This window comes from Paenibacillus sp. KN14-4R (genome assembly GCF_052180255.1).
Taxonomy (GTDB): Bacteria; Bacillota; Bacilli; order Paenibacillales; family NBRC-103111; genus Paenibacillus_AM.
The window spans coordinates 1279386-1394728 of record NZ_CP197466.1; the positions used below are offsets into that span (position 1 = coordinate 1279386).

The 115343-nt window shown below is 41.0% G+C and carries 92 protein-coding genes, 5 pseudogenes and 1 other annotated feature (2 of these 98 cut by a window edge); of the genes and pseudogenes, 75 read left to right on the top strand and 22 right to left on the bottom strand.

Annotation, left to right across the window (positions count from 1 at the left end; genetic code table 11):
* A protein-coding gene (locus ACSBOP_RS06075; protein WP_442603540.1) for a peptidoglycan D,D-transpeptidase FtsI family protein crosses the window boundary here: on the top strand, nt 1-1109 show its 3' portion. The gene continues 730 nt to the left of window position 1, outside the view; only the last 1109 of its 1839 coding nucleotides appear in the window; the start codon falls outside the window, past its left edge; it ends in the stop codon at nt 1107-1109.
* Nucleotides 1110-1181: 72 nt separating this feature from the next.
* Nucleotides 1182-2042 carry a lipoate--protein ligase family protein gene (locus ACSBOP_RS06080; protein WP_442603541.1) on the top strand — a complete coding sequence of 287 codons (861 nt, stop codon included), beginning with the start codon at nt 1182-1184 and terminating at the stop codon, nt 2040-2042.
* Here ACSBOP_RS06080 and ACSBOP_RS06085 read toward each other — a convergent pair.
* Entirely contained in the window at nt 2039-2767 is a 729-nt protein-coding gene (locus ACSBOP_RS06085; RefSeq protein WP_442603542.1) for an alpha/beta hydrolase, read from the bottom strand. The two genes, ACSBOP_RS06080 and ACSBOP_RS06085, sit on opposite strands and share 4 nt — an antisense overlap.
* Before the next feature lie 359 nt (nt 2768-3126).
* Here ACSBOP_RS06085 and pdhA point away from each other — a divergent pair, with 359 nt between their 5' ends.
* The 4 genes from pdhA to lpdA are packed head-to-tail and all read left to right on the top strand — an operon-like array spanning nt 3127 to nt 7943.
* Entirely contained in the window at nt 3127-4206 is a 1080-nt protein-coding gene (gene pdhA, locus ACSBOP_RS06090) for a pyruvate dehydrogenase (acetyl-transferring) E1 component subunit alpha (RefSeq protein ID WP_442603543.1), read from the top strand.
* A gap of 18 nt (nt 4207-4224) precedes the next feature.
* Nucleotides 4225-5205, top strand: a complete 981-nt coding sequence (locus tag ACSBOP_RS06095; RefSeq protein WP_442603544.1) for an alpha-ketoacid dehydrogenase subunit beta — start codon at nt 4225-4227, stop codon at nt 5203-5205.
* 42 nt (nt 5206-5247) lie between these two features.
* Nucleotides 5248-6525: a dihydrolipoamide acetyltransferase family protein gene (locus tag ACSBOP_RS06100; protein WP_442603545.1), complete on the top strand. Its 1278-nt coding sequence runs from the start codon at nt 5248-5250 to the stop codon at nt 6523-6525.
* 5 nt (nt 6526-6530) lie between these two features.
* Nucleotides 6531-7943: a dihydrolipoyl dehydrogenase gene (gene lpdA / locus ACSBOP_RS06105; protein WP_442603546.1), complete on the top strand. Its 1413-nt coding sequence runs from the start codon at nt 6531-6533 to the stop codon at nt 7941-7943.
* Nucleotides 7944-8011: 68 nt separating this feature from the next.
* On the opposite strand, the gene ACSBOP_RS06110 is transcribed toward lpdA, so the two are convergent.
* Nucleotides 8012-8926 (bottom strand): diacylglycerol/lipid kinase family protein, encoded by a 915-nt coding sequence (locus tag ACSBOP_RS06110; RefSeq protein WP_442603547.1) that lies wholly within the window; start codon nt 8924-8926, stop codon nt 8012-8014.
* Between the two features lie 168 nt (nt 8927-9094).
* Here ACSBOP_RS06110 and ACSBOP_RS06115 point away from each other — a divergent pair, with 168 nt between their 5' ends.
* The 9 genes from ACSBOP_RS06115 (at nt 9095) to ACSBOP_RS06155 (ending at nt 20564) form a co-directional block, all read left to right on the top strand.
* Nucleotides 9095-10441 carry an extracellular solute-binding protein gene (locus tag ACSBOP_RS06115; protein ID WP_442603548.1) on the top strand — a complete coding sequence of 449 codons (1347 nt, stop codon included), beginning with the start codon at nt 9095-9097 and terminating at the stop codon, nt 10439-10441.
* A gap of 109 nt (nt 10442-10550) precedes the next feature.
* Nucleotides 10551-11447: a carbohydrate ABC transporter permease gene (locus ACSBOP_RS06120; RefSeq protein ID WP_442603549.1), complete on the top strand. Its 897-nt coding sequence runs from the start codon at nt 10551-10553 to the stop codon at nt 11445-11447.
* Nucleotides 11448-12272: a carbohydrate ABC transporter permease gene (locus ACSBOP_RS06125; protein ID WP_442603550.1), complete on the top strand. Its 825-nt coding sequence runs from the start codon at nt 11448-11450 to the stop codon at nt 12270-12272.
* A 22-nt stretch (nt 12273-12294) separates the two neighbouring features.
* Nucleotides 12295-14091, top strand: a complete 1797-nt coding sequence (locus tag ACSBOP_RS06130; RefSeq protein WP_442603551.1) for a sensor histidine kinase — start codon at nt 12295-12297, stop codon at nt 14089-14091.
* 5 nt (nt 14092-14096) lie between these two features.
* On the top strand, nt 14097-15683 hold the full coding sequence (locus ACSBOP_RS06135) for a response regulator transcription factor (RefSeq protein ID WP_442603552.1): 1587 nt from the start codon (nt 14097-14099) through the stop codon (nt 15681-15683).
* A 36-nt stretch (nt 15684-15719) separates the two neighbouring features.
* The gene (gene nagZ, locus ACSBOP_RS06140; RefSeq protein ID WP_442603553.1) at nt 15720-17315 is read left to right on the top strand and encodes a beta-N-acetylhexosaminidase; all 1596 of its coding nucleotides are present in this window, start codon (nt 15720-15722) and stop codon (nt 17313-17315) included.
* Between the two features lie 157 nt (nt 17316-17472).
* Nucleotides 17473-18831 (top strand): ABC transporter substrate-binding protein, encoded by a 1359-nt coding sequence (locus ACSBOP_RS06145; protein ID WP_442603554.1) that lies wholly within the window; start codon nt 17473-17475, stop codon nt 18829-18831.
* Between the two features lie 18 nt (nt 18832-18849).
* Complete coding sequence (locus ACSBOP_RS06150) at nt 18850-19743, top strand: carbohydrate ABC transporter permease (protein WP_442603555.1); 894 nt, start codon at nt 18850-18852, stop codon at nt 19741-19743.
* On the top strand, nt 19740-20564 hold the full coding sequence (locus ACSBOP_RS06155) for a carbohydrate ABC transporter permease (protein WP_442603556.1): 825 nt from the start codon (nt 19740-19742) through the stop codon (nt 20562-20564). The genes ACSBOP_RS06150 and ACSBOP_RS06155 overlap by 4 nt, the downstream gene beginning before the upstream one ends.
* 59 nt (nt 20565-20623) lie before the next feature.
* Here the strand turns inward: ACSBOP_RS06155 and corA are convergent, their stop codons facing one another.
* Nucleotides 20624-21568, bottom strand: coding sequence for a magnesium/cobalt transporter CorA (gene corA / locus ACSBOP_RS06160; protein ID WP_442603557.1), 945 nt, complete (start codon nt 21566-21568; stop codon nt 20624-20626).
* Between the two features lie 124 nt (nt 21569-21692).
* On the opposite strand from corA, the gene ACSBOP_RS06165 reads away from it, so the two are divergent.
* Nucleotides 21693-21869, top strand: a complete 177-nt coding sequence (locus ACSBOP_RS06165; protein WP_442603558.1) for a hypothetical protein — start codon at nt 21693-21695, stop codon at nt 21867-21869.
* A gap of 158 nt (nt 21870-22027) precedes the next feature.
* Nucleotides 22028-23635 (top strand): family 10 glycosylhydrolase, encoded by a 1608-nt coding sequence (locus ACSBOP_RS06170; RefSeq protein ID WP_442603559.1) that lies wholly within the window; start codon nt 22028-22030, stop codon nt 23633-23635.
* A gap of 223 nt (nt 23636-23858) precedes the next feature.
* On the opposite strand, the gene glpX is transcribed toward ACSBOP_RS06170, so the two are convergent.
* Nucleotides 23859-24821 carry a class II fructose-bisphosphatase gene (gene glpX, locus ACSBOP_RS06175; RefSeq protein ID WP_442603560.1) on the bottom strand — a complete coding sequence of 321 codons (963 nt, stop codon included), beginning with the start codon at nt 24819-24821 and terminating at the stop codon, nt 23859-23861.
* Nucleotides 24822-24962: 141 nt separating this feature from the next.
* On the opposite strand from glpX, the gene ppdK reads away from it, so the two are divergent.
* From ppdK to ACSBOP_RS06195, 4 genes are all read left to right on the top strand, one after another.
* Nucleotides 24963-27665: a pyruvate, phosphate dikinase gene (ppdK, locus tag ACSBOP_RS06180; RefSeq protein ID WP_442603561.1), complete on the top strand. Its 2703-nt coding sequence runs from the start codon at nt 24963-24965 to the stop codon at nt 27663-27665.
* Nucleotides 27666-27747: 82 nt separating this feature from the next.
* Nucleotides 27748-28347: a helix-turn-helix transcriptional regulator gene (locus tag ACSBOP_RS06185; protein ID WP_442603562.1), complete on the top strand. Its 600-nt coding sequence runs from the start codon at nt 27748-27750 to the stop codon at nt 28345-28347.
* 9 nt (nt 28348-28356) lie between these two features.
* Nucleotides 28357-29157, top strand: a complete 801-nt coding sequence (locus ACSBOP_RS06190) for a pyruvate, water dikinase regulatory protein (protein ID WP_442603563.1) — start codon at nt 28357-28359, stop codon at nt 29155-29157.
* 142 nt (nt 29158-29299) lie between these two features.
* Nucleotides 29300-30955, top strand: coding sequence for an FAD-dependent oxidoreductase (locus ACSBOP_RS06195; protein ID WP_442603564.1), 1656 nt, complete (start codon nt 29300-29302; stop codon nt 30953-30955).
* A 109-nt stretch (nt 30956-31064) separates the two neighbouring features.
* On the opposite strand, the gene ACSBOP_RS06200 is transcribed toward ACSBOP_RS06195, so the two are convergent.
* The 4 genes from ACSBOP_RS06200 to ACSBOP_RS06215 form a co-directional block, all read right to left on the bottom strand.
* Nucleotides 31065-31748 (bottom strand): MgtC/SapB family protein, encoded by a 684-nt coding sequence (locus ACSBOP_RS06200; RefSeq protein WP_442603565.1) that lies wholly within the window; start codon nt 31746-31748, stop codon nt 31065-31067.
* Between the two features lie 124 nt (nt 31749-31872).
* Complete coding sequence (locus ACSBOP_RS06205) at nt 31873-33213, bottom strand: ABC transporter substrate-binding protein (RefSeq protein ID WP_442603566.1); 1341 nt, start codon at nt 33211-33213, stop codon at nt 31873-31875.
* Nucleotides 33214-33243: 30 nt separating this feature from the next.
* Nucleotides 33244-34065, bottom strand: coding sequence for a carbohydrate ABC transporter permease (locus ACSBOP_RS06210; protein ID WP_442603567.1), 822 nt, complete (start codon nt 34063-34065; stop codon nt 33244-33246).
* On the bottom strand, nt 34062-34982 hold the full coding sequence (locus ACSBOP_RS06215; protein WP_442603568.1) for a carbohydrate ABC transporter permease: 921 nt from the start codon (nt 34980-34982) through the stop codon (nt 34062-34064). The genes ACSBOP_RS06210 and ACSBOP_RS06215 overlap by 4 nt, the downstream gene beginning before the upstream one ends.
* A gap of 221 nt (nt 34983-35203) precedes the next feature.
* On the opposite strand from ACSBOP_RS06215, the gene ACSBOP_RS06220 reads away from it, so the two are divergent.
* The 9 genes from ACSBOP_RS06220 (at nt 35204) to ACSBOP_RS06260 (ending at nt 46845) form a co-directional block, all read left to right on the top strand.
* The gene (locus tag ACSBOP_RS06220; protein WP_442603569.1) at nt 35204-35779 is read left to right on the top strand and encodes a glycerol-3-phosphate responsive antiterminator; all 576 of its coding nucleotides are present in this window, start codon (nt 35204-35206) and stop codon (nt 35777-35779) included.
* Nucleotides 35780-35808: 29 nt separating this feature from the next.
* Nucleotides 35809-37299: a glycerol kinase GlpK gene (glpK, locus tag ACSBOP_RS06225; protein WP_442603570.1), complete on the top strand. Its 1491-nt coding sequence runs from the start codon at nt 35809-35811 to the stop codon at nt 37297-37299.
* Between the two features lie 65 nt (nt 37300-37364).
* Entirely contained in the window at nt 37365-38657 is a 1293-nt protein-coding gene (locus ACSBOP_RS06230) for a homocysteine synthase (RefSeq protein ID WP_442603571.1), read from the top strand.
* 138 nt (nt 38658-38795) lie between these two features.
* Complete coding sequence (locus ACSBOP_RS06235; RefSeq protein ID WP_442603572.1) at nt 38796-40139, top strand: sodium-dependent transporter; 1344 nt, start codon at nt 38796-38798, stop codon at nt 40137-40139.
* 271 nt (nt 40140-40410) lie between these two features.
* Nucleotides 40411-41433, top strand: a complete 1023-nt coding sequence (locus ACSBOP_RS06240; RefSeq protein WP_442603573.1) for an extracellular solute-binding protein — start codon at nt 40411-40413, stop codon at nt 41431-41433.
* A gap of 22 nt (nt 41434-41455) precedes the next feature.
* A complete protein-coding gene (locus ACSBOP_RS06245; protein ID WP_442603574.1) occupies nt 41456-42556 on the top strand; it encodes an ABC transporter ATP-binding protein in 1101 nt (366 codons plus the stop codon).
* Nucleotides 42553-44208 carry an ABC transporter permease gene (locus tag ACSBOP_RS06250; protein WP_442603575.1) on the top strand — a complete coding sequence of 552 codons (1656 nt, stop codon included), beginning with the start codon at nt 42553-42555 and terminating at the stop codon, nt 44206-44208. The genes ACSBOP_RS06245 and ACSBOP_RS06250 overlap by 4 nt, the downstream gene beginning before the upstream one ends.
* Before the next feature lie 155 nt (nt 44209-44363).
* The gene (locus ACSBOP_RS06255) at nt 44364-46064 is read left to right on the top strand and encodes a sensor histidine kinase (protein ID WP_442603576.1); all 1701 of its coding nucleotides are present in this window, start codon (nt 44364-44366) and stop codon (nt 46062-46064) included.
* Nucleotides 46057-46845, top strand: a complete 789-nt coding sequence (locus ACSBOP_RS06260; RefSeq protein WP_442603577.1) for a response regulator transcription factor — start codon at nt 46057-46059, stop codon at nt 46843-46845. The genes ACSBOP_RS06255 and ACSBOP_RS06260 overlap by 8 nt, the downstream gene beginning before the upstream one ends.
* Before the next feature lie 145 nt (nt 46846-46990).
* Here the strand turns inward: ACSBOP_RS06260 and kynU are convergent, their stop codons facing one another.
* Both kynU and ACSBOP_RS06270 read right to left on the bottom strand, forming a co-directional pair.
* Nucleotides 46991-48277 carry a kynureninase gene (gene kynU, locus ACSBOP_RS06265; RefSeq protein WP_442603578.1) on the bottom strand — a complete coding sequence of 429 codons (1287 nt, stop codon included), beginning with the start codon at nt 48275-48277 and terminating at the stop codon, nt 46991-46993.
* Nucleotides 48278-48402: 125 nt separating this feature from the next.
* Nucleotides 48403-49008 (bottom strand): pentapeptide repeat-containing protein, encoded by a 606-nt coding sequence (locus ACSBOP_RS06270; RefSeq protein WP_442603579.1) that lies wholly within the window; start codon nt 49006-49008, stop codon nt 48403-48405.
* Nucleotides 49009-49197: 189 nt separating this feature from the next.
* On the opposite strand from ACSBOP_RS06270, the gene ACSBOP_RS06275 reads away from it, so the two are divergent.
* The 32 genes and pseudogenes from ACSBOP_RS06275 to ACSBOP_RS06430 all read left to right on the top strand — a co-directional run.
* Nucleotides 49198-50307, top strand: coding sequence for a response regulator (locus ACSBOP_RS06275; RefSeq protein WP_442603580.1), 1110 nt, complete (start codon nt 49198-49200; stop codon nt 50305-50307).
* Nucleotides 50308-50343: 36 nt separating this feature from the next.
* Nucleotides 50344-50787, top strand: a complete 444-nt coding sequence (locus ACSBOP_RS06280) for a helix-turn-helix transcriptional regulator (protein ID WP_442603581.1) — start codon at nt 50344-50346, stop codon at nt 50785-50787.
* Entirely contained in the window at nt 50784-52508 is a 1725-nt protein-coding gene (locus tag ACSBOP_RS06285; protein WP_442603582.1) for a cache domain-containing sensor histidine kinase, read from the top strand. Before ACSBOP_RS06280 ends, ACSBOP_RS06285 begins: the two co-directional genes overlap by 4 nt.
* Nucleotides 52509-52512: 4 nt before the next feature.
* The gene (locus tag ACSBOP_RS06290) at nt 52513-53490 is read left to right on the top strand and encodes a substrate-binding domain-containing protein (protein WP_442603583.1); all 978 of its coding nucleotides are present in this window, start codon (nt 52513-52515) and stop codon (nt 53488-53490) included.
* A gap of 148 nt (nt 53491-53638) precedes the next feature.
* Nucleotides 53639-54712 carry a galactose ABC transporter substrate-binding protein gene (locus ACSBOP_RS06295; RefSeq protein ID WP_442603584.1) on the top strand — a complete coding sequence of 358 codons (1074 nt, stop codon included), beginning with the start codon at nt 53639-53641 and terminating at the stop codon, nt 54710-54712.
* A 95-nt stretch (nt 54713-54807) separates the two neighbouring features.
* Complete coding sequence (locus tag ACSBOP_RS06300; RefSeq protein WP_442603585.1) at nt 54808-56325, top strand: sugar ABC transporter ATP-binding protein; 1518 nt, start codon at nt 54808-54810, stop codon at nt 56323-56325.
* A gap of 31 nt (nt 56326-56356) precedes the next feature.
* A complete protein-coding gene (gene mglC / locus ACSBOP_RS06305) occupies nt 56357-57376 on the top strand; it encodes a galactose/methyl galactoside ABC transporter permease MglC (RefSeq protein WP_442603586.1) in 1020 nt (339 codons plus the stop codon).
* Between the two features lie 200 nt (nt 57377-57576).
* Nucleotides 57577-59004: an aspartate ammonia-lyase gene (aspA, locus tag ACSBOP_RS06310; protein WP_442603587.1), complete on the top strand. Its 1428-nt coding sequence runs from the start codon at nt 57577-57579 to the stop codon at nt 59002-59004.
* Nucleotides 59005-59132: 128 nt separating this feature from the next.
* Nucleotides 59133-60035 carry an HPr(Ser) kinase/phosphatase gene (gene hprK, locus ACSBOP_RS06315; protein ID WP_442603588.1) on the top strand — a complete coding sequence of 301 codons (903 nt, stop codon included), beginning with the start codon at nt 59133-59135 and terminating at the stop codon, nt 60033-60035.
* Between the two features lie 560 nt (nt 60036-60595).
* The gene (locus tag ACSBOP_RS06320) at nt 60596-62044 is read left to right on the top strand and encodes an efflux RND transporter periplasmic adaptor subunit (RefSeq protein WP_442603589.1); all 1449 of its coding nucleotides are present in this window, start codon (nt 60596-60598) and stop codon (nt 62042-62044) included.
* Nucleotides 62045-62057: 13 nt separating this feature from the next.
* Complete coding sequence (locus tag ACSBOP_RS06325; protein ID WP_442604396.1) at nt 62058-62753, top strand: ABC transporter ATP-binding protein; 696 nt, start codon at nt 62058-62060, stop codon at nt 62751-62753.
* Nucleotides 62750-63925, top strand: a complete 1176-nt coding sequence (locus ACSBOP_RS06330; RefSeq protein ID WP_442603590.1) for an ABC transporter permease — start codon at nt 62750-62752, stop codon at nt 63923-63925. Before ACSBOP_RS06325 ends, ACSBOP_RS06330 begins: the two co-directional genes overlap by 4 nt.
* A gap of 33 nt (nt 63926-63958) precedes the next feature.
* Nucleotides 63959-66070 (top strand): hypothetical protein, encoded by a 2112-nt coding sequence (locus tag ACSBOP_RS06335; protein ID WP_442603591.1) that lies wholly within the window; start codon nt 63959-63961, stop codon nt 66068-66070.
* Nucleotides 66071-66250: 180 nt separating this feature from the next.
* Complete coding sequence (locus ACSBOP_RS06340; RefSeq protein WP_442603592.1) at nt 66251-67423, top strand: ROK family transcriptional regulator; 1173 nt, start codon at nt 66251-66253, stop codon at nt 67421-67423.
* Nucleotides 67424-67446: 23 nt separating this feature from the next.
* A complete protein-coding gene (locus ACSBOP_RS06345) occupies nt 67447-68556 on the top strand; it encodes an extracellular solute-binding protein (protein ID WP_442603593.1) in 1110 nt (369 codons plus the stop codon).
* A 60-nt stretch (nt 68557-68616) separates the two neighbouring features.
* Nucleotides 68617-69699 carry an ABC transporter ATP-binding protein gene (locus ACSBOP_RS06350; protein ID WP_442603594.1) on the top strand — a complete coding sequence of 361 codons (1083 nt, stop codon included), beginning with the start codon at nt 68617-68619 and terminating at the stop codon, nt 69697-69699.
* 13 nt (nt 69700-69712) lie between these two features.
* Nucleotides 69713-71443, top strand: a complete 1731-nt coding sequence (locus ACSBOP_RS06355; protein WP_442603595.1) for an ABC transporter permease — start codon at nt 69713-69715, stop codon at nt 71441-71443.
* Nucleotides 71444-71521: 78 nt separating this feature from the next.
* Nucleotides 71522-74056 carry an NEW3 domain-containing protein gene (locus tag ACSBOP_RS06360; protein WP_442603596.1) on the top strand — a complete coding sequence of 845 codons (2535 nt, stop codon included), beginning with the start codon at nt 71522-71524 and terminating at the stop codon, nt 74054-74056.
* A gap of 83 nt (nt 74057-74139) precedes the next feature.
* Nucleotides 74140-75645 (top strand): argininosuccinate lyase, encoded by a 1506-nt coding sequence (gene argH / locus ACSBOP_RS06365; protein ID WP_442603597.1) that lies wholly within the window; start codon nt 74140-74142, stop codon nt 75643-75645.
* A gap of 2 nt (nt 75646-75647) precedes the next feature.
* The gene (locus ACSBOP_RS06370; RefSeq protein WP_442603598.1) at nt 75648-76613 is read left to right on the top strand and encodes an N-acetylglucosamine kinase; all 966 of its coding nucleotides are present in this window, start codon (nt 75648-75650) and stop codon (nt 76611-76613) included.
* Nucleotides 76614-76762: 149 nt separating this feature from the next.
* Nucleotides 76763-77137: a response regulator gene (locus tag ACSBOP_RS06375; protein ID WP_442603599.1), complete on the top strand. Its 375-nt coding sequence runs from the start codon at nt 76763-76765 to the stop codon at nt 77135-77137.
* Between the two features lie 91 nt (nt 77138-77228).
* Complete coding sequence (locus ACSBOP_RS06380; protein ID WP_442603600.1) at nt 77229-77702, top strand: flavin reductase family protein; 474 nt, start codon at nt 77229-77231, stop codon at nt 77700-77702.
* A 142-nt stretch (nt 77703-77844) separates the two neighbouring features.
* Nucleotides 77845-78579 (top strand): NAD-dependent protein deacylase, encoded by a 735-nt coding sequence (locus ACSBOP_RS06385; RefSeq protein WP_442603601.1) that lies wholly within the window; start codon nt 77845-77847, stop codon nt 78577-78579.
* Nucleotides 78580-78585: 6 nt separating this feature from the next.
* On the top strand, nt 78586-79701 hold the full coding sequence (locus ACSBOP_RS06390; protein ID WP_442603602.1) for a LacI family DNA-binding transcriptional regulator: 1116 nt from the start codon (nt 78586-78588) through the stop codon (nt 79699-79701).
* 176 nt (nt 79702-79877) lie between these two features.
* Nucleotides 79878-81668 (top strand): glycoside hydrolase family 36 protein, encoded by a 1791-nt coding sequence (locus ACSBOP_RS06395; protein WP_442603603.1) that lies wholly within the window; start codon nt 79878-79880, stop codon nt 81666-81668.
* 27 nt (nt 81669-81695) lie between these two features.
* A complete protein-coding gene (locus ACSBOP_RS06400; protein ID WP_442603604.1) occupies nt 81696-82721 on the top strand; it encodes a LacI family DNA-binding transcriptional regulator in 1026 nt (341 codons plus the stop codon).
* 487 nt (nt 82722-83208) lie between these two features.
* Nucleotides 83209-84507: an alpha-glucosidase/alpha-galactosidase gene (locus tag ACSBOP_RS06405; protein WP_442603605.1), complete on the top strand. Its 1299-nt coding sequence runs from the start codon at nt 83209-83211 to the stop codon at nt 84505-84507.
* Complete coding sequence (locus ACSBOP_RS06410) at nt 84479-84865, top strand: NPCBM/NEW2 domain-containing protein (RefSeq protein WP_442604397.1); 387 nt, start codon at nt 84479-84481, stop codon at nt 84863-84865. Before ACSBOP_RS06405 ends, ACSBOP_RS06410 begins: the two co-directional genes overlap by 29 nt.
* Nucleotides 84798-86060, top strand: coding sequence for an ABC transporter substrate-binding protein (locus ACSBOP_RS06415; RefSeq protein ID WP_442604398.1), 1263 nt, complete (start codon nt 84798-84800; stop codon nt 86058-86060). Before ACSBOP_RS06410 ends, ACSBOP_RS06415 begins: the two co-directional genes overlap by 68 nt.
* Before the next feature lie 163 nt (nt 86061-86223).
* Nucleotides 86224-87072 carry a carbohydrate ABC transporter permease gene (locus ACSBOP_RS06420; RefSeq protein WP_442604399.1) on the top strand — a complete coding sequence of 283 codons (849 nt, stop codon included), beginning with the start codon at nt 86224-86226 and terminating at the stop codon, nt 87070-87072.
* The gene (locus tag ACSBOP_RS06425) at nt 87069-87884 is read left to right on the top strand and encodes a carbohydrate ABC transporter permease (RefSeq protein WP_442603606.1); all 816 of its coding nucleotides are present in this window, start codon (nt 87069-87071) and stop codon (nt 87882-87884) included. Before ACSBOP_RS06420 ends, ACSBOP_RS06425 begins: the two co-directional genes overlap by 4 nt.
* A gap of 168 nt (nt 87885-88052) precedes the next feature.
* Nucleotides 88053-88250 (top strand): annotated as a pseudogene (locus ACSBOP_RS06430) (RNA polymerase subunit sigma-70); the annotation flags it as partial.
* Nucleotides 88251-88517: 267 nt separating this feature from the next.
* Here ACSBOP_RS06430 and ACSBOP_RS06435 read toward each other — a convergent pair.
* The gene (locus ACSBOP_RS06435) at nt 88518-88814 is read right to left on the bottom strand and encodes a site-specific integrase (RefSeq protein WP_442603607.1); all 297 of its coding nucleotides are present in this window, start codon (nt 88812-88814) and stop codon (nt 88518-88520) included.
* Between the two features lie 139 nt (nt 88815-88953).
* Complete coding sequence (locus ACSBOP_RS06440; RefSeq protein ID WP_442603608.1) at nt 88954-89700, bottom strand: site-specific integrase; 747 nt, start codon at nt 89698-89700, stop codon at nt 88954-88956.
* Between the two features lie 480 nt (nt 89701-90180).
* Between ACSBOP_RS06440 and ACSBOP_RS06445 the strand changes: the two genes are divergently transcribed.
* From ACSBOP_RS06445 to ACSBOP_RS06455, 3 genes are read left to right on the top strand one after another with little or no spacing between them, the layout of a single operon-like run.
* Nucleotides 90181-91323 carry a hypothetical protein gene (locus ACSBOP_RS06445; RefSeq protein WP_442603609.1) on the top strand — a complete coding sequence of 381 codons (1143 nt, stop codon included), beginning with the start codon at nt 90181-90183 and terminating at the stop codon, nt 91321-91323.
* Between the two features lies 1 nt (nt 91324).
* Nucleotides 91325-91786 carry a hypothetical protein gene (locus tag ACSBOP_RS06450; RefSeq protein ID WP_442603610.1) on the top strand — a complete coding sequence of 154 codons (462 nt, stop codon included), beginning with the start codon at nt 91325-91327 and terminating at the stop codon, nt 91784-91786.
* Nucleotides 91779-93542: a hypothetical protein gene (locus ACSBOP_RS06455; protein ID WP_442603611.1), complete on the top strand. Its 1764-nt coding sequence runs from the start codon at nt 91779-91781 to the stop codon at nt 93540-93542. The genes ACSBOP_RS06450 and ACSBOP_RS06455 overlap by 8 nt, the downstream gene beginning before the upstream one ends.
* 406 nt (nt 93543-93948) lie before the next feature.
* Here the strand turns inward: ACSBOP_RS06455 and ACSBOP_RS06460 are convergent.
* Nucleotides 93949-94404, bottom strand: a pseudogene (locus ACSBOP_RS06460) (tyrosine-type recombinase/integrase).
* A 594-nt stretch (nt 94405-94998) separates the two neighbouring features.
* On the opposite strand from ACSBOP_RS06460, the gene ACSBOP_RS06465 reads away from it, so the two are divergent.
* The 3 genes and pseudogenes from ACSBOP_RS06465 to ACSBOP_RS06475 form a co-directional block, all read left to right on the top strand.
* On the top strand, nt 94999-97002 hold the full coding sequence (locus ACSBOP_RS06465; RefSeq protein WP_442603612.1) for a DEAD/DEAH box helicase: 2004 nt from the start codon (nt 94999-95001) through the stop codon (nt 97000-97002).
* Nucleotides 96999-97718, top strand: a complete 720-nt coding sequence (locus tag ACSBOP_RS06470; protein WP_442603613.1) for a hypothetical protein — start codon at nt 96999-97001, stop codon at nt 97716-97718. The genes ACSBOP_RS06465 and ACSBOP_RS06470 overlap by 4 nt, the downstream gene beginning before the upstream one ends.
* Before the next feature lie 7 nt (nt 97719-97725).
* Nucleotides 97726-97980: pseudogene (locus ACSBOP_RS06475) on the top strand (NucA/NucB deoxyribonuclease domain-containing protein); the annotation flags it as partial.
* A gap of 712 nt (nt 97981-98692) precedes the next feature.
* On the opposite strand, the gene ACSBOP_RS06480 reads toward ACSBOP_RS06475, so the two are convergent.
* Nucleotides 98693-99004: a hypothetical protein gene (locus ACSBOP_RS06480; RefSeq protein WP_442603614.1), complete on the bottom strand. Its 312-nt coding sequence runs from the start codon at nt 99002-99004 to the stop codon at nt 98693-98695.
* A 159-nt stretch (nt 99005-99163) separates the two neighbouring features.
* On the opposite strand from ACSBOP_RS06480, the pseudogene ACSBOP_RS06485 reads away from it, so the two are divergent.
* From ACSBOP_RS06485 to ACSBOP_RS06495, 3 genes and pseudogenes are all read left to right on the top strand, one after another.
* Nucleotides 99164-99913: pseudogene (locus tag ACSBOP_RS06485) on the top strand (hypothetical protein); the annotation flags it as partial.
* A gap of 835 nt (nt 99914-100748) precedes the next feature.
* The gene (locus ACSBOP_RS06490; RefSeq protein WP_442603615.1) at nt 100749-100952 is read left to right on the top strand and encodes a helix-turn-helix transcriptional regulator; all 204 of its coding nucleotides are present in this window, start codon (nt 100749-100751) and stop codon (nt 100950-100952) included.
* A 2-nt stretch (nt 100953-100954) separates the two neighbouring features.
* Nucleotides 100955-101257 carry a hypothetical protein gene (locus tag ACSBOP_RS06495; RefSeq protein ID WP_442603616.1) on the top strand — a complete coding sequence of 101 codons (303 nt, stop codon included), beginning with the start codon at nt 100955-100957 and terminating at the stop codon, nt 101255-101257.
* A 416-nt stretch (nt 101258-101673) separates the two neighbouring features.
* Here the strand turns inward: ACSBOP_RS06495 and ACSBOP_RS06500 are convergent, their stop codons facing one another.
* The gene (locus ACSBOP_RS06500) at nt 101674-101997 is read right to left on the bottom strand and encodes a 2Fe-2S iron-sulfur cluster-binding protein (RefSeq protein WP_442603617.1); all 324 of its coding nucleotides are present in this window, start codon (nt 101995-101997) and stop codon (nt 101674-101676) included.
* 528 nt (nt 101998-102525) lie between these two features.
* Here ACSBOP_RS06500 and ACSBOP_RS06505 point away from each other — a divergent pair.
* Nucleotides 102526-103593 (top strand): methyltransferase domain-containing protein, encoded by a 1068-nt coding sequence (locus ACSBOP_RS06505; RefSeq protein ID WP_442603618.1) that lies wholly within the window; start codon nt 102526-102528, stop codon nt 103591-103593.
* A gap of 593 nt (nt 103594-104186) precedes the next feature.
* On the opposite strand, the gene ACSBOP_RS06510 is transcribed toward ACSBOP_RS06505, so the two are convergent.
* Entirely contained in the window at nt 104187-104855 is a 669-nt protein-coding gene (locus ACSBOP_RS06510; RefSeq protein ID WP_442603619.1) for a Type 1 glutamine amidotransferase-like domain-containing protein, read from the bottom strand.
* Between the two features lie 363 nt (nt 104856-105218).
* Between ACSBOP_RS06510 and ACSBOP_RS06515 the strand changes: the two genes are divergently transcribed.
* Nucleotides 105219-105479, top strand: coding sequence for a hypothetical protein (locus ACSBOP_RS06515; RefSeq protein WP_442603620.1), 261 nt, complete (start codon nt 105219-105221; stop codon nt 105477-105479).
* Here ACSBOP_RS06515 and ACSBOP_RS06520 read toward each other — a convergent pair.
* The gene (locus ACSBOP_RS06520; protein WP_442603621.1) at nt 105441-106565 is read right to left on the bottom strand and encodes a hypothetical protein; all 1125 of its coding nucleotides are present in this window, start codon (nt 106563-106565) and stop codon (nt 105441-105443) included. The genes ACSBOP_RS06515 and ACSBOP_RS06520 overlap by 39 nt on opposite strands.
* Nucleotides 106566-107074: 509 nt before the next feature.
* On the bottom strand, nt 107075-107953 hold the full coding sequence (locus ACSBOP_RS06525; protein WP_442603622.1) for a hypothetical protein: 879 nt from the start codon (nt 107951-107953) through the stop codon (nt 107075-107077).
* A gap of 648 nt (nt 107954-108601) precedes the next feature.
* Between ACSBOP_RS06525 and ACSBOP_RS06530 the strand changes: the two genes are divergently transcribed.
* Together ACSBOP_RS06530 and ACSBOP_RS06535 are read left to right on the top strand one after the other, a co-directional pair.
* Complete coding sequence (locus ACSBOP_RS06530; protein WP_442603623.1) at nt 108602-109444, top strand: tyrosine-type recombinase/integrase; 843 nt, start codon at nt 108602-108604, stop codon at nt 109442-109444.
* Between the two features lie 120 nt (nt 109445-109564).
* Nucleotides 109565-109769 (top strand) — a binding site (T-box leader).
* Between the two features lie 41 nt (nt 109770-109810).
* Nucleotides 109811-110581 carry a nucleotidyltransferase gene (locus ACSBOP_RS06535; protein WP_442603624.1) on the top strand — a complete coding sequence of 257 codons (771 nt, stop codon included), beginning with the start codon at nt 109811-109813 and terminating at the stop codon, nt 110579-110581.
* 521 nt (nt 110582-111102) lie between these two features.
* Here the strand turns inward: ACSBOP_RS06535 and ACSBOP_RS06540 are convergent.
* The 4 genes and pseudogenes from ACSBOP_RS06540 to ACSBOP_RS06555 form a co-directional block, all read right to left on the bottom strand.
* A pseudogene (locus ACSBOP_RS06540) lies at nt 111103-112368 on the bottom strand (IS110 family transposase).
* A 628-nt stretch (nt 112369-112996) separates the two neighbouring features.
* Nucleotides 112997-113968, bottom strand: coding sequence for a tyrosine-type recombinase/integrase (locus ACSBOP_RS06545; RefSeq protein ID WP_442603625.1), 972 nt, complete (start codon nt 113966-113968; stop codon nt 112997-112999).
* Nucleotides 113961-115034, bottom strand: coding sequence for a tyrosine-type recombinase/integrase (locus ACSBOP_RS06550; RefSeq protein WP_442603626.1), 1074 nt, complete (start codon nt 115032-115034; stop codon nt 113961-113963). Before ACSBOP_RS06550 ends, ACSBOP_RS06545 begins: the two co-directional genes overlap by 8 nt.
* Nucleotide 115035: 1 nt before the next feature.
* Nucleotides 115036-115343, bottom strand: partial view of a tyrosine-type recombinase/integrase gene (locus ACSBOP_RS06555; protein ID WP_442603627.1) — the 3' end only. Its footprint extends 823 nt past the window's final position; 308 of the gene's 1131 nt are visible here — the last part of the coding sequence; its start codon lies beyond the right edge, outside the window — the gene reads right to left on this strand; its stop codon occupies nt 115036-115038.

The window sequence follows — 115343 nt, forward strand, 5'->3', positions numbered from 1 at the left end:
TAGAAGGCTTGGGTCAACGAGTGATGATGGTAGATAACGATCATTATCCCTTGCAAGTCATTACGACACTGGATAAGAATATTCAGCTGCAGCTTGAAAGTTTGATGCAGAAGGCGGGGATTAAACAAGGAGCGGCAGTTATTCTGGATACGAAGAATGCAGATATTGTTGCAATGGCAAGCGTTCCGAAATTTAATCCCTCTAATATTCATTTAGAAGATGGGAGCTGGAGTAATCTTGCGATCAAAAGTACGGTTCCAGGCTCTATCTACAAAACGGTCATAGCAGCAGCGGCTCTAGAGGAAGGTGTTGTGTCTCCTAATGAGCTTTTTGAATGTAATGGAGATTTAGGAAAGTTCGATTTCCATTGCTGGAAACAAGGAGGTCACGGCATTATTACGCTAGAGGAAGCATATGCCGACTCTTGTAATATTGCATTTGCTCAAATTGCACAGCGACTAACAGCGGAGCAAATTACGCACTATGCACAAAAGATGGGGGTGCTCTCAACGGTAGGCTGGCAGGGGGATGCAACTCGTGAGTCATCTAATTTTAAGCAGCTTGATGGGGAAGAAGAGGGACAATTATTCATCGGTGGGATTCCGAGTCGAGATCCCGGTGTGTTGGTCCAATCTAGTATTGGACAGCGAGATGTACGGATGACGCCACTGCAAGCTGCGAATCTAGTCGTGACTCTAATTAATGGAGGGGTTGTAAGAGCACCTCGTGCTGTGAAGGAAATTCGCTTTCAAGATGGGTTGTTGAGGGAAAAGTTCCCGGAGCAAGTAATTGCTCCTCGTAATCAAGGGATTTCCTCTCGCACAACACATTTTTTATTAGATGGGATGCGCGAAGTTGTGACACATGGAACAGCACAAGCGTTGTTAGGTGGAAAATGGGAATTAGCGGGTAAAACAGGTACGGCAGAGGTCCTAAACGCAGGGAAATCTTTTGAAAATCAATGGTTTATCGGGTATGGTCCCGTTAGTAAACCGCGCTATGCCATGGCTATCGTTGCTGAAAATGTAGAGCCTGGTTATCCGAATCAAGTGCTGCCTGTATTTAAAGCGATGATGAATGGGCTGGCAACTACTCCATTGCAGAGATGATAGGCATCCCTTACAATAAGGAAACGACTGAAAAGTCATGGACCTTGGATTGTAAGTAAGGAGATGAAAGGCATGAATAATATCGAACGAAACTTGGGAAAGGTTCAATTGCTGGATCGATCTCAAGACTTAAATCATACGGATATCCTATATCCTTTTGCACTTGAGGAGCTGCTTTGCCGACGTGTAGGAGAAGGTGCAAATGCAATTGTGCATATTTGGAGACATCCCCAGGCTTTTGTTATGGGACTAAAAGATAGTCGTCTACCGAATGCGGCTGTAGCTAAAGGGAATTTGGAGCGTCAAGGCTATCGTGTTGCGGTGCGTAATTCAGGAGGTGCAGCAGTCCCGCTGGATGCAGGTGTTGTCAATGTCACGCTAATTACTCCGAAACTACAGGGAAATATCGATTTCCGTAAAGATTTTGAGCGTATGTATCGTTTCATTCAGAACGCTTTGCAGTTTTGGACGGATGGAGTAAATAAAGGGGAGATAATCGGTTCTTTTTGCCCAGGCGACTTTGATTTAAGTATCGGTAATCAGAAGTTTTGTGGAATCGCACAGCGTCGACAGACACATGCAATAGCGGTACAAGCTTTCGTCATTGTAGAAGGTAAGGGGCAGGAGAAGGCTTCCATGGTAAAAACTTTCTATGATGAAGCAGCATTCGGAGGGAATCAGGAGTATGAGGGAAAGGCCGCTCAACCGACCTTTCCTCTTGTAACGGAGCATTCGATGATTTCGCTTGCCGAGGCTTTGAATCAGCCGTTTACAGTAGAGCAATTTATCGAAGGTATTCATCATGCTATTTCGGAATTTACGAATGAAGCTTGCAAACCGTTTACACCTGATGAACTGCCGTCCGAGCAGGACATTCAAGCGATGATCGATCAGCTGCGTAAGCGGTATGATATTTCCTCTTTAGAGGCTTAAGCTAAAAAATGTTTTAAAGCATGCATCATTTCTTTTTGCCAAAATCCCCAAAGATGATGACCAGGCTTCTCGATATAGAGGAGTTTGGTCTTTTTTTGCTCCAAAATTTCTTTGGTTGCTCGATTCTCTTCCACAAAGTCAAAAGTTCCACGTTCAGTCTCTACGGATGTTTCGTCCAAACCGATTAACATGTAGAGATCCAGCCAGGATAAATCTTCTTGCTCCTGCAAGGCTTGACGAGTGTCGAGAAAAAATGCACCAGAAAAGGATATAACTTTGGAAAATAGGTCACGATAATGGATGGCAAGATGTAGGGAGACGGTTCCGCCAAGAGAATCTCCTGCTAAGATCCGCTCGTCAGATGTGGTGCGTACAGAATAGTTCTCTTCCACCCAAGGGATAAGCTCTTCTGTGAAAAAGGATAAGTAGCTTGCGTGAAGATGACCATTTGGTGCATATTCCGCTGTACGAATGGAGGTATCGACGTCTACACCAACAACAATTGCAGGTTCCATTCCTTCATCTAGAATGCCTTGAGTTAAGAAGGTTGCAATTCGACCGAAGTTAAAAAACTGCTCACCATCTTGGCAATAAATAACGGGGTAAGATAGTAATTCGCTATAACCAGGTGGCAAATATATCCGAATTGGGCGATTAGCCCCAAGGTAATTTGAGGGAATAATATGTTTAACGATTGTTCTTTTGGTGTAATAGGTATTGTCCATGTAGCGAAAACCTCCAGTTTTTACAAAAGTGTCATATAATAGTTTACATTTTACGTTAATCTGTATTATAGATTTACATAAACTGTACTATTCACTAAGATAATAATTCGTAAGTATATAGGTAATAACTGTGTACTTTTTAAGAAAACAGCATTATAATGTTACTATAACAGAAATCATTGCGTTAGTAATTAATTTCATTGTACTAACTGCTCTTGATAAGTTGTAATAAGCCTATGCTTTAGGAAACGAAGTTCTTAGTGTTCTAGTAATGATGTGTTTCCTAATGTGGATCAGATATTGTTTCTTTTGTTAGTAATGATCTCTGCTTCACTAAATAATGACTAGAGGTGAATGATATGAGTAAGGTTCAAAACAAACTGAACTATGAAGTAAGCTCAGAAAATGTGACGCCATTAACGATCCTTGCACCGGACGGTACAGTAGTTAATGACGACAAAATGCCTAAACTTAGCGACGACCAGCTGCGCGAATTAATGCGTAGAATGGTTTTTACTCGTGTTTGGGATGAGCGTGCAATCAATTTAGGACGTCAAGGTCGTCTTGGTTTCTATGCGCCAGTATCTGGACAAGAAGCTTCCATGATCGGTTCTGAATTTGCACTTAATAAAGATGATTTTATTTGCCCAGGATATCGCGATATGCCGCAGCTTGTATGGCACGGTCTTCCGCTTTATCAAGCATTCCTATACTCCCGCGGTCACCAACACGGCGGACAAATTCCGGCTGATGTACACGTATTGATGCCACAAATTATTATTGGCGCACAAATGTTGCATGCAACAGGTGTTGCAATGGCGTTCAAACAACGTAATGAGAAACGCGTAGCAATCGGTTATACTGGCGATGGCGGTAGCTCCGAAGGCGATTTCTATGAAGGTTTGAACTTTGCTGGCGCATTCAAATTGCCTGCCATTTATTTTGTACAAAACAATGGTTATGCGATCACAACACCTTACAGCAAACAAACGGGTGCTCAATCCGTTGCGCATAAAGCACTAGCTGCTGGTATTAAAGGTGTTCAAGTTGATGGTATGGACGTACTTGCTGTTTATACGGCTGTAACGGAAGCTGCTGAACGTGCACGTAATGGTGAAGGTGCAACATTGATCGAAGCGTTGACTTACCGTTACAAACCGCATTCCTTGGCGGATGATACAACGAAATATCGTACAAAAGACGAAGAAGCTGTATGGGCTGAAAAAGATCCACTTAATCGCTTCCGCGTTTTCTTAACGAAAAAAGGTCTATGGACTGAAGAAGAAGAAGCACAACTAAAAGAAGAAGCAAAAGCTACAATTGCAGAACAAATCAAGAAAGCGGAAGAAACAGAGAAGATGACAGTTAATGGTCTAATCGACTCCATGTTCGAAGTTACTCCGAAATATCTAGAAGAGCAAAAGGCTTATTTTTCTTAAGAGGGAGGCACAAATATCATGGCACAAATGAATATGATTCAAGCAATTAAAGACGCACTTCGCGTTGAGCTTGCTAGAGATAAAAATGTTCTTTTATTCGGTGAAGACGTAGGTCACGTTGGCGGTGTATTCCGTGCAACTGAAGGCTTGCAAGCAGAATTTGGCGAGACTCGTGTATTCGATACACCGCTTGCTGAATCCGCAATCGGCGGTTTGGCTGTAGGTCTTGGTGTTCAAGGTTTCCGTCCAGTTGCTGAAATTCAATTCGTTGGTTTTATCTATGAAGCACTTGACCAAATCTGTGTTCAAGCAGCTCGTATGCGTTACCGTTCTGGCGGTCGTTATAACTCACCAATCGTATTCCGTACACCATTTGGTGGTGGCGTTAAAGCAGCTGAACTTCACACAGATTCCTTGGAAGGTTTGTTGATCCAAACTCCAGGTATCAAAGTCGTAGTTCCTTCCAACCCTTACGATGCAAAAGGTCTAATGATCGCTGCAATTCGTGATAACGATCCTGTATTCTTCATGGAGCACTTGAACTTGTACCGTGCATTCCGTGCTGAAGTACCAGAAGGCGAATACACAGTTGAGCTTGGTAAAGCTAACGTTGTTCGTGAAGGTGCTGACGTAACGATTATCACTTACGGTTTGATGGTTCACACTTCCATCAAAGCTGCTGAGGAAATCGAAAAAACACGTGGAGTGAAAGTAGAAGTTATCGATCTTCGTACTCTAATGCCACTTGATATTGACACGATTGTTGAATCAATTAAGAAAACAAACCGTGCAATTATCGTACAAGAAGCACAACAAACATCAGGTGTTGCTGCTGAGGTTATTGCTCAGATCAATGAAAAAGCAATTCTTCACTTGGAAGCTCCAGTACTGCGTATTGCAGGTCCGGACACCATTTATCCTTTTGCACAAATTGAAGATGCTTGGTTGCCAACTCCAACGCGTATCGTTGATGGCTTAAACCGTGTTCTTGATTTCTAGAATATTTGAAGCGGATAGACTTAATTAGGGAGGTAATCCATCTTGGCTCTTTTTCAATATAAATTTCCTGAATTAGGTGAAGGTATTCACGAAGGCGAGATCGTAAAAGTGAATATCAAGCCTGGTGATAAAGTAGACGACGAAACAATTTTGATGGAAGTACAAAACGATAAAGCAGTAGTTGAAGTACCATGTCCAGTTAACGGTGTGGTAAAAGAAGTACTAGTAAAAGACGGACAAGTATGTTCGATCGGTGAACTTGTTGCTGTAATCGAAGCTGAAGGCGAATTGCCAGAAAGCATGCACACTGGTACTGGACATGCATCCACTGAGAGTGCACCAGCAGCCGAAGCAACGCCAGCAGCACCTGCTGCACCAGTAGCAGCTCCTGCGGCATCTGGTAACGTTCTTGCGACTCCAAGTGTTCGTAAACTTGCTCGTGAAAAAGGCGTTAACATCGCTAACGTTCCAGCTTCCGGTAAAAACGGTAAAGTAACTCGTGAAGATGTTGAAGCATTCGCAGCAGGCGGAGTTGCTCCAGCAGCAACTGCAGCAGCAAAAGCTGAGACAACTGCACCGGCAGCAGCTAGTGCGCCAGTTGCAGCAGCACCAGCGAACCTTGCTGAAGAGCGCGTACCATTTAAAGGTATCCGTAAAGCAATCTCTAATGCGATGGTTAAATCCGCATACACAGCACCTCACGTAACAATCATGGACGAAGTTGATGTTACTGAACTTGTTGCTTTCCGTGCGAAAATGAAGCCACTTGCTGAGAAAAAAGGCGTAAAAGTAACTTACCTTCCGTTCATCGTGAAGGCACTCGTTGCGGCTTGCCGTGAGTTCCCAGCGCTTAACGCTTCAATCGACGAAGAAAGACAAGAAATTGTATACAAAAAACACTACGATATCGGTATTGCTACAGATACAGATAACGGTTTAATCGTTCCTGTCATTGCAGAAGCAGATCGTAAAAACATCTGGAGTGTTGCATCTTCAATTGCTGATCTAGCTAAACGTGGTCGTGATGGCAAACTAGCACCTGCTGAGATGAAAGGAAGCACAATTTCCATTTCCAACATCGGTTCTGCAGGCGGTATGTTCTTCACTCCAATTATTAACTACCCAGAAGTGGCGATCCTAGGTACAGGTCGTATTACAGAGAAACCAGTTGCTAAGAATGGTGAAATCGTGGTTGCTCCTGTAATGGCTCTTTCCTTGAGCTTTGACCACCGTTTGATTGATGGCGCTACAGCACAAAACTTCATGAATTATATTAAAAAATTGCTAGCAAGTCCTGAATTGTTCTTAATGGAGGTGTAACACACATGGTCGTAGGCGATGCTTCTTTAGATATTGATGTGTTGGTAATCGGGGCTGGTCCCGGTGGTTACGTAGCTGCTATTCGTGCAGCTCAATTAGGTAAAAGTGTTCTAATCGTAGATAAATCCGAAGTTGGCGGCGTGTGTTTGAACCGCGGATGTATTCCATCCAAAGCTTTGATTTCTGCAGCTCACCACTATGAGGCAATGACTCATGCGAATGACATGGGTATTTCCGCAGAAGGCGTAAAAGTAGACTTTGCTAAGGTTCAAGCATGGAAAGGCACTGTTGTTAAGAAATTAACTGGCGGTGTATCTGGATTGCTTAAAGGCAATAAAATTCAAGTGTTCAATGGCGAAGCGATGTTCATTAATAGCAACGAAGCTCGAGTATTCAATGATCAGGAAGCACCTCGTTACCGTTTCCAACATTGCATCATTGCAACGGGTTCCCGTCCAATTGAACTTAAGCCTTTCCCATTTGGCGGACGCATTCTGTCTTCAACAGAAGCGCTTGAGCTAACAGAAATTCCGAAGAGCATGGTTGTAATCGGCGGCGGATACATCGGTATCGAGCTTGGCCAAACTTTTGCGAAATTCGGAACAGAAGTTACAATCTTGGAAGGTTCCAAATCCATTCTTCCTGCTTCTGAGAGAGATATGTCCCGTCTTGTTGAGAAGAACTTGAATCGCTTGAAAGTAACGATTCACACAGAGGCTCTTGCCCAAAGTTCTGCACAAACAGACAAAGACGTTACCGTTACTTTCACAGTTAATGGTGAAGAGAAGAAAGTTACAGCTGAGTACTGCTTAGTAACAGTAGGTCGTCGTCCAAATACGGATGGTGAGCTTGGACTTGATCTAATCGGTATGAAGGTGACTGATCGCGCTCTGGTTGAAGTAGATAACCAATGCCGTACAAGTATTCCACATATTTATGCGATTGGTGATATCGTTGCTGGTCCTGCGCTTGCACACAAAGCTTCTTACGAAGGTAAAGTGGCAGCTGAGGTTATCGGTGGGTTGCCAAGCATTGTTGATTATAAAGTAATCCCTGCAGTTGTATTCTCTGATCCAGAGATCGCTTATGTAGGAATGAGTGAATCCGAAGCGAAAGCAGAAGGCATCAACGTTGCTATCGGTAAATTCCCTTACGTAGCTAATGGTCGTGCACTTTCCATGAACATCAGTGATGGATTCGTGAAGCTAATCGCGAACAAAGATACAGGCATCCTTCTTGGTGCTCAAATCATTGGACCTGAAGCTTCGAACTTAATCTCTGAAATGTGCTTAGCAATTGAAATGGGTGCAACTCTTGAAGATGTGGCACTTACCATTCACGCACACCCAACATTGGGTGAAATTACGATGGAAGCAGCGGAAGTTGCTCTTGGACATCCAATTCACTCCATGAAGTAATATTCTTCTTAAATAATAAAACCGCGGTTGCCGAATATTTCGGTTAACCGCGGTTTTTTTGTTCTATTTTATGATAAGGGTTTGATAAAAGAAAGAACTCTATGAAGAACGCGAATATCTAATGATTGTGTGTGGCTGATTTCACCATCGCTTTGGACACAATGAGGGCGATCTATTGCGATTTGGACATGAGTACCTTTAAAAATGGATACGGCAGGGTGTTTCATGTGCTTTCCAGTATAAATCGAAATGAAGATAGAGAGTAATTTCATTCGATTTAAAGAATGAATCACAACTACATCTGCAAGACCATCATCACTAATTGCACGGGGATTAATCTTCATCCCACCGCCAAAGTATGGAATGTTGGAATTTACGATCATCCACACCTTGGGAAAATGACGGGTTTCACCATCTACTTCAATCGTTGCAGGAAATGGACGGAATGTAAAGAATGCACGAACAGCAGATAATAAGTATGATACTTTGCCAAGCGAGAGGCGATTAAATGTCTTTTTATATACAGCTTCATTCGTATTTTTCGCAACAACCGCATCAAATCCTGCCCCTACACAATTAACTGCAACACTACCGTTTGACTCTAACAAATCAATAGGAGTAGGTGTAATAGAGGATAAAATAAGCTTTAAGGCTTTTCGAGGATCGACAGGAATCTTGTGTCCGGCAGCAAAGTCATTACCTGTTCCAGCTGGAATAAAGCCAAACTTCGTTTTATGGAGTTCATTAGACTCATATAAGCCATTGACTACATCATGAACCGTGCCATCACCGCCAATTACGACAAGTGTTTCAATTGCATGCTGCTGAAGAAGTTCTTTAGTCAATCGAGTTGTCTCACTAGCGTGCTGTGTTATTTTATAACAAAATGGGATGGATCTCCGATTTAATTCACTTAAGACGGTTTCCCAGACGAATTTCCCTTTTCCGTGACCTGAAATGGGATTTACAACAAAACCAAGCATGAAAACCTCCGAAAATCGTATTTAACATACTTAATCATAAAGCAATTCGGAAAAAGATAAAAGAGATTTGTCCCCCCTTTTAGTTGAAATGAAGACCTGTGAAAGCGCTATTTTAATTCATATAATTAAATTGTAAGTTAACACAAACAATTTTGGGAGGTCACACAAATGAAAAAGACAGTTGTTTCCATGACGGCATTACTACTCGTATTGTCCTCAGCGCTTGCTGCATGCGGTAAAGAAGAGAAAAAAGACGCTGCATCTGCAACACCTGCGACAACACCAGCAGCAAAGCCAGCGGATACAGGTAAACCATTCACACTGAACCTGCGTCATATTCTTATTAAAGATACGGACAAGCCTGCTCTAACTCGTTTGGAAGATGTAAAGAAGAAGACAGAAGCGGCGATTCCTGGTCTTACAATTAACTTTGAAGGTATGGAAGAAAACGTTAACCGTTTCCAAAAGCTTCGTGCTGAAATGTCAGCTGGCAATCCTCCTCAAATCTTTAATTTATTCGGTGGTACAGATACAAGAGACTTCTCCAAAACAGGAAATCTTCTTGATCTAACACCAATCTTGACTGAGCTTGGAATTAAAGACAAGTTCAACTCCCTATCCGAGTTTACAGTAGATAACAAAATCTACGGTTTACCGTTAACTGGATATGCGGAAGGCGTATTCTACAACAAGAAAATTTTCGCTGACAACGGACTTAAAGTACCACAAACATATGATGAGTTGACAAAAGTTGCGGATACGTTGAAATCCAAAGGAGTTATTCCATTTGCACTAGGTTCTAAAGAGCCTTGGGCAATCAACATGCAAATGAACACAATGTGGGTTCGTGAAGCAGGTAACAACATTACAGAAGAAATCGTGGCTGGTACAAAAAAATGGACGGAGCCCGGTGTTGTAGCAGCATTTGCTAAATATGAAGAGATGCACAAAAAGGGATACTTCTCCAAAGGCACATTGTCCCTTGCTTATCCAGAAGGACAAAATGACTTCAGAACAGGAAAAGCGGCAATGGCATTCGATGGCAGCTGGGCTGGCGGTTCCTTCACAGACGAAACAAAAACAGCAGTAGCTAAAGACGTAGGATTCTTCGCATTCCCTGGATCTGGTGGTCCTGGAGATGGTGCACTTAACGCTTCCTACTCCAATGGCTATGGTTTCTCTGCGAAACTAAATGACCAAGAGAAAAAAGCAGTTAAAGAATTCATCAAGCAAATGTGGAGCCAAGAACAACAAGAGAAGCAATACAAAGAAGAAGGCTGGTTGCCAGCTATGAAGTTTGAGCTTGCAAGCGCGAAAGAAATCACGAAAGACATCAGTGGAGTAATGGGAAAAGCAAAAACTGTATTCCCGGCATTTGACTCTGTAGTACACGCTAAAGTTCGTGATGCACTAGAAAAAGGTATGCAAGAATTGATCGGCGGTAAGATCACACCGGAGAAACTGGCTGAAAAGATCCAAAAAGTTCAGGACGAAGTGGCAAAAGAGAAGAAGTAATATCTCTTTCACATAAGTCTGAGCAAGTAACGGGTATCTCCACCAGGTGATACCCGTTACTTGTCCATAAACATTTACCTGATGATCAGGATAGAGACTGGAGGTTCATATGAATAAGACTTTGCGTAATCCCGTAACGTATATCTTGTTTATCATACCGACGCTTTTATTGTACTGCATGTTCTTTATATTCCCCGTCATTAGCACATTGAAATCTGGTTTTACAAGCTGGGATGGTGTGAATACACCGGTTTTCAACGGACTTGATAATTATATTAAAGCGTTGACAGACGATCCGATTTTCTGGAAAGCATTTTTAAATAACGTGTTCTTCATTGCTTTCTCACTTTTCATTCAAATTCCTGTCATTATCTTTTTAGGTGTTCTCGTATCTGGAGTTAAAAAATTCCGTGGATTTTATAAAACAACCGTATTCCTACCAAGTATTCTATCTACAGCAGTAGTAGGTATCTTGTTCTCCTTCGTAGTCTTTCACCCGGAGATCGGTTTGTTAAACAAATTGTTTAGTGCTGTCGGCCTTGAGAGTTTAATACCTGAAGGCAGCTGGCTTGGTTCAGAAAGTACAGCGATGCTTGCCATTTTGTTTACCAACGCGTGGCAGTGGACAGGATTCTATGTTGTTCTCGTGCTAGCAGCGATCCTTGGTATTTCCAAAGAAGTTTTTGAAGCTGCAGAAATTGACGGCGCGACAGGCTTCCAAAAAGCTCGACTCATTACGATACCATTGATTCGTCCGATTATCCTAGTGATTATGCTTCTCTCGATAACTGGAGCTATGAAAGCCTTAGACGTTATCTTGGTTATGACTAACGGTGGTCCGTTCAGCTCTACTGAGGTTATGGCGACACACATGTATAACGTTGCGTTTAAAACGAATGATTACGGATACGGTAACGCGATTGCGAATCTCATTATGATCTTTACTTTGGGAATCACACTTTTGTTCGCTATCTTTTCGAAAAAATTCGGGGATGTGGAAAGCTAAATGAAAAACAAAAAGAGTATTATTATACACGTTGTCCTTTGGCTATATGTTATTATTACTTTGTACCCAGTTTTCTGGGCATTCCAGAACTCATTTAAAACGTCGGCAGAAGTGATCTCACATCCATTTGCCTTGCCAACAAGTTTCCAAATTTCAAACTATATCAATGCTTGGACGTCTTCCAAGATTAGTACTTATTTCCTAAACAGTTTATATATTTCTACACTTTCCAGTGTGGTTTCAATGGTATTTGCAGCAGCGGCAGCATATGCTTTAACGCGTATGCGTTTTAGAACCATGAGTAAAATTATTTCCGCATTTATTGGACTAGCACTTATGATTCCTGGTTCATTCTTGCTCGTACCTTTATACTTCTTACTTACAGATTTGCACTTGTACAATTCGCATTGGGCACTTATTATTCCGTACATCACATTCGGTATTCCACTTACCGTATTTGTTATCTCGGCCTTTCTACGTTCGATTCCGAATGATTTGGAAGAGGCGGGTGTTATGGATGGTTTATCCGCATTCGGTTTATTCTGGAGAGTGATCCTACCGCTTTGTACACCAGCGCTTGTAACCGTGTTCATCCTTAATTTCCTGGGCAATTGGAATGAGTTTGTCATGGCGCAATTCTTCTTAACAAAAGAAACACTGCGCACATTGCCGGTCGGCATGGTTGCCTTTATGAACTCGCTTAATATGAACTATAGTGGTCTATTCGCTTCAACGATGTTCAGTGTCATCCCGGTTGTTGTTATCTATTCGATTCTTCAAGAGAAAATTATTGAAGGCGTAACAGCGGGAAGTGTGAAGGGATGACCAATGAAGGAGAAATGACGTAATGATGAATCTTAGAAAAAAAGTGTTCCTTGCTTTCTTTGCATTCATCATTATTCCTCTCATCATTATTGGAGCTATTACGTATTTCGTCATCCAGAATATTATCCAGGGAAATTACACGGATCAATCGGAACTTACGATTCAAGCAATCGGACAGAATATTACATCCATTTTTAAAGAAGCAAACACGTACTCGGAATATTGGCGATTCCAAAATGAACTAAATGCAATGCTGACCGCACCTGATGGTATCGGTAGTGATTCAGCCCGTTATTTAGAAAACATAGGCAGTTTAAAAGGGACCTTTTTAACTTATGGAGCTGTTGAAAAGGTTGCTATCTATGATTTGCAAGGTGGTTATGTCTCTTCCTACAAACGATCCGATAAAAATATTCTGAAGGTGCCTTTTTATCAGTTCCAACAGGAATCTGTTTTTAAAGAAATGATAAAGCAAAATGGGCGTTCGACATGGGTCGGACCTAATGAATATACGGATATCATTGATAATGATGGTTTGTTTACTTCGATTCGTTTGATGCGTGATCCATCTTCGATGGAAATCAAAGGATATTTATTGCTTAAATTGAAGTTTGGTGAATTAGACAGACTTGCAAGCACATTCTTTTATAATCAACCTGAGGAAAGTCGTTTCTTAATTGTGAATCACGAGGGAACGATTCTGAAAGACAGTAAGAATCAGATTGATGGTAAAAAACTAGCTGATTATAGCTCGAAAAACGTAGATCTAACAAAAGAATATGCGACTTCCAAAGTGGTGTTCAACGGCGTTGAGAGTATGCTTTCTGTGTACGATTTTGACTTGGAGAAGGAAGGCATTACGAACTGGAGTCTGATTTATATTACACCGTGGGATTATTTATCAGGTAAGATGATTACGGTTCTAAAATGGGTATCCATCTTCATTATGTTCGTCTTAACGTGCGCTTTGCTGTTTAACCTGTTGTTCGTCAATCGCTATATCCGGTTCATTCTTCACTTTGTATCAAAGATGAAATATGTGGAACTAGGTGATTTAAGGGTTCGAGTACCTGTCAAAGGGAAAGACGAGACGACGATCCTTGCCCGCGGATTTAATTCTCTCGTAGAGCGGATGGAGTCTCTCATTGAGGATGTGAAGATGGAACAAGAGCGGAAGAAGAAGGCGGAGCTTATGCTGCTTGAAGCGCAGATTAAGCCACATTTTCTTTTTAACACACTGGAATCCATTAATGCCTTAGCCATTCAAAATGAGGGGAAAAAAGTAAGCCAAATCGTATACCGATTAGGCTCGATGCTGCGTATGTTCGAGCATGAAGAAGAGATTTCGATTGCGCTTGAAATCAATTATTTGAAAAACTATTTGGATATCCAAGCTTTCCGCTTCGAGAATTTATTCCAATTTGAAATTGATATATCGAAAAACCTTGAGAACTATTCCATTTTAAAATTAACCCTGCAGCCTCTTGTCGAGAATAGTATTCAGCACGGTTTTGAAGGAAGAGAAAGTGGAGGCAAGATCAAGATTACAGTCGAAGATCAAGACGAATATATTGTGATCTGGGTTGAAGATAATGGCAAGGGTATTACGAATGAAGTGTTACATCGTTTGGAGTACAAAGGAACGGGATTCAAGTTACCTAAGCAAACATCTGAGACGAAGCGAATTGGCCTTGGAATTTTGAATGTGGCAGATCGGCTTCGCATTCATTACGGCAGCTCTTGCGGCATATTCATTTGCAGTGAGTTAGGCAAAGGCACAACAATTAAATGCGTAATTCCAAAATACATTGCTGGGTGATTGAAATGAAACTAAAAGCTTTACTTGTGGATGATGAAATCAACATTGTACGCAATTTACAAAAAGTTTTGCCTTGGGAATCGATAGGTTTTAGTTCGGTTGAAACGACAAGTGATGGACAAAAGGCACTTGCGTATGTCATCGATCATGATCCTGATCTTATTTTATGTGACATTCGGATGCCGAATTTAGATGGACTTGGATTTTTACAAAAGCTTAATGATTTAGGGAAAGATTGTTTGGTTATCATGCTTACTGGCTATCAAGACTTTGATTATGTCCGAACTGCCCTCAAGTATGGTGCGCGTGATTACATCCTCAAACCAATTAATTATGAGGATTTGGAAAATGTCGTCACGAAACTAGCCGAAGAAATGATGGAAAAGCATGCTGAACAAGTACGTGAACAAAAAAAGTGGCACAGCGTCATGAACCTGGCTTATGAAAAATTATTGCATGACGTCCTGCTGGACTACACGAATGTCAGTGCTAGACAATTCTTATTTAATGATGAACATTTTCTCGAAGAGCTCGAATATACACTGATATTAGTTGACTTGGATGAGTATTCACATATTTCTAGAAATTGGAATGAAAAAGAGCGCAAACTACGGAATTTTGCTCTGCGTAATGTCTTACAGGATGCCCTAAGTAATGATGGGCTTAATTATGCCGTCCTCCAAACACGCGAAGGTGAATGGTGTGTGTTAATTCAGCACCAGAAAGGGATAAGCCCTAGCGATCTTGATCAAGTGAAGATTTGGTCAGATAAGTTGCAAGATGCGGTTCATCGTCATGTGAAGCTCCATGTTTCCTTGGGGATCTATCCGAGACATGTGAGTATGAACGAGCTCGCTGATGCATATAAAAAAATGCAACGTGCGTTACACTTATCGCCTGAAAAGATGCAAATTCTTGTTCTTGAAGAGCAAATGGGTACGAATGAATTGAATTATTCGATGTGGGGCTTGATTGAAGAAATTGTTTCAGCGCTTAAGATGAGGGATCAAAGCAAGATGGATCAAGCTTTTAGTGAATTGAACCAAACGTTAAAAGCGATCTCAGAGCAGTCTGTACTGCGTGTTGAGCAAATTCTGCATTTCTTGATTCTACACCTTGTGCGTGAGATGAAAGAAATCAATGTACTGAGTGACGAGGAAGAGTCCGTATTATGGACAAAACTGGAGCGTTCGATATCTGTCAAAGATCTAATGGAAAATATTCATCAACTTATTCATACTTCCATGAATACGAGAATTAATCGTAAACCAAGCGATACGTTTATGCTCTCTGCCAAGGAGTATATGAACAAGAACTTGGCTTCGGATTTTGGAGTAGAAGAAATTGCGGATTACATTGGTATTTCCTGTTCCTACTTCTCCCTGCTTTTTAAACAGCAGTTTGGCGAGACGTTCTTGGAATATTTGACTAGACAACGGATTGAGTTAGCGAAGTCTATTTTACTAATGAGTGATAAAAGTATTACCCAGATTGGCAAAATGGTCGGCTATGCAGAACGTAGATATTTTACACGTGTATTTTTAAAATTTACGGGCATGACGCCTACGGAATATCGGGAAAAAAGAGAGTAAATCGATATTATTTCTTATGAAGAGAGGTCTTCACTTATGAAACTCAAAAACATGTCGTTGCGTCAAAAGATCGGTCAAATGTTCATGTGTGGTTTTAAAGCTCAGACTCCTAATACAGAGGTAAGAAGCTTGATTGAACAATATCAAGTAGGTGGAATTATCTACTTCCGTCGTAACTTGGTTGATCCAGAGCAAGCAGCTGCATTATCAAGTGAGCTTCAGGCTACGGCAGGCGAAGAGAATCCGCTTCTGATTGCTATCGACCAAGAAGGCGGTATGGTGGCAAGAATTGAACAGGGTGTAAGCCTAATGCCGGGTAATATGACACTGGGTGCGAGCCGAGATCTGGAAGCTGCCTATCAAACGGCGCAAATTTGTGGTAAAGAGCTTCGTGCAATGGGTATTAATGTGAACTTTGCACCGGATGTTGACGTGAATAATAATCCGCTTAATCCGGTTATTGGTGTTCGTTCGTATGGTGAAGATCCGAAGCTTGTTGCTGAAATGGGGTCAGCTGCTGTTCGTGGTTACCAAGATGCAGGTGTAGCTGCTACGATCAAGCATTTCCCTGGTCATGGGGATACGAATACGGACTCCCATTATGCATTGCCTACTATTCTTCATGATATGGATCGCTTAAAATCAGTTGAGCTTGTCCCATTCATTGATGCGATTGACAAAGGTGCTGAGATGGTGATGTCAGCACATATTATTTTCCCAGCGTTAGAGCAAGATAAGCTTCCTTCAACATTGTCGCCACGTGTGATGCAAGGATTCCTTCGGGAAGAGCTGGGCTTTAAAGGTGTTATCGTAACAGATTGCTTAGAGATGAAGGCAATAGATGATCATTTTGGACCTGCAGAAGGCTCCGTTCTAGCTGTTGAGGCAGGTGTCGATATTGTTCTAATCTCTCATACGTATGAGAAACAAATAGCTGGAATTAAAGCGTTGATTCAAGCGGTTGAAGAGGGAAGAATTTCGGAAGCGCGTATCGACGAATCTGTTGAACGTATTCTAGCTTTGAAAGCGAAACTTCAACAAGCAAATGAGTCTACGATCTCCTTAAGTGAAGTTGGGCTGCCAGTCTCTGATGAGGTAGCAGCTGCTGTATATGAAAAGAGCGTAACGGTTGTCCAAGATAACATGCATTCACTTCCAATCGCTTATGATAAGAAAACGCTTGTGATCTGGTCAGAAGTTCGTGAGAATACGGAAGTGGTTGAATTTATCCCACAGACGGAAACATTAGGATACTATTTATCTGAAATGATGGAAGATGTGAGTGAAACTCGAATTTTCCTAGATCCGACTGGGCAGGAGATTACAGATACTCTTAAACGGGTTGAATCAGTTGATCAAGTGGTCTATGTGACTTATAATGCGACATTCGCAGAGGGGCAGATTCAACTTGCGAAGGAAATAGTTAATTTGGAGAAAACGTTTATCGTAGTTGCAGGTCGTAATCCATTTGATTTGCTTTCCTTCCCTGAGGTTCCGGTATATATCGCTGCCTACGAAAATCGTCCACTTGCCATGAAGGCTGTAGCTAAAGTATTATTAGGTCGAATTCAGGCACAAGGAAAATTACCGGTGACGATAACAGAAAAGTATCCTTTCGGATGGTCCCTATAGTTCGTACCAAAGCTTCTCACGTTCTGGCGTGAGGGCTTTTTTTATATACAAAATAATGGTAATTTATCCCTTATTATTGAAATCATACCCTATTGCATGGTGGAAGGGTTTTATATACTAATATATGTAAAGATATCAAATAATTGGAGGTCGAAGCATGAAAAAGACAGCAGTTACTCTTGATAGTCTACTAGCAGTTGGCAGTGTGTTCGCTGGATGCAGTAAAGAAGCAGCAACAACACCTGCGCCAACATCGACATCGGCAGGAACACAAGCACCTGCAGCAACTCCAGCACCTAGTAAAGTTCCAGAAAAAGTTACGTTGAACTTACGGAACATCTTGGTGAAAGAAACACAAGCTAAAGAATTAGCGCGCTTGACACAAGTGAAGAAAGATGTTGAAGCAAAAGTTCCTGGCTTAACGATTGAGATGGTTTCTATGGAAGAGCAAACCCATCGTTTCCAACGGTTACCTGCTGAAATTGCACAGGGAAATCCTCCGGAAATTTTCACATTGCAAGGTGGAACTGACACGCAAAAATTTGCGAAAACGGGGAACTTACTTGACATCTCGCCTATTTTAACAGAGATAGGGATGAAAGATAAGTTTTATAATTTAGGCGAATTTACGGTAGATGGCAAAATCTATGGTCTTCCGCTTAACGGTTTCCAAGAAGGTATCTTCTACAACAAGCAATTGTTTAAAGATAATGGTGTTGACATTCCAAAAACTTGGGATGAATTAATGAAAGCATGTGAAACTTTTAAAGCAAAAGGTATTCAGCCATTTGCATTTGGCGCTAAAGATCAATGGGCAGTTACTATGCCGCTGAACACACTTTGGGTACGCTATGGCGGTGCCAATATTACGGCTGATATCCAGGCAGGCAAAGCCAAGTGGACAGATGCAGGTGTGGTTCAAGGCTTCAAAAAATTCAAAGAAATCATTGATAAAGGGTTTGTAACACCGAATTCCTTGTCGCTTAGTAACGAGCAAGGGTATGGCGAATTCCAAAAAGGGAATGCCGCAATGAGATTTGACGGTTCATGGTCAGGCGGGGCATTTTCAGATCCGAAATTCTCCAAAGTCGGTGACAATCTTGGTTTCTTCGCACTACCTGGTGTTGGCGGCCCTGGAGATGGTGTAGTTAACGCCTCGTATGCAGCTGGATACGGTTTCTCCGCGAAAGTAAACGATGCACAGAAGAATGCAATTAAAGAATTTATTAAGCGCATGTATAGCGATGAAGAACAACTCAAACAAAACCAAGAAGAAGGCTGGTTACCAGCTAAGAAGATTGAAATCGCTGGCGCTAAACCTTATGTAAAAGATATCTTTGCTGCAGCAGCAGCTGCCAAAGGTTCTTTCCCTGCTTTTGATGCTGAGGTACCTGCAGTAGTTCGTGATGCAATCTACACGGAATCACAAAAACTAGTTGGCGGTAAAGTAACGCCAGAGCAGTTAGCAGATGCTGTCCAGAAGATTCAAGAGAAAGCAGATAAAGAAAAGAAATAATAAGGATTGGAGGTCTTCATGAATCGAACACTGCGAAACCCGACAACGTTTATATTGTTTATCTTACCGGCAATTATTTTATACAGCATTTTTTACATTTATCCCATTTTCACGACGTTGCGCTATGGATTTACCAATTACAACGGACTGACGAAGCCTGATTTTATCGGGTTCGAGAACTATATTAATGCCCTTACGAATGACTCTAACTTATGGATCGGATTTTTAAATAACATTTGGTTTATTTTGTTTTCAATCTTTATACAAGTGCCGATTATTATATTAATTGGTGTACTTGTCTCCAGTGTAAAGAAGCTTCGTGGATTTTATAAAACAACGGTTTTCATACCGAGCATCTTATCGACAGCAGTAATTGGTGTATTGTTCTCGTTTGTTGTGTTCCATCCGCAAATCGGTATGATAAACAGATTCCTTATCTCAATCGGACTTGAAAGTTGGGCACATGGTTGGTTGGGAGATGAGAAAACAGCCATGCTCTCTATCTTGGTGACCAATGCGTGGCAGTGGACAGGTTTCTATGTTGTACTTGTGCTGGCTGCGATTTTTGGTATATCCAAAGAGGTATTGGAAGCGGCTGAAATTGACGGGGCAACGGGATTTCAACGCACGAAACACATCATTATTCCGCTTATTCGTCCGGTTATTATCGTTATTATTCTTCTTTCTATAACGGGAGCAATGAAAGCGCTCGATATTGTCATTGTAATGACGAACGGTGGGCCGTTTGGTACAACTGAGGTTATGGCGACTTACATGTATAAGGTTGCTTTTAATCAAGATCAATATGGATACGGAAACGCAATCGCGAATTTGATCTTTATTTTCTCACTGTTGATTACGCTTGCCTTTAATATCATTTCCAAAAAATTCGGGGATGTGGAGAAGGAATGAAGAAGTTCAAAGGTGTCGGGGTACACATTTTTTTATGGATTTACGTCATCGTGACGCTCTATTCGATCCTCTGGGCGTTCCAAAATTCTTTTAAAATATCTGCGGATGTCATTTCAAGCCCATTCAAGCTGCCAACTTCCTTTTATATTCAAAATTATATTGATGTGTGGGTAAAGGCGAAGGTTAGTACATACTTTCTCAACAGCTTGTATATTGCCACTGCGGCGAGTATTGTTTCCATCATTATTGCGGCGATGGTGGCGTATGCCGTGACACGTATGCGTTATAAGCTTGCTGCAAAGCTCGTGATGTCTTTCATTGGATTGGCACTGTTGCTGCCAGGATCATTCCTATTAATTCCGCTGTTTCGGTTAGTGAGTGATCTTCATCTTAAGGATACACCTTTTGCCATTTTATTTCCCTACATTACTTTCGGTATTCCACTTACGATGTTCATTATCTCTGCATTCTTAAAGTCCATTCCGAGCGACTTGGAAGAAGCGGGCGTCATGGATGGACTTACTGCATTCGGGCTTTTCTGGCGTGTTGTACTACCTTTAACATTGCCAGCTCTAGTGACCGTGTTTATTTTGAACTTTTTGTCCAATTGGAATGAGTTCATTCTGGCTTCATTTTTTATTACCAAGGAGACGTATCGAACACTTCCGGTCGGGATGGTTGCATTTCGGGACAGCTTAAATCAAAATTATGGTGGGTTGTTCGCAGCGACGATGTTCAGCATTATTCCTGTTGTCGTCATCTATGCATTTTTACAGGAGAAAATTATTGAAGGGGTTACTGCGGGGAGTATTAAAGGTTAATAAAAAGAAAAAGCTGCTAACCATCTCATTTAGGATGCTAGCAGCTTTTGTATGTGTATTTAATCGAACCAACCCTTACGCTTGAAGTAGAAGTATAAGGCGCCCGCAAGTGCGATCATAAATCCGAGTATCATAAAATATCCCCAATGCCATCCAAGTTCCGGCATATTTACAAAATTCATTCCATACACGCCTACAATAAATGTAAGTGGCATGAATATGACGGTGATCACCGTTAATGTTGTCATAATGCTGTTCATTCGATTCGAATTAATGGAGATGTAAGAATCTCTAAGATCAGCTGTAATCTCACGATTGGATTCAATCATATCAGCTAATTTTAACAAATGGTCATGAATGTCGGAGAAATAAAATAACTGCTCTTTTAAACCTGGAATGCGACTCGAGTTAATGATGTGATACATCAAGTCACGCATGGGTAAAATGGTTCTCCGAAGTTTAAGCAGACGAGAGCGGATTGCAAATAATTGATCCATGTTATCATCCAATTCATTGTTCTTGCTTTCCAGATCATTCAAGTCGTCTTCAATGAAATGTACACATGGAAAATACTGATCGACAATCTTATCGATTACCGCATGTGCAGCAAATAAACTACCTATATGCCACGAATCCTGTTGTCTACGAATGAGCTCTCGAGCATCTTCGACGACATGGAGCGTTTCTAATGAGAAGGTCACAATAAAATGGGGTCCGACGAACATATTAATTTCTTTGGCACCCAGTGATTTCGGATCAATGGCATGAAGGACGAAAAATTGGGTATCTCCGTAATGATCCATCTTCGGTCGCTGCAGTAAATTGAAACAATCTTCAATAGCTAAAGGATGAAAATGGAAAAAATGTTGAAGCAGCTTGCCCTCTTCCTCGGTTGGGGAGACAAAATCGACCCAGTACCAATGGATGTGGTCTTGTGTCAATTGCTCAAGCGGAAGGTTCTCTAGCAATTGATTATCTTTGGTTATAGCTAATGTATGAATCAATAAGAGTCACCCCTCTCTAGTATTTGTATTTATTTCTTATTTTACTACACGAAGAGGTATGAAACGGAGACAAGAATAATATTTTTGTATTAGAAAGATTTAACTTATCGAGGAGGAATGTGTGGTGAAATCTGAAATGGAAGATTTGGATTTTAATGGAAATGAATTAATTGATGATCTGGATGAAGATGAAGATGAAGAAGACGATGAGGACGAGGAAGAACAGTTGGAAATTGATGATGCTGGGATCGATGAATTTGATGCTGAATATGATAGTGCTGAGGAAGAGGATTTAGGCTAAATGTTAATCATATTGTGAAAATGACGAAAGGATGCCGTTCTGGCATCCTTATTTGTTTAAGTCAGGTAATACCTTACAATTGGCGTAGTTTGGTAGACATCAAGAGGTAAAAAATAGTAGAGTAGAGATATTGTTGGTTATTTAGGAGGCTCCAAGATATGAAAGTGATGAATTTGAAAGTAATGAAAGTTTTATGTAGTTTGTTGGTTCTATTACTAGGTTTACAGTCTACTTCAATTGTATCTGCCAAGACACCATCATCGATTTCTTATGATGTGGTTTTGAAGGTGAACGACAAAGTTATTCAATCGGACTCCCCTCCGTTTATTTACTCGGAAATTGGACTGACGATGGTACCGATACGATTTGTAACGGAAGCACTTGGTGCGAAGGTAGAGTGGAATGGAAGTACGAATGAGGTATACATAACGAAACAAAATAATAAAATCATTCAAAAGATTGGAAGTAAAACGGCAAGCCTCAATGGTACATCAATTGAGCTCGGTGCTCCTGCAGAACTGCGAAATGGTCGGACGATGGTTCCATTACGTTTTGTAAGTGAGGGCTTGGGAGCGAAAGTGCTCTGGAATGGTAGTGCAAATGAAGTTAATATTGTTGATCAAGCTCCAATAACGGATCCGTCAACGGATAATGGGCAGGAGAAGCAGAAGGATCTGCGCGCTGCATGGATTTCAACGGTATACAATATCGATTGGCCATCTAAGGCAGGTTTATCGGTTCAAAGTCAGAAGGCAGAGTACGTGAAGCTGCTAGATAGCTTGAAAGAAACAGGGATCAATGCCGTGTTCGTTCAAGTTCGACCGGAGTCCGATGCGCTTTACCCGTCCAAGCTTGTCCCTTGGTCCAAGTGGCTAACAGGAGTTCAAGGGAAAGATCCAGGTTATGATCCGCTTGCATTTATGGTAGAGGAGACACATAAGCGGGGAATGGAATTCCATGCGTGGTTCAATCCTTTTCGTGCAAGTAATGGTAGTGATGTAAAGGAACTGGCTAGCAATCACCCTGCTAATACACATAGCGATTGGATTGTTAAAAATAGTGGCAAGCTGTATTTGAATCCTGGTATTCCAGCAGTTCGCTCACATATTATTGACACGATTATGGAAGTTGTAAAAGGGTATAACGTAGATGGCGTTCACTTGGATGATTATTTTTACCCCTATGGCTCAGAAAGCTTCGATGATGCTGAGGCATTCGCTGCATTTAATACAGGTAAGATAAAAAATATCGATGATTGGCGTCGGGATAACATTAATCAATTCGTAAGAGACTTGTATCAATCCATCAAAGCAGTAAAGAAAAATGTAGAGTTCGGGATAAGCCCATTTGGTGTTTGGAAAAATCAAAGTACAGATCCAACAGGTTCGGCGACAACAGCTGGTGTGACGGCATATGATAGCCTGCGTGCTGATGTTCGGACATGGATTCGCAACGGTTGGGTGGATTATGTAGCTCCACAAGTGTATTGGAGCATCGGATTTAAGGCAGCAGCTTACGATAAACTTGTCGATTGGTGGGCAAATGAAACGCGTGGGCGTGGTGTAAAACTGTACATCGGTCATGCACCATACAAGCTAGGCACGACAGAAGCGGGTTGGTCTTCTGCATCACAAATTACAGATCAACTCAATTTCAATAAAAAATACCCGGAAGTCACTGGCAGCATTTATTTTAGTGCCAAAAATTTATTAGGTAATGTGCTCGGCATTCAGGATGCGTTGAAAGCTTATTATGCATCCAAATAATGTAAAAGAAGCCTTAGAAGGGTCTAATTAAGACCTTTCTAAGGCTTCTTTCTATCAAGCGTGATAAAAAAGTCGAACGGAAGAGAAAAGAAGTGTCATAGGAGTGAAACGCCAGCCTTTGAAATCGTGAAAATACCACTTACTCTAATCAAATTCCACGATTTCAACAGCGGCCGGAGGCACTTCTTTTCTACGCAGTGAAACAGACTTTTTGATTACGACCTCACATCATTTCAATTTTGCTAGGCATATAGTGGGAAGATTTAATATAACGAATTGTCTTCGTTGCAGCACGCATGACGATGGATTCAGTCTCTGCTCTTTGATTTGGCAAGAACCGAACTCCGCTTACAAAGTCACCAGGTGTAATGCCAGTTGCAGCGAAGATGACATCATCATCACCAACCATGTCTTTCATGTATAAAATTTTATGCGGATCTACAATACCCATCGCTTGGCATCTTTTATGATCTTCTTCATCCAGGGGCATAAGTCGTCCCTGAAGTTCGCCTTCTAAGCAATATAATGCAGCTGCAGCTAAGACGCCTTCCGGGGCACCGCCAGAACCTACATACAGATCAACCCCAGATTCCTGGAATGCAGTCGCAATCGCACCCGCCACATCACCCGCACTTAATAGCTTGATGCGCACCCCTAATTCACGAAGAATCCGAATATGCTCCGCATGACGCTCGCGATCCAAGATCGAAACGGTAATATCACCAATTTCTTTATTTAAATGATATGCTGCTTTGCGAATCGTTTCGTGAAGCGGATCATCAAGGCTTAAACGTCCTTTAAGCATTGGACCACAGGCAAGCTTTTCCATGTACATATCCGGTGCGTGTAATAGCTGTCCTTTATCTGCAATTGCAATGACAGCGAGTGCATGATTTAGACCGTTGGCAACAAGCTCTGTACCTTCAACGGGATCTACAGCTACATCGACTTCACAGCCTTGACCGTTGCCCACTTTTTCACCTATATAGAGCATCGGTGCTTCATCCATCTCTCCTTCGCCAATGACGACTGTCCCGTGAATGGGCACGGAATCAAACATTTTGCGCATGGCAGAAGTAGCTGCACCGTCTGCTTCATTCTTCATTCCCTTACCCATCCATCTTGCAGATGCTAATGCGGCAAGCTCCGTTACTCGAACAATTTCTAAAGACAGTTCTCTTCTCATTTGTCTGTTCCCTCCGAATAGTATGTCACATATAATGATTTTAAATAAATATTGTGTCATAATTAATAATATGATATAAAATATAATCAATCAACATAAATGTGACTCATTATAAAAAATATTGAAGGAGTTGTCATCGTAATGCGCCCAATGATACAAACTGAAACATCCCGAGTAAATTTCCGCTGGATTATGCCTTTTGAAGAAGGAAATAGAGACCTAAAGCAGTTACTAGGCGGTAAAGGAGCAAATTTAGCTGAGATGACTCGTGCTGGATTAGCTGTACCACCTGGTTTTACAATTACAACTGAGGCTTGCCGGGCGTATTATCAAGGGAGCAATTTGCCAGAAGGCTTGTTAGAGGAATTGCAACAATCGATGACTGCGTTGGAACAGAAAAAAGGGCAACGATTCGGTGATCCGACGGCTCCACTGCTCATCTCCGTTCGCTCTGGTTCTGTGAACTCGATGCCTGGAATGATGGACACCATCTTGAACTTGGGTCTAAATGATGAGACAGTGAAAGGACTTGCCCGTCTTAGTGGGAATGAACGTTTTGCATTAGACTGTTATCGCCGGTTTATTCAAATGTTCAGTAACGTTGTGTTCGGTGTTGAGTCGGTTTATTTTGAAAAAATATTACGTACATTGAAGCAGGAACGTAAGGTAGACACAGATCAGGAATTAACTGCCGAAGACCTTTCAGGCCTTATTGATGCTTATAAAAATACAGTCAAATCAATCGCAGGAAAAGTATTTCCCCAAGATGTACAAGAACAATTGGAACTTGCCGTTGAATCCGTATTCCGCAGTTGGAATAACAATCGTGCTGTGATCTACAGAAGGCTGCATGCAATTCCAGATGAACAGGGAACGGCTGTTAACATTCAGTCCATGGTGTTCGGTAATTTAGGTGATGATTGTGGTACAGGCGTCTTATTCACACGCAATCCTTCTACAGGAGAGCGAAAGCTGTTCGGTGAATATTTAACGAATGCGCAAGGGGAAGATGTGGTTGCAGGTGTACGAACACCGAAGGCAATTGCAGAAATGGAACAAGAAATGCCGGAAATTTATCAGTTGTTAAGTGACACTGCTGCACAATTAGAAGCTCATTACCGTGATGTACAAGACATTGAGTTTACAATTGAAAAGAATCGCTTGTATATGCTGCAAACTCGAAATGCGAAACGTACAGCGCAAGCTGCGATTAAGACAGCTGTTGATTTTGTACATGAGCAGATTATTACGAAGGAAGAAGCGATTGAACGTTTGGATACAGCGCATTTGAATCAATTGCTGCACCCTTCAATTGATCCATCGATCGCATTAGATGTATTAGCAGTTGGATTGCCTGCATCACCAGGTGCGGCTAGTGGACAAATCGTGTTTGATGCGGATGTTGCAGAACAGTGGAGCAAGAAGCAAATGAAAGTTCTTCTTGTACGTAATGAGACCACCCCTGAAGATATTCACGGTGTCATTGCTGCACAGGGTATTTTAACAAGTCACGGTGGAATGACAAGTCATGCTGCGGTTGTTGCTCGTGGGATGGGCAAACCATGTGTGTGTGGTTGTGAGGCGATTGAGGTAGATGACGAACAGAAGCAGCTAATGATTGGTGGACGTACGTATCAAGAAGGAGATTGGATCTCAATTGATGGCTCAACAGGACGCGTTATTGAAGGCAAAGTTGAGCTTACAGATGTGAATTTATCGGATGAATTGCTGCTCTTGCTCACTTGGGCAGATGAAATTCGTCATTTGAAAATATACGCGAATGCGGATCATCCTGAAGACGCGCGTAAAGCCCGTGAATTTGGTGCTGAAGGTATCGGTTTATGTCGGACTGAACATATGTTTTTCGGAAACGACCGACTACCGGTCGTACAGGCAATGATTCTTGCAGAAAATTTAAAAGATCGTAAAGAAGCACTAGATCGTTTGTTACCCATGCAGCAGGGAGATTTTGAAGGTTTATTCAAGGCTATGGATGGATATCCTGTGACAGTTCGCTTACTAGATCCACCGCTTCATGAATTTTTACCGAATCTAGAAGAATTGAACGAACAGATGGCACATTTGATTCAAAATGGAAGAGAACAATCATCTGATGCACATAAGCTGCGTCAACTCATCAAGAAAGTACGTTCACTGCATGAAGTAAATCCAATGTTAGGACAACGTGGTTGCCGCCTAGGCATTTTATATCCAGAAATTTATGACATGCAAATTCAGGCTTTATTCCAAGCTGCTGTAATCTGTATCCATAAAGGGATTGAGGTTATACCGCACCTCATGATCCCGCTAGTTGGACATTATACAGAATTAAAATATTTCCACGGACGGATTACGAGAATGGCTCAAGAAATATTCGATGCTGCAGGCGTAAAATGCGAATATGAAATTGGCACAATGATTGAAGTACCTCGCGCTGCACTGACTGCAGAAAAGCTCGTCCCTTATGCCGATTTCTTCTCTTACGGGACGAACGATTTGACGCAAATGACATTTGGCTATAGTCGTGATGATGCAGAAGGTAAGTTCCTTACGTATTATGTAGATCAAAAAATATTACCGAATAATCCATTCCAAGTGCTAGACCGTGACGGAGTCGGCCAATTAGTTGAGCTTGCGACGACAAAAGGAAAAAATCTAAAACCATCGCTTCAAGCTGGAATCTGTGGCGAACATGGTGGTGACCCCGAATCCATTATGTATTGTCAGGAAATCGGTCTGGATTACGTAAGTTGCTCGCCATACCGTGTTCCTCTTGCACGTATTGCAGCGGCACAAGCCAAATTAGCAGCTGATCGTAGAGATTCAAATTGTAACTTGGCCTAATTTTTAATATAGTAGGATACAAGAAGTTAAAGTAGGAGGGATTGTTATCCAACTAACCTCGCGCCAGATTAGCATTGTCAAGTTGGTTCGCGAGCAAGTTCCAATTACAGGGGAACAAATCGCTGAACAACTTGGTGTCAGCAGACCTACAATCCGATCCGATCTGTCACTCCTCGTTATGCTTGGATATATTGACGCGAAGCCCAAAGTCGGTTATTTCCCTGCCACAACTGAGGATGTGAAACGAGAAGGTCGAAGCCATCTCTCGCAGCTAAAAGTAAAGGATGTACAGTCACTTCCTGTTATTGTTAAAGAGACCACGACCGTTAATGATGCAGTCGTTACGCTGTTTCTTGAAAATGTGGGTAGTCTGCTCGTTACCGATAGCGAAGGCATGCTGCTTGGAGTCGTATCACGAAAAGACTTGCTCAAAGTGACTTTAGGAAATTCAGGTGCGGCAACAATGCCGATTGGTCTTGCGATGACACGTGCCAACTTGATAACCGTATCACCTGAGGATGACTTGGTCGAAGCTGCTCGCAAAATTATTCACTACGAGGTTGATAGCCTGCCCGTTGTGATCAAGCATACAACGCCAGGTGGCAAAGAAAAGCTCGAAGTAATCGGAAGAATCACAAAAACGAGCATGACCAAAATATTACTTGATTTCGTATTGGGGTAGGGGGATCTCATGCCGAAGGACCAACAAATAATAACAATATGCTCTGATTCAGTCGGTGAGACTGGCGAAGCAGTAGTCAAAGCGACAATCCGTCAGTTTAATGGTCAAAATACGCGTATTAAGCGTATCGGTCATATTAAGAATGAAGAGGAAGTCACAGCGATTATGGAACAAGTTGCAAGTGAAGGTGGTTTTGTTGCTTACACACTTGTACAGCCTGAGCTCAGAGAAATGCTTAAGCAAGAGGCGATCCGTTTAGGAATTCGAGCCGTAGATATTATGGGTCCGATGATGCAGGCGTACATCGACACATTTAACGGTGCGCCTAGCAGTAAGCCTGGTTTACTGCATCAATTAGATGAAGATTATTTTAAACGGGTTGAAGCTATTGAGTTCACAGTAAAATGTGATGATGGCCGTGATACTGCCTCCATGCTAAAAGCTGATCTTGTATTAATCGGGATTTCGCGTACATCCAAGACCCCACTAAGTATTTTCTTAGCGCACAAGGGGTATAAAGTGGCTAATTTTCCACTCGTGCCTGAAGTGAAAATTCCAGCCGAGCTGTACCAGGTTGACAGAGGGAAAATCGTAGGTCTTACGATGGAACCGGAATATTTACTTAAGATCCGAACGGAACGCCTAAAGACGCTTGGTCTTCCGTTTGGTTCACAATATTCTTCTTATGATCGGATACTGGAGGAAATGGATCATGCCCATTCCTTAATGAAGCAACTTCATTGTCCAATTGTTGATGTAACGAATAAAGCGATTGAAGAAACGGCCGGTATTATTATGGGTTATCTATAGTTGAAAATTGGTAAACTAAGGTGTATGATAAAGGTTAAGTTCATATTATAAGGTCGGAGATCAAGAGAGACCGCAGCTGTCCATTGAATTGTTTTTCAATGGCTGGTTGCGGTTCTTTTGTTATTCTCGGGAGGAGTACAACATGAGTTATTCGTTCTCAAGCTTAAATCGCAAACAAATTTTAGAGCAGTTGCAACAGGATACATATGACTTAATCGTGATAGGTGGTGGAGTGACTGGAGCTGGTATTGCGTTGGATGGCGTGGTACGGGGGCTGAAGGTTGCACTAATCGAAATGCAGGACTTTGCTGCAGGAACGAGCAGTCGTTCTACTAAGCTTGTTCATGGTGGATTACGTTACTTGAAGCAAGGGGAGATTGGACTTGTCCGAGAAGTGGGGCGGGAGCGAGCGATCGTACATCAGAATGCACAGCATGTTGTGACTCCCGAGTGGATGCTTATGCCAATTGTAAAAGGGGGTACCTATGGAAAGTGGAGCTCGTCCATTGGTATATATATGTATGATTGGTTAGCAGGTGTGAAGAAAGAAGAACGTAGACGCATGCTATCCAAAAAGCAGACATTAGAGAAAGAGCCGCTGCTGAGGCCAGAAGGATTACTCGGAGGTGGCTATTATGTGGAGTATCGTACGGATGATGCTCGGCTTACGATTGAGATCATGAAAGAGGCTGTTAAGCGAGGAGCCTGCGCGATTAACTATGTAAAAGTGGAAAATTTCATCTATACAGATGGCAAAGTAACAGGCATTCAAGCTCAAGATCTTCATAAAGGCGAAAAATTAAACATCCATGCCCATAAGATCGCCAATGCAGCGGGCCCATGGGTAGACACCCTTCGTGATTTGGATCATTCAAAGACCGGGAAAAGACTGCATTTGACCAAAGGTGTACATCTCGTCTTTGATCAAAGTCGCTTCCCGCTTAAACAAGCCATTTACTTTGACACCCCTGACAAGCGGATGATGTTCGCGATTCCGCGTGATGGTAAGACATATGTAGGAACGACTGATACGAATTTTGTAGGTGATATCGTTCATCCACGTATGACAAATAAGGATAGAGACTACATATTAAACTGTACGAACACGATGTTTCCTAGTCTTCAATTATCGACTCAAGATGTTGATTCGAGTTGGGTAGGCTTGCGTCCATTAATTCATGAAGATGGGAAGTCCCCTTCAGAGCTTTCGCGCAAGGATGAGATTTTCGAGTCATCATCAGGATTGATTACGATTGCAGGAGGGAAGTTAACGGGTTATCGCAAAATGGCAGAGCGCATCATTGATTTGGTGACTAGACAACTTTCTGTAGAAAAAGGGCAATCTTATCCGGCTTGTAGTACGGATCAAATCAAGCTGTCAGGCGGGAGTTTCACAAGCAGCTTTAGTGACTACAAGAGCAAATGGACAGAGCACGGCAAGAAGCTAGGCTTAACGCAATTCAGAGCTGCGGAACTGGTTCAAAGATATGGAAGTAATGTTGAACATGTATTTTTGAAAATGGAGCAGCTGCAAGAAAAGGCAATTGAACTTGGCGTCGAACGTGACGTTCTGGCTGCTTTGGTATATGGAATAGAAGAAGAGATGGTCACACACCCAATTGACTTTTTAAGCCGCCGTTCAGCAGCCATTAACTTTAATCATGAAGAGGCTTGGAAATGGTTCAAACCAACTGTTGCTTATATGGCTGAAAAGTTCGGGTGGGATGAGACGACCTCAAAGAAATATTTGTTAGAAGTTGAAGAAGCCTTCCGCTTGGCGCGTGAGGCTGTGGAGTAGATTCAACATAGTAACTTGTAACGATAGTGATCCCTATCAGATTGAAAAACATCCCATTCCTCAGCTATAGAGGAGCGGGATGTTATTTTTTAATCGGTCTATGATTCATTTAAGCCGAAATCGTCTCAACCTCGACAGCCACTACATTCTCAAGTTGTTTAATCGAATAGTAAATGGAAGTTGTTCGCACCTTCCGGGAAGCGGAGAGAACCAATTGAATTTGCTGGTTGTTATCAATTAAATCTTTTACTTTAATATGTTTTACTCGCATATTCTCGCGCTCTATACTGTCAATCATACGCGCCATCTCGGAGTTTTGTCTGACAACAATTTTAACGGATAAATCTCTTTCACTGAGTTTCTGCGGACCCCATAGCTTAATGCCAAGTGGAAACAGGTTAATGGCGAGAATGATCAGGATAACAGCTGTGAACGCTTCGATATAGAAGCCGGCACCCGCAGCAATCCCGAGACCAGAAGCCGCCCATACCATCGCTGCGGTTGTAAGTCCTGAGATGACATCATTGCTGCGTCTTAGAATAGCACCTGCCCCGATAAAACCAACCCCACTTACAACTTGTGCTGCAAGACGCATGGGGTCCATGTTCGTATGTCCAGGAACAGAGTAAATGTTCACGGCTTCAATTGACACGATGGTAATGAGGCAGCTTGCTACGGATATGACCATACTTGTCTTCATCCCAAGTGGTTTATGTTTGAGTTGTCGATCGATTCCAATTAATAGTCCTAAAAGTAAAGAAGTGGAGAGCTTAATTAGAAATTCATAATGCATATAGGACCCCCCTTGCCGTCGTTAGTAGTTGTTACTCAAATTGATCCGGGTAATGCCTAACATCCTCTTTTTAGAAAATGTGCTGAAGCATCAGCGCTTCAGCACATATCGGTCTAATCTTATTTTACTTCTTCTGATTTACTTTGTTATCGTCTTGAATGAGTTTATCTACTTTCTTAGTCAGATCATCAACAACACTCTTCGCATCTTTACCTGTGTATAACTGTTCAATTGCTGTTGCTGTCTCAAGCCTTACTTCAGGGAATACGGAAATTAAAGCCCCAGCAGTAGATTTGCCTGATTTCGTGCTCTGAAGTTGTTTCACGGCAGTTAGGAACTGTGGTTTCTTAGCGTAAACGTCTTTTAGTACAGGTTCGTTCTGAGCTGCTTTTGTGATAGGGAAGTAACCTGTACCTGCAGCCCACTCTGCTTGGACACTAGGCTTCGTTACATATTTCATGAAATCCCAAGCACCTTGCTTCTCATCTTCGGCAACACTCTTCATCGTCCAGAGGGATGCACCACCGATGATTACACCATTAGGTTGTTTGCCATCAGGTGTGGGTAAGAAGCCTGTACCGACTTCAAACTTGGAATCCTTAAGAACAGTGGAAATACCTGCTGTGGAATCCATATACATGGCGACTTTGCCAGAAGCAAATGCTGCACGAAGATCGTCCCATTTACGTCCGTAGTTACCAAGTGTACCTTCTTTATTCATATCGCCAAGCCAGTTAAAGATGCCAAGATTTGCTTCGGAACTAAGTAGTGATTTGGTTGCTACAGCATCACGACCGTTACCATTGTCTACGAAGTCAGCTTGTTGATTGGCAAGAAGCTGTTCAATAAACCAACCATAGATGAGGATCGCAAAGCCTTTTTCGTTCTTTGCATCGTTCGTTAATTTCTTTGCGGCAGCTTTGATTTCGTTATAGGTCTTTGGTGGATTTGCAGGGTCTAATCCTGCTGCTTTGAATTTATCCTTGTTATACACAAGAATAGGATTAGATGAGTTGAAAGGTAGGGAGTTCAACTTGCCATTAATTGTATAATAATTCAGAATGTTAGGTTCCCACTGTGACACGTCAAATTTCTCTTTATCGATGAAGTCTTGTACAGGTTGAGCAAATCCACTTTCAATCATATACTTGGTTCCAATTTCTTGTACTTGAATGAGAGTTGGTGCTTCTGGCGTGCTTCCGACTGTTTTTAGCTTTGTCAGCGATTCTTCGTAAGTACCTTGGAAAATCGCATCCACATAATACTTCTTCTGGCTCTTGTTATAATCATCTGAAATTTTCTTAATCAGCTCACCGCCGATGCCGCTCATACCGTGCCAGAAGGAGACTTTGATTCTTCCATCTTCAGATTGCCTTGCTTTGGCGCTTGACGCAGAATTGCTGCAGCCTGAAGATACGAGCAATGCGGTACTCAAGATTGCGATTGCTAAACTTCTTTTTTTCATGAGATATTCCTCTTTTCATCCATATATTATTTATCCCTTTAAAGCCCCTGAAGTAATCCCACGTTTGAGTTGTTTGAAACTCAGGAACAAGAAAAGCAGCGTCGGAATAAGCACAATACATACGCCTGCCATGACAACTGGCCAGTTGGTGTTCGTCTCTTGTGCTTGCATCATCTTAATTCCAATCTGGACAGTACGTACACTTTCATTCGTAGTCGAAAGAAGTGGCCATAAATATTGGTTCCAAGTCGTTAAGAAACCATATACCCCTAAAGCGCTGAGCATTGACTTGGAAAGTGGCAGCACGATGGATATGAAATATCGGAAATGTCCACATCCTTCAAGTTCTGCAGCTTCATGCAATTCCTTAGGTAAGGTAAGAAAATGCTGTCGGAGTAGAAAGATACCGAAAGCGACTGCGAAGAATGGAATCGATAATCCTTGGTACGTATTGATCCAGTTGAGATTAAGGATGGTGAGGTAATTCGGGATCATCGTTGCTTCCCAAGGAATCATCATCGTTGAGATAATGAGCGCGAAGACGACAGATCTACCTTTAAAGGGTATAAACACGATACCAAAGGCAGCGAGTGAACATACAGCAATTTGTCCGACCATGACAGATAAAGAGACAATTAAGCTGTTCAACATAAATTTTGTTAAGGGTACACTTGAAAGCGCTTTACTAAAGTTATCGAATGAGAACGTAGACGGGAAGAACGTTCCTGTCATGATTTCATCTGATGTCATGAAGCTAGCAAGGACCACATAGACGACAGGGAAGAACATGATGACTGAAACTAGGCAAAGAATGAGATAGTGCAGTGTTCTTTGAGCTAGGGATGTTTTCATTGATAATGCACCTTCTTTTCGCCTACTTTAAATTGAATGATTGTAATGATTAGGATGATGACGAATAGAATAATGGCTTGTGCACTAGCAAGGCCGTATTTCGTATGTATAAATGCATTCTGATAGATCGAATACACGATCAGATTCGTCGATTCTGCGGGTCCGCCCTGAGTCAAGATATCAATTTGACCGAAAGACTGGAAGGAATGAATCACCGTCACGATAATGACGAAGAACAACGTTGGCGAGACGAGCGGAATCGTAATTTTGAACAATCTTGTAAAATAGCCAGCGCCATCAATTTTAGCAGCTTCGTACATGTCTTCAGGAATATTTTGCAAGCCGCTTAGCAGGATGATGTAGTTGAATCCGATACCCATCCAGATGGATGTTGCAGCGATAGATATTAAGGCCCACTTCGGATCGGTTAACCAATGAATAGGTGAGATGCCTACCAAGCCTATGATATGATTCAGAAAGCCAATGGTAGGGTGGAATAAAAATAGAAACATCATTGAACCTGCCGCAACCGATACTCCCATTGTAGATGAAAAGATGACTCGGAATATCCCGATTGCCCGTATCTTTTCGCTGGATATAACGGCAAGAAATAAGGCGATCACGACACCAAGCGGCACCGTATAAAGCACATAGAGGAAAGTTCCACGCATCGAAATGAGAAAGCTTTCTGATGTGAAAAGATTAATAAAGTTATCCAATCCTGCGAATGTGACCGGGATACCACGATTGTTCGTGTAGTAAAAGCTGTAATAAATCGTTTTCAAAACAGGATAAAAAATAAATACTGACATGAGAATAAGAGCAGGAGCGAGATAAACCATTCCCCAAAAAAACTTGGAACGTTCTTTGGACTTCTTCCTTACCTGTACACGGGAGTCATTTGCAAGTTGACTCATTGAATCTTGTCCCCCTTTTTAGTGGAAAAAATAAAAGAAGACCATTCATTACCTGCATATGAAAATATATGAGGTAGCATGAGGTCTTCTCCATTTCGATAACCAAGTTATTAACTTATAATTTAGTATATTGAAATAATTTTTTTAAATCAATACTTGTTTTTGTAATAGGAGGCGATTTACAGTAAAAACATATTTACTACACGGAAGAGGGGAAAAGCATGCATTTTATGAATCAGCGGATATTACCAGCGGTGAGACAAATGAAAGATTTTGAGAAGTTGTTAGCTAGTTCCTATGAGTATATGATTATGCTAGATATTCATATCTCGCAAATTCGTAGTGTATTTCAATTAGCAAGAGAGAATCGGAAGAAGTTGATGCTGCATGTCGATCTGATTAATGGGTTGCAAAGTGATCAATATGCGACGGAATATTTATGTCAGGAATTTAAACCTGATGGACTGCTCTCAACGAAGGCGAGTGTTATTTTGAAAGCGAAAGAAAAAGGGGTGCTTGCTATCCAGCGTATTTTTCTGCTCGATAACAGTGCATTAACGAAAAGTTATTCCCTGCTGGAAAAGACGAAGCCAGATTATATTGAGGTTATGCCAGGTGCGATGCTTCATATCATTAAGGAAGATAAGACGTTTCATACCGATATTCCGATTCTTGCAGGCGGATTTATTCGTTCTGCTCATGATGTTGAGCATGCACTTCAGTTAGGCGCAATCACAGTGACGACTTCGAATAAAGATCTTTGGCGAGAGTATGAGTCTTACAATACATATAAATAAAGTTGAGTATACAGAAAGGGAGATTGATGATGGATACTTATATCCTGTCGTTGGATCAAGGCACGACAAGTTCTAGAGCAATACTTTTTAATCAAGCAGGAGAAATCGTTCATTCCTCACAAAAGGAATTTCAGCAATATTTTCCGAAACCGGGCTATGTAGAGCATCATCCGCAAGAAATTTGGGGTTCGATCGTAGCTGTTATCGCGAGTTGTTTAATGGAGTCGGGTATACAACCTCGTCAAATTGCGGGGATTGGCATTACGAATCAACGCGAGACGACGATAGTGTGGGATAAATATACCGGTGAGCCTGTATATCCAGCCATCGTCTGGCAATCTAGACAAACGAGCGAAATTTGCGAGCAATTGAAGGAGCAGGGGCATGAGGAACTCTTTAGAGCCAAAACCGGGCTTCTACTCGATGCTTATTTTTCAGGCACGAAAGTGAAATGGATTCTGGATCATGTTGAAGGTGCGAGAGAAAGAGCAGAGCGTGGAGATTTATTGTTCGGTACAGTTGATACTTGGCTCGTCTGGAAGCTAACAGGTCATTCCGTACATGTGACGGATTACTCGAATGCTTCACGCACATTGATGTACAACATTCATGATTTAGAGTGGGATGAAGAGCTGCTAAACCTTCTAACGATTCCTCAATCGATGCTACCGGCAGTTCGTCAGTCGTCTGAAGTGGTAGGTACAACTGCGCCAGAGCTATTTTTTGGAGAGCAAATTCCGATTGCAGGTATGGCAGGCGATCAGCAGGCAGCACTATTTGGCCAAGCTTGTTATGCAAAAGGCATGGCGAAAAATACATATGGAACGGGCTGCTTTATGTTGATGAATACCGGAGAAAGGGCAGTCGTATCCCAACGTGGACTGCTGACAACAATTGCCTGGGGTATGAATGGTAAGGTGGAATATGCGCTAGAAGGAAGTATATTTGTGGCTGGCTCGGCGGTACAATGGCTGCGTGATGGACTTCGTATGATCAAAAGTTCGGAGGACAGCGAGGATTATGCATGGAGAGTGAAATCGACCGATGGTGTGTATGTCGTTCCAGCTTTCGTTGGACTTGGGACGCCTTATTGGGATAGCGAAGTGAGAGGGTCTGTTTTTGGAATAACGAGGGGAACTACAAAGGAACATTTCATTCGCGCTACACTTGAATCTCTGGCCTATCAGACAAAAGATGTGCTTACAGCGATGGAGGCAGATTCCGGCATTCAGTTAAATTCATTACGCGTAGATGGCGGGGCGACGGCAAACCGATTTCTAATGCAATTTCAAAGTGACATATTGGGCGTATGTGTCGAACGTCCTGCTGTCAGTGAGACAACTGCGCTTGGAGCAGCCTATTTAGCAGGACTCGCAGTTGGCTATTGGCGGGATCAGGACGAAATTAGGCAACAGCAGAAACTAGATTGCACTTTTGAACCGAATATGGATGATCAGACAAGAGATGGATTGTATCAAGGTTGGCAAAAAGCGATTCGCGCAGCGATGGCTTTTAAATAAGGGTTTAATTTTTCCATAATTTATGAGAAGATTAATAGCATTACGGTAAATGGGGAGGAACTTAGATGTCTAAAGCTCGTACTTTATCCTTTGAAACACTAGCGGTTCATGCAGGACAAGAGATCGATCCAACTACATTATCTAGGGCTGTTCCGCTGTATCAGACGACTTCTTATGGTTTCCGCGATACAGATCATGCGGCAGATTTATTTGCACTAAAGGAATTTGGTAACATTTATACTCGCTTAATGAACCCGACAACCGATGTGTTTGAAAAAAGAGTTGCTGCGCTTGAAGGTGCTCCTGCAGCACTTGCGACAGCATCCGGTCAAGCTGCCATCACGTATGCCATTATGAATATCGCAGGAAGCGGCGATGAAATTGTGTCTGCGTCCACATTGTATGGTGGAACTTATAACTTATTCTCCACAACCCTTTCAAAACTTGGTATTCATGTAAAGTTTGTCGATGCAAGTGATCCTGAAAATTTCCGCGGCGCGATTACAGATCGTACAAAAGCGTTGTATGCAGAAGCAATTGGTAATCCGAAGGGTGATGTACTCGACATCGAAGCAGTAGCTCAAATTGCACATGAGCATGGCATCCCATTAATCATTGATAATACATTCCCTAGTCCTTATTTACTTCGTCCAATTGAGCATGGCGCAGATATTGTTGTGCATTCCGCAACGAAATTCATCGGTGGACATGGTACATCCATTGGCGGTGTTATCGTAGATGGCGGTACATTTGATTGGAAGCAGAACGATAAATTCCCAGGTCTTACAGAGCCGGATTCCAGTTATCACGGCGTCGTATTTGCCGATGCAGTTGGGCCGATTGCTTATGTCATTAAAGCGCGTGTTCAATTGATGCGGGATATGGGTGCTACCATCTCACCATTTAATTCATTCTTACTCCTGCAAGGATTGGAAACTCTTCACCTTCGTATGGAGCGTCACTGTTCGAATGCACAGAAGGTAGCGGAATTCTTGGAGCAGCATGAGGGTGTTGATTGGGTTAGTTATGCAGGACTTCCAAGCCATAGCTCCTACCAATTGGCGCAAAAATATTTACCTAAAGGTGCTGGAGCGATTATGACTTTCGGCATTAAAGGTGGAATTGAAGCGGGTCGTAAAGTAATTAACGCCGTACAACTCTTTTCCCATCTGGCGAATGTCGGAGATTCCAAGTCACTGATTATCCATCCTGCAAGTACAACGCATCAGCAATTGGATGAGCAAGAGCAGATTGCAGCAGGTGTAATGCCGGGTATGATCAGACTTTCAATTGGAACAGAAGCGATCGACGATATCTTGTATGATTTGGATCAAGCGATTCGTGCAAGCCAGGCGTGAATCTTTTTAACATAAAACAACTATTAAAAAGGCGTTCTTAGCGTATGCTAAGAATGCTTTTTTCTTTCAAATCGGGAAATTTATGTTATAATCGTAACTTATAAATGACAACTTAGAATAAACGGAGCGATTTTTTGAATGACAAAACAGGACGAACAATGGACCAGTAGGTTCGGATTTATTTTGGCTGCAGCCGGATCTGCGATCGGTTTGGGCGCAATTTGGAAGTTTCCTTATATGGTTGGAACAAGCGGTGGCGGTGCATTTTTCTTACTATTTATCGCTTTTACGATCTTAATTGGACTTCCACTTCTCTTAGCTGAATTTGTTATCGGTCGTAGCACAGGGAAGGAAGCGGTATCCGCCTACCAAGAGATTGCACCAAAAACTCGATGGTACTGGCTTGGTTATGTGGGTATACTCACAGCCGGCATTTTGCTATCTTTTTATGCGGTAGTGGGTGGCTGGATTCTGATTTATTTGTTTAAAAGTATGACAGGGCAGTTGTTGCATCCAGCAGAGGGATATAGCGAATTGTTCAATAAAATAATATCGAATCCCTACGAGGCAGTAGGGGCACAATTAGTTTTTATTATACTAACCATTGTAGTAGTGGCTCGTGGAGTCAAGGATGGGATAGAAAAATCAAGTAAATACATGATGCCAGCGTTATTTATCCTATTCATCGCCTTAATTGTGAGATCGTTGACATTAGATGGCTCTATGGCGGGTGTAACTTTCTTCTTATGGCCTGACTTTTCGAAGTTAGATGCTCACGCAATATTATTTGCACTTGGTCAATCATTCTTCTCCCTCAGTGTGGGGGTATCCGTAATGGCGACCTACAGTTCCTATCTGAGCAAAGAAGAAAGCTTAACAAATTCAGCATTTTCAATTGTTGGATTAAACTTAATGATCTCCTTATTTGCTGGCCTAGCGATTTTCCCAGCGATCTTCTCCCTTGGGATGAAGCCTGAGGCAGGACCGGGGCTGTTGTTCATCGTGTTACCATCGGTATTTGAACATATTCCGATGGGCAGACTATTTTTAATGATGTTCTTGGCCTTGTTCTTATTTGCTACACTAACATCTGCATTCTCTATGCTTGAAATTATTGTTGCTTCATTGACGAAAGGTGCAACTGAAAAGCGGGTGAAATGGGCATGGATTGTAGGCATCATTATATTTATCATTGGGATCCCATCTGCACTTTCTTTCGGTATCGCAGGGGACATTAAAATCTTTGGTCAAACATTCTTCGATGCAGCTGATTATTTAGTCAGTAACATTTTGCTGCCACTAGGCGCACTCTTGATCTCGATCTTCGTTCCACTGCGTATGAAGCGCGAGGTGCTTATGCATGAATTGCATGTGGCAACTTCAATTGGTAAAAAGATGTTTGTCGTATGGCTCATGCTGCTTCGTTATCTCGTGCCACTCGTTATTGTACTTGTGTTCTTGAATGTAATTGGGATTATATAAATAAAAGGAGTCCACGGCGGTTCATACCGTCAGGGCTCCTTTTTTGATGTCAGCTACTTACAAATAAAGCGCATCTGTATACATCGTCGTGATCGTATCTGCGATTTGATCTGATGAAGCGACGGAAGGGCGTTCTTTCTTTTGTCTAGCGTATTAGTTGCGTATTTTAGACGATGTTTGCGGATTATAGGATTCAGCTGCGAGTACGGTTCTTGTTACAATAACATTGTAAATACGAAATTAAACAACTTAGTTCAAGGGGGAAATAGCAATGAAGAAGTTTTCAATGCTGATTATCGTATGTATGTTAGTTGTGACAGCGCTTACAGGTTGTGGTGGTAGTGAGAAGGAGTCTGCTTCATCCAATAAGCTTGTTGTGTATAGTCCGAACAGTGAAGAAATTATTAAGACGATTATTCCGATGTTCGAGAAACAAACAGGGATTACAGTTGAGCTTGTAACGGCTGGAACAGGCGAAATTGTAAAGCGCTTACAGTCAGAGAAACAAAATCCATACGCAGACGTCATGTTCGGCGGATCCATGGCAGGATACCTTGAGAACGAGGGCTTATACGAGCATTACGTATCTCCTAATGATGAATTCCTAATTGAAGGACATCGCAATAAGTCGGGATTCGCTACACCTTATATTTCAGATGGAAGCGTTCTCTTAGTCAATAAGAATCTGATCGGCAACATTAAGATTGACAGCTACGCTGACTTGTTGAAACCGGAGCTTAAAGGGAAAATTGCTTCGGCCGATCCGGCGAGCTCAAGCTCTGCATTTGCACAGCTCACGAATATGCTGAAAGCGATGGGCGGCGACTATGAGAACGTGAAAGGCTGGAGCTATGTCAGCGAATTAATCAAGAATCTGAATGGTAAAATCGCGAGCGGTTCAGGAGCTGTTCACAAAAGCGTGGCTGACGGCGAGTACGTAGTTGGCTTAACCTATGAAGGTCCAGCAAACACGTATGTTAGAAATGGTGCCCCTGTAGAAGTGGTGTACCCGAAAGAAGGCGCCGTATTCTTGGATGCAGCATCCGGTATCATTAAAGGCGCTCCGCACATGGACAATGCCAAGAAATTTATTGACTTTATTCTATCTCAAGAAGCGCAGGATGCATTTGGTTCGCAATTAACGAACCGTCCACTACGTAAAGATGCGAAGCTTGGCGACTATATGACCCCTTTTGACAAGATTACGATGATCAACGAAGACACGGAATATGTTAGTAAAAATAAATCCAAAATCATCACGCACTACACGGATGTATTCACAAGCACAAAATAAACGAAAGAATTAGGTGACAACCATGACAGTAACGATTAACATCAAAGACTTAGTCAAAAAGTATGCAGATGCGACGGTCATTCCTGCGTTGTCCCTGGAGATTAAGAAGGGTGAGTTCTTCACCCTTCTCGGTCCTTCCGGATGCGGGAAAACTACACTATTACGAATGATTGCTGGCTTTAACAGCATTGAAGGCGGGACGATCAGCTTCAATGAACGGGTCATCAATCAGGTCGAACCGGGCAAACGGAATATCGGGATGGTATTTCAGAGCTATGCGATTTTCCCTCACTTAACGGTTAAAGGCAATATTTCGTTTGGACTGGAGAATCGTAAAATTCCGAAGGAACAAATTGCCGCTAAGGTCGATGATATTCTGAAGGTTGTACAAATCGAACAATATAAGGATCGGATGCCGAAGAATCTATCTGGGGGACAGCAACAGCGTGTCGCACTTGCTAGAGCGATCGTCATTCGTCCAGATGTGCTGCTCATGGATGAGCCGCTTTCCAACCTCGATGCGAAATTACGGATCGACATGCGGAATGCAATCAAGGATATTCAGAGGGAAGTTGGGATCACAACCGTATACGTCACGCATGACCAAGAAGAAGCGATGGCTGTATCGGATCGGATTGCAGTCATGAAATCGGGGATCATTCAGCACCTGGGTACACCACAAGAGATTTATCAACGTCCTGCCAATGTATTCGTTGCTACCTTTATCGGTCGAACGAACATTATAGAAGGCACCCTAACGCAAGAGGAAGGCCGTTATTCCTTACAGATCGGTTCTTATTATGCTGAGCCAATGTCTAATATCCGCGTTCCTAAACCACAAGCTTCGCTGAAAGTACAAATTTCGGTACGCCCGGAGGAGTTCATTATGTCGGAGGATCAGAGCGGGATCCGAGCTACCATTGTACAAAGCGTATTTTTGGGACAAAATACACATTATTTCGTAGATCTCGAATCGGGTCAGCGGATCGAAATCACGCAGGAATCGAAAACGAGTCAAATCCTTTCCCCCGGTGAAGTGATTTATCTGAAAGTCAAAACAGACAAGATTAATGTATACGATGCTGCGGGTGAATTGAACTACACAGGGAGCGGTCAGCTATGAATGATACGCGCAAACGGTTTGACATCTGGACCAACATTTCGTTACTGATCTTTGTCTTCTATATTCTCTTTCTAGCACTTCCGTTATTCACCATGTTGATTAAGAGTTTTTACAACGGCACGACAGGCGATTTTTCACTTGCGTATTTCACGAAATTTTTCAGCAAGCCCTATTATTTAACGGCACTATTCAATAGTATTAAAGTAACGGTCTGTGTAACTGCACTTGCTGCGCTGATTGCAACGCCGCTGGCCTACTTGATGGCCACGATTAAAATTAAAGGGAATTCTACCATCCGCATTTTGATTCTGATCTCGTCGATGTCAGCACCATTCATAGGCGCTTACTCCTGGATCCTGCTATTAGGACGAAATGGCGTAATTACTCAATTCATCAAAAATGTGTTTGGGTTCACTATGCCTGATATATATGGGTTTACAGGGATTCTCGTCGTCTTAACGTTACAGATGGTTCCGCTTATCTTCATGTATGTATCTGGTGCGCTGAAGAATGTGGATCAATCGCTCATGGAAGCGGCGGAAAGTATGGGTTACAAAGGCTTCAGCAAAATGCGCAAGGTTCTGCTTCCATTGATTACACCAACGCTGCTCGCTGGCGGATTGCTCGTATTCATGCGCGCACTTGCTGATTTTGGTACACCGATGTTGATCGGTGAAGGGTTTAAAACTGTTCCCGTCCTTATTTTCAATGAATTTATTAGTGAGGTCGGCGGCGATGATGGGTTTGCTGCTGCGATTAGTGTCATTGTCGTGCTCTTTGCTACCGTGATCTTCTTGCTGCAGAAATATGTATCCAATCGTAAATCTTTCACGATGAGCGCTTTGCATCCAATTGAACCGAAGAAGAAGTCGGGGATCGGTAATATTGTGGCTCACGCTGTGATCTATCTATATACGTTAATAGCTCTTTTGCCGCAGCTGTATGTTATTTATACGTCCTTTCTCAAAACAAACGGTCGAATTTTCGTCGATGGCTACTCGCTGAAGAGTTACATTGACGCATTCAGCAATATTGGTGGTGTTATCGCGAATACGTTCCTCCTTGCGGTTGTATCCATCGTCGTGATTATTCTGCTCGCGATTCTGATCGCATATGTGACGGTTCGCCGTAAAAATGCATTAACGAACACACTTGATATCTTCACCATGTTCCCTTATATCGTTCCTGGTTCTATTTTAGGGATTGCACTGCTCATTACCTTTAACGATAAGCCGCTCGCATTAAGTGGAACCGCACTTATTATGATTATTTCCTTCGTGATTCGACGTCTGCCTTATACGATTCGATCCAGTGCAGCGATATTGCATCAGATCAACGGGGGCATTGAAGAAGCGGCGATCAGTTTGGGAGCTTCTCAGATGCGAACATTTTTCAAGATTACACTTCCGATGATGGTGGCGGGTGTCGTCTCGGGAGCTATTCTTAGCTGGGTTACCATCATTACGGAGTTAAGTACTTCCATCATCTTATATACGGGGAAAACGAAGACGGTTACGGTTGCGATTTATACCGAAGTTATTCGAGGCAACTATGGCGTCGCTGCAGCGTTGTCTACCATTTTAACATTGATTACCGTCATCTCACTTCTGGTCTTCCTCAAGCTGTCTGGGCAGAAGGAAGTATCGCTATAAAGCTCGTTCATATCATGCAAGTCGGCACCTGCGGTAAGAGGGTCGACTTGTTTTGATTTTTAGAGTTTATTACCATGGACGAATGTCCACCTTTTTCCTTACACTGAATAGAGGGGCGTAAGGTAAATAGACGGATATCATAGTCGGAGGACAGCATGAAACGCAGAAAACATCGCAATTTTAAAGAATCGACCCGTCGCTTGTTTCGTTTATATACGATGATTCCGTTTGCGATATTAATGGTATTGTTCGTTATATTTACGATTGTCAACGGTAGAATCAACATGATACAGAAAACGAATCAAGCTGCACAATCGATCAGTCATTCCATCGCTGAAGTCTATCAACAATACAATGATGAGATTCAGCGGATGGCGGATTCTCCTGCCGTTGAGAACTATGTGAGTACACGTTTGGAAAGCGAGAAGGTATACTCTGAATTCTATGATTTCAACAACCAACAGAAGGTGAAGAGCATATTTCATATTCTGAACAAAGACGGGATTTTTCTCGCTACCTCTGCACCAACGGATTTATTGGATTCCGACTTTACTTTCCGAAACTTCATTCACCGGGTAGGGTTGTATCCAAATGAGACGATAGCTGAAATGAACAGCTTTCGGTACTCACATGATCGGAATACAAGTTATTCGTTTGGCCGAGCGATCGTGAAAGATGGTCAGACGATTGGCTACATTATCTATCAGCTGTATGAAGCCGATTTTCAGAAGCTGATCTTTACGCAAAATAATGAAATCGCGTTGATTACCGATGAGTATAAGACGATCATTGCGACCACCAGTAACATTACCAAAGGGGTTCTAAACAAGTTCCAACCAACGCTCAATAATCAGGGACATGCCCAGATTAATAACGGAAGCTACTATATGTATTCCAAACCTATCCAAGGCACGCCGATGCAAGTATTTACGCTGAATTCCTATAACTCAGAGCAATACACGTACTATACCGTGGCTATCTTTATCGTAGCGACTTGTGTGCTGCTGTGGATTATGCTGCAGTTCTTATCGAATAAAATGTCAACCCGCAATTCAGAGTCGATTGACAAATTTGTTACTGCGCTGGATGCGCTAAGAGATGGGAAGTTAGATGGTTATGTCGATATTCAGACGGGGGATGAATTCGAAACGCTGGGTCAAGAGTATAATGCGATGCTGGACCGGCTGCAGGACTTGCTCAAGAAAAATAAAGAGCTGTCGGAACTCAGTACGATGATCGAAGTCAAACAATTACAGGCGCAATTCCACCCGCATTTCATTTTTAACGTGCTCGAAACCTTACGGTATGCGATCAAGATGGATGTAAATCAAGCACAAGAGATTGTAATCCTATTATCTCGCTTGTTGCGATATAGTATCGGACATGATCGCAGCGTCAAGTTGAAGGATGATATGAATTATGTGCGTGATTATTTGAAGCTCCAGCAAATTCGATTCAATGAGCGACTTGAGTATCGCATATCCGACACGGAGGAGACGCAAGATATATTTATTCCTAAGCTTTTACTGCAGCCCTTTATCGAAAACGCTATCAAGTATGGGTATCAGAATCAGAGCAATGTCCTGATTGAGATTCGTGTTTATACGTCGGACGAACAGCTAATTCTTGAAGTTCAAGATAATGGTCAAGGGATGGATGAGCAGACCCTGCAGGAAGTCAATCAGCTATTGCGAAGCCAGAACAACATGACGCAGCATATCGGACTGTACAACGTTCATCGTCGTCTAGTTCTTCTGTATGGCGAAGCGTCTGGGATTCGCATGAATAGCATCCAAGGAAAAGGTACATGTGTGACCGTTACAATTCCTTTCGAAAGGAGTGGATCAGATGTTTAAAGTGTTGCTTGTTGAAGATGAAGATATGATCCGACGGGGCATTCGATTTAGTATCGATTGGTTGAAATATGATTGTATTGTGATCGAGGAGGGGCTGAACGGACAAGATGGGCTGCAGAAAATCTGCGAATACAAGCCAGATATCGTGATTACGGACATTAATATGCCCATTATGGACGGTATATCCATGATTCGTGAGGGGCTCGAGCAGCATACCTTCAGTAGTATCATCATCTCGGGCTATAATGAATTTCATTTGGCGAAACAGGCGATTCAGTTAGGCGTAACTGAATTTCTCGTGAAGCCGTTAGAGGACGATCAACTCATCGCAGCATTGGAATCGGCGAAGGCTAAAGTGGACCTTCTCCGCAAATACGAGATTATTTCCAATCATCCGCAAGAGAAAGAGGAGATCATTAACAGTCGGTTTCTGGAGAAAGAGACGAAGACATCGAAGTACGTATCCAAAATGATCGCCTATGTGCAGGAGAATTATCCAAAAAAAATAAGCATTCGTGATCTCGTGGAAGAGCTGGATTTAAGCGCTTATTATTTGAATCAGAAATTCAAGGCGGAGACCAGCTACACCTTCAATGAGTTCCTGAATCGCTACCGTATTCAGAAGTCCATTGATTTGTTAAAAGCCGGAGATGGCAAAGTATATACCATTGCTCAGGATATTGGTTTTAGTGATTATAAATACTTTATCAGCATCTTCAAAAAATACGCTCATGGGACGCCTAGTAAATACCTAGAATATTTCGGGGAGAAGGACATGTAGTGTGTGAAGCGTTGGAGACAACGAAAGACGCCTTGCGGCAAGGAGTGTCCCTGAAACTGCAAGGCGCTTCGTGTATATATCAGACCGTTAATGACGTGTAACCTTAACAAGAAGTGTTCAATCAGGAGTTTGAAGATTATAAGCTTTAAGCTACGACACCACGCTGTGAATCGAATGCTTCGTATTGTTTATTATGGATGATCGCTTTAAGCACCTGTACAGTCTTCCATACATCTTCATATGTTACGTAAAGGGCAACCGGTGCTAAACGTATAACATTTGGAGCCCGGTAGTCAGGGATGATGTTGTTCGCTTTCAGTGCTTTACAAATACGAACAGCTTCTTCATGATGCAAGCTGATGTGGCCGCCTCTACGGGAATCTTCCGTTGGGTTAAGTAATGTGAAGCCCAATTCTAACAAATCTTCATTAACCAATTGCATGAAATATTGGGTGATATGTAGCGATTTAATGCGAATTTCTTCGATTGAAGTTTTCGCAAAAATTTCTAAGGATCCCATTAATGGAGCCATACTTAAAATATGCGGTGTACCTGTTTGGAAAGCACCTGCCGAATGTTCAACCGTTAATTGATGCTCCATATCGAACTGTTTATCTTTTCTTGAGCTGTACCAGCCTGTTAAACCGGGAATACGACCAAAATGTTTCTTGTTCACATAAAGGGAAGCAACCCCGCCTGGACCTGCATTTAAGTATTTGTAGTTACACCATACAGCAAAATCAACACCCCACTTACTGAAGTAGTGAGGGATTGCGCCTACAGAGTGACAGCCATCAAAACCGATTATAATCCCACGAGCATGAGCTTCTTCAGTTAGGCGCTGAATATCAAGCAATTGACCACTTCGATACAGAACCGTTGGTAGTAAGATCAAAGCAACTTCATCCGTCATTGCTGCAATAATGTCTTCTTCTTCAATGAGGCGACCATCTCTACTTTGAATAGAAATCAGATGGGTCTCAGGATCATATCCACGCAGTCGAATTTGACTTTGAAGAGCGTAAATATCGGTTGGGAAATCAAGCTCCGTTGCGATAATTTTGGTACGATTGCCCTTTGGTTCATAAAAAGTAGCTGCAAGTTGGTGTAGGTTAATTGTTGTAGAACCTGTTATGATTACTTCTTCGGGTTCAGCGCCTACAAGCGGAGCCATCATTCTGCCGAGTTTTTCAGGTAAATAGAACCAAGGTTCCTCGCCTGTCGTCCAACCGTCGATATGATAATTTTTCCATGATTGGAGCATGTTAAGCAGCGTTTGCTCCGCACGTTTCGAAAGTAATCCGAGTGAATTTCCATCCAGATAAATCATACCATCCGGGATATAGAACTCATCACGAAGAGCACCTAATTTATCCTGTGCATCCAGGTTTTTAGCGAAGTCGAGCGAGTTTTCAAATGCTGTGATTTCCAAGTCAATTCACCTCTTATTTTGTAAATTATGTCAATTTGGTATCAATATAATATAAATATGATGCAACGTCAATCACACAAAGAAAGCGCTGTCAAATGGTTTCTTTACCAAACGCCTTCAAAGAACTAATCGATCTTTGCTCCATACGAGCGTGCCATGGCAACGGCTTGATGCATATCCATGCGAACCCCTTTGACATCTAGAGACTTAAAGTCAACACCATCTAGAATAGCCCCTCTTAAATCTGCCCCCAATAAACGGCATTTGGACATTTGTGCGCGGGACAAGTCAGCATCACGAAGATCTGCTTTTTCAAGATTACACTCATGTAGATCGGCTTCAACGAAGCGAACCCCGCGTAAATTTTGTTTGGCTAAATGCGTATGTCGCAAGTTGGTATAAGACCAATCTCCTTCTAGGATCGTCAATCCATCTAAATGAGCTTCTGCGAAGTCAGAGCCGACCATTTTACAAGATTCAAACTTGGCGACAAATAGATTCGCTCCTCGAAAGCGGCAGTTTGTAAAAGAGGATCCCTTATGGATGGAAGCATTAAAGGCCGTATTGGTAAAATCACATTCGATAAAATGACAGTTATTTGTCCACACTTCTTCTAGATGGGCACCAGTAAATCGACATTTGGTGAATGTACATTTGTTGAGCTCACCTTCTCTAAAATCTGCATGGCTAAAATCAACTTGATGATATTCTTGATCGTTATATTGATGCATGGAGTCATCTCCCTATTACTTTTTGGTTCGTATATTTATCCTACACTATCGCATGTGAAAGGGACAACTTAACAAGTCTTTTTTCTTAATGCTAAACGCATATAAATATGATAATATTCCGTTTATCATTAAAAATAGAAAGCGCTTTCTAATTGAACGATCTTTGAAATGGGAAAGGTAAGGGAACGGATGTATAAATTAATGCTTGTAGATGACGAAGAAGATGTAAGTGGTGAAATAGAATGGTCGGTGTACGGGTTTAATGAAGTAGAGAAGGCAGATAATGGGATCGACGCATTGGAACTGATGGATCGATGGATCCCGGATGTGGTCGTAACGGATATTAAGATGCCTTTTATGGATGGTTTACAATTATCTGAGATCGTAAGGGAGAAGTTCCCACATACAAAAGTTATTATTTTGACAGGATTTGATGAGTTTGAATATGCGCAAAAAGCCATCCATTTACATATAGACCAATATGTCCTCAAGCCTTTCTCGGCCCAAGAGTTAGTTGAGGTACTCATAAAGGTCAAGCTACAAATGGATGAAGAATTCGCGCAGAAAAAAGATATGCAAATGTTAAAAGAACAATACCGCCAGAGCCTACCTATTCTAAGGGAAAATTTCCTAACCTCACTTATTAACGGAAGACTCACTCCACAGCTTATTCAAGATAAATCGCTTCAGTATCAAATGCAATTACATGGAAAAGGATTCGTCGCATCTGTGATTCGTATGGATCATTACGCTGTAACGAATAAAGAGCTGCAAGGCTTCGCCGTATTCAACATAACAGATGAAATTGTAAGTAAATCAGAGCTTGGTGTCGCTTTTATGCATCATGATGACGTGGTTTTATTAAGCATCTATGACACATCGGATCGGGAACAAGTCATGCAATCTACACTTACTGTGCTGAGTGAAATCGTCCAAAGCATTCAGAAATATTTGAAATTAACCGTGACCATCGGTGTGGGTACGGTTGTAGATGAAGCAGCAAAATTGAATTATTCGTATGAAGATGCTATACAAGCGCTTGATTATCGGCCGATCCTTGGTAGTAATCGAGTTATCTGTATTGATGATGTGGAGAAGCGTTTCAATGATCAGCTACGATTCGATGAGAGTAAAGCACATGCACTCATACTCGGGATTAAAGTCGGAACAAGTGAAGAAATAACGGGAATTGTCGAACAATTATTTGATGGAATCACAGATCGATCCATTTCTTTTAAAGATTATCAAATTTATTTATTAGAGATGATTACAACGATCTTGAAGGCAGCTAAAGATTGAAATCTGGATTTTGATACCGTATTTGGAGCGAATTATTTGCCGTTTGCGGATATTAATAAATTTACAAACCTGCGTGAAACGAAGAGTTGGATTCTGGGCATCTGCTTGCGAATGATGGATCATATTGCATTGGATCGCCAGTCCAATTACCGTAATCTAGTTGAGAAGGCGATTCAATTTACGAAAAAACACTATGCAGAAAGTGACATTTCGATCCAAAAATTGTGCGAGCATCTGCATATTAGCGCAGGGTACTTCAGTAGCATTTTTAAAAAGGAAACGAAGATGACGTTCGTTACTTATTTACTTCAAGTTCGGATGGAAGCGGCTAAGGAGTTATTACGTACGACAGATTTAAGAGCACTTGATATTGCTGAACAAGTGGGTTATGCAGACGCCAATTACTTCAGTCATTGCTTCCGTAAATTCGTCGGTCAATCACCCAAAGAGTATAGGAATTATTCAGGAGCATCGGGATGAAGGTGAAAAGTATTCAGTTTGTCATCACGGTATCTTTTACTATGATCTCTCTAGTCATGCTTATGGTTGGGTTTGTGCTTTATCAGAAGTTTTCAAGTACAGCAGAGCAGAATGCGTACTTAAATACGGAACAGATTGTCGATCAGGTGAGTTACAACCTGGAATCATACATCAAAGGCATGTCCGATGTATTTGAAGTGATCGATTATAAAATCCAAAATAGTAAAGCGTTTCAAAGTGATACCCTACGTGAGCAATTGGACGTTGTTCTTAACTCGAGGCAGGATATTGTTTCTTTGACGCTCTTTACGAGCCAAGGGGAAATTTTGACAGAGATTCCTAAGAATGATGTGCGAAAAAATGTCAATTACACCGAACAAAGTTGGTTTCAAGCGGCACTTGAAAATCCGAATCACCTGACATTCTCGCTCCCTCATATCCAGAATATTTTTAAAGGGCAATATAAATGGGTCGTCTCAATGAGCAAGGAAGTGATGCTGGACCAGGGTGGTAGTAGGGTACGTGGTGTGCTGTTGATCGATGTCAATTTTAAAACCATTGATGAATTATGTAAGCGAGTCAGTTTAGGAAAGAAAGGCTATGTGTACATTATCGATGAATCAGCAGGCAATATTGTTTATCATCCACAGCAGCAATTAATTAATATTGGACTCAAGTATGAGAACGTGGAGCAGGCGCTTAAATTCTCGTATGGGCGATACACCGACAAGATGGATGATGAAAAACGGCTAATTACGGTCAAAACCGTCAGTAACATTGGCTGGAAAATTATTGGTGTCTCTTACTTAAATGAAATGGTTACGGTGAAAAAAGATACAGGCGGTTTTATTGTGTGGGTGATTATTATTGTCATCATCTGTATTTTGCTGTTGTCAGCTTTTATGTCGGCACGTATTTCCAAACCGATCAATCGCTTGAAAAAATCGATGGAGAAAGTAGAGAAAGGTGACTTTGACATCAGTATCAATGTAAAAGGCGGCGATGAGGTCGAGCAGCTATCACGTAGATTTAATTTGATGGTGGCACGCATCAGGCAGTTGATGGATCAAAGCTTGCAGGAGCAAGAGACGAAGCGGAAGAATGAGCTAGAAGTACTGCAATCGCAGATTAACCCCCATTTTTTATACAATACGCTTAATTCTGTCGTTCGTATGGTAGGAAGTGGTAAGAATGAAGAAGTCGTTACGACGATAACCTCATTGTCTAAGTTTTTCCGCATATCGCTTAGTCGGGGTAAGTCGATTATTACAATCCAAGAAGAATTGGAGCACATTCGGCACTACTTAATTATTCAAACGATGCGTTTCAAGAATAAATTTGACTTCGAAATTACAGCGGATGAAGATACACTTGCTTGCTTGACACCGAAGCTTATTTTGCAACCTCTAGTCGAAAATGCAATATACCACGGAATCGAATATATGGTAGACAAGGGGCATATTCAAATTGCTGCCTCGGTTATAGATGACAAGATTCTACTTATCATTCGGGATAACGGTCTAGGTATGCCATCTGATGTTCTGGCTAACATATTGGTCGGTGGAAGTAAGAGTGATACAGGTTCTGGGGTAGGCGTTCGCAATGTACATGAGCGCATCCGGCTTTATTTTGGTGATGCATTTGGTCTGGAATTCGAAAGTCAATTGGAAGAAGGTACTGAAGTGAAAATATGGATTCCACGGATGAAGGAGGAAGGTTAAGCCGTTGAATAGGAAGCGATTAGGACTCCTGCTTTTCATATGGTTATGTGTCGCAGCTTCGATTAGTTCATGCTCGAATCAAGCTATAGAACGCGATAGAGGCCAACGTAAAGAAATTGCATTTGTTGCCAAGCTAAAGCAGGGTGACTATTGGAATACGGTTCGGATGGGTGCGGAAACCGCAGCGAAGGAGCTTGGCATTAATCTGAACTATATGGCACCTGATCTTGAAGAAGATGTATCACGATTGAATGATTTAGTCTTGCAGTCTATCCGAAGCCATGTAGATGCTGTTGTAGTCGCGCCACATGATACTAGTTCTCTGACTGACATTACAGAACAAGCGGGTAAAAAACATATTCCCGTTATTACTATTGATTCCGAAGTTGGAACTCCGTCTGTACAAAGTATGATCGGTACCAACAACTATGAAGCGGGTAAAAAAGCCGGAGAGAAGCTGATCGAATTAACAGGTAAATCTGCAAGAATTGCCCTTATGAGCATAATGCAAGACTCTCATCAAGCAGATTTGCGCGAACAAGGTTTCCTTGACGCGATTAAACAACACCCCCAAGTTCAGTTAGTAGATACTTTATTTTGCTTATCGGATCAACGATACGCTAACAAACTGACATTGGATACGATAGAGAACAATGGTCCAATCAACGGTTTTGTCGCTTTGAATACGGCAGCTTCTTTGGGGGTTGCCGATGGTGTTAAACAGCTTGGACTTGCAGGGAAAGTGAAGATTGTTGCGTTTGACAATACACCTACTGAACTAGAGCTGCTGCAAGCTGGTGTGTTTCAAGCCACAATCGTACAAAATCCATTCAGCATCGGTTATTTAAGTGTGAAGTACGCGGTTGAGGCTGCTCGAAACAAAAAAGTACCACAGCGGGTGGATACGGGTTTTAAAGTGATCGATAACGAGAATATGTTCTGGTCCGAAAACCAGAAGCTGTTATTTCCGTTTGTGAAGTAAAGCAAACGGATAAAAGCGAAATCGTAACATATGAGAATATTGCTAGAACACATGAGGATTTTGTATTTGTTTTCGTTTTGTAATCCCTTACATTTAGGGTGTAGAGAGAAAGAAGTCCTAATATGGAATAATTAAGGGAGGTTTTTAAATGAAAAAAGCGTTACCAATCGTAGTAGCAGGTGCATTAGCCGTTTTGATCGCTGGTTGTTCCACTTCAAGTAGTGGTTCTAGTCCTGATAAAAGCACACCAGGAGCAGCAACACCTGCAGCAACTACCAATACTAAAGCTGGAAATTCAACAATCGGTGTTGCGATCTATAAGTTTGATGACACATTTATGACAGGTGTACGTAATGCAATCTTCACGGCTGCCGAAGGTAAAGGAAAAGTAGACATCGTGGACAGCCAAAACTCACAACCTACACAAAACGATAAAGTGGATCTATTTATTACAAAAAAAGTAAATGCACTTGCGATTAACCCAGTTGACCGTACAGCTGCAAGCATCATTATTGATAAAGCTAAAGCGGCAAAAACCCCGGTCGTATTCTTCAATCGTGAACCACTGGCTGATGATATGAAGAAATGGGATAAAGTGTATTATGTGGGAGCAAAAGCCGAGCAATCCGGTACGATGGAAGGCCAACTGCTTGTTGATTATTTCAAAGCTCATCCTGAAGCAGATAAGAACAAAGATGGCGTTATTCAATATGTGATGTTAAAAGGTGAGCCTGGACACCAAGATGCTGAACTTCGTACGAAATTCTCTGTCGCTGCGATTCAAGATGCAGGTATGAAAGTGGAGAAGCTCGCTGAAGATACAGCAATGTGGGATTTGGTTAAAGCACAAGACAAAATGGCTGCATTCTTAGCTGCACATGGCGATAAAATCGAGGCAGTCATTACGAATAATGATGATATGGCACTTGGTGCAATTTCTGCATTGAAAGCAAAAGGATATTTTAAAGATAACAAGTTTATGCCGGTTGTTGGTGTAGATGCAACAGCTCCTGCTCTTAAGGCCCTTGAAGAAGGCACACTTCTTGGCACGGTTCTGAACGATGCGAAGAACCAAGGTAAAGCAACATTCAACCTTGCAAACGTATTAGCTCAAGGACAGACACCCAATAAAGAGAATACAGGATACGATGTAACAGACGGTAAATATGTATGGGTTCCTTATAAAAAAATCACAAAAGACAATATGAAGGACGCACAATAATTGTTAATTACACGCATAAGACAAGGGAGCAATGTATGCTTACGTTGCTCCTTTGCTCTTGAATCGTTGATTTGCATGAGGTAGGAGGGGTTACGATGACCCAAGGTAGGTTCTTACTTGAGATGAAGAACATCGCCAAAGAGTTTCCTGGTGTAAAGGCGCTGGATGATGTCACGCTTCAAGTACGCCCTGGTACAGTTCATGCGCTCATGGGTGAGAATGGTGCAGGGAAATCTACACTGATGAAATGTTTGTTTGGCATCTATACACCAGATGCTGGCGAGATTTATTTGGATGGGACGAAAGTGACAATCCACAATTCCAAAGATGCACTAAATAGTGGTATTTCAATGATTCATCAAGAGCTTCACCCGATTCCTTTTCGAAGCGTGATGGAAAATTTATGGCTCGGCCGGTATCCGTTGACGAAAATTGGCCCCTTTAAAATTGTAAATAATAAGAAAATGCTGCAAAACACAGAGACATTATTACAAGAATTAGATCTCGATATTAATCCGAAAGCCATTGTTGGCAGTTTGTCTGTTTCCAAAGTTCAGTTATTAGAAATTGCCAAAGCAGTGTCTTATCATGCGAAGGTCATCGTCATGGATGAACCGACTTCTTCTTTAACAGGAAACGAAGTTGAGCAATTATTTGCAATTATTGCGGAGTTGAAAAGTCGTGGCGTGTCCATTATCTATATTTCTCATAAAATGGAAGAAATATTGCGAATCTCAGATGATGTAACGATTATGCGTGATGGGAAGCGAACAGGCACATGGCCTGCAACAGAGCTTACAACAGATTTGATTATTAGCAAAATGGTTGGGCGCGACTTAACGGAAAGGTTCCCTGAACGTGATAATGCCCCACACGGCGAAATTTTACGGGTTGAAAGTTTAACTTCAGCCATGTACAAATCATTCAAGGACATTTCTTTTACGCTAAAAAAAGGCGAAGTGCTTGGTGTCGGTGGTCTAGTTGGTGCACAGCGTACCGAGCTAATTGAATCACTCTTTGGTCTTCGCGCACTTTCTTCGGGGAAAATTATGATTCATGGCAAAGAAACAACAATTAAATCACCTAGAGATGCGATTAAGCAAAAAATTGCACTGCTTACGGAAGAACGACGGGTAACGGGTATATTCCCTGTGTTATCTGTTCTTGAAAATACTGTCATTACAAGTCTTTCACGCTATATCAATCGCTTTTTCCTCTTTGCGGATAAGAAACCTAAGATAGACGTGCAGAGTAGTATTGAGAAACTTCGGATAAAAACCCCTTCATATCGTACTTTAATTGGTAATCTGTCTGGAGGAAACCAGCAGAAAGTACTGTTCGCCAGATGGCTGATGACAGAGCCTGATATTCTGTTGTTAGACGAACCTACGCGTGGGATTGATGTTGGGGCAAAATATGAAATTTATATGATGATTGCAGACCTTGCTAAGCAAGGAAAAAGCATCATCATGATTTCTTCAGAAATGCCGGAGTTAATGGGGATGTCTGACCGGATAATGGTCATGTGTGAAGGGAAGCTGGCAGGAATTGTAGATGGAAAGACGGCGACAGAAGAAGAAATTATGCGCCTTGCAGCACAAGATACAGCATAATTCTTTCGTTAAATACGGGAGGGGTACTAAGATGGACAGCTTACAAGTAAAGAAAATTGGTAATTTCATGACCCAGTATGCGATTTATATCGTCCTCGTCGTGCTGGTCATTGGTATCGCATTGTATGACCCGGGCTTCTTACAATTATCAATTTTACGAGATATTCTATCGCAATCATCTACACGTGCTATTATTGCGCTCGGTACCGCATGTATTTTGATCACAGGTGGGACGGATCTTTCGTCAGGAAGAGTAGTTGGTCTTACAGCAGTCGTATCTGCCTCCATGCTACAAATGATGGATTATCCGAGAAGATTTTTCCCAGATATGCCGGAGATCAGCATCTTTATCCCCATTGCCATTGCAATACTTGCAGGTTTAGTTATTGGCATTATTAATGGTGTAATTGTAGCCAAATTCAGGGTGCCGCCGTTTATCGCAACACTGGGTACGATGGTTATGGTATATGGCTTGAACTCGATATATTTTGATACCAAACCGAATGAATCGCAGCCAATAGGCGGGTTACGGTCAGAATTTACGAACCTTGGACAAGGTTATATTGGCAAAGATGGCTCGTTTTCGATTCCGTATATCGTATTAATTGCGTTAGGTGTGGCGATTATTACATGGATTATTTTTAATAAGACACGTCTGGGTAAAAATATGTATGCGATTGGTGGCAACATACAAGCGGCTACGGTGTCAGGTATTCATGTGGCACGTAACTTGATTTATATTTATGCATTTGCCGGTGCTTTGTATGGTTTATCAGGTGTATTAGAAGCTTCCCGTACGGGTGGTGCAACGAATAACTATGGAAATATGTATGAACTTGATGCGATTGCAGCCTGCGTCGTAGGTGGTGTCTCCACATCAGGTGGGATCGGAACCGTGCCAGGCGTTCTTGCAGGGGTATTGATCTTCGGTGTTATTAACTATGGATTAACTTTTATCGGGGTAAGTCCGTACTGGCAGCTTATTATTAAGGGATTAATTATTGTGGCAGCAGTCGGTTTTGATATTCGGAAGTATTTGGCTAAGAAATGATAGAATGGTTGCTGAAAAAGGTTATAAATGAGGAGGCTATCGAACATGCTCGATAGCCTTTCCCTATGACTAAAATAAAGATGATATAATTTCTTTATTATTGTGATAATTTATTTTTTTCTCATAGAAATAGGAGTATGATTAGAGAGTAAACATGTGTTAGATATTAATCATTATTCATGTACACGGAGGTCTTTGTAATGACGAAAGAAGCGGTTCGGATCGAGAAAGATTTTTTAGGATCAAAGGAAGTACCGATTGATGCATATTATGGGGTTCAAACTCTGAGAGCGATCGAGAACTTCCCAATGACTGGATATCGAATTCATGAAGAACTTATAAAAGCGATGGCTATGGTGAAGAAATCTGCAGCTTTGGCAAACATGGAAATTAAGCGTTTACAACCGCAAATCGGAGAAGCGATTGTCCAAGCAGCCGATGAGATGATTGCTGGACAGTGGCATGATCACTTCATAGTTGATCCGATCCAAGGTGGAGCAGGAACTTCGATTAACATGAATACGAATGAGATCATTGCGAATCGCGCAATTGAATTAATGGGTGGAACCAAGGGAGATTATTTCTCCGTTAGCCCAAACACGCATGTGAACATGGCACAATCGACGAATGACACGTTCCCAACAGCGATTCATCTTTCGACTTTGTCCTTAATTGATAAGCTGCTCGTTACCATGCAAGAGCTGGCCGAAGCATTTTTCAAAAAGGCAAAAGAATTTGACGGTATCATTAAAATGGGTCGTACTCATTTACAAGATGCGGTACCGATTCGTCTTGGTCAAGAGTTCGCAGCATATGGCCGTGTATTAGAGCGTGATATTAAGCGTGTGAGACAAACGCGTGATCACTTATATGAAGTAAATATGGGTGCGACAGCAGTCGGAACAGGACTAAACGCAGACCCTCGATATATTAAACGTGTTGTTGAAATTTTGGCTGAAGTAAGTGGCTTACCAGTTGTAGGTGCAGAAGATCTTGTAGATGCTACGCAGAACACAGATGCCTATACAGAGGTTTCCGCATCCCTTAAAGTATGTATGATGAACATGTCCAAGGTTGCCAATGACTTGCGCTTGATGGCATCCGGTCCACGTAGTGGTTTTGCAGAAATTAAATTGCCAGATCGCCAGCCAGGATCATCCATCATGCCAGGTAAAGTAAACCCTGTTATGTGTGAAGTGCTTAACCAAGTGGCATTCCAAGTTATCGGTAACGACCACACGATTTGTCTTGCTTCTGAAGCAGGTCAATTGGAATTGAACGTTATGGAACCTGTGCTCGTGTTTAACCTACTTCAATCTCTAAGCCTTATGAATCAAGTGTTTACAGTGTTCAGAACACATTGTATTGAAGGCATTGAAGCGAATGTTGAGCAATGCAAAGAGTATGTGGAGAAAAGTATCGGTATTATTACTGCGCTTAACCCGCACCTTGGCTACGAAGCAGCTGCTCGAATTGCACGTATCGCATCCCAAACAGGTCAGTCCGTGCGTGAACTGATTTTGCTTCATAACTTGCTTACAGAAGAAGAGTTGGACAAAATTCTAGATCCTTATGAAATGACACACCCAGGTATTGCGGGTGAAGAATTATTGCTCAACCAAGATTAATGGTTCATCTACGTAGATAAGAATCCCCTTTTAAGTAGAACCTATTACGAAAGAACGCTTTTCGTTGTAAACTACTTAAGAGGGTTTTTTATTTTGTACAATTCTTGTTATTAGGTAGGTGTTGGTTTGTGAAAAAAATTACGGTTAAAGATTTGGTCGATAGATTCAAGCTAGAAGTATTGGCAGGAGATCAACAAATGGATCGTGTGATTGTACAGAAAAGTGTACATCGTCCGGGACTTGAATTTGTTGGATATTTTGACTTTTTTCCTCAAGAACATGTTCAAGTTATAGGTGAGAAAGAAGTCGCATATTTACATACGCTCAGCAAAGAGGAGCGGGATAGTCGCATTAAGAACGTCGTTCAGTACCACCCACCATGCTTTGTGGTGACATGGAATCAAGAGGGATTGGATTATTTAATTGAACATTGTACCCGTGAAAATATTCCGCTTTTACGCACGCCGCAACCGACGACGAAATTTATTGAGCTTGTTGATAATTTCTTGGCTAAAGCGCTGGCTGAAGAAATTCAAGTGCACGGTGTATGCGTAAATGTAGCAGGTATCGGGATCTTATTACGCGGTAAATCTGGGATAGGTAAAAGCGAAACAGCGCTTACCCTGATCCGTCGTGGACACCGTCTGGTTGCCGATGATGCAGTTGTACTGAAAAAAATTAATCCAGAGAACATCATTGGAACACATACTGGGGCAACCAGAGAGCTGCTTGCATTACGCAGTGTCGGTCTCATTAACGTTGCACGTATTTATGGACGAGGTGCTTTTCAGGATGAATCACGCATTGTGCTTGATATTGAATTGGTGAAATGGAATGAGAATGAACTATATAATGACTTGGAAGTCGAGTCAAAGTATACGAACTATATGGATGTTAACATCCCACACATTCAAATTCCGCTTCAGCCGGGTAGAGATGTCGCAGGACTTGTAGAGGCAGCGGCGCATAATTGGTACTTGCAGTTGCAGGGATATAGTGCGGCGGAGGAGTTCATGCAGAGGCTAAATTAAGGTTTGAAATATGAGGGCATAGTTCGTTCTAAAAAAAATTGTGGGTGACGGCGAGTGATCAAAGTCCTTTCATCGCTGTTGAAATTGTGTTTCCTGATTAGATGAGGTGGTTGAAACACAATTTCAAAGGCGACCGCTTCGCTTTGCAGGACTTCGTTCACTCTCTGTCTCAGGCAGGATGTTTATTGTTTTAAAAGAGGACGATGTCCTCTTTTTTTGTTGGAAAGAAAGGCACTTACTACTTGGTAAGACAGAGAGTTGTCTAAGTCATGGAGAGCGGAGCGGCCGCTTTTTGAAGAAGTGTCCTAACTTACTAATCTAATCAGAGGACACGGATTCAACTGCGGCGTAAAGACTTAGACAACTCGCCGTCCCTAACCTTAGAATTTTTATACCAATCTCCGAGGACGCTGGTCCTCTTTTTTTTTGTATAAATATCCACTAATTTAATTGATTATTAAGATAATTTTAAGTATTCCTTCAGGTTCGCCTAGTACTTTGAAGCTAGTACAGCGTTTACAAGGCTTTCATGTACAGAAAAAGGGGGACTAGTTAAGCATATGGGGAATGAAGGTCGTAGTAAGAAGAAAAAATGGTTATTCATCTCACTGAGTATTGTGGTGTTAGCTGGATCTGGGGGTTGGTATTATTTTTATGGCAAAACGAATCCGATCAAGCCCATGGTCATGAATACAGCCCAGGTGAAGCAAGGTTCGATCAAAGTAAGCGTTGCAGGTTCGGGTGTCATTGCAGCAGCGGAGCGTCAGACCATTAAAGGTGGAGAAGGCGGTAAAATTAAGAGTCTCGCTGTCAAGCAAGGCGATAAAGTGAAGAAGGGACAAGAACTCATTACTTTTGAAAGTAAAGATGTGAAGGATCAAATCAATCAAGAAGAATTGTCCCTGCAAAAGAAACAGATGGATCTAGACACCGCACAGCAGGCGCTGAAGGATAACACGGACGAGTCCAAGATCAATGATATGAAAATTAATATTAAAAAGCAGATGCTCGATATGGATCTGTCCAAGAGTAAAATTCAAACGCTGCTTAATGATCAAAAACCACCTACCCCTATCACAGCCCAAATAGATGGTGAGTTAATTACACTCAATAATGCAGTTGGCGATCAAATAAATGGCAATACGACGATTGGCGAAATTGTCAATTACGGTAATTTAAAATTAGATATTGAAGTCGACGAAATGGATGTTTTGAAAATAAAAGAAGGCTTACCTGCGGATATAACAGTTGATGCTTCACCAGGTAATAAATTTAGCGGCGTTGTTACGAAAGTAGCTGCAGAAGGTGTTGCAAAAAACGGAGTCTCCGTGTTCACGATTACCCTCAGCGTAACGGGTGGTAAAGATACGACGATCAAAGCAGGCATGTCTGCGCGTGCAGATATTAAAATTGAAGAGAAACAAGACATTCTTGTCGTTCCAATTGAAGCTGTTCAGCAAAGACAAGGTAAAAGCTTCGTCATGGTAGAGGAACAAGCGGAAACTGCTGGAGAGCAGGAGAAGCAAGCTGCGTCGACACCTGCATCTGCGCCTACATCCCAACCTGATGCATCTGCTCAGCCAAGAGGGGCAAACGGAGAGAATCGTTCGGGGCAATCTTCACAGTTCAGGCAGCGAGCGCAGTCAGGACAACAGCCAGGACAATCTTCACAAGCAAGTTCGGGTTCATCACAATCTAATCCTTCTCAAACGAATCAAGCTCAAACTTCGCAATCCATGCCTTCACGATCAGCGGGAACTGCGAATGGTGCAGCAGGGAAAATGAGAGAAGTGCAAGTTGGTATACACAATGAGAGTCTCATTGAAATTATAAGTGGACTAAAACCTGGTGAAAAAGTCATTCTCCCGACCATCGTTTCAAATTCAAGTACTCAGGTTAAACAACAATCATTCATGATGGATGGAGCTCGAATGCCAGTTGGTGGTGGAGGCGGAGGCGGTGGAGGTCAAAACTTTACTCGTTCAAGCGGCGGTGGAAATGGAAGATAAGGAGATTAGTGGCATGGTGGATAAACCGCTCATTGAAATTAATCAATTGGTCAAAACATATGTCATGGCAGGTGAGACCGTTCCGATCCTGAAAGAAATTTCTTTTTCAATCGAGCAAGGGGAGTTTGTTGCGATTGTTGGACCGTCAGGGTCAGGTAAATCTACGCTAATGAATATGATTGGGTGCTTGGACATCCCAAGTTCGGGAAGTTATTTATTGGATGGTCAAGAAGTGAGTCAGATGTCTGAAAATCGGCAAGCACAGGTTCGCAATGAAAAGATCGGTTTTATTTTCCAAAGTTTTAATTTACTTCCTAAATTATCTGCAATGGAAAATGTGGAATTACCGCTCATTTACCGAGGGATTCCGCTAAAAGATAGGCAGACCATGGCGAAGCAAGCACTTGCTAACGTTGGTTTGGGAGATCGAATCGATCACAAGCCGATGCAGCTCTCAGGGGGGCAGCAGCAGCGTGTGGCCATTGCTCGTGCGCTTGCAGGCGATCCGCCAATCTTGCTGGCCGATGAACCTACAGGTGCTCTAGATACGAAAACAGGCAAAGAAATTATGCAGATGCTTCATGATCTGAATGCTAAAGGACATACCATTATCGTAATTACACACGATCCTGCGATTGCCCAGCAAGCGAATCGAACAATACGTATCCAAGATGGTCAGATCACAGAGGATCGAGGTGCTGCATCATGATCCTCAACCAAGCACTCAAGATGGCCTGGAAAAGCATGATCGGCAGTAAATTACGCTCTTTCTTGACCATTCTCGGTATGATTATCGGAGTATTCTCTGTTATTGCACTCGTATCCTTAGGACAAGGACTTGGGAGCAACATCAAGAGTGAGCTAAATAAACTGGGCACTTATACACTTTCTGTTAGCATTACAGGTAGGGGAACGAAAGCATCTCTTAGCTTAGAGGACACGATGGAATTTGCAAATAAACCGAATGTAGTTGCAGTTTCTCCAACGATCAGAGGCAGCGTGAAAGCGAAGAACGGTGGCAAGAATAAAGACGTTTCACTAGAAGGTGTTGTGCCAGATTATGAAACTGTCCAAAATTTTCACGTGCAAAGTGGTCGCTTCATCGTTCAAGCAGATATTGATCATAGACAGAAAGTTGCATTGATCGGAACGACAACAGCAACGAATTTATTCGGCTTACTCGATCCTGTCGGTCAAGATGTCATCATTAATGGGATACCGTTCCGAGTGGTCGGGCTTCTTGAATCGAAGGGAAGCAGCTTCGCCGGTTCGAATGACGACAAACTTATTATTCCGCTCACTACGGCGGAGCGAGTCCTTGCCAATCCAGGGATTAAAAGCTTTATCGTACAGGTCGATAGCGCAGAGCATGTAGATGGGGTTATGGATAGTTTGAAAATCGATTTATTAAAAAGATTCAAAACAGCAAATAGTGACGGTTTCACTATTTTTAACCAACAAGATATTCTCAATTCCAGTGCTTCCATTATGTCAACCATCTCCGCAGTCCTTGGCGGTATTGCAGGTATTTCCTTACTTGTCGGTGGTATCGGGATCATGAATATTATGCTCGTGTCAGTTAGTGAGCGGACGAGGGAGATTGGCATTCGTAAAGCAGTAGGAGCGAAGAAACGGGACATTTTGCTGCAATTTTTAATTGAATCCGTGCTATTAGGGGCAACTGGCGGGTTTATTGGTGTCATTGTTGGAATTGGTCTAGCAATTGGTCTTGCAAAGGTGTTCTCGCTTGGTGTTGTTATCTCTTGGCAAGTTATTATTATTGCTTTTTCATTCTCATTATTAATCGGTGTTATCTTCGGCCTGTTTCCAGCGAATAAAGCAGCCAAATTACGCCCGATTGATGCACTGCGGGTGGACTAACGAGAGGAAGATCACGAACTATAGGAGGCTTGTATGAAGAATCTTTTTTCTATCAAAATAATGAGCGCTGCTCTTGGCGTTACCATTAGTTTAAGTGGGGTTGTGCCATATGCGAATGCTGCAGATGCACTTGATTCAACAGCAACAACACCGGTCGTTAACCTTTTGCAAGTATCGAAGGATGTTACTTTTGAAGTAAAGCAAGTACAAAGCCTAGTTGAGCAAGGTAACAGCATCTTGTCATTTGTTGTGTCCGTGATAAATGGCAGTGACAAAGTGGTCGATTGGTCGGACTACCGGATTCGTTCCACAACAAGCTCAGGACATACCTACACGGCGCAGCAAAATGTTATCAACAAAGATAAAAATAAAATAGCCCCCAGCACATCCCGAGACATTAGCTATTCTGTCAAAATAAACGAACTTGTTAAGCCACAAGATGTGACGCTAGAGTTCGTAAAATGGGATTTTAGCAAACCTAGCTTTGAAAGTTCACTAGGGAAATTAGCCATAGACGATACTATGATTACGAAGATAGCATCGGGGACATCCGGTCCGATTCAAAACAACGATCTGGGACTCATTGCGGCTGTTACGAAATTCAATCGTACTGCAAATGAGAAATATTACAGCCCTTTAGTTACAGTTGAAATGAAAAATCTAGGCTCTGAGAGTGTTGATATTCCCGATTATAAGATCAGTATTCGAACAGCAGACGGCATTATGTATCCACTTGACCGGAAGGAAGAGAAGGCAGCACCTCTGCGGGCGAAAGACAGTAAAAGCATTCAATTAACAGGGCAAATTCCAGTTTCGAACAATCCGGATCATTGGGAGCTTGTCATGACGCAAAATGTGACGGAACTGAAGCGCAATATTCCTGTACTGACTTTTAATCTGCCTGAAATAGCGCAAATTGTGACACAACCAATGAAAACGAAGGTTGAGTTAAATAGTGAGAAAGGCCATTATCAAGCTCAATTGAATGAGGTGTATCGTTTACCTTGGGAAGGTGATGATATTGTGACGGCTGAAGTGATCATCTCGAATGAAGATGTGAAGTCACTGCCAATTCCAAGCCTTTCGGGATACTTGATGCTGGACGATTCATTCCAAATCAAAGCGAATGTCATTAACACTTCCAAGGCAATTGGACTTGCGCCACATGAAATGGTGAAATTGCAAGTAACAGGTAAAATTCCTTATACAATAGACTATAAGTCCCTAAAACTCGTTCTTCAGGAAAAAGGGGACAACGACGTTGTGAACGATCTTGTCGATTTCGTTGTTACGAATACAACGCAATCCTATCCCATTTACCGGGCGGGCGATCAGTATGCCAATACAGAACCTGGACATAAATCCAAATATCAATTGCTTGAAACGAAGATGTATCAAGGCTTGACACGTAATGTACTGATGACCCGTTTTGAAGTGGAAAATCAGGAAAAACGGCAAGTCAACGTATCGAATTTGATAGGTAATTTCATGACAACCGATGGTGGATTGTATCCAGCACAAGCAGCGCAAATATCCAATAAACTCAGTCCGAATAATAAAGCAGTTATTGAGTTTTGGAGCTACGTTCCGACAACGTTTAATCCTTCTTCAGCATATTTATTAATCGGCGATGCTGTAACAGGTGGGAAATTGGCGGAGGCAAAGGATGTACCCGATGGCTTTATTAATCCTGTTGCATTCTGGTTGCCAGACGAGTCGACCAAAAAGCCAAGTACGATTAGTAAAGTCGTTGTGAATCCATACACACTCACTTTTAACAACGTAACGACGACAGTATCCAAGTCCGATAGTGTCCAATTGAAAATTAACTATGATCTTACTAAAAATATGCAGGCAGAAACCAATTCAGAGGGGCATAAGCTGATCCTAGAATTCAGGCTGCCGGAAGGTAACATGTCATTTGAGAAATCATTTGCAATGAAAGATTTTGATGCAAGTGATGCAGACCCAAGCAAATTAAAGGTCGGCAAAAGTCAGCAATTCCAGACGTCCGTTAATTTATCTGGTGTTTCATCAAGTGTAACGAATACGTTCATTCTGAATCTGTATGATGAGTTCCAGGGTCAACGGAAGCTTATTGCAACGCAAGCAGGATTTTGGGATGAAGAAGTTGTAAAAAAATAATAAATAAAGAAGATGAGCCAACGAATGCAGATCCATAGCGGGATTGCATATGTTGGCTCTATTTTTATTTAAGAAAAATAAATGAAATGTGTTGACATTTGAAAGCGCATACAATAGACTTAGTAATCAGAATACTTTGTTAGTTAATTTAACTAACTTAAGGGTGGTGAGCAGTTTCGAATGCGTGCTCGTGGGCAGACAGGGAATACAAAATATGTGAAACAGATGAACCGAGAGGGAATTCTTTTTCAATTAAAACAGAAGCAAATGTCCAGAGCAGATCTGGCAAAAGAAACTGAACTTAGCAGACCCTGTGTCTCTGCGTTAGTTGAGGAGATGATTAACGAAGGATTAGTCCATGAAGTAGGGATTGGTGAGTCCAAGGGTGGACGCAAACCGATGCTCCTTGAGTACAATACCCAGGCTTTTGCAGTTGTAGGTGCAGTCTTTGAAGGCAGCACGATTCGCATGGCACTTGCTGATTTAAAAGGCGAGCTTCTCGCACAGTATGAAGCAACTCTACCGCAACCTACAAGTGGAGAGATGGCGATTAAGGGTCTTGAGATTGGTTTGAAAGATTTATTGGCAATGACGCATTTTGACAAAAGTAGGCTTCTCGGCATGGGTGTCGGTTTACCCGGAATCACGCAGAAACGTAACGGTACAATTAGTTATGCGCCTAGTACAGGGTGGATGGGACTACCTGTACAACAGGAGATCGAAGCCAGACTTGGCTTACCTGTAACGATTGACAACGATGTAAACATGATGACTTTGGGTGAATATTACCAAGGTGCTGGCAAGGAAATGTCTACCTTAGTGAACATGTACGTGGGCACAGGAATTGGTGCAGGTATTATGATTAATGGTCAATTTTACAGAGGTTCTCATGAAGCATCAGGCGAAATCGGCTATATGATGATAGGTCCTTCGGATAATCCAAGACATGGCGATTATGGGGTTTTTGAGAGCAATTATGCAGTACCAGCCATTTATGCGAAGGCAAGTACGCTGCTTCCTTTTATCCAAGAAGGAGTGAGCATTGTAGAACAATTAGTTGCTCATGCGGAGCAGGGAACAGTTGGTGTACAAGAACTGCTGGATGAGTTATATCGCAAATGGGCGTATGGGATCGCAAATATTGTAAGTGTGCTTGATCCGGAGCTCTTAATTCTAAGCGGTGAGATGCTCTACATCAAAGAACAAGGGGTTCAAACGATTCGTGAATGGCTGTCTAATTGGGTTCCTGTTGTACCAGCAATAAAGCTGGCCACATTAGGGAATCAAGCCGGGATCGCAGGTGCAGTGCACAGCGTTCTAGAGTCGTTTCCAAATAAAAGTGCAACCATTTAAAAGTTACTTAAGGGGGATTTAGAATGAAACTTGCATTAAGTAAGATGAAGGTATTGCTGAACACAGCTGTTGTAGGTTCTATGGTACTTGCATTAACAGCATGTGGCGGAGGGAATGCAGCAGATAAACCGGCAGATAAATCAACGTCACAGCCAGCTGCAACAAAATCGGCAGAAGGTCAAAAGCTTGTTATCTATACAGGTAGAGACAAGAATGTCGTGGATGTCATTATCCCTAAATTCAAGGAGAAAAATCCAGGTATTGAGGTTGAAGTTCTAACCATGGGCGCGCAGCAAATCTTAGAGCGTGTACGTGGTGAAAAAGCAAATCCGCAGGGTGACTTTTGGTGGGGAGGCACACAATCAGCTTTAATGACGGCAGCAGATGAAGATTTGCTCAAGAGTTTTAAGCCGAGCTTTGCTGATAGTGTTAATGCAAGCTATAAGGATGCAAAAGATCGTTGGTATGGGGAAATGCTACTTCCTGAAGTTATTATGTATAACCCAACTGCGATTAAGAAGGAAGACGCACCGAAAGATTGGGACGATTTGCTTGATCCCAAGTATAAAGACAAAATCATTATCCGTGGTGTATTAGCATCCGGTACGATGAGAACGATTTACTCCGCAATGATTCACCGTCAAGGTGCAGCAGATCCTACAAAAGGATATGAATGGTTGAAAAAACTTGATGCGAACACGAAAGAGTACGCACAAGATCCAACGAATTTATATCTGAAATTAGCTCGTCAAGAAGGTTCCTTATCCTTATGGAATTTACAAGATATCATGCTGCAAAAAGAAACAAAAAACCAACCGTTTGACTTTATCTATCCAACAAGTGGCGCACCTATCCTCGTAGATGGCGTTGGGATGATTAAAGGTGGTAAAAATGAAGAAGCAGCTAAGAAATTCTATGAGTTCTTATTTGAACCAACGCTTCGCGCAGAACTTGCTGAAAAGCTGTACCAAATTCCAACACGCAGTGACATTAAGAAAGAAACATTACCTGCTTGGTTAAAAGGACTTGAACTTAAGCAGCTTCCGCTTGATTGGTCTGTTATGGCATCCAAAGAGAAAGAATGGATGGACTATTGGGATCAAAGTATCAAGGGTAAAGGTGCAAAAAAATAATAATTGGAGCTGGGCGGAGTGCGAACTCCGCCTCATCCTTACAACAAGGGGGATACCATCTTGATCAGTGTCACTTTGGATCATGTAGGCAAGAAATTTGGGAGTGCAAAAGGTGTTGAAGATGTCCATATTGAGGTCAAACCTGGTGAATTTTTCACCTTCCTTGGGCCAAGTGGTTGTGGGAAAACGACCACACTGCGGATGATTGCTGGATTTTATTATCCAAGTTCTGGACGCATTTTGTTTGGTGATCAGAATGTAACCAATCTTCCGCCAAATAAACGTAATACAGGTATGGTATTTCAGAACTATGCTTTATTTCCACACATGACTGTAAATGAGAACGTAGCTTTCGGGTTGCAAGTGAGAAAGCAATCGAAGTCCGAAATCGCTCAAAAAGTAGAACGCGCACTGAAACAAGTGCATTTAGATGGTTATGGAACAAGAAGAATTGATCAATTATCGGGTGGACAGCAGCAGCGCGTAGCTTTGGCGAGAGCGCTTGTGATCGAACCGCAGATTTTACTATTAGATGAGCCGTTATCCAATTTGGACGCCAAATTAAGAGAAGAAACAAGGTTGGAAATAAAGAGACTTCAGATGGAGCTAGGAATAACGACGATTTATGTCACGCACGATCAGGCTGAGGCGATGTCGATGTCCGATCGCATTATGGTGATGCAAGGCGGCGTTGTTCAGCAAATTGGAAGTCCTCAAGACATATATAATCGTCCAGTGAATCGCTTTGTCGCTTCGTTTATTGGAGAGACAAATCTATGGGAAGGTACCGTGGAGCGGATTGAGGGAAATGATGTATTCGTGAGAATCTCGCCTGATCTCGTACTTTGCGGGCTTGCGAATCAAGCTTCTCATGATCAAGTTGTAAAGGTGGGAGCTTCGGTCACTTTATCGATTCGCCCAGAGTCAGTGACAGAGATAAGAGCAGAAGAAGCTGCTCAAGGTAATATCGTTACAGGTAAGGTAGTCATTTCCGAATTTACTGGGGTTAGCGTTAATTATATCACCCAAGTTGGGGATGTTTCTTTAAAAGCGATGTTCGTCAATCAGGGCCACACATTAAGAGAACGCGGTGATCAAATCGCCTTTCATATTCCAAAAGAAAGTATCTTCTTTGTAGGATAATGGGGGATCAAGTATGAAGCCACAACTACAAACAACGAATCCACAAGTGAAAACTTGGCAATCCATTACATCATCTCGTTATTTTGTTTACGTTCTCGTTGCTCCCTTATTTTTAGTCTTGCTTGCTTATGTCGTGTATCCGTTTTATCAGACGTTTATGGATGGTGTTCTCATCAAGGGTGAGTATTCATTCAAGAATTATGCCAAGTTCTTTTCTTTGGAGCATACAGCCAATTTAGAAGCGCTATGGAACAGTATTTACATATCGGTACTAAGTGTAATTTCATGCGGCATTGTCGGAGTGGCGATGGCATTTTTGCTAGAACGCTATGAGTTTCCTGGTCGCAAAATATTAATGGTACTTGCGCTTGTACCCATGGCCTTACCTCCACTTATTGGGGTATTATCCTTTACCTTTTTATACGGAGAGAGCGGTATTATTCCAAGGGCGTTGAAATTACTCTTTCACTTAGATAAAGTGCCCTTTTCTTTAAAAGGAATTTGGGGCGTCATCATGGTTCATACGTTTACGATGTACACCTACTTTTACATGACGGCTTCAGCCGCCATTAAAGGGCTTGACCCTTCACTAGAAGAGGCAGCAGCAAGTTTAGGTGCTGGAAGGCTATATGTATGGCGCAGAGTCATTTTGCCGATGCTTACACCGGCATTAATTGCATCGTCGCTGCTTGTGTTTATGATCTCTATGGCATCCTATACAGCTCCATTAATTTTTGGAATTGAACGTACGATGACGATGCAAATTTACTTGTCACGTACGAACGGAAGTCTGGATATGGCATCTACTCAATCGACAATTTTATCTGTCGTATCGATCCTATTCTTGCTCCTCATGCGCTGGTATCAAGGTAGACGGAACTATCAGAACATGAGTAAGGGCATTAGTGTACATCGTACGGAAGTTAAAAGTGCATTCGGTAAATATGTCGCAATTACACTTTCTGTTATTGGTGTAATTATCCTTTTGCTACCAATCTTTGTACTAATACTTATTTCATTCTCTGTAGATGGTACATGGACCGTGCAAATTCTTCCACCTCAATATACGATGAGTCATTATTTAGACTTGTTTACAGATAGTAAGACATGGAAGCCGATTCTTAACAGCTTTAAGATGAGTGCGATTTCAGTTGTTGGTATCGTGATCTTCGGTGTTGCTGCTGCTTACGCGATGGTTCGCATGAAGTTTAAAGGAAAGTTCTTACTTGAACTACTGATCATGCTGCCTTGGGCACTTCCAGGAACCGTAGTCGCTGTTAACTTAATCTCTGCTTTCAGCGAGCGCTCTGTGTTTAGTTTTAATCAAGTGCTAATTGGAACGTTTTGGATACTACCACTCGCCTATTTCGTTCGTCACTTGCCGCTTGTATATCGTTCGACATCAGCTACGCTTATTCAGATGGACGCATCAGTTGAGGAAGCAGCACGAAATCTAGGAGCTTCTTGGTGGTACAGCTTCCGTCGTGTAGTATTCCCAATGGCACTTAGTGGCATTTTGGCTGGAACATTGCTTGCCTTTGTGCAAGGGATTGGTGAATTCGTGTCATCCATTCTTCTTTTTACAACAAAGACAGTTCCAATTTCCGTAGAGATTTTCCAACGTATGTATGCTTTTGATTTTGGTACAGCTTGCGCATACGGGGTCCTACAAATTGTACTTATCATTATTGTGTTGTTTGTATCTCGTAAAATTACAGGAGATAACGCAGGCTCCGCCATTTAACAGCTGGATCATTATGTGGGGATTACCTAGGAATCTGAACCACGTTGTGATAGATGAATGGATTAAGGGAGGAAAACTATGAGTCAAGCCAAAAGATTCACGAAATTATTGTCCATTGTTACATGTGTAACATTGGCGGGCAGCGTGTTGTTAACAGTGACAGCGAAACCCGCACTTGCAGATCGTGGAGTTGTTGATCTGTGGAAGTCCATTAAGCCGCTTACTACGATTGCAAGTGCGATGAATACGGGCGCTCATCCAGATGACGAACACAGTGCGACCCTGGCTTATCTTTCACTTGGAAAAGGCATTAATACGTCAAGTGTTATTGCGAACCGTGGTGAAGGTGGACAGAATGAAATTGGTAGCGAACTTGGAAATGCACTTGGCATTATTCGAACTCGCGAATTGCAGGAAGCTTCCAAAATTACAAACATCACACTCGCGAATTTAAGTGAACAATTGAATGATCCGATCTTTGATTTTGGATTTTCCAAGAGCCCTGATGAAACATTGCAAAAATGGGGAGATTCCATCGCATATGAACGCTTGATTCGCAAAATTCGTGAATTGCGTCCAGATGTCGTCATTCCCGCTTTCTTAAATGAGGATTCAACTCATGGACATCATCGTGCGATTAACGTCATTACGGTTCGTGCTTATAAAGATGCAGCTGATCCGAATATTTTCCCTGAACATTTGAAAAAAGGCTTGCAGCCTTGGCAGATCAAGAAATTGTACCTGCCTGCTGATAAAAAGGCATTCAATGTTTCCGTACCTGTTGGTGACTACGACCAAATTTATGGCGCATCCTATGAGCAGCTTGGTGAAGAGTCTCGCTTCATGCATAAGAGCCAAGGAATGGGACGCAATGTAAATGAAGGGCCTAATTTTACTTATTACAAACTAGAATCCTCCATTGTCAAAGGGAAGGATAAAGAAAAAGATTTATTTGAAGGCATTGCTTTCACATTTGAAGATTTGGCAAAAGAAGTAGAAGCGAAATCCAAAGATACGAAAGTTGCCCAAGGGTTGCGTGAACTTCAAAAGGACGCAAACAACATCATCGCATCCTATCCGAAATTTGCAGATGTTGCACATGACGTGCAAGAAATGAAACTTGATGTGGCTAGCACATTGGCAGATATTCAGAAATCCAGCTTAGATGAAGCAACCAAAACAGATCTTACTTATCGTCTTCATGTGAAGGAAGATCAATTAAACAAGGCAAGTATGGAAGCTGCTTCATTCGTAGCCAAAGTAAAACCAGAGACAGGTGAATTGGTGCCTGGCCAGACAACCAAGATGACGATGACTGCTTATAACGGTGGGGATGTCGACATCAAGAACGTTAACTTAAAGCTCAATGTACCTGAGGGCTGGACAGCGAAAGCAACGGGTGCGACAACATTTAAGAAACTGGGTAACAATGAGACAGTATCAGCTGTGTTTGAAGTGAGTGTACCAGCGAATGCTGCTGGATTTAAACCCTATGACAAACCGATTATTACAGGTGATGTATCCTATGAGAGCTATACAGTTACGACTAATCTTCATGTGACACCAGACATAGCTGTAGCTGTTTTGCCTCCGTTCTCGATGTCATTAAATCCAAGTGCAACCGTGCTTAATACGTTGAAGCCTGGTGATCCAATTCCGGTTAAAGTAACGGTTCGTAACTACAATCCTGGTGCTGCAAAAGCGACTTTATCGTTGCAATTACCTGATGGTTGGAAAGCAGTGCCTGCTGCTGAGAACTTAAGTTTTGCGGCAAAAGGAGAAACGAAATCCGTCGCATTTACAGTAACTCCTTCATCTGATGTGAAAAATGGCAGTTATTCGATCAAAGCTGTTGCTCAAAGCGGTGATGTAAAAAGTACAGAAGGCGCGCAAGTCATTTCGTACCCTCACATCGGTAAAACGTACTTTGTTCAACCAGCGGAATTAAAAATCGAAGCCTTTGATCTTGCTGTACCTGACAAAATTAAAGTGGGCTATGTATCAAGTGGATTTGATAACATCGATCAATACTTGCGCCAAGTTGGGGTAAATGTTGTGAAGTTGGAAGAGAAAGATATTCAGTTTGGCGATCTCTCTTCGTATGATTCCATTGTGCTCGGCATCCGTGCATATGCGTTCCGTCCTGAATTGATCCCAAGCAATCAACGCTTACTTGATTACGTGAAGAATGGCGGTAATCTGGTTGTACAATATCACAAACCGGAAGACAAATGGACACCAGATTTAGCTCCTTATCCAATCACCATTGGTTCACCGCTTATCAAATGGCGTGTGACAGATGAAACATCCAAAGTAACGATGCTTGCGCCAGATCATAAAATCTTCAACTATCCGAACAAAATTACGGATAAAGATTGGGACAACTGGATTCAAGACCGTTCTGCTTACAATCCTTCCGAATGGGGTAAGGAATATACACAGCTGATCTCCAATGGTGATCCGGGTGAGGCAGAATTTACAGGAACTTATCTGACTGCACCATATGGAAAAGGTACTTATTCTTATAGTTCCATCGTATGGTACCGTGAAATTCCGAATCTGGTTCCAGGTTCGATTCGTATGTTCGTCAATATGATCAGTCAAAAGCAATAATACAAATAGAGGTGAAGAGAGGGCCTTGAATCGAGGTCCTCTCCCAAATAAATCGTATACGTGAGATGGAGGATGAGTACATCATGGGATATCGTGAACAAATTATTGCAGAGGAAGGCAGTAGCTTTCCAGGAAAGACCTATACGGAGGTTGTGCTGGAACCTGCATTTAATGAAGCGAAGCAGCAATTACTAGGGCCAATGATGGCCATTAATAAAGCTCATTTGATTATGCTCTTACAGCAAAATTTGATTACGACAGAGGATGCTCACGCAATTGCGAATGCAATTCAGGAGTTGGATCTAGACGGACTTCGTAAGAGTCCATATACAGGTGAATTTGAAGATTTATTTTTTCAAGTAGAGAAACAATTGTTAGATAAAGCGGGGGATATTGCTGGGAATTTGCATTTAGGACGAAGCCGTAATGATATGGGGATTGCGATCTATCGCATGACTTTGCGCGAGAAGATGCTCACTACACTTGGCTCAGCCTTGCATTTAAAGGAGCATTTACTTGCATTTGCTGAAGAACATGTGGATACCCTGATGATCGGTTATACCCATACCCAGCAGGCACAACCGACGACCATGGCCCATTATATAACGGCGGTCGTTGATTCATTAAGTCGTGATATTCGTCGTTTAATCGCAGCGTATATGAACTGTAATCGCAGCAGCATGGGGGCAGCAGCACTCACTACATCAGGATTTGATATTAGTCGAGAGAAAATGATGGATTTACTCGCTTTTGAAGGACTTGTCGAGAACTCTTATGATGCCATTGGCGGAGCTGATTATGTAGGGGAAATCGCCAGTTGCGTGCAGTTAGCAGCAACGAATTTAGGACGGGTTGTACAAGATTTACTGTTGTGGAGTACACAAGAATTCGGTGTGCTGAAAGTATCGGCTCCTTATGTTCAGATTAGTTCCATCATGCCGCAAAAAAGGAACCCGGTATCACTGGAGCATATGCGCTCCTTGTTATCCAGTTGTGTAGGTAATGCAAGTACTGTTCTGACAATGATACATAATACACCGTTCGGAGATATCGTAGATACAGAAGATGACATGCAACCTTATGCATGGAAAGCGCTCGAAATATTGGAGAAAATGTACCGGTTGCTTGCAGCCGTTATGGGTACAATGGAAGTAAATAAAGAAGTGCTGCGCAAACGCACGGAGGGCAGCTTTGCTACTGTAACAGAGCTTGCGGATACATTAGTTCGCACGGACGCACTTTCTTTCCGTAAATCGCATCACATTGTAAGTGGAGTCGTCAAGCGAGCTTTAGAGCAAGGACTTGCGGCGAATGAGATTACATTAAATTTAGTCAATGAAGTTGCGATGGATGTGATTGGTCGCGAGCTTTCTATAGATGAAGTAATTTTACAGCAATCGCTCGACCCTGCTCATTTCGTCCACATCAGATCACTACCCGGTGGTCCAAGTCCCAAAGAAATGGAGCGCATGATTGCTGAGCGTAAAGTACGACTTCAAGCACATCGTCAGTGGCTTCATGAATCCAAAGAGAAGTGCCAAGCTGCCCTGCAACATCTTGATGAAGTGATCACAGATTGGAGCAAGTAGGAATGCCTGTTCAGATACCTCTATTAGCCGTAGATGGTGGGGGGACAAAATGTCTTGCTATGGTTGTGGATGAGAAGGGGAACATCTTAGGAACGGGTAGATCAGGCTCTTGTAATTATCAAGGTGTTGGCCGGGCAGCGGTCAAGCAAGAGCTGATCCTTGCGATTCGTGAGGCATTAAATGGATTTGAAGTCATACAGGATAGCCTTGATCAATCCATTGAGGTAGAATGCGCTGTGTTTGCACTCGCAGGACTAGATACCAACTATGATCGAGAGATCATTTACTCCCTTGTTGATGAAGCACTCGATGAGTTGAATATGAAAGTAGACAATCTAATCATTGAAAACGATGGATTTGCTGCACTCATTGGGGCGACAGGTGGAAAAGCGGGGGTTCTTGTTATTGCGGGTACAGGATCCATCGTCTTCGGGATAAATGAACAAGGTGAGAGTGCCCGAGCCGGAGGCTGGGGACATGTCGTTGGAGATGAAGGAAGCGGGTATTGGATTGGTAAGCGAGCCATTACAGCAATCTTGTGTGCTGAAGATGGTAGAGGGAAGCCGACGAGACTTGGCGAGTGGATACTTCCTCATTTAGGTGTAAAGGACTCAGAGGACTTATACAATTGGACGTATAGTGATGAAGCTACTATTGAGAAAATTGCTGGGTTGCAAGCCATGGTACGAACGGCTTACATTGCAGGTGATGAAGTTAGTAAGGAATTGCTGGAAGCTGCTGTTCATGAATTATTCTCAGGTGTAAGGATCGTTATTGAAAAGCTAGGACTTATTCAAACGCCGATCACGATTATTTTACAAGGAGGCGTACTTGAGAATGGGGATTTCATGCGGCAGCTATTGATGGAGAAACTACAAAAGCTTGCGCCTCTCTCCAAGCTTTACACAGTTAGCAATGAACCAATTGAAGGTATTATTGCAATGGGGTTGTCCAAACTTAAAGGATAATAGCATTCAGAAGATCTGCTTTATTGAAGCAGGTCTTCTTTTTTATGTGTGGCTTGGATTTCCAGAGTTGTAAATATCGATAGTAATATAGACAGAATCGGTGTATGATTATGTATAAAACTGTTAATTTGTGTTAGGAGACGTGCCTCATGCTTATGAATGGAACGGTCAAAATAATGGTCGTGGATGACACAGCATTTATGCGAATTATGCTCAAAAATTTCTTGACGGAAAGTGGGTTCGAATTTATTACAGAAGCAAGTAATGGCGTAGAAGCCATTCGTTTGTTTAAGCAATACAGACCTGACATTGTTATTATGGATATTACGATGCCGGATATGAATGGGATTGACGCTCTCAAAGAAATAAAAATCATGGACCCTCAGGCAAAAGTTATTATGTGCTCCGCAATGGGCCAACAAGAACTGATTGTTGAGTCAATCATGGCAGGAGCTAGTGATTTTATCGTTAAACCTTTTCAAAAAGAACGTATAGTGGAAGCTGTTCTTAAAGTGGCGCAATAACATCTAGAGAGAGACTTCATTGGAGTCTCTTTTTTGATACCATCGCATAAAAATGAAGGATAGGATTCACTACAAATGAGGAGGGAATACAATGGATGATCAATTGTTTCGAAAGGCAATGGGTAAATTTGCAACAGGTGTAACGGTAGTGACAACAGAGTGTGAAGGTACGGCTTACGGGATGACAGCGAATGCGTTTATGTCTGTCTCACTGCATCCGAAGCTTGTCGTTGTTTCCGTTGCTGAAAAAGCACAAATGTTTCAGCGTATTCATCAGAGCAAGCAATATGCCGTAAACATATTATCCAGTGATCAACAAGAGTACTCCATGATTTTCGCGAATCAGATTAAGAAGGATGTTGAGTTTCAATATTTAGATGGCTTTCCTGTGCTTCATGGTGCTTTGGCAATTATTAAGTGCGATCTTGTTGCTGCACACGAAGCCGGTGATCATACACTTTTTATTGGTCAGGTTACGGACATTAAACTTAATGAGGGCGAACCCTTACTCTATGCAAGTGGGAAATATCGGACATTAAATATGCATTCGGAGAGTATAGATTAATCCCAATGCGTATATTTTGAATAGGACAATCATCTTCGGCAGGGTTTCGGAGAGATTGTCTTTTTTGAATTAGGTCATCAAATCCACGTAAGATCATGTGGTATAATCATCTAAAAATGTTCGTGAAAAAAGGGGAGTTCTTATGCAAGTTTCTGAGCTGCAGCAAATAATCAAGCAAAGTCGTAATATTGTCTTCTTCGGAGGAGCGGGAACTTCTACAGAGAGTGGAATCCCAGATTTTCGTTCAGCCGATGGTTTGTACAATACGAATACAGGTCACAATTACGCACCTGAGGAAATCTTAAGTCATGATTTTTTCGTATCCCAGACCGAACAGTTCTATGAATTTTATAAAGGGAAAATGCTGCATCCAGCCGCACAGCCGAATCCAGCACATCAAGCGTTATTCGAACTAGAAAAGCGAGGGCAATTGAAGGCGATCATCACGCAAAATATTGACGGGTTGCATCAATTAGCGGGAAGCACGAATGTGTTGGAGCTGCATGGAACGGTCCACCAAAATTATTGTATGGACTGTCGTGCTTTTTACCCACTAGCTTATGTTGCCAACTCATCCCAGTCAGTTCCGACATGTACGCAATGTGGTGGAATTGTTAAGCCTGATGTGGTGCTGTATCAAGAAAGCTTGGACATGGAATTGTTGCAAAATGCAGCTTCCTATATTCAGCAGGCTGATGTGTTGATCGTAGCTGGAACATCGCTCACTGTACAGCCAGCGGCTGGTTTAGTGCGGTATTACAACGGGGATAAGTTTATCTTGATTAATAAAAGTTCGACACCGATGGATCGATTGGCGAACTATGTGGTACCTGATCGTATTGCTAAAGTGCTTCAGCAGATAACGGTTGACGAATAAAATGGAGTGAATCTATTAAGTTGCCATCGTCTACATAAGCCTGTAAAATATTTAGTAAACAATTCGAACACATCGATGTGGAAAGCGTGTGAAGGCATGGTAACGATAAAAGATATAGCGAGTAAAGCGAAAGTCTCAAGCGCGACAGTATCACGTGTCTTGAATAATGATATGACTTTGCAAGTCGCGGAAGAAATGAGGAGTCGGGTCTTTGAGATCGCCAAGCAGTTGGGCTATAAAAAGGCGAAGACGCGGGTAAGCAAACCGGTTACGCAAGAAGGAGAAGATAAACAAAGAATAGGTCTGGTCATCTGGGGATCGGAGCAGTTGGAGGCATCGGATCCTTATTTTATGTTTATCCGCCAAGGTATTGGTAAAGAGTGCGCGAAACAAGGGCTAGTTGTCAGCAAGGTGATATTTATGGACGACTTGGAGATGAATATAACCGACCAAGAGCTAGATGGTTTGATCGTCATCGGCAAAGTGCATATTGACCTGTTGAGAAAATCAACCGGCATACAACATATTGTATCGATTGATTATGTGATGGATGACGAGCACGACTCTGTGATGTTCGATTTAAAAAAAGCAACTAGACAAGCCATGGATTACTTATTTCAACTTGGTCACCAAAAGATCGGTTACATTGGCGGAATCAGTTATATTCGAACGCCATCGGGAAAGGTGCACAACCAAGATGTGCGTCAAGAAGAGTATGAGATGATCATGAGGGAAAAAGGATGGTTTGATCCCTCCCATCTGTTCGTGGATGAATGGCGAACGGAGCAGGGTTACCGATTGATGAAGTTGGCACTGGAAATGGACAATTCACCAACTGCATTTTTGATTGGGAGCGATCCGATGGCCATTGCTGCGCTCAAAGCATTGCATGAAGCGGATATTAAAGTTCCCGAAGAGGTGGCTATTGTAAGCTTCGATGATATCCCACTGGCTTCATTCGCCACTCCTCCTCTTACAACGATCAAAGTTCTAACGGAAGATATGGGGGTAACGGCTGTAAAGCTGTTGGTTGACCGTTTTAACGGCCGTGATTTCCCATTGCACGTCACCATTCCGACTAAACTTATAATACGTGAAAGCTGCGGAAGCAAGAACATATAGTGTAACGTTATGGAAGCTATCCATTCCTATCTGAAAAAGATGTGAATGGATAGCTTTTTTCATTCATTTATCTTTACTAAAAAATAGAACAAATCATTGAAAAAACAGGTGCTCAATGCTAGAATTAAGTAAATTTTAGTAAAACAATATCATTGTTTTATATGGAGGAGACAGTAATGAAGACAGGGGAATTATTCGATTCGACGTTACAGTCAGGACCTTACATTTTTAGCTTAACAGGCTGCTCGGAACAATTTCGCGGCACTTTGTCATCGTCTTTCGAGGCCAAAGGCGTTCAATTGATTCATATCAAGCTGACAAGCGACACGATGCAGCAGCCACCTACAATCGAATTAACATGGCACCATACAGGAATCGATATCCAAGGTACTTGGCACCCAAATGCATATCGATCTAGAAGACTTCACGTAGATTGGGAGAAAGGGTTCGTATCGAAAGCAGCATTTTCGGCTCCCGTCATTAGTTTATTTAATGTGCAGGGCAGCAACAGACTCACATTTGCCTTTTCTGATGCACTTAACTCGGTATCGTTGTCTGCGGGGGTCAATGAAGAGACGGCCACTTTTCGCTGCGGCGTGAAGTTGTTTTTTGAACCAAGCGCGGCCATGCACACTTACGAAGCAACGCTGCGTCTGGATACGCGAGAAGTGCCCTATTATGAATGCTTGGATGATGTCCAAAAGTGGTGGGCGGAATTGCCTGGCTATACACCTGCATTTGTACCAGAAGCTGCCAAGCTGCCGATGTATTCGACTTGGTACAGTTTTCATCAGCAGCTTTCTCCCGAGGCCGTGGAACAACAGTGTATACTTGCCAAAGCGCTTGGCTGCGAAGCAGTGATCGTCGACGATGGCTGGCAGACGTCCGATCATATGCGTGGTTACGCCTATTGCGGGGATTGGGAAGTATGCGAAGACAAATTCCCCGACATGAAGGTTCATGTTGAACGCGTCCATCAGATGGGGATGAAATACTTACTATGGTACTCTGTGCCCTTTGTAGGCTACAAGAGTAAAAACTGGGAACGATTCAAAAATAAGCTGCTCAAAACCATCGATTCTTTGCAAACAGGCGTTGTAGACCCACGCTATCCCGAAGTCAGGGAATTCATAATTGAAATGTATGAAAAAGCGCTTGTTCAATGGGACCTAGACGGTTTCAAGCTTGATTTCGTGGACACCTTCAGCGCAGCGGAAGAGACCGTAAATAAAGAAGACAGCGCAATGGACTATACTTCAATTCCAGAGGCTGTAGACCGATTAATGAGTGACATCATTACCAGATTGCGTGCCATTAAGCCTGACGTCATGATCGAGTTCCGTCAAAATTACATCGGTCCGTTAATGCGCAAATACGGGAACATGTTCAGGGCTACGGATTGCCCGAATGACGCGATCGAGAATCGAGTCCGGACGATTGATGTGCGGTTGATCGGAGGAGATACAGCCGTTCACTCGGACATGATGATGTGGCATCCGAATGAGCCTGTTGAAAGCGCCGCCTTACAAATCGTAAATGCACTCTTCTCCGTTCCTCAAATATCCGTTTTATTGGATCGTCTTCCGGAATCGCATCATCAAATGCTGCGCTTTTGGCTTGCTTTTTGGCGTGAGCATCGCGATGTGTTGCTGGAAGGTACGATAAAACCTGCTCATCCCGACTTTTTATATCCGCAGGTTGCTGCTGATAACGTGAACAAAAGGGTTATTTGCGTGTATGGCGATGTTATCGTTAATCCGGGTGTAGATATTCCAAAGCAAATATGGATTGTTAATGGGACGTTGAATTCGAGGATCTATATGGAAATCAATGAGACTTGGGGAGAGAAAAGGGTGGGAATTCGTGATTGTCAGGGCCATCTGGTGGAGCAAATGATGGTTGACTTTAAGGTGGGTGTCCATCGACTAAATATCCCGCCATGCGGTGTTGCTGCGCTGATAGATTAGATCATAAAATGTGTCTGAGAGTATGTGATGATTATAGCCACGATTAAAGATATAGCTAAAATTGCCAATGTTTCTTCGGCTACCGTATCCAGGGTATTAAATAACGATCTGACATTCAGTGTACCTGAGGAGACGAGACATCGAGTTATAGAGATCGCGAAAAACCTGAACTATCGCAGAAAAGAACGAAAAATGAGAGGTGAGTCGAATAAAGAAAAACATTTGAAGTTCGGCTTGCTGATCTGGTGTTCGGAGCAGATGGAGTATTTGGATCCCTATTATTTAGGTATACGTCAAGGGATAGAAAATGAGTGCGAGAAGCAGGGAATCACGATTAGCAGAGTATTTCGTTTTTTGGATGAGTCCAATATCATTATTGATGCTCAGCAGTTGGATGGATTGTTCGTGATAGGCAACGTGCATGCAGAAATTATCAACAATGCGACTGACACGCTGAACATCGTATCCATTGACTCCGTAATCAGCGACGATTACGATTCTGTCATGTTCGATTTGCGCAAAGCAACAAGGCAAGCGTTGAATCATCTTTTTCAGTTGGGTCATCGGAAAATCGGGTATATGGGCGGAATCAGTTATATTCGCACTTCTGAAGGCAAAATGTATAATACGGATACCCGACAAAAAGAGTTTGAACTGATGTTGAAAGAGCTGGACTTATTTAATCCGAACTATGTATTTACCGGCGAGTGGCGTGCTGAAGATGGATATCAATTGATGAAGCAAGCACTAGAGGCTGAGGATAAGCCTACAGCATTTTTGATTGGGAGCGATCCGATGGCAATCGCTGCACTTAAGGCAATCAGTGAATCCATTTATACAGTGCCGGAAGATATAGCTATTGTCAGTATAGACGATATAGAGCTAGCTTCGTTCGTAACGCCTTCATTAACGAGCATCAGAGTTTTCATGGAAGAAATGGGACAAACAGCGGTCAAGCTAATGATGGACCGCTTAAAGGGACGCAAACTGCCTCTTCATGTAACCATCCCGACAAAGCTTATGATTAGGAAAAGCTGTGGTGCAGACGCGTGATAGCATGAACCAGTACGGTAAAGCGAATACGAGGGTCAATTAGTAATATTACTTTTTGACCTCATGTTCGCTTTATCGTTTTTTTTTTTTGTTTTAAATGTTTTTTGGAAATTCAATGATTTAGTAAAACTAATAGTAATAAAGTATATTTTTTATAAATAAATTAGTAAATATATATTGAAATTAAGGATTGTATTTAGTAAAATTACGAATGTGGAGCGCTTTCAGCGAACAGCTAATAATCGGTACGATGTGATGTCAAATATCACTTAGACCGAGGAGTCTGGTTATTAAGAGGAAGGTTTTCATTCTAGTAATGATCTTGAAAGCGTATTCATATTGTGAAACTATATATAAAAGAAGGGGTGGAAGTTGAAAAAGACAATGCGAGTTTTACTGTCAACGGCAATAGCGATGAGCGTTACACTTGGCTCAGTAAAAGGTTAATTCATACATTCAAACGGATAACAATCAGGAGGAAATCATCATGTCCAAAATTACATTCTTAGGTGCAGGAAGCACCATATTTGCAAAAAATGTATTAGGCGATTGTATGCTTACGCCAGCGCTTCAAGGATTTGAATTGGCACTCTTTGATATCGATGCGGAGCGTTTGAAAGATTCAGAAAATATGCTCAATAATTTGAAGGTGACGCTCGGCAGTACTTGCAGGGTTAAAGCTTATACTGACCGAAAAGAAGCGCTGCGAGGGGCTGCATTTGTCGTCAATGCGATCCAGGTCGGTGGCTACGACCCGTGTACGATTACCGATTTTGAAATTCCGAAAAAATATGGCTTACGGCAAACAATTGCCGATACCATCGGAATCGGCGGCATTTTCCGTAATTTGCGCACGATCCCCGTCATGCTGGACTTCGCCAAGGATATTCAAGAGGTTTGTCCGGATGCCTGGTTTTTGAATTACACGAATCCGATGGCAGTTTTGACCAACGTCATGAACACCTACGGCGGTGTGAAGACGGTCGGCTTGTGCCATAGCGTTCAAGTATGCGTCCCACATATTTTCGAACATTTAGGTATGGATCACACCGGTGTTCAATGGAAAATTGCGGGCATTAACCACATGGCATGGCTGCTGGAAGTGACCAAAGATGGCGTTGATTTATATCCTGAAATCAAACAACGCGCCCGTGAAAAACAAAAAGAAATTCATGACGATATGGTGCGTTTCGAGCTGATGCATCGTTTTGGCTATTACATTACAGAGTCGTCCGAGCACAATGCTGAATACCATCCGTATTTTATTAAACGTAATTATCCCGAGCTCATTGAGAGATTTAATATTCCACTTGACGAGTATCCGCGCCGCTGTGTGAACCAGATCAACCGCTGGAAAACGATGAGGGAAGAACTAGTAAGCAACAAGAGTTTGACACATAAAAGAACGCTTGAGTACGCGTCGTACATTTTTGAAGCGATGGAAACGAACAATCCGTTCAAAATCGGCGGCAACGTCATGAATACTGGGCTGATCACCAATCTGCCGAAAGAAGCTTGTGTAGAAGTGCCTTGCCTGGTTGATGCGAGCGGAGTGACGCCGACTTTTGTCGGAGACCTTCCACCGCAATGTGCAGCGCTCAACAGAACGAATATTAACACGCAATTGCTCACAATCGAGGCAGCTATGACCGGGAAGAAAGAGCATATTTATCATGCTGCATTGCTGGACCCACACACGTCGGCCGAACTGTCGATCGACGAGATTGTGGCGATGTGCGATGACCTCATTGAAGCCCATGGCAATTGGCTTCCTGCGTTCAAGTAACAGATATGCGCACAGCGAGAATAATTACAACCTTGGCAGACAGTATACGCGATTTACTGCAACGGTCGGCGTGGACGATGAAGTCGGTCCTAATGGCGCTGTTGTGTTTCAAGTATTTGCGGATGGTGTAAAAATTTATGACAGCGAAGCGATAATCGGTGGTGCGTTTGAATTATCAATGACCGTCCGATTGGTTGGATTCGAAGCTGTACAAATAAAGGGGATGCTCGCTAATGAAGAAAACTTGGTTAAGTCTAGTGGCTTTCATGTTGATTCTCTCGATTACATTAATGGGGTGCTCGCAGCGCCCAGAGGGCTCCGGCACGGCGAAAACAGAAGCACCGAAAGAAACGCCTAAATCGGAGGGCGGCAACCAAGCATCCGGTGGAGGAAACAAGACCAAGGTTACCGTCTACAGTTCCGTCACTTTAAAATCCATTCAAGATGTTTATAAGCAAATTGCTGCGGATTTCTCTAAAGAAAACACGACCGTGGATGTTGACTTGCAATTTCCGGGTTCCGAGTACGAGAACATTATGAAGGTCAAAATGGCCGCTACCGATTTACCGGATGTTTTTGACACTCACGGTTGGGCGATTATCCGTTACGGTAAGTATCTGGCTGATTTGAAAGATCAACCGTGGGCGTCACAGCAGACGGATACGATCAAGAATGTTGTCACCGACAAAGACGGCAAATTGTACGCGCTTGTTCTTGCGGAAGCCAAAGATGGTTTGACATACAATGCGGATCTGCTCAAACAGTATAATATCGAGCCGCCTAAAACGTTCAATGAGCTGATGGCTGCTGCAGAAAAGATCAAATCGGCCAGCAATGGCGCAGTAACGCCCTTCTACTTCTCGGGTGTCGATGACTGGTTAATTGGTCAATTTTTTGATTACTTTGCAACATCTGCGTTCATTAGTCCGCAGCAAAATGAAGCACAAAACCTGTTGGACGGCAAGTTTGACTGGCGGAAGTGGGATGTGCTGTCGGAGAAGTTCCTGGACTTTTTCAACAAAGGATATATGAACAAAGATGTGCTTACCGCTAAGTACAGCGATTTACCGCAGCAATTCGCACAAGGGAAAGTCGCATTCTCCTTGCAGGGTCCTTCCTTCGCTGATGAAGTGCATAAAGTAAAACCGGATCTGAAAATTGGCTTTATGCCTGTACCTTCCATGGTTCAAGGCGATGAGCCTAACTTCTCCGGCGGCGAACGCTATACAATGGGCGTTTGGAAAGATAGTAAACAATTAAATGAAGCGAAGAAACTGGTCGCATTCTTTGCGAAGAAAGAAAATATGGAGAAAATTGCAAACGTAACTAAGCTTCCAGCGGGATTGAAAGGTATTGATTCAAAGCACGAATTCAGTGAGTTCTACAACAAGTATGCATCGGTTCGCGTTTTTCCTTATTTTGACCGTGTTTACTTGCCTAACGGCATGTGGGATGTCATGTGTAAAATGGGAACGTCGATGCTCGGCGGCGGTGTAACGCCAAAACAATTCTCTGACAAAATGAAGCAAGAAGTAGAACGACTGCGCAAGTAGTTCCTAGGGAGCTAAGGGGGAGGGGACCACTCCTCCTTTTATATGTCAAAACGCAATTGGAGGTAGCTAAATGATCAACACGCAAAAAGGCAAACTCGGCCTTTCCGTTCAATCAAGCGCCAAGCGCAACGGTTTCAAACGTTGGCTTAACTCCCCTGCCGTCATGAACCTCTTGTATGTGCCTGCGCTGATGCTGTTTGGCATCTTTATTCTTTATCCTTTCATCAAAGGTATTCAAATCTCGTTTACAAACTGGGACGGTTACTCACAAGATTTCAAGTGGATTGGAATAGACAATTACCAGCGCATGCTGACGGATCCCGATATCGGCAGAGTCATCCGGAATACGTTTATTTATGGCGTAGGCAGCACCATCCTCCAAAATGTGGTCGGACTGGCCTATGCGCTGTTCTTGAATATGAGTTTTCGTCTCAAAGGAATTACCCGAACAATCATTTACTTGCCGGTTATCATCAGCCCTCTCATTATGGGATACATTTGGTACTTTTTTTTCCAATATAATGGCGGGGCCATTAATGACGTTATTCAATTTTTCGGTTCACAGCCCGTTAATTTACTCGGTGATCAGAAGCTTAACGTTTGGATGATTACATTTGTCAACACATACCAGTATGTGGGTATTGCGATGGTGATCTATTTGGCCGGACTACAGGTAATCCCAAAAGATTACTACGAAGCGTCAAAGATCGATGGAGCTGGTGCTGTTGCACGTTTTCTCCATGTGACTTGGCCTTTGCTAGCCCCATCGGTCACGATCAGCATCGTGCTGAATCTGATCGGCGGACTAAAGCTGTTCGATGTCGTTACGGCAATGACTAACAGCGGCCCCGGGTACGCATCCGCTTCTCTTTCCACTTTAATGTACCAACTGTATTTCGGGAGACAGGATGCAGGATATGCGGCTTCTATCGGTAATCTGATGTTTCTGATCATTTCCATCATCAGCATTACGGCACTGTTCTTTTTACGGCGACGGGAGGTTACGGTATGAGAAAGAAAAAATGGCTACTTAATTTGCTTGCGCTGATCATTGGCGTCATTCACATCCTGCCGTTTTATATTTTGTGCACGTCATCTTTCAAAGCTGCGGACGATCTAAGTTCAAAATGGGTTCCTCCAGGCTATGCATATTGGCAAAACTTTATTAGTGCCTGGCAGGAAGCGAATTTAGGCCGCACATTCATCAATAATTCGGTCATTACATTTGTGGCTGAAGTGCTTGTTATTCTGCTCGGCTCTATCGCGGCCTATCCACTTGCGAGAAACAAAACCAAATGGAACAAGTTTATTTACACCTTGTTTATTTCCTGTCTAATCATACCTCCGCTGACCATACTCGTACCGCTTTATAAGGTTATGGTTGATATTGGAGGTGTCAATCACTTCTGGGGCATTATTTTACTGCATGTTACTTTTTATCTGCCGATCACCATATTCCTGTATACCGGTTTCATTAATTCCATTCCTGCTGAGCTCGATGAGGCAGCTATGATCGACGGAGCGGGCCGATTCTCACTATTCTACCGCATCATATTACCGCTTTTAACACCGATAACAGCGACTGTCATCATCTTGACAGGTGTGCAAATATGGAACGACTTTTCGTTCTCCGTGTTTTTCTTGCAAAAACCGGATACGCGTACGATCACTGTTGCACTATCCGCATTTTTCGGAAGATTTAACAACAATATCGGCTGGGTTGCCGCCGGGTCGCTATTAGGAGCCATTCCGATCACATTCGTTTATTTGTTTTTGCAGCGATACTTTATTCAAGGTATGGCATCGGGGGCTGTGAAGGGGTAATTCAAGTTAAAACGAGGTAAGAGCATATAAGGAACAATTATCACAGTAGTTTCTAATGTACAGGCACTTCTAGGCACCTACCCACATAAACTAGAGAACGTACTTCATGTTCGATAAATTGGTTTATGGATTACCCGTCTGATGAAAACAACGTGGGGGTGTTCAATTATGCCTGGATTGTTTGCAGCGATTGCGCTGTTTATTAAACAGTTGACCTTACTTGTGTCTTATGTAAAAAATAATGCTTTTCCCCAACCTCTTCATGAAGAAGAGGAGACGAAACATCTCCAGCTTATGGCAGAAGGGAATCAGCGTTCACGCAACCTGCTGATTGAACACAATCTCCGTTTAGTGGCTCATATAGTGAACACGTTGTGAACACGAACCGATGTAGTTTTGTTGTTACATTGTTTCCGCATACGGTGCATGTGGAGTCGGTTGCTATGCTGGTGAGGGATGGTACAGAGAACTGAAAACTTTATATTTATTGGGTTTTAGGGTGTGTTACAGTATGAGTGTAAGTGGTAGTACAGAGGTTGTAAAATGGTGTTGATGTAAAATTGATGTAAAAGTTAATCGCAATTCAACCTAAAAGAACATAAAGATGACGCTAGGAAGTGTTGATCCTGCGCGTCATTTTTGTTGTCCTGAAGACTGACTTGTGAAAAATGATTCGAACTTATCTGCAGCCGACTGATCGGCCGATCGGAGTGCATGACCGTAGATATTCATTGTTGTGGTAATGCTTCCGTGACCAAGTCGCTCTGATATGATTTTAGCATGAACTCCTTGATTAATCAGAATTGTAGCTGATGTATGCCGTAGGTCATGAAACCGGATATATCTGAATCCGTTTTTGTTAATGAAATGTCTAAACCATAAGTAGGGTCGTTCGTGATGGAAAGGTTGTCCGTTTGGATGAGAGAACATAAAAAACCAGTTACTCTTATACTACTCGTTACCTATGTCAGATCGTTCTTTTAGGCGGTAAGCGTAGTATGCCCTCATCTCCTCGAGCATTGAACTCGGTAAAGCGACCTTTCGAATTGAATTTCTTGTTTTGGGCTGTTTAACGATTACGTGACCTTTTAATGCGTGTATCATTAGTTTGCGAGACATCTATTACACCACTATCCCAGTCAATATGCTTCCATTCAAGTCCTAGTAACTCACTTCGACGTAGACCAGTCGTAAGTGCTAGCGTAATCATAACCCTCCAATGGTATGGCTCCTTCTGTAGGGCATATATCATTCGTCCTACTTCCGCTTCGTCATAGGGGATAACTTCATTAGAGATAACCTTAGGTTTTTGCACATCGTTTGCAGGATTACGCTTGAGAACTCTCCATTCTACAGCACGACTGAAGATGTTCTTTAATATGCGGTGCTGAATCTGAATGGTTCCAGAGGCTAACCCTCCGCTCTTTTTATCCCCGCGACTGCTTTCCTTCTCAAGAGTATCAAGAAAGTTCAGAATGTGAAGCGGTTTAATATCTTCCAGCCTTAAATGCTGAAAGTAAGGAAGAATTTGGTTCTTTAAATTGGATCCGTAAGTATATAGTGTCTTGTACCCCAGATGTTTAACAGCATATTTGCTTTTCCATTCTTCAACGAATGCTTCGAATGTCATCTTTTGAGGTGCGATATATTCATCAGACTCAACCTCTATGCGAAACTTTGCATATTCGTTTTCAGCTTCCCGCTTTGTTCGACAGTGAATGGTCTTTGTGCATCGAATATATTTACCCTTGGCGTTTCTGCCAATGTTCACCGTTAAGAACCATGAATTATCGCCACGTTTTTGAATGTTAGCCATTAGGATCATCCCTTAGTAATAATAGTTTATACTACTAGTATGTCCAAGATATCCGCACCGAGACCAGGAATTGGTTTAGACAAGTTATATTTATAATTGATAATTACTTTGTAGAATAGGAAGATAACAACTATTTGGTTAGCAAAACAATCAAATAACTGGATCGTGACATGTAATATTATTTGTTCTGCGAGTATCCATTGTTTCTCAATTAGGTATTTCCCAATGGATCTAGGAAACTCAACTTCAGACTCTAGTAATGAAAATAAAAATGTAAATAGATAGAAATCCAACTATCGATATCAGTGCTGTTATGGAATTACGTACCAATAATGTAGGCAAGTTTGTGCTAATAGTTGAAAGTATAATTCTTAATATTCTTACTGGTAAATCGGAGGAAAAAAAAGAATTATGTCGAATTAATTATAAACTTAAGTAAATATAGAAAATTGTATGCATTTGAAAACTGAGGTGACCTACATGACTACCTATACAACAGATCAGAGTGGTATTCATAGTTTAAGTGGCTTTTCCTTTCAGATAAGGGTGTTTGTGAATTATATGCTTTCATTAAAAGAAGGCATGCAAATCGAGTTCGAAACTATTGATGATGTAAATATTTCGAAAATTGGTCCCAAAGAAATAGATGATTTTGAAGATAACTATTTGAACAAACTTGTTTCTAAGAGCTCGAATACAGCTATTCAAGTCAAACGAACTACCATTAACGAAAGTAGTGCAGAGAAAATACTGATTAATTGGGTGTTATTAGAATCATCAGAAAATAAGATCTCCGAGTATGTACTATTTACCCATGATGAATATGACAACGATGATATTGTATTTAAAAGAACTGCTAAGGAGTATTATGAATTAATTCAGGCGTCCATGAAAGGGCCTAGAGCGCATATAACAAAGGTTAAGGAGTTATGTAATAGTTTGCAAGAGTTTGAGTTAATATATAATTCCATTTGCGAAAAGTATAAATTTATTTCAGTGAGAAATATAGATGAAAAAATAGATGAGAATTGCTGTGATCATTTTAGAAAAGCAGCTGTAAATTCGGTTATTTATTATCAACGCATTGGTCAATTAATTCAGCATATTACAGTGAAAATAATGGAAAGTATTAATAACAAACAGCCATTCATCTTAAGTTACGCTGATTTTATAACGTCAGTGGAAGAAATTTGTTCAAGATTGAATGATCATGTTATGCAGCCGCTTTATTCTGAGTTTAAAAAACTCCAATCGATAGATTTGGGTGATCATAGGATTTCCCATTCTAGGCAGTATAAGCAGTTAATGGCTTGTGGATTGCCGCAAAATCTTATTAAAGATCATTTAATCTTTAATGAGTACTATAGACAATTACGTTTAAACTATATGGAAGCAAATAAAGTAGGGAAAGTCGGAGATATAGAGGAAACTACATTTGAAAATTTTGAGAATGCTAAATTTAGCTTAGTAAGGAACAAAAAGGATGAGCCATATAACCGACTGGAAGAAACTAAAAAGCTTCCTAATTCTCATGCGGATAATGAACAAATACGCTATGGATCGTGTATTTATTTAACTAGTGATGAGTCTGAAGATCATCAAATTTCGTGGGAGGACGAATAGAATGAAACAAAGGGGAATGTCAAAACTAAAGTTAGAGGCAGAATCATTACAGATTAGTATATACTGTTCTATTATTATGGATATTTTGATAACACATAAAGAACTGAGTGTTAATAAAATGTTGTTCTTTACATACATCGTGAAAAAGGAAAAGCTTTTACCTGGTAGTATTTACAATGGAAATAATACTCAAGATATAATATATAAGTGTCTTTCATATCTCACAGGTGATTTTCATGAGTATTGTAATAGTATTGAATTTATACTTAAGGCGATCCACATACTTAAGGTAAAAGGTATGATAGATTTAAAAAACAGTATAATACGAATAGATATACAGAATGAAACAAAACTGTCTGGAAAAAGGATTTATGAAGAAAGTTCATTTATTAGGAAAGCGATCGATGCAAGCAAGAGAATATCCGATACACAATTTATGAGAGAGGTCGTAAGTAATGTTTAAAATACATAATTTAATACTTTACGGTGCTAACGGTGATGAATATCAGTATAAATTTGAATCCGGATTAAATTACTTCAAAGGGAAAAATAGTTCAGGTAAAACTGAATTTTATGATTTTATTGATTATATGTTTGGATCCACAAAAACAATTAACAAAAGGCCGTGGTTTATTGATAGTTTAGAAAAAGCGACAATGTTCTTCGAGTATAAAGGAATAAATTACTCAGCAACAAGAAATATAGGATCAAATAGGAATAATATAAGTTATACCAACGAAGTGAATAATGAATCTATAGATTTACGAGAATATAAAGAGAGACTTAATTCAATTTTTGCTCATGATTTAGGATTTCTAGATGAAATAAGAAATTTCACGGATGAAGACCTAACATACAGAACCTTTACGATGTTTAATTTCCTCGGAGAAAAAAGACAGGGTGCGATTCAAGACTTTTTGGATAAGTGCAGTGATGTTAAGTATTCAATCAAATTGACACCAATATTAAATTTTATTTTCAATAAAAATTTGGATAAAATTTTTGAATTGCAGCGGGAACTAAAGGACCTAACAGATGAGGTTAATACTTTAGAAATAGAGTCTTCTAGATATGAATTTATACTTCGTCAGGTTAATAAAAACTTAGAAATACTCGGTATTAATAGGTGGTATACAGGGAAAAATGCAAATGATGTTCGAATTGAAGTTGGTAAATTAAAAGAAATGCGTAAAGTAGATAAGACTAAAAAGGAAAAAAATATAGCCGAGTTAGAAGTTATGTATAGCAATATCACAGAGCAAATTAAAATTTATGAGAATCGGATTTCAGACTCTAAACAGCATGAAAAAAACAATGAAAATAGAAAATATTTGCTAAATAGGTTGGATACTTTGCTAGAGGACAATGCTAGTTTTGAGTATCTAATATTTCCTATAAGAAAGATCATATCTGAACTTGAGCACACTATATCTTTTAATAAATTGATTATAGGCGATAATACTATTAAAGAATTGCGAAATCAACAAAGTAACCTGAAGGATGAGATAAAGAGGAACGATTCAAGGTTCAGATTATTCTCATTAGAAGAAAAAACAAAAGCGATTATTTTGATTGAAGATTATCTATCTGTGAATATTAGGCAGTGTGATAATGAAATTAAAGAAAAGAGGAAAAGAATACGAGAGATCCGAGAGGAATTGAAAGTATTACAAAGTTCAGATGATACAAAAAAGATTAATGAGTTATCTCAATTTATTACAGAGCTTTATCTTGCTGCTAAAGATATTTCCTCAATAGTAGGCGATGATATTAAACAAGATGGATTTAATATACAATATCGAAAAAAAGGTAATATTTTGCAGCCTACCGTTGTAGTAAGTGACGAAAAAGAACATGGTCAGAAGGTTACAAGTAACTATTATATTGGTAGTATGGCTCGCCATACTCTAATTCAACTTTGTGGTTATTTAGCATTCCTTGCTATGTTAATAAAAGAAGATAAGTACCCATTGATTCCTATCTTAGTCATCGATCATATATCAAAGCCATTTGATGAAAAGAATGCTAGAGCTATTGGAAAAGTTATTACTACGGCATACAATTGGATCGGTAAAACCAATTTGCAATTGTTTATGTTTGATGATGAGGAGTTTGATACTCTAGGGATAGAGCCTGATCATTCAGAAGATTTGGTTATGAAGGGCAAGTCGGGATTTAACCCATTTTACTTCCCTCCAATGAATAGTTATGAAGTTTAAGACAATAGCACTACTTCAGGGGTTCAATTGGATTATTTTTTTCTTTTCTAACTGATAGATAATATTGGTGGGTTTGATTCGATATAAAAAGGGGAGTATCGTATATTAAGGCGTCCGCAATCTAGATGTCATTTAATAGTTAAGCTATGGTGAACAGAGAATTTTGTTGAGCATCATTCCCATCTTGTGGTCTTTCATGTGTTGAAAGAATGTCTAATACAACAGCAAATCCATTAGTTCAGAAGTGTACCTCTTCGCTCAATTTAAGCCTTAGTTATCACTTGAGTAAGTGTTTTCTAATATTCTTGCAAATATTCATTAATAGAATACTAGAGAGTAAGTTCAATCGATAATTTAAAAAATCGAATCGATAGAGTTGGACAATAAGTGAAAAAATATTCAATGATTATGTCTCTTCAAGTATTTTGGCCATATCAAAAAGAGGAGGGACATATCGTAGCGTTGTGCCTACATTTTTGTGGCGTAGCTGGTGTTGAATATCCACGATGTTCATACCCCCTTTTTGCATCAAATATCCTGCAGTGCGTCTGAGATCATGTGGTCGAATGTGCCTCGCAAGACCTGCCTCACGAGACTATTCCGACAATATCCGTTTAAAGGTATCAACCGACATGGCTTTCCCTTTTTGATGGAACAGGTATTCATCGTCCTGATTTGCAAATTTGAGATATTCATGATGTTGTGTGTAACGCTCAAGTTCTGCGCTGAGGTCTTTGGGGATCGCAACGGGCTGTTTAAAGGTTTTTTGTGCATCAAAAACGTGTATGATTCTTGTTTTGAAATTTAGCCGCTTCCGCCGAAGGAAGCGGACCTCTGAAATACGTAATCCTGTAATCAGCATGAATCAAATAAACACAAATTGCTGCTGGTAAAAGGGATCTTTCCGTAAGGCGGCTTTTAGGAGAGCGATATACTCCTCTAGCGATAACGCAGTGTTTTGAACCGGTGACTCGCATTTAGGCCTAGGATAACCGATCATCGGGTTATACTTTATCAGATCCATGGAGTGAAGGAACTGAAAAAAACGTTTCAGCGCAGTTACGGCTGCTGCTTGTCCGTTATCCGTAAGTTGATCGTTTTGCTTTAAATTAATGAAAAAACGATCGTTAAGATCTGGTATTACAGATGTAAAGAAAATGGCTCTATTTAGAAAAGAAGAGCCATGTGATTCTCTTCTTTACATGATTACTAGAGTATTCACTGTCTCCCTCCGTTTCTTCGCCGGTTAAAACGCAGGGTACAAATCTCTGGTTTACATCCTGCTCTGAGGTACAAGAAAGATTTGATTGCTATTCTAGAAAGAATGGAGGAGCAGGACTTTTGGTTTACTTATAGAAAACAAAGTATTATTGATATCAAAAATGTTTGGATTAATTTATAAGATAAATTTCCCCATACACATGGGGGATTTGTGAAATTTAGAGGGAGGCCTATAATGAGTGGATCCATGTACTTTGACAGTATTGAGACAGAAAACGAAACAGTTCACTTAGTATTAGATCAAATCGAGGAGTTTTCTAAACAGAATAGCAAACAAATCTATGTATTAAATAGCCCTTTAGCAGAAAAGAAATACGAATATGAATATAATGAAGCAATTGTAATATTAATTCCGGACTATAAAATCATATTTTTAAATGTTGGATCAAATGAAGAAGCTTTTGAAGATTTTTATAGCGATTTTTTAGAAGACTTAGGAAACATATCTGACAAATATGATTATAGAGATATATTAGGTAGACGCCGGCAGTGGGGGACTGATCTTTTTGCTACAGCTAAATGGAATTCTGGAGATTCAATACAAACTGTATTAAGTGATTTTATTTTGAAAGATGAAGATCAAAAAAGAAAAATAGATTTACTAATTTCACTACTAATTGGAAGTATTAACTCTGTAGATAGAGTAGGGAAGGAATTACCCACGAGCATTTTAGATAAGGTAAAAAGAAAGATCATCTTATTTGATGGAGACCAGACACAGTTTATTTTTAAAAAGATAAATAAAAAGAGGGTAATAATACAAGGTCTTGCTGGTACAGGAAAGACCGAATTATTACTACATAAGTTAAAAGAACTTTATACTGAAAAAGGCACAGAAAATAGAGTTGTTTTTACTTGTCACAACAGATCATTAGCAAATAAATTAAAATCACGCGTTCCAGAGTTTTTCAATTTTATGAAGGTTGAGGAACAAATTGAATGGGATAAAAGATTATGGGTAATGCATAGTTGGGGTTCTCGTACTGATCTGTCTAATGTTGGTCTGTACAGTTTGATTTGTAAGACGTATGGCGCGATTTTTTGGAGCGCTGGTCAAACATCGTTTGAATATGCATGTAAAATGGCTCTTCAACAACTTAACTCTATGCCTGATTTTGAACCTTGTTTCGATTATATATTAATAGATGAAAGCCAAGATTTTTATGAATCATTCTTTCAGCTTTGTGAAAAAGTCACTACTAAGACTGTTTATGTATCGGGGGATATATTCCAAAATATATTTAGAGATACTTTACCCGAAGTGGAAGCTGACTTTTTATTGAATAAATGTTATCGTACAGATTCTAAAACTTTAATGTTTGCACATGCACTGGGTATGGGGATATTGGAGAGACCTGTATTACGCTGGTTAACAGATGACGAATGGGCTGCATGTGGCTATGAAATTGACACTAATGGACAAACATATAGTTTATCCAGAAATCTACTGAGAAGATTTGAAGATATCAGAAAAGAAGATGTACCAAGCATCGAAATTTTACGCACACCAAGCTACGATTGTCGAGAAATAGTGATAGATGCAATAAAAAATATTAAAGCTAATCACCCAACAGTTGGTCCTGAGGATATAGCTATAATATTTGTAGATGCAGTGAATTCTAATTATGATATGTTGGATGATATTTCGATTATGATTTCAAATGAGTTCGGTTGGAGGACCAATAAAATATATAAAACTAAAGTGAATATCAAAGAATCAGTGTTTATTAGTAATAAAAATAATGTAAAAGGTCTGGAATTTCCATTTGTTATATGTATAGCTAATTACAAAATAAGTGATAACATAAATGCTCGAAATACCTTATATATGGCTCTAACACGTTCTTTCATAACAACTAATTTAATAATTTCAGAGAATGCAAATACTGACTTACTTCCAATATTGGAAAATGGACTTAATTCGATTAACGAGAACGATGCTATTGTTGTTAATAAACCTAAAGAATCTGATATTTTAGATAGAACAGCATTATTAAGAAGAACGGAAGAACATTTTAAATCCCAAAGAGAAATTGTTAGTGAGATTTTTGTTGAGCTGAAAATCCCTAAAAAGAACCAAGAGAAGTTCAGGCAACTTGTCTCACTTATTTGTGAGGATAGTGTTGATAAACAAGAAATCAAACAATTAATTCTCCAAAATAAGGACTCTGTGAAATGAGAAAGTTTAAAGAATACTATTTGACTGTCAACTTAGCAGATATATTAAGATCTCCCATAAGAAATAAGAGTGACATTGTGTGGTTATTATTAAACTCATTAGAAGTTATCTTATCCGAAATTCCGGTTGCGGATAGAGGTTATGGTATTTTTAGTTTAAATATTAATAAAATGAGTAGAATATTTTTTGCTGCTAATATCGAAGGCTACATGAAAAACTTTTCATTTACGTTTCCTTTTACCATTCATCTTGAAGATAATTCAGTAAAAAAGCTATATAGCACTAACACTAAAATTGGGATCAACAAAACGATAGTTAGAATATTATTAGAATTAGCTGCTGAAGGTTTCTTTAAAGAAAAAGAACAAACCCCAAATATTTATGATGAAATGGATGCTTTATCTGTAGCGATAAAGAATAATATTAATGTAGATGAAGATTTAGATGATTATGAGGAAAAGGTTTGGACTATCATTAAAGAGTTTTTACTGTTCGAGCCTGGATACCTTCGATACGATTTTGATGAGGAGAGAGCTGACCCTGATTTACATCCTTTACATCATTTAGATGTGTTTTATTCATCACAAGCTACTTTTAAATTAGGTTTAAATGAATCTATATTTAAGAACAAATTGCTTGAAAGAGAGGACTTGATAAATGTCTTAGATATCACAACCCCGTGTTACTATATATCCAATTTATCTATAAAGAAATGACTTCGCAGCCACTAACGATGGTGAGTCAGCGATTTGTACTATTGAACGTGATGGCGCTGATGAAAACCGTGAAGAGCCGCTAAAAGGTATTCAAAACAAAAAGGGCTACGACCGGGATGAATGGCCAATGGCTATGTGTGAAGAAGGCGGCACAGGTGCGGGTATTGCATACATAAAACCATCTGATAATCGTGGAGTGGGCTCTTGGGTAGGAAATCAACTTGAAGATTATTCAGATGGAACAAGAGTCTTGTTTGTAATCAATGGAGGGGCTAGTGAATCAGTTAAAGCTGTTACTGGTGCAGATTCAAAGATTAACGCATCTACTGCAACCCCTAAGCCTAAACCAACTGCTAAGGCCCAACTCACACTAGAAGCTGAAGTAGATGAAAGTGTGATCTACTATCAAAATTGTAATGCAGTGAGAGCAGCGGGAGCGGCGCCATTATATAAGGAGATCCAGAGTATTCATTTAAACTTGATCGTGACAAAGACGGAGTAGCATGCGAGTAATAAACTCGGCATGAAGCTCTAGATTGCTATTGCAATAATAACTGTTTTTTTGTAAAATAAGAACAAATCCGAAAGCATCGGTAATTAAGGCAAAAGAGCCAGCGGGAAAGCATCCTGCATGGCTCTTTTTTATTGGAAAATTACCGTCCTCTTAACGAAAAGAAGGATAATGCATTTCCGGATCAAGCTATATTCCTTGTCAGTCAGTGGGTATTATTGATGTAAAATTGATGTAAAACATCAACCAAACCGAACGGAATGAAGCCTTCCCTAACAGAAGCTCATTAATAAATAGCCCGTCAATTCAAGGTTACTACGGATTGTAACAGATTAATTCCCAGGACAATATGTTCCCGCATACGGTGCATGTGTAGTGTGTAGTGTCAACATATAGAAAAGATCTTTTATAGAAGGCGATAAGGGGTTGGATGTCTTGTCATCGCCTTCAGTTCTATATTTGTTTAGACGGTGAAGTTGTAAATGATTTTTACATCACCGTCTTCTTTGATTTCAATTCGTTTTACAATCATGAGCAGCAGTTCTCGATCTAGTTTTTCAAATGAAGTTAGTTTGGCAATGTCGGGAAATTTCGGTTTGTTAACTTCATCATCCTTGGAGAGATCAGAAATCCTTTGTCGATATTCTGAAAGCTCCTTCTCATAACGTACAAGTAGTTCATGATACTTCTCTTTGGTCATTTCACCATCTAACCATTTATCCTCAGCATTATTTTTGCGCTTTATAACCAATTCGATATTATTATTGAGATTCAAAATTTCCTTAGCAGTTGACCGTTTCCCACTGTCAGCTTCTTTTGCAGCTTTTTTGTAAAGGTTTTAGTGTCAATATGTTCTCCCATTAGCATTCTGATATCGCTCAGAATGAGTTCTTCCAGATGAGATTCATAGACAGAATGTCGAGATGAGCAGGACGAGTATATTGAGTTCATCAATAAGCATTTAGTAAATGACGGATTTAAGTTCAATTTGGCTGATAATATTTCAGGTTTTCCAGTTTATCGTATCGATAAAGTGCTTGACGGGGTTAAAGGCAATGTGAAGAATCTGATATTCGCCGCAGTTGGTCAGAAGCCTGAAATTGTTATTAGCGACTCGATCAATAATGACATTAGAATTGTGAAGCATGAAGAAAACTGTTTAGTCTACGACCGTAATATTCCTAATACAGGTCTTTATTGGGCTGACCTTGTAATGTGGTGGGCAGATATGAATGGTATATCAGAGCCAGATATAGAGACGGAAAAACAACTATATTTGCGTTTATTTCAAACATTGGCATCTCCACCAGAGAAGCTACTATTTAAAAGTTACTTTAGATGCTTCAAGGAATTGTTCGACAAAAACTTCCCTGCTTTAATACCTCAAGTGTATTTACACTATGACCCATATACAATAAGGCAGCGTGCAGGAAAACCTTATTTATCAAGGCAACGTATGGATTTTCTCTTACTGTTTTCAAACAAGCAGCGTATCGTCCTTGAAGTAGATGGAAAGCAACACTATTCTGATGAAGATATATCGAGTCCCAAAAAATATGCTGAAATGGTCCAAGCCGACAGGAAATTAAAGCTAAGCGGCTATGAGGTTTATCGATTCGGCGGTTATGAATTGATGGATGAGGAAGCGGGGGCAAAGGTCATAAAAGACTCATGGTTATGTTAAGGATTGAGCTCTTGACTCGTATTTTGTCAACTCGTGTATAATACAGCAGGGTTAAAAACTAACGCAATATTCATCTTGAAGCCTTGTTCAGATAAAGGTGTTTCTGTTATAAATTTACCACTTTTACTCATCGGATCGTAAATGAAAAAGAAACTACACCGTTAAGTGTAGAACATGCAGAATTGGCAATAGATACTCTTTGTGATATTGCAAAAAATAGTGTTAAAAGAAAATAAACCATTAGACTGAAAAATAAAGTGTTTTCTTAGTGCTTAGATTAAGATAAGTTCCCTGTTTAAGCACTACATGCTACCCGCGTACGTTCTTTAATAGGTGATTGGAAATGGAATATAATGAGGAGGACGTAGCCCAAGCGAAGGCGCGGGAGCGTTCTTTTTATTGAACTAACGGGCAGTTTAGCTCAATGTACTAATAGAGGAAAGATGAGGAAATCTAGGTGCAAACCGAATCGCAGGATAAATGAATACTACGACAAGAAAAGGAAAGAGGGCAAGCCTTACAAAGTGGTCGTGATAGCTTGCGCCAACAAGCTTCTCCATCACGTGTACGCCATCCTTTGTAAAAGCGAGCCCTACAAAGCTTTAAAAAACCATATTCATCCATAACCCTCTCGCCAATGAAGGTTATTTGTGCTGTTCAGAAAAGTATATCTGTATTCTATTACTTAACCAAGTTGTAATGCCTGACAAGTATTAGCTGGTTTTTTTGTTTTACGCAAATAAGGAGTATTTGAGTGATGTAAAGTATGCTTGACATCAAAATGAAAGTAAAGTATCCTTTACGTAAAGCTAGTTTTACATAGAGGTGGGGTTGGATGGAACATCGCATTAAAAATTTAAGAGCAGCTATAGGGCTAACACAGGAACAGTTGTCCGAACGAGTTGGTGTTTCGAGACAGACGATCATATCCATTGAGAATGGTCGATATAATCCATCCTTAGAATTGGCATATAAAATTGCTAAAGTGTTTGATCGTTACATTGAAGATGTATTTATTTTTGACAAGGGGAGTGAATAATCATGAGTTTGGATCAGGTTGGAGTCTTACTGATGATACTGCTCGGCATTTTTGGAGGATTGCTCGGGTTATGGTGGGGTCGCAAGCAAGCAGCGCGTCAAAGGGGACTTGATGAAAGATTTCATATCATTTCAAGTAAATCTCAAGCAGCCGCATGGAAAATTACGCTGGTAGCAATCTATTTCCTATTCATCATGATGGTATGCGGTGTGAAATTGTCTGCAGCTCCTGTCCTAGGGATTGTATTGCTCGTTCATATGGCAGGATGGGCGTTCTCGAGCGTGTATTACAATATTAAGCTATAGTGAACATCGAGCATGTTAGATTGACAATCGCTAAAATATAGGTGGTTTTGTCTTAAAATAGAGAAGTAAGGATCATTAAGCTAACGGGAAACTATAGCTTAATAAACAAAAACGCGGCTGCCGGCATGGATCGGCAGCCGCGTTGCGCTAACGGGCAGTTAACGCAACTTTCCAAACACTAGTAACGTTAAACTATCGATTGCTGTCTTTATCCGATATGGGAAGCGTATCCCCGGATTTGGCGCGACTAGCCGGGCGACCGCTGCGTTCGCTGCACAACGAGGTTCGCGACATGTTCGCATAAGGCTTAGCTGGTTCGGTGAACTGGCCAAGGCCATCCATTTAAAAACCACGCTGAGCACCTCATGCGAGATGCCTCAGCGTGGTTACGAGCCCGGAAGCCGGTTCGCGATCGGTTAGTCTTGCGGCCGATTGCCTGGTTCCAGGCCGGATGACGATACCGTCATCACCGGTTTTACAGTAAGATCGTTATGTACTCGAATCTGGCACGATAAGCGGATGTTCGATTCCGCAATGCCTTTGGCCTGCAGAAGAGCGGCTTCCGCTTCACCAACCGGACCGGCGTCTCCATCCACCACTTCGACCCGGCACGTTGTGCATTTGGCGTTGCTGCCGCAGCGGTGCAATATGTCTACCCCGTTATCCACCAGGGCAAGCACAAGTTTAGTACCTTCTGCAACTTCATAGGAGCCTCTTCCTTCAATTTGAATCGTCGGCATCTTAGACTTCTCCCCATTCCTAATTTGGTAACTGCGCAATCAATGGCTTATCATGTGCAATATCACTAATCATACTCTCCAAAATCGCGATCTGTAAACAACCGAACGCGTTATCCATTGGCATGTATGAGGAGATCAAGCTTTGCTACTTCATCACGGTTGCGTAATAGCGGCATCGGATAAAATCGAGGGAGTTCAATAGCAACAAGAAGGCAGCCGATTATCGATCGGTTGCTTTTTTCGTTATACTAACTGGCAGGATAGCTTCAACAATTGTCATTGTTTGAGAACCGGCAGCTACTATGACAATCTAGGATAAAATTGGTAGTTCCAACTAAAATTCAAGCTAAGGAGCCTAGTTAGTTTGCTTCTAGCTTATACAGCAATGGCTGCTAAGCCGTTTTTGGTTCTGCGAATGTTGAGTTATTAAACCTCAAAGAACAATTCTTATATATATTCTACGATTCGTAGGTGTGATTGTACCAGTGATTGAAATATAATACTCTTCAAAGAAAGGGAGGTGTCTGTTTGAATCAAGTTAAAATCGGAAGATTTATTGCAAAAATGAGAAAACAGCAGAATTTAACTCAGTGTGAATTTGCTGATACTCTCGGAATTAGTGATAAAACTGTAAGTAAATGGGAATGTGGCAACGGGATGCCTGAATTATCCCTTATGATGCCGATTTGTGAAATTCTCCAAATCAATCTTAACGAGTTATTTTCAGGAGAAATGCTGACCGATTCAGACTACAAAAAGAAAGCAGAGGAAAATATAATGAAACTAATAGAAGAAGCGGAGAAAATGAAAAAGAACATTGTTGGTGGTAAAGTTTTAGGTAAGGTGGCTAATATTGATATGAATGTGAGCGAAGCACATAAAACTAATATCGAGTTTTGGAATACAATAGGCAGTGAGTTTTTGGGTGTAACAGCTTTACCAAGTTGGGGGGGGTATTTACCATCAGAGGAGAAGTTGAACTTACTTGGAGATTTGTCGGATAAAAGCGTGCTCGAAATCGGCTGTGGTAATGGTCACTCCTTAAAATATGTTGCAGATTTAGGGTCAACTGATTTGTGGGGATTGGATATATCTGCTAATCAAATTCTAAGAACTGAAAATTATCTTCAAACACAAGGAATCAGTGCTAAACTGATTTGTTCATCTATGGAGGATGAATGTGGATTACCAATTGATTATTTCGATTTAGTATACTCTGTTTATGGAATTGGTTGGACAACAAGCTTGGACAAAACCTTTAAACATATTCATTCTTATTTGAAAAAAGATGGAGTATTCGTTTTCGGTTGGTCACATCCTATTCATAAATGTGTGTCAGTTGAAGATGACAAACTTGTTTTTAGTAATTCTTATTTTAATGAAGAATGGTATTGTGCTGGTATGAGCGATAAAGAAATTATGCTCTCTAATCGTATGTTGAGTACATATATTAACTCTTTAGCCAGAAATGGTTTTGTTGTTGAAGAACTTATTGAAGAAACGGACAAAGAAAAAGCAATGGCATCAGATAATGATTTTGGCAAAAAAGCATTAATGCTGCCAACGGCTTTTGCCATTAAGGCGAGAAAATTGTAGGTTCTCAAGCATACATTCTTGTCAATTTGATTTATTTGATAAGAATGGCAATAAACTTACAACTGTACCCTCAAATGCTACTAATGTAACAGTTGGAGGTACTGACAGTTAGGGTCATTAGGAATTAACATATCTGCACCGGTTGCAAGTGTTAAAGTACGAGTACAATTACAACAATCATAACAGCTAGAGATTTCAACAAAATTGAATATATATCAGAAGGCATCATCATCATTCGAATGGTGCCTTTTTATGCTCATGTGAGCATCTAGGTAAGCCAATAGAAGCGTTAGATGTATAAGGAAAGACGGCTATTCGGTGAACCGTACCACTGTTAATCACTACGCTAACGGGACACGTTAGTTCAATAAAATGAGCAGCTAGCATCCGCCGAGCATAGAAAGACCGCCATTGAAGGCGGTCTAAAAAATTTATCATTTCTGCCCGACAATAAGTCCTGGGGATATTAAGATTGCATCTGTTTACAAACAGTATTCCAATCATAGAGAGGAGACCTGAGATGATTCGCTGTAAGCCTTGATTTTATACATCAAAAGGAATTAATTTTGTTAGGTCACAGCCACTCACCCTAATTAGAGCGTCTCAACCAATTTCTGAATCTTTGAGTGGGAAATTAAATATACATTACCCATTATATCTATTTTGCCGTCCTTTACACGCATAGCGCTCTCCTGTTCTGCCGCATAAACATCAATCTCCTCAGACAAGGGGAACAGGTAGCCTTGAACCAGCGCGGCGTAGTCGAGTCTAGAATGAGATTCGTAGGCAAAACGATCAAAGCCTATACCATCATAAATAGTACTTGTTTCAACTTCATAGCCAGCGTTTTTCGAGCATAACCATTTTGCAGACATGTTTATCGCACCAGCGCTGGCACCCATTATAAAGGCATTGCTGTTCTTAATCGCATCCGATAATTCATATTCAACCAAAAAATCGTTCTGCAAAACAGTATTTCCACCGCATAAAAAAATGACAGAAGCGTTTTGAATTAATCGCTGGGCATCTTCCTTCTGCATGCGGTAATCAATTAAATGATATTCATCAAAAATAATGTTAGCCTGATTAAACCATGTCCTTTCAAAAACATCATCAATGTTAACTTGCTCATCTTTATAACCAGACGGTTGAGCGCTAATCATAACAAGCGATTTTCTGTCTGTTATATCCTCATGCAACAATTTGACCAGCTTCTCTGGAAAAAAATCATTAAACCAACTGAGATAGTAGTGAGTTTTCAAACTTAATTACCTCCATATGTACTATTTACATTCATCCATTCTTAACTATAAAACATATTATACACGCTAGAAAGATGAACGTTTCTTCAGCCATTTCGTTTACACACCCTTGTACACTTTTCATAAATCCAACTCTATATTACCATAAAATGGAATTTAAGTATGAGAAATATGTTTCCACGTTAACCTGCCCGTTAGCTTAATGAAAAACAATTTATAACCTCCACCCTTTATATTACGGCATCACCCGAAGGAGTAATTAATATGGCGGCGACAAAAAACTCCACCTCATATGTGACCATTTCAGAACAAATGGTATGGTAGCTCAATGAACCGCCTTTACACATCTAAAGTGGTTTTCTTATGATTAAATATCAACATTTGAATTTAACAAAGCCTTATAAAAAAAGGAGCGAAGAGCTGGAAAAGGCATATTTTATTAAAACTCCTGCGTATGGTTTGGCGGGGTTTATTGGGTCTTTATATCGTGGTGCTATACTGGTTTGTGACTTGGTTTTCGGGATATATTCATGTAAACAAAAAAACACCCCATCATGGGGTGTTCCAAATGTTAACTTAAAACTTTCAGTCGGTAGCTTTCAAACCTTGAACGTAGTTTTTTGAATCCACAGTTAGTTGATTTGCCTTATTGTCGTATTCCTTTGCTTGCTGTGATGCCTTCTGAACTGCACTAATTGAGCTATCAATTTTATCCTGCGCCTGTTGACAGGCTTGCTCAATATCCTTTGAAGTAAATTGTGCCTTTGGTGAACCTGTCGTATTCGCTGAAACTACTTTTTGTAACGTTACCCAATCAGATTGTACAACGGAAAACTGCTTCTTGATGGATAATATGTAATCATTTATCACACCGACTTTGTTATCCATCGAAGTGTCGTCGTACTCGATAGAAGTTAAGTCATACTCCACTTGCGTTAAGTTATATTCAACTTGCGTAAGTTGATAATCGGTAAACGGCTTCACAGAAGCTAGTTCCTTCATCTTCTTTTGGTGTTCCTGCATTTGATTCCAATGGGCTTGATATGATTTCATCACATTATCAAAATCCGTAGCCTTCACAAGTGATTCGCTAAGATTTGAAAGTCTGCTAATATCGTTGCTCAACTTATTGTTAGCGTTTTTAACGGCTTCCTGTTGGTCATTGATTGTCTTTGCTTCCGCTTTTTTCTCCTGCTCTTTTGTGTTGTAGTCTTGGACATTATCACGTAACTTTGAAACAGCTGTATTATACTCTGAAACCGTTGCAGGCTTGTAAACATTTGTGTTCAAGTTTCCTTGTGCATCTGGAAAGACAAGACTTAATTCCTTATTCTTTAATGTTCCTGTCAGCACCTTGCCGTCATTAAGAGTAATGCTAACGGAATCTCCGTTACGGATACCCTTGAATGGATCATTTTTACTATCTGTTTTAACCGATTGATCTTTAATTACATGAAAGGTTTGAACCTGTCCTACTAACTGCTTATCCACTTCTGTCCATTGGACAAACTGTACACCACCACTAGCAACCAAAAGAAATCCTTCTTGTGTATTATTTGCTTCATTTGTCTTTTGTGGTTGAAGTGTGTTGGTAACGGCATTGATAGGGTTAGCCGTAGTTCCGTTATTTGCTTCCTTTTTGGAGCACGCTGATAACAATAAAGCCATACAACATACAATTATGGTTATTCGCCATGTTTTCTTATTCATCTAGTATTCCACCTACTGCCATTCCTTATTTTGGTATAAAATTTATAGTTCGATAGTCACAAAAGAATTCCTTCTTATATTCTAGAATTGTACCGAAACAGGTTCGTAAAAAATAAGCCCTTCGGCTTTTGACCGTTAGGCTTATTGATAATATGTATTGTTGAATTATTCATAAATTAAAAAATAATGTCGAAAATAGCTTTCGATCTAGAGTCTTGTTTGCCTAAAAGCTCTATCGTGTTTTTTAATATTAAACTTACCATAATGTTTGTTGATTCACGATCATTATACCTATCAAAATAACCTATATGTATTTCGACGTGTTCTTGAATATCCATTGCGTCTTCGGTAACGGAATCAAACCATATTTATGATCGGCTGTCTTTTTTCAAATAACAATCAGATCAGTGAAAAACATGAAGAAGGAAAGATATACGACTGTGCATATCCCCATCGTACCGAGGCGCTCGTTTTTGTTTAAACGCTAATTTTTTTATTTTACAGGAATTCTAACGGGCAGGATAATCAAGGACAGGCGTATTAATGAGTTTTGCAAGATCTTTGCCCAATTCATCGATGAAGCCTGTAAAACAACAGCGCAAGAAATAAACAACTTTAGTTAGAACCCCGATTTTCCCTTGAAGCTTTTTTTGAGTTCGCTCTAGTTCAAGATCGAATGCTTTTGTGTTATTCTCTAATTTTCGAATTAGTTTTTGAGCTTTTCGTTCGGTTTGTAATAGTATCTTTAAGTTAGCCTTTATTTTAATCATATTACTTAACATTTCTTCCATTTCATTCTCGATTTCTTTAATCTTTTTATTTGCACTCATGTGACTAAATACGCCAAGCACTGCTAGTGCTGGTAACAATACAAGTCCTCCTAAGACAACAGAGCCAGCCGCCATTCCTCCTCCTCCAACTGCCAATGCCCCTCCTCCGAACCAAGCTAATGTCGCATTTGTTGCTGCTATTCCTGAAAGGCTTGCAATTGCCGTACCAGTTGAAGCCGATCCAAGAGCTGAAACAAGCGCCCAAGCTCCAACCGCCGTTCCAACACCTGAAGTGATACCCGCTGCTGCGTTAACGGCAATATTGTAGGCATTCAGTGTTTGGTCGATATAATCGAATTTATGAGAAACTTGGTTCAGATTAATACTTTTCTCAGTCATCTGAAAATCTTTCGACAGATATCTCCACTTCTCAAGACTTTTTGAAGCAGATACTTTCAGATCAATTACTTTTTGCAAAGTTCGGTTTACTCTTGAACGACGCATTTCCATAAGATTGTACTTTGCTTGGTATTTCGAACGAAGATTTCGATATTCTTCCATTTTCTTTTGGACTCGTCCATGGGCACCTAATGTGAGAATATTTTTAAAAGTATCCAACTTTGTTCTCCTTCTTTCGATCAGAACTGGAATTCGATATTCGCATTCTTGAAATGTGATAATTTTACCAAGGTAAATTTTACCCTTTTTCTGTATAGTGTGGCAATGACTAATGTTGAAAGTTTGTAGCAACGAAATAAAACTCCACCCTTTAAAATACCGTACCACATGATACGGTATTTTAAAGGGTGGAGAAATAGTTATTATTGATTTCGTTGCGTATCAGCAATGTATTCGTACTGCAACGAAACTGCTCTTCATTAAGCTAACGGGCAGGTTAATACAGCGACAAGGGGGAGAGACAATGGAATATAGGTTACCTACTTGTGATGAGGTAAAAGATATGTTTAAAATGTCCTTAGAGGTGAGATGTCGAGGGAAAAAGTTTCAGAATGGGCATCGCATTACATTGTAAATGACGATATATACGACATCAGAGATGCAAGGTTGTGGAGATTGCTTGACCTGGCTTCTGGTATTGATTTATTGGTTTCCCAAAATGAATATTTACACTGTACAGAGGATATAGAAGATTGGATAAAGATATAATAGTCAATTGTTACGCAAACGGGAAACGCTAGTTAAATAGATTAAAACCTTCCATAAAAAGAAAAACTAGATTTACTAGCACTTATGGGAGGTTTTTTTATGATTTTAAGTGAGTTATGGCGACTGTACGAAGCTGATAAACGTATCCAGGGATTTAGTTCGAGTACATTGAAAGCCTACGCTCTGCAGCTCAAGATGCTACTAAGAGAACTAGGAGACCTGGATATTACTGAAGTTACACTTAACTTGTTGAAGGAATACTTAGCAAAGCAGTCAAGTCGGTTGAAACCTAGCAGTTTAGGACATCGTATCCGTTTTGTTCGTTCTCTATTTCGATTTGCCTATGAAGAAACATACTTAACCTCAAATCCAGCTTTGAAGTTACGCGAACCTAAAATGGACAAGCGTATTCCTAAGTTTTTGATCGAGGAAGATGTCATTCACTTGAAAATCTCTTGCCAGTCCCTGAGGGAAAGGGCACTTCTGGAGTTTCTCTACAGTACCGGCTGCCGGGTTGGAGAGGTGGAGAAGTTAAACATTGAAGACCTGAACTGGGAGAACTGCTCCGCTATTGTAAATGGCAAGGGGTCAAAACAGAGAGAGGTATACTTTACAACCGAGTGTAAAGTGTGGATGAAGAAGTATCTCGCGAGCCGTGAGGATTCCTGTAAGGCCTTATTTGCAACCGATACACATCCGACAAGACGAATGGCTATTCCGACGATTAGGTGGACATTAAAACGGCTTGCTAATCGGGGAGAGATCGAAGCAAATGTATACCCGCATCGCTTTCGTCATACCTATGCGTGTCAGCTTCTTGATAACGGAGCACCATTAGATTTCATTCAAGGTATGTTGGGGCATGAAAAAGCATCAACCACTCAAATTTATGCCCAGCTGCGTGGGGAACGCCGACGAGAACTTTACCGTCGGTTTTTTTAGCTTTTCCGTAATATTACGAGATGAAATGCTCCTAAGTAAAATGTTACTCAACTAAAGGGCAGTTATCTTGAGCAAGTTCTTGACTAAGGTGACGGGAAAGAGTAATATTTAACCAATATCCGTAAATCAATGATGGAACAAAAGTAAATCATTAAACTCTTCACAGGAAAGGGTTTCATGACTGAGAAAACCCTAGAGTACTGATTGAAAATGCCAGTTCCAGAGTATGGCTAATACCCATCGGTTTGACCCGTTATAGTCAATTAAGGTGGCTGTGTGAAAATACAGCAACCTGGGTGGTACCGCGATTAATATCGTCCCAGAGCATTTGGCTTTGGGGCGTTTTTTATTTTGGGAGGAGTCTATATGATATTAGAAAAAGTTATAAAAAGAATTGTAATACAAAGTGAATATAAGGATTTTGTTGATAAGTATATAGATAATATACTTACCGAATTTATAGGTAAGATTCATAGCATTTATATGTGTGGCTCGATTCCAAAAGGAACTGCTAAACCTTTTAAGTCAGATGCAGACTTTACTATTGTATGTGTAAATCCCAAAGATATTGATTACGAAAGATTGTCAAATATTAAAGACAGGCTTTTGGGAGAATATCCAGTATTAACTAAGATTGATACGACAATTTGCTCGATTGACGATGTATTAAGTAAACCAAATGATTGGGGTTTTTGGGTAAAGATAATTTGTGTTTGCATATATGGTCATGACGTTGGTGAAAAAGTACCACCGATAATTATTTCTCCAGAGTTCATTTTAGACTTAAATACAGAGACCAAGAAGGAAGTAGATCGTAGACATAGTTTACTTTCTAATGCTAGTGATAACACAATGAAGAATAGATATATTAAAGGTTACTCTAAGAGATTAATTCGTGCATTATACTCTTTGGTTTTAGAAGATACAGGTGTATGGCAAGATGACATTATTATGATGAAGAATGCCATATTAAACTATTGTGAGATTGACTCCGCTTTAGTTGATTATCTGTATGCTTGTTACTTGGATAGTAATAATGTACTTGTTGAAGAGTTTCTGGGAATTGCAGATGAAGTATATAGCTATTTTGAGAACGCGTTAAATGCAATGGCTGCTTCCAGAACTTCCTTCGACTAACACCATATTGACGCTTCGGGTCACTCTGAGAAGCGAGTGACCACATCCAGCCCCCTAAGCCCGTCGGGACGTCACTGCATTAGGTGTTCGGCAAGCCTCACAACTATAAGCAGCGACTCTAATTAAAACATAAGACTATTGAGCTCCCTCGGTATGATTTAATTTCCTCACGCAAGCTCGTCTATTCGCAGGATTTAACCCTTTATGTTTCGATGATGAATGAAAGATAGCGAGATATATTAGGACGTGTCGTTAAAAAGGCATGCGGGAACAGAGGTGGAGTTTAATCACCTAATTCATTCCAAATGATGCGCGTATTCTCCACGATGCCCCTAGCGATTTTCACTCCCATGTCTCAACGGGTCAAGCGCCCTATCATTCCTTCGTCACATCTAACTAAGGGGTGGAGTTCGGTCTTTCTAACGGAACGGGTCAGAGCCCTTTTGCGTAATGTATCCCGATACTCCGCGCTTTCTTTGTCTCCTGCGAATACGCCAACTTGCATGAGATAAGGTTTATTTCTAGGCTGCCAGTACAAAGATTTTATTTGGGTTGTAGACTTCATCACTACGAACCATTCCAACTAACAATCTGGCCAGCTTACCGCATAACTTCATGATAGATTTCATCTTTTTAAGCTTTTTTACTTGAACGTTATAGTGGTGTAAAGCTTTAAACTCTTGGTTACTCATGACCATGCACATCGTGATTAAATAGAGAAAGTGACGCAGGCGTGGACGCCCTCGTTTACTGATCGTCATTTGTCCCTTCCATTTACCCGAACTTGCTTCCGTCAAATTAAGGCCTGCGTGTCGGAGTAGGGCATTCCCGTGCGCGTAATCTCTAAGATCTCCAGACTCTCCTAAAACACCGGCTAAAGCAATTGAACTTATACCTGTAATGGCTAGAATTTTTCCTGAATAGGGGATACGTTCAACAACGTCTTTGGCTTCTTTTTCGATCCTCTGCAGCTGTTTAGTTGCTAAGTCATGCTCCTCAAGAAGCTGCTCTAAATGGAGTTTGTAAGCGTGTGAAGCCTGTTTGGAACCAACGGTTTGCTTGGCAAGATCGATGAGTAGATGAGCTCTACGCACACCAGAATGACGTTTCATGGATTTCTGCTATCCTTTAATGACATCTTCAGGACTTAGTTTACATAGGTCAGCTGGGAGCGGAAAATGCCGAAGGGTTAACAATGCACCCTTGCAAGTTAAGATCTTAAAGACTTGCCTCAGTTCAGGGAAGACAATGTCGACCCAGCGGTGGATCTGATTAACCGCACTTACAAGCCTTTTAACGACGGTTTCTCGGTTAGCCATCAGCACTCGGAGTTCCTCGTACTCAGAAGAATGGAAACGGACGGGGGAATAGTAGCCGTTTTTCACCATGTCGGCAATTACTAAAGCATCTTTTCTGTCGCTTTTAGAACGTGTATTATCGCGGTTTTCTTTATTCTTTTTAACTAGGTGAGGATTCACAAGTACGGCTTCAATGGCTTTGTTTTTGAGCCATCCGGCAAGATTGAGCCAGTAATGACCGGTCGGTTCCATGCCAACGATTATTTGAGATAGCTTATATGAAACTAACAAGTCGTGAATCCAACACTCGAGGGATTTGAAACCATCTTCGTCATTACTGAACTCTAAAGGATTACCGAGAGCGACACCACGGAAGTTAACGGCTCTAGCGACATGAGCCTCTTGAGCAATGTCTACACCAACAACAATATGATGAACGGTAATATTTTCAATGAGTTGATTTTGCTTATCTTGTGATTTAAACTTCATAGTAGAGCGTCCTCCTGGATGATGGAATTAAAGGGCTTTTGACCCGTAGCGTACTTCCATCGTACAGAGGCGCTCCTTTTTTTACATAGCTGAAATTTATCCATCTACAGGAATCTAACGGGAAACGTTAGTTGAATGACACCAGCGGTAGTCTAAGACTTTATTTTTCAAGTCTTGGTCCGCCGCTGTTCTTTTAATTGGATTAGTCTAAAACTTATTTTTCAAAATCTGACGATTTTTCAATTCAAAAACAGAGTCATATCAACGATTCCAGTCTAATTCTTTATTTTCATAGGACAAATAGGATTATATAGGGTTTTTATGTTCTGTAAGAGGCACGAACAACATTGTGGGTGAGGATGGACAAGACTTAGTTGGTAGCAAGCTTATCCGTGAAAAGGGTAACTTATCAGCTTCTGGCCTTTGAATACTGTATGCTTTTAACATAGCCTATATATATGGCATCCTTATGAAGACGAACGCCTAGCTCAGGACCTTGGTAGAACCGATTTTGCTCCAGTTAACGATGAATTAATTTACATCTAATAACTGATTATACTACTGTTTGATTTTCATAAGCACTCTTTACGTGTATTTACTAAGGAAAAGATGATTTACAAATCTATATTTATAATCTAAGCTTTATCGTTGTTCGGAATTTATGATAAAAATCATCATGTTCTTTTATCTTAATGTTTGCATTTCTCGTGTAATGTGATTGTGTGTAATTCAAGGTTGATTGGAGCTTCTCATGTCCAAGTAACTCCATTAAGGTTAACAAATCAATACCTGCATCTCTCATGTGTGTTGCAAAGGAATGACGGATGCTATGGATTCGCATTGGAGGCAGAATGGCCATGTTTAAGAATCGCTTGAATAGCTTATCTACATCAGACCTGGTTATCGGTGAAGTCTTTGCTTCTCTGGGAAAAAGATAATCTATCACCTGAAGATTATTTGTGGTTTGATACTCACGTAGTACTGCTCCAAATCCCTTCCGGAGTACCACGACACGCTGAATCTTGTTTTTGGTCTTTAGTAATAAAATCATTTCATCATCGTAATTGATGTCAGAAATCTTTAAATTAAGGATCTCTGAAATACGACATCCAGTTGAAAAAAGTAAAGAAAATAAAAGAGTATCACGAATCAAATTATCGCTGTGTGAAATTAAACTTTGAAGAAATCGAAGTAATTCGTGTCGACTCATTATCCGGATTTCATTTGCTATTGGACTGTAATCGCTGAGTTTGAATTTCATAAGAGGTACAATATTAGGGAAATGACGGTTGTTAGTCAAAAAACGGAAGAAGCTTTTCACAGCATGGGTTGCAGAAGATAATTTTGAAAAACTGTTATTAATTTGTGTCATTAGATAGTGGTCGATAACGACTGCATCTATTGGTTTGTATGCTATGACTTTGTCCCCATGCTTAATTGTATATATTCGATCCAAGTAAACTTCTCCTGGAGGACACCTAAGTTCAGTAGCCAAAAAGTCACAAAAGCTAGTCAGAGATTTTATATATTTATTAAATCTATCCTTAGATAACTTACAAATTTTTTTGTAGTTATTTATCTCTTCATGAAAATTAATCATCTAGCTTCTCTCCAATACCCATAACTTGCTCTACTAACTTCTCAAGAGGAAATGGATAACGTTGTACCGCATTCCTTAAGTCTGCAGGACGGCGTTTAGTATAGATTCTTGTCGTCTCTATACTGTTGTGACCTAGTATTTCCTGAAGATCATATATTGCCATTCCGGCAGTCAAAGCATTGTATGCAAAGGTATGGCGTAAACTGTGAACTGTAAACAGTCCATCAATGTTTAGTTTTTTATATATTCCTGTGATCATATGCTGAATATTCCTTATCATAATCGGTTCACGGCTTTCGTAACATCTTTTTGAAAAAAGATAGGATTGATCACTTATGTCCCATTCAGACACCCCACTTCTCGCTAAGTAGTCCATAATAACCTTTTTTATTTGGGGATACATTGGAATGTAACGTTCTTTTTGCCCCTTACCTTTCCGAATAAAAATAAGGTTTTCATTGATCTGGAAATCACATATTCTCATACTCGCTACTTCACTGACCCTACATCCTGTACCCAACATAAAATAGATCATAGCAAAATTTAGAAACGGCCATGATGTTCTCTTTGATTCTTTTAATAAGCTAGGCACTAGCTCGTCAGGCAGATATCGAGGAAGGATTTCACCATTCATTTTGTCTATTTTGTTACGTAAATCTTCGCTAATATACTTCCGAGTGAGAGCATATTCCATTAGATTTCTTATAATGGCCCGATAAGTATTATAAGTTCTACCGGACAATTTATCTCCTTTTAACGGCTTACACGAGTTTGTGAACTCGATGAATAGTTCTTCCGTGATTTCAGCCATTTTATACTTTGCTTCTTTTGATAATATAAATCTACCAAATCTTCGAAGTATCGTGATGTAATATTTAATGGTCAATTGAGATTTGGATGTATTCAACTCAATAGTTTTAATATATTCTTCGATAACAAATAAAATGGTCTTTTCGTCCCGTATTACTTTCTTACCTTCTACAAGTTCGAGGAAATCACGGATATCAATCTTATAAAGATCACAGATGTCTTCAGGTGTTATTTCAACTTGATATTCGAACTCCATATTACACCTCATCCAACTGATTTAAAGGATTGTGGGGGAGTGAGCGAGTTAGCATCCTTTGAACACTTCTATGAATGTACCATTCAGTAGAGCGGCGATGTTTATGTCCCATTGATTCAGATACTTGATCGAAATCATTTGAATTATCCAGAGCATTTGTTGCATAGGTGTGTCTTAGAGCTTTTCCACTAAATCGTATTTCACCAAAGACTTGCTTATTTTTTTCACTGAACAATGAAGTTATCGTACTAGACGATATTGGTTCTCCTGAAGATTTAACAAAAAAAACATCGTTGTATGTTGGGTATA

Coding starts and splice junctions, on each gene's coding strand:
- ACSBOP_RS06130 (WP_442603551.1), top strand. CDS start 12,295: ATGATGAATCTTAGAAAAAAAGTGTTCCTTGCTTTCTTTGCATTCATC.
- ACSBOP_RS06360 (WP_442603596.1), top strand. CDS start 71,522: ATGAGTCAAGCCAAAAGATTCACGAAATTATTGTCCATTGTTACATGT.
- ACSBOP_RS06125 (WP_442603550.1), top strand. CDS start 11,448: ATGAAAAACAAAAAGAGTATTATTATACACGTTGTCCTTTGGCTATAT.
- ACSBOP_RS06135 (WP_442603552.1), top strand. CDS start 14,097: ATGAAACTAAAAGCTTTACTTGTGGATGATGAAATCAACATTGTACGC.
- ACSBOP_RS06415 (WP_442604398.1), top strand. CDS start 84,798: ATGGGGTGCTCGCAGCGCCCAGAGGGCTCCGGCACGGCGAAAACAGAA.
- ACSBOP_RS06450 (WP_442603610.1), top strand. CDS start 91,325: ATGAAACAAAGGGGAATGTCAAAACTAAAGTTAGAGGCAGAATCATTA.
- ACSBOP_RS06495 (WP_442603616.1), top strand. CDS start 100,955: ATGAGTTTGGATCAGGTTGGAGTCTTACTGATGATACTGCTCGGCATT.
- ACSBOP_RS06410 (WP_442604397.1), top strand. CDS start 84,479: ATGGCAATTGGCTTCCTGCGTTCAAGTAACAGATATGCGCACAGCGAG.
- ACSBOP_RS06385 (WP_442603601.1), top strand. CDS start 77,845: ATGCAAGTTTCTGAGCTGCAGCAAATAATCAAGCAAAGTCGTAATATT.
- ACSBOP_RS06550 (WP_442603626.1), bottom strand. CDS start 115,034: ATGGAGTTCGAATATCAAGTTGAAATAACACCTGAAGACATCTGTGAT.
- ACSBOP_RS06420 (WP_442604399.1), top strand. CDS start 86,224: ATGAACCTCTTGTATGTGCCTGCGCTGATGCTGTTTGGCATCTTTATT.
- ACSBOP_RS06405 (WP_442603605.1), top strand. CDS start 83,209: ATGTCCAAAATTACATTCTTAGGTGCAGGAAGCACCATATTTGCAAAA.
- ACSBOP_RS06170 (WP_442603559.1), top strand. CDS start 22,028: ATGAAAGTGATGAATTTGAAAGTAATGAAAGTTTTATGTAGTTTGTTG.
- ACSBOP_RS06425 (WP_442603606.1), top strand. CDS start 87,069: ATGAGAAAGAAAAAATGGCTACTTAATTTGCTTGCGCTGATCATTGGC.
- ACSBOP_RS06270 (WP_442603579.1), bottom strand. CDS start 49,008: ATGCATCAATATAACGATCAAGAATATCATCAAGTTGATTTTAGCCAT.
- ACSBOP_RS06250 (WP_442603575.1), top strand. CDS start 42,553: ATGAATGATACGCGCAAACGGTTTGACATCTGGACCAACATTTCGTTA.
- ACSBOP_RS06195 (WP_442603564.1), top strand. CDS start 29,300: ATGAGTTATTCGTTCTCAAGCTTAAATCGCAAACAAATTTTAGAGCAG.
- argH (WP_442603597.1), top strand. CDS start 74,140: ATGGGATATCGTGAACAAATTATTGCAGAGGAAGGCAGTAGCTTTCCA.
- ACSBOP_RS06320 (WP_442603589.1), top strand. CDS start 60,596: ATGGGGAATGAAGGTCGTAGTAAGAAGAAAAAATGGTTATTCATCTCA.
- ACSBOP_RS06370 (WP_442603598.1), top strand. CDS start 75,648: ATGCCTGTTCAGATACCTCTATTAGCCGTAGATGGTGGGGGGACAAAA.
- ACSBOP_RS06330 (WP_442603590.1), top strand. CDS start 62,750: ATGATCCTCAACCAAGCACTCAAGATGGCCTGGAAAAGCATGATCGGC.
- ACSBOP_RS06095 (WP_442603544.1), top strand. CDS start 4,225: ATGGCACAAATGAATATGATTCAAGCAATTAAAGACGCACTTCGCGTT.
- ACSBOP_RS06275 (WP_442603580.1), top strand. CDS start 49,198: ATGTATAAATTAATGCTTGTAGATGACGAAGAAGATGTAAGTGGTGAA.
- ACSBOP_RS06215 (WP_442603568.1), bottom strand. CDS start 34,982: ATGAGTCAACTTGCAAATGACTCCCGTGTACAGGTAAGGAAGAAGTCC.
- ACSBOP_RS06210 (WP_442603567.1), bottom strand. CDS start 34,065: ATGAAAACATCCCTAGCTCAAAGAACACTGCACTATCTCATTCTTTGC.
- glpX (WP_442603560.1), bottom strand. CDS start 24,821: ATGAGAAGAGAACTGTCTTTAGAAATTGTTCGAGTAACGGAGCTTGCC.
- ACSBOP_RS06120 (WP_442603549.1), top strand. CDS start 10,551: ATGAATAAGACTTTGCGTAATCCCGTAACGTATATCTTGTTTATCATA.
- ACSBOP_RS06080 (WP_442603541.1), top strand. CDS start 1,182: ATGAATAATATCGAACGAAACTTGGGAAAGGTTCAATTGCTGGATCGA.
- ACSBOP_RS06340 (WP_442603592.1), top strand. CDS start 66,251: ATGCGTGCTCGTGGGCAGACAGGGAATACAAAATATGTGAAACAGATG.
- ACSBOP_RS06500 (WP_442603617.1), bottom strand. CDS start 101,997: ATGCCGACGATTCAAATTGAAGGAAGAGGCTCCTATGAAGTTGCAGAA.
- mglC (WP_442603586.1), top strand. CDS start 56,357: ATGGACAGCTTACAAGTAAAGAAAATTGGTAATTTCATGACCCAGTAT.
- ppdK (WP_442603561.1), top strand. CDS start 24,963: ATGCGCCCAATGATACAAACTGAAACATCCCGAGTAAATTTCCGCTGG.
- ACSBOP_RS06285 (WP_442603582.1), top strand. CDS start 50,784: ATGAAGGTGAAAAGTATTCAGTTTGTCATCACGGTATCTTTTACTATG.
- ACSBOP_RS06255 (WP_442603576.1), top strand. CDS start 44,364: ATGAAACGCAGAAAACATCGCAATTTTAAAGAATCGACCCGTCGCTTG.
- ACSBOP_RS06110 (WP_442603547.1), bottom strand. CDS start 8,926: ATGCTTGGTTTTGTTGTAAATCCCATTTCAGGTCACGGAAAAGGGAAA.
- ACSBOP_RS06300 (WP_442603585.1), top strand. CDS start 54,808: ATGACCCAAGGTAGGTTCTTACTTGAGATGAAGAACATCGCCAAAGAG.
- ACSBOP_RS06150 (WP_442603555.1), top strand. CDS start 18,850: ATGAATCGAACACTGCGAAACCCGACAACGTTTATATTGTTTATCTTA.
- ACSBOP_RS06355 (WP_442603595.1), top strand. CDS start 69,713: ATGAAGCCACAACTACAAACAACGAATCCACAAGTGAAAACTTGGCAA.
- ACSBOP_RS06245 (WP_442603574.1), top strand. CDS start 41,456: ATGACAGTAACGATTAACATCAAAGACTTAGTCAAAAAGTATGCAGAT.
- ACSBOP_RS06115 (WP_442603548.1), top strand. CDS start 9,095: ATGAAAAAGACAGTTGTTTCCATGACGGCATTACTACTCGTATTGTCC.
- ACSBOP_RS06085 (WP_442603542.1), bottom strand. CDS start 2,767: ATGGACAATACCTATTACACCAAAAGAACAATCGTTAAACATATTATT.
- ACSBOP_RS06335 (WP_442603591.1), top strand. CDS start 63,959: ATGAAGAATCTTTTTTCTATCAAAATAATGAGCGCTGCTCTTGGCGTT.
- ACSBOP_RS06445 (WP_442603609.1), top strand. CDS start 90,181: ATGACTACCTATACAACAGATCAGAGTGGTATTCATAGTTTAAGTGGC.
- ACSBOP_RS06435 (WP_442603607.1), bottom strand. CDS start 88,814: ATGTTCTCTCATCCAAACGGACAACCTTTCCATCACGAACGACCCTAC.
- ACSBOP_RS06395 (WP_442603603.1), top strand. CDS start 79,878: ATGAAGACAGGGGAATTATTCGATTCGACGTTACAGTCAGGACCTTAC.
- ACSBOP_RS06490 (WP_442603615.1), top strand. CDS start 100,749: ATGGAACATCGCATTAAAAATTTAAGAGCAGCTATAGGGCTAACACAG.
- glpK (WP_442603570.1), top strand. CDS start 35,809: ATGGATACTTATATCCTGTCGTTGGATCAAGGCACGACAAGTTCTAGA.
- ACSBOP_RS06440 (WP_442603608.1), bottom strand. CDS start 89,700: ATGGCTAACATTCAAAAACGTGGCGATAATTCATGGTTCTTAACGGTG.
- ACSBOP_RS06520 (WP_442603621.1), bottom strand. CDS start 106,565: ATGAATAAGAAAACATGGCGAATAACCATAATTGTATGTTGTATGGCT.
- ACSBOP_RS06530 (WP_442603623.1), top strand. CDS start 108,602: ATGATTTTAAGTGAGTTATGGCGACTGTACGAAGCTGATAAACGTATC.
- ACSBOP_RS06205 (WP_442603566.1), bottom strand. CDS start 33,213: ATGAAAAAAAGAAGTTTAGCAATCGCAATCTTGAGTACCGCATTGCTC.
- nagZ (WP_442603553.1), top strand. CDS start 15,720: ATGAAACTCAAAAACATGTCGTTGCGTCAAAAGATCGGTCAAATGTTC.
- ACSBOP_RS06345 (WP_442603593.1), top strand. CDS start 67,447: ATGAAACTTGCATTAAGTAAGATGAAGGTATTGCTGAACACAGCTGTT.
- ACSBOP_RS06220 (WP_442603569.1), top strand. CDS start 35,204: ATGCATTTTATGAATCAGCGGATATTACCAGCGGTGAGACAAATGAAA.
- ACSBOP_RS06155 (WP_442603556.1), top strand. CDS start 19,740: ATGAAGAAGTTCAAAGGTGTCGGGGTACACATTTTTTTATGGATTTAC.
- ACSBOP_RS06260 (WP_442603577.1), top strand. CDS start 46,057: ATGTTTAAAGTGTTGCTTGTTGAAGATGAAGATATGATCCGACGGGGC.
- ACSBOP_RS06545 (WP_442603625.1), bottom strand. CDS start 113,968: ATGATTAATTTTCATGAAGAGATAAATAACTACAAAAAAATTTGTAAG.
- ACSBOP_RS06470 (WP_442603613.1), top strand. CDS start 96,999: ATGAGAAAGTTTAAAGAATACTATTTGACTGTCAACTTAGCAGATATA.
- ACSBOP_RS06325 (WP_442604396.1), top strand. CDS start 62,058: ATGGTGGATAAACCGCTCATTGAAATTAATCAATTGGTCAAAACATAT.
- ACSBOP_RS06190 (WP_442603563.1), top strand. CDS start 28,357: ATGCCGAAGGACCAACAAATAATAACAATATGCTCTGATTCAGTCGGT.
- ACSBOP_RS06230 (WP_442603571.1), top strand. CDS start 37,365: ATGTCTAAAGCTCGTACTTTATCCTTTGAAACACTAGCGGTTCATGCA.
- ACSBOP_RS06240 (WP_442603573.1), top strand. CDS start 40,411: ATGAAGAAGTTTTCAATGCTGATTATCGTATGTATGTTAGTTGTGACA.
- ACSBOP_RS06375 (WP_442603599.1), top strand. CDS start 76,763: ATGCTTATGAATGGAACGGTCAAAATAATGGTCGTGGATGACACAGCA.
- ACSBOP_RS06235 (WP_442603572.1), top strand. CDS start 38,796: ATGACAAAACAGGACGAACAATGGACCAGTAGGTTCGGATTTATTTTG.
- ACSBOP_RS06145 (WP_442603554.1), top strand. CDS start 17,473: ATGAAAAAGACAGCAGTTACTCTTGATAGTCTACTAGCAGTTGGCAGT.
- ACSBOP_RS06400 (WP_442603604.1), top strand. CDS start 81,696: ATGATTATAGCCACGATTAAAGATATAGCTAAAATTGCCAATGTTTCT.
- ACSBOP_RS06515 (WP_442603620.1), top strand. CDS start 105,219: ATGATTAAATATCAACATTTGAATTTAACAAAGCCTTATAAAAAAAGG.
- ACSBOP_RS06455 (WP_442603611.1), top strand. CDS start 91,779: ATGTTTAAAATACATAATTTAATACTTTACGGTGCTAACGGTGATGAA.
- ACSBOP_RS06295 (WP_442603584.1), top strand. CDS start 53,639: ATGAAAAAAGCGTTACCAATCGTAGTAGCAGGTGCATTAGCCGTTTTG.
- lpdA (WP_442603546.1), top strand. CDS start 6,531: ATGGTCGTAGGCGATGCTTCTTTAGATATTGATGTGTTGGTAATCGGG.
- ACSBOP_RS06465 (WP_442603612.1), top strand. CDS start 94,999: ATGAGTGGATCCATGTACTTTGACAGTATTGAGACAGAAAACGAAACA.
- aspA (WP_442603587.1), top strand. CDS start 57,577: ATGACGAAAGAAGCGGTTCGGATCGAGAAAGATTTTTTAGGATCAAAG.
- ACSBOP_RS06200 (WP_442603565.1), bottom strand. CDS start 31,748: ATGCATTATGAATTTCTAATTAAGCTCTCCACTTCTTTACTTTTAGGA.
- ACSBOP_RS06535 (WP_442603624.1), top strand. CDS start 109,811: ATGATATTAGAAAAAGTTATAAAAAGAATTGTAATACAAAGTGAATAT.
- ACSBOP_RS06380 (WP_442603600.1), top strand. CDS start 77,229: ATGGATGATCAATTGTTTCGAAAGGCAATGGGTAAATTTGCAACAGGT.
- pdhA (WP_442603543.1), top strand. CDS start 3,127: ATGAGTAAGGTTCAAAACAAACTGAACTATGAAGTAAGCTCAGAAAAT.